Source organism: Novosphingobium sp. BL-A-28-Hi1-0D, assembly GCF_055521755.1.
Window position 1 is genome coordinate 113,773 of sequence record NZ_JBVFVV010000002.1, and the last position, 114,082, is coordinate 227,854.

103 protein-coding genes (2 of these 103 running past the window's edge) are annotated in these 114,082 nt (G+C 66.2%); 61 read left to right on the forward strand and 42 right to left on the reverse strand.

The window, feature by feature from the left end:
* Positions 1–668 carry the 5' portion of an SDR family NAD(P)-dependent oxidoreductase gene (locus ACZ1JW_RS18165; protein ID WP_465143041.1) on the reverse strand. Its footprint begins 145 nt before the window's first position, so the window shows 668 of its 813 coding nt (coding positions 1–668); it begins with the start codon at positions 666–668; its stop codon lies beyond the left edge, outside the window.
* A 409-nt stretch (positions 669–1,077) separates the two neighbouring features.
* Here ACZ1JW_RS18165 and ACZ1JW_RS18170 point away from each other — a divergent pair, with 409 nt between their 5' ends.
* The 3 genes from ACZ1JW_RS18170 to ACZ1JW_RS18180 all read left to right on the forward strand — a co-directional run bounded on the left by ACZ1JW_RS18170 (position 1,078) and on the right by ACZ1JW_RS18180 (position 5,692).
* On the forward strand, positions 1,078–3,390 hold the full coding sequence (locus ACZ1JW_RS18170; protein WP_465143042.1) for a TonB-dependent receptor: 2,313 nt from the start codon (positions 1,078–1,080) through the stop codon (positions 3,388–3,390).
* Positions 3,391–3,486: 96 nt separating this feature from the next.
* Complete coding sequence (locus tag ACZ1JW_RS18175) at positions 3,487–4,686, forward strand: MFS transporter (RefSeq protein ID WP_465143043.1); 1,200 nt, start codon at positions 3,487–3,489, stop codon at positions 4,684–4,686.
* A complete protein-coding gene (locus ACZ1JW_RS18180) occupies positions 4,679–5,692 on the forward strand; it encodes a zinc-dependent alcohol dehydrogenase (RefSeq protein WP_465126703.1) in 1,014 nt (337 codons plus the stop codon). The genes ACZ1JW_RS18175 and ACZ1JW_RS18180 overlap by 8 nt, the downstream gene beginning before the upstream one ends.
* A gap of 55 nt (positions 5,693–5,747) precedes the next feature.
* On the opposite strand, the gene ACZ1JW_RS18185 is transcribed toward ACZ1JW_RS18180, so the two are convergent.
* On the reverse strand, positions 5,748–6,518 hold the full coding sequence (locus ACZ1JW_RS18185; RefSeq protein WP_465143044.1) for an SDR family NAD(P)-dependent oxidoreductase: 771 nt from the start codon (positions 6,516–6,518) through the stop codon (positions 5,748–5,750).
* Positions 6,519–6,638: 120 nt separating this feature from the next.
* Positions 6,639–7,271 carry a TetR/AcrR family transcriptional regulator gene (locus ACZ1JW_RS18190; RefSeq protein WP_465126705.1) on the reverse strand — a complete coding sequence of 211 codons (633 nt, stop codon included), beginning with the start codon at positions 7,269–7,271 and terminating at the stop codon, positions 6,639–6,641.
* A 190-nt stretch (positions 7,272–7,461) separates the two neighbouring features.
* On the opposite strand from ACZ1JW_RS18190, the gene ACZ1JW_RS18195 reads away from it, so the two are divergent.
* The 4 genes from ACZ1JW_RS18195 to ACZ1JW_RS18210 all read left to right on the forward strand — a co-directional run bounded on the left by ACZ1JW_RS18195 (position 7,462) and on the right by ACZ1JW_RS18210 (position 11,613).
* A complete protein-coding gene (locus ACZ1JW_RS18195) occupies positions 7,462–9,618 on the forward strand; it encodes a TonB-dependent receptor (protein WP_465143045.1) in 2,157 nt (718 codons plus the stop codon).
* 10 nt (positions 9,619–9,628) lie between these two features.
* On the forward strand, positions 9,629–10,411 hold the full coding sequence (locus ACZ1JW_RS18200; RefSeq protein WP_465143046.1) for an SDR family NAD(P)-dependent oxidoreductase: 783 nt from the start codon (positions 9,629–9,631) through the stop codon (positions 10,409–10,411).
* Positions 10,412–10,413: 2 nt separating this feature from the next.
* Complete coding sequence (locus ACZ1JW_RS18205; protein WP_465143047.1) at positions 10,414–11,283, forward strand: tyrosine-protein phosphatase; 870 nt, start codon at positions 10,414–10,416, stop codon at positions 11,281–11,283.
* Between the two features lie 111 nt (positions 11,284–11,394).
* The gene (locus ACZ1JW_RS18210) at positions 11,395–11,613 is read left to right on the forward strand and encodes a hypothetical protein (RefSeq protein WP_465143048.1); all 219 of its coding nucleotides are present in this window, start codon (positions 11,395–11,397) and stop codon (positions 11,611–11,613) included.
* Here ACZ1JW_RS18210 and ACZ1JW_RS18215 read toward each other — a convergent pair.
* From ACZ1JW_RS18215 to ACZ1JW_RS18260, 10 genes are all read right to left on the reverse strand, one after another.
* On the reverse strand, positions 11,610–12,410 hold the full coding sequence (locus ACZ1JW_RS18215) for an SDR family NAD(P)-dependent oxidoreductase (RefSeq protein WP_465143049.1): 801 nt from the start codon (positions 12,408–12,410) through the stop codon (positions 11,610–11,612). The genes ACZ1JW_RS18210 and ACZ1JW_RS18215 overlap by 4 nt on opposite strands.
* A gap of 2 nt (positions 12,411–12,412) precedes the next feature.
* Positions 12,413–13,204: an SDR family NAD(P)-dependent oxidoreductase gene (locus tag ACZ1JW_RS18220; protein WP_465143050.1), complete on the reverse strand. Its 792-nt coding sequence runs from the start codon at positions 13,202–13,204 to the stop codon at positions 12,413–12,415.
* 28 nt (positions 13,205–13,232) lie between these two features.
* Positions 13,233–14,303 carry an alkene reductase gene (locus ACZ1JW_RS18225; protein ID WP_465143051.1) on the reverse strand — a complete coding sequence of 357 codons (1,071 nt, stop codon included), beginning with the start codon at positions 14,301–14,303 and terminating at the stop codon, positions 13,233–13,235.
* A 5-nt stretch (positions 14,304–14,308) separates the two neighbouring features.
* Positions 14,309–14,938, reverse strand: a complete 630-nt coding sequence (locus ACZ1JW_RS18230; protein WP_465126712.1) for a nuclear transport factor 2 family protein — start codon at positions 14,936–14,938, stop codon at positions 14,309–14,311.
* Positions 14,939–14,951: 13 nt separating this feature from the next.
* Positions 14,952–15,476: a flavin reductase family protein gene (locus ACZ1JW_RS18235; protein ID WP_465143052.1), complete on the reverse strand. Its 525-nt coding sequence runs from the start codon at positions 15,474–15,476 to the stop codon at positions 14,952–14,954.
* Positions 15,477–15,969: 493 nt separating this feature from the next.
* Positions 15,970–16,458 (reverse strand): Lrp/AsnC family transcriptional regulator, encoded by a 489-nt coding sequence (locus tag ACZ1JW_RS18240; RefSeq protein ID WP_465143053.1) that lies wholly within the window; start codon positions 16,456–16,458, stop codon positions 15,970–15,972.
* Positions 16,459–16,461: 3 nt separating this feature from the next.
* Positions 16,462–16,971, reverse strand: coding sequence for an Lrp/AsnC family transcriptional regulator (locus tag ACZ1JW_RS18245; protein WP_465126729.1), 510 nt, complete (start codon positions 16,969–16,971; stop codon positions 16,462–16,464).
* 144 nt (positions 16,972–17,115) lie between these two features.
* Positions 17,116–19,269, reverse strand: a complete 2,154-nt coding sequence (locus ACZ1JW_RS18250) for an oxidoreductase (RefSeq protein ID WP_465143054.1) — start codon at positions 19,267–19,269, stop codon at positions 17,116–17,118.
* 156 nt (positions 19,270–19,425) lie between these two features.
* Positions 19,426–20,565 (reverse strand): helix-turn-helix transcriptional regulator, encoded by a 1,140-nt coding sequence (locus ACZ1JW_RS18255; RefSeq protein WP_465143055.1) that lies wholly within the window; start codon positions 20,563–20,565, stop codon positions 19,426–19,428.
* Positions 20,566–20,850: 285 nt separating this feature from the next.
* Positions 20,851–22,008, reverse strand: coding sequence for an LLM class flavin-dependent oxidoreductase (locus ACZ1JW_RS18260; protein ID WP_465143056.1), 1,158 nt, complete (start codon positions 22,006–22,008; stop codon positions 20,851–20,853).
* A 146-nt stretch (positions 22,009–22,154) separates the two neighbouring features.
* On the opposite strand from ACZ1JW_RS18260, the gene ACZ1JW_RS18265 reads away from it, so the two are divergent.
* From ACZ1JW_RS18265 to ACZ1JW_RS18280, 4 genes are all read left to right on the forward strand, one after another.
* Positions 22,155–23,000 (forward strand): SDR family NAD(P)-dependent oxidoreductase, encoded by an 846-nt coding sequence (locus ACZ1JW_RS18265; protein ID WP_465143057.1) that lies wholly within the window; start codon positions 22,155–22,157, stop codon positions 22,998–23,000.
* Between the two features lie 120 nt (positions 23,001–23,120).
* The gene (locus ACZ1JW_RS18270; protein ID WP_465126738.1) at positions 23,121–24,323 is read left to right on the forward strand and encodes an AAA family ATPase; all 1,203 of its coding nucleotides are present in this window, start codon (positions 23,121–23,123) and stop codon (positions 24,321–24,323) included.
* A 68-nt stretch (positions 24,324–24,391) separates the two neighbouring features.
* Positions 24,392–25,498: a ParB/RepB/Spo0J family partition protein gene (locus ACZ1JW_RS18275; protein WP_465143058.1), complete on the forward strand. Its 1,107-nt coding sequence runs from the start codon at positions 24,392–24,394 to the stop codon at positions 25,496–25,498.
* 703 nt (positions 25,499–26,201) lie between these two features.
* On the forward strand, positions 26,202–27,440 hold the full coding sequence (locus ACZ1JW_RS18280) for a replication initiator protein A (protein ID WP_465143111.1): 1,239 nt from the start codon (positions 26,202–26,204) through the stop codon (positions 27,438–27,440).
* Between the two features lie 439 nt (positions 27,441–27,879).
* Here ACZ1JW_RS18280 and ACZ1JW_RS18285 read toward each other — a convergent pair whose 3' ends face one another.
* From ACZ1JW_RS18285 to ACZ1JW_RS18310, 6 genes are all read right to left on the reverse strand, one after another.
* Positions 27,880–28,896 carry a hypothetical protein gene (locus ACZ1JW_RS18285; protein WP_465143059.1) on the reverse strand — a complete coding sequence of 339 codons (1,017 nt, stop codon included), beginning with the start codon at positions 28,894–28,896 and terminating at the stop codon, positions 27,880–27,882.
* 81 nt (positions 28,897–28,977) lie between these two features.
* Positions 28,978–29,577 (reverse strand): hypothetical protein, encoded by a 600-nt coding sequence (locus tag ACZ1JW_RS18290; RefSeq protein ID WP_465143060.1) that lies wholly within the window; start codon positions 29,575–29,577, stop codon positions 28,978–28,980.
* Positions 29,578–29,592: 15 nt separating this feature from the next.
* Positions 29,593–30,612, reverse strand: a complete 1,020-nt coding sequence (locus ACZ1JW_RS18295) for a hypothetical protein (RefSeq protein ID WP_465143061.1) — start codon at positions 30,610–30,612, stop codon at positions 29,593–29,595.
* A gap of 110 nt (positions 30,613–30,722) precedes the next feature.
* Entirely contained in the window at positions 30,723–31,733 is a 1,011-nt protein-coding gene (locus tag ACZ1JW_RS18300) for a cyanophycinase (RefSeq protein WP_465143062.1), read from the reverse strand.
* 208 nt (positions 31,734–31,941) lie between these two features.
* Positions 31,942–33,489 carry a flavin monoamine oxidase family protein gene (locus ACZ1JW_RS18305; protein ID WP_465143063.1) on the reverse strand — a complete coding sequence of 516 codons (1,548 nt, stop codon included), beginning with the start codon at positions 33,487–33,489 and terminating at the stop codon, positions 31,942–31,944.
* A complete protein-coding gene (locus ACZ1JW_RS18310) occupies positions 33,486–33,941 on the reverse strand; it encodes a RidA family protein (protein WP_465143064.1) in 456 nt (151 codons plus the stop codon). The genes ACZ1JW_RS18305 and ACZ1JW_RS18310 overlap by 4 nt, the downstream gene beginning before the upstream one ends.
* Before the next feature lie 318 nt (positions 33,942–34,259).
* On the opposite strand from ACZ1JW_RS18310, the gene ACZ1JW_RS18315 reads away from it, so the two are divergent.
* The gene (locus ACZ1JW_RS18315; protein WP_465143065.1) at positions 34,260–34,580 is read left to right on the forward strand and encodes an endonuclease domain-containing protein; all 321 of its coding nucleotides are present in this window, start codon (positions 34,260–34,262) and stop codon (positions 34,578–34,580) included.
* Positions 34,581–34,698: 118 nt separating this feature from the next.
* Here the strand turns inward: ACZ1JW_RS18315 and ACZ1JW_RS18320 are convergent, their stop codons facing one another.
* Positions 34,699–36,318: a GMC family oxidoreductase gene (locus ACZ1JW_RS18320; protein WP_465143066.1), complete on the reverse strand. Its 1,620-nt coding sequence runs from the start codon at positions 36,316–36,318 to the stop codon at positions 34,699–34,701.
* A 125-nt stretch (positions 36,319–36,443) separates the two neighbouring features.
* On the opposite strand from ACZ1JW_RS18320, the gene ACZ1JW_RS18325 reads away from it, so the two are divergent.
* Genes ACZ1JW_RS18325 through ACZ1JW_RS18335 form a run of 3 tightly spaced genes read left to right on the forward strand, consistent with a single transcriptional unit; the run spans position 36,444 to position 38,616 of the window.
* On the forward strand, positions 36,444–36,830 hold the full coding sequence (locus ACZ1JW_RS18325) for a C-glycoside deglycosidase beta subunit domain-containing protein (RefSeq protein ID WP_465143067.1): 387 nt from the start codon (positions 36,444–36,446) through the stop codon (positions 36,828–36,830).
* 13 nt (positions 36,831–36,843) lie between these two features.
* Positions 36,844–37,842: a sugar phosphate isomerase/epimerase family protein gene (locus tag ACZ1JW_RS18330; protein ID WP_465143068.1), complete on the forward strand. Its 999-nt coding sequence runs from the start codon at positions 36,844–36,846 to the stop codon at positions 37,840–37,842.
* Between the two features lie 3 nt (positions 37,843–37,845).
* A complete protein-coding gene (locus tag ACZ1JW_RS18335; RefSeq protein WP_465143069.1) occupies positions 37,846–38,616 on the forward strand; it encodes a TIM barrel protein in 771 nt (256 codons plus the stop codon).
* A 259-nt stretch (positions 38,617–38,875) separates the two neighbouring features.
* Here ACZ1JW_RS18335 and ACZ1JW_RS18340 read toward each other — a convergent pair whose 3' ends face one another.
* The 3 genes from ACZ1JW_RS18340 to ACZ1JW_RS18350 form a co-directional block, all read right to left on the reverse strand.
* The gene (locus ACZ1JW_RS18340; RefSeq protein WP_465143070.1) at positions 38,876–40,339 is read right to left on the reverse strand and encodes a glycerol kinase; all 1,464 of its coding nucleotides are present in this window, start codon (positions 40,337–40,339) and stop codon (positions 38,876–38,878) included.
* Positions 40,336–41,826 carry a glycerol-3-phosphate dehydrogenase gene (gene glpD, locus ACZ1JW_RS18345; protein WP_465143071.1) on the reverse strand — a complete coding sequence of 497 codons (1,491 nt, stop codon included), beginning with the start codon at positions 41,824–41,826 and terminating at the stop codon, positions 40,336–40,338. Before glpD ends, ACZ1JW_RS18340 begins: the two co-directional genes overlap by 4 nt.
* A gap of 164 nt (positions 41,827–41,990) precedes the next feature.
* The gene (locus ACZ1JW_RS18350; protein ID WP_465143072.1) at positions 41,991–42,905 is read right to left on the reverse strand and encodes an aldo/keto reductase; all 915 of its coding nucleotides are present in this window, start codon (positions 42,903–42,905) and stop codon (positions 41,991–41,993) included.
* A gap of 150 nt (positions 42,906–43,055) precedes the next feature.
* Here ACZ1JW_RS18350 and ACZ1JW_RS18355 point away from each other — a divergent pair, with 150 nt between their 5' ends.
* Positions 43,056–43,577: a TspO/MBR family protein gene (locus ACZ1JW_RS18355; protein ID WP_465143073.1), complete on the forward strand. Its 522-nt coding sequence runs from the start codon at positions 43,056–43,058 to the stop codon at positions 43,575–43,577.
* Between the two features lie 231 nt (positions 43,578–43,808).
* Here the strand turns inward: ACZ1JW_RS18355 and ACZ1JW_RS18360 are convergent, their stop codons facing one another.
* The 3 genes from ACZ1JW_RS18360 to ACZ1JW_RS18370 form a co-directional block, all read right to left on the reverse strand.
* Positions 43,809–44,642 carry a 3-keto-disaccharide hydrolase gene (locus tag ACZ1JW_RS18360; RefSeq protein WP_465143074.1) on the reverse strand — a complete coding sequence of 278 codons (834 nt, stop codon included), beginning with the start codon at positions 44,640–44,642 and terminating at the stop codon, positions 43,809–43,811.
* A 71-nt stretch (positions 44,643–44,713) separates the two neighbouring features.
* Complete coding sequence (locus ACZ1JW_RS18365) at positions 44,714–45,088, reverse strand: C-glycoside deglycosidase beta subunit domain-containing protein (RefSeq protein WP_465126769.1); 375 nt, start codon at positions 45,086–45,088, stop codon at positions 44,714–44,716.
* A 13-nt stretch (positions 45,089–45,101) separates the two neighbouring features.
* Complete coding sequence (locus tag ACZ1JW_RS18370) at positions 45,102–46,094, reverse strand: sugar phosphate isomerase/epimerase family protein (RefSeq protein ID WP_465143112.1); 993 nt, start codon at positions 46,092–46,094, stop codon at positions 45,102–45,104.
* A gap of 361 nt (positions 46,095–46,455) precedes the next feature.
* Here ACZ1JW_RS18370 and ACZ1JW_RS18375 point away from each other — a divergent pair, with 361 nt between their 5' ends.
* From ACZ1JW_RS18375 to ACZ1JW_RS18405, 7 genes are all read left to right on the forward strand, one after another.
* Positions 46,456–47,301 (forward strand): nuclear transport factor 2 family protein, encoded by an 846-nt coding sequence (locus ACZ1JW_RS18375; RefSeq protein WP_465126770.1) that lies wholly within the window; start codon positions 46,456–46,458, stop codon positions 47,299–47,301.
* An 8-nt stretch (positions 47,302–47,309) separates the two neighbouring features.
* Positions 47,310–48,872 carry a carboxylesterase/lipase family protein gene (locus ACZ1JW_RS18380; protein ID WP_465143075.1) on the forward strand — a complete coding sequence of 521 codons (1,563 nt, stop codon included), beginning with the start codon at positions 47,310–47,312 and terminating at the stop codon, positions 48,870–48,872.
* Between the two features lie 93 nt (positions 48,873–48,965).
* A complete protein-coding gene (locus ACZ1JW_RS18385) occupies positions 48,966–51,425 on the forward strand; it encodes a DUF1592 domain-containing protein (protein ID WP_465143076.1) in 2,460 nt (819 codons plus the stop codon).
* Complete coding sequence (locus tag ACZ1JW_RS18390; RefSeq protein ID WP_465143077.1) at positions 51,422–52,774, forward strand: DUF1552 domain-containing protein; 1,353 nt, start codon at positions 51,422–51,424, stop codon at positions 52,772–52,774. Before ACZ1JW_RS18385 ends, ACZ1JW_RS18390 begins: the two co-directional genes overlap by 4 nt.
* On the forward strand, positions 52,767–54,071 hold the full coding sequence (locus ACZ1JW_RS18395) for an ankyrin repeat domain-containing protein (protein WP_465143078.1): 1,305 nt from the start codon (positions 52,767–52,769) through the stop codon (positions 54,069–54,071). The genes ACZ1JW_RS18390 and ACZ1JW_RS18395 overlap by 8 nt, the downstream gene beginning before the upstream one ends.
* 32 nt (positions 54,072–54,103) lie before the next feature.
* Complete coding sequence (locus tag ACZ1JW_RS18400; protein WP_465143079.1) at positions 54,104–54,553, forward strand: c-type cytochrome; 450 nt, start codon at positions 54,104–54,106, stop codon at positions 54,551–54,553.
* Positions 54,554–54,580: 27 nt separating this feature from the next.
* A complete protein-coding gene (locus ACZ1JW_RS18405) occupies positions 54,581–55,261 on the forward strand; it encodes a cytochrome b/b6 domain-containing protein (RefSeq protein WP_465143080.1) in 681 nt (226 codons plus the stop codon).
* Here ACZ1JW_RS18405 and ACZ1JW_RS18410 read toward each other — a convergent pair.
* From ACZ1JW_RS18410 to ACZ1JW_RS18420, 3 genes are all read right to left on the reverse strand, one after another.
* Positions 55,234–56,184, reverse strand: coding sequence for an NAD-dependent epimerase/dehydratase family protein (locus ACZ1JW_RS18410; RefSeq protein WP_465143081.1), 951 nt, complete (start codon positions 56,182–56,184; stop codon positions 55,234–55,236). The genes ACZ1JW_RS18405 and ACZ1JW_RS18410 overlap by 28 nt on opposite strands.
* Positions 56,185–56,189: 5 nt before the next feature.
* A complete protein-coding gene (locus ACZ1JW_RS18415) occupies positions 56,190–56,720 on the reverse strand; it encodes a phosphoribosyltransferase (protein ID WP_465126778.1) in 531 nt (176 codons plus the stop codon).
* 298 nt (positions 56,721–57,018) lie between these two features.
* Positions 57,019–57,948 carry a LysR family transcriptional regulator gene (locus ACZ1JW_RS18420; RefSeq protein WP_465143082.1) on the reverse strand — a complete coding sequence of 310 codons (930 nt, stop codon included), beginning with the start codon at positions 57,946–57,948 and terminating at the stop codon, positions 57,019–57,021.
* 115 nt (positions 57,949–58,063) lie between these two features.
* On the opposite strand from ACZ1JW_RS18420, the gene ACZ1JW_RS18425 reads away from it, so the two are divergent.
* From ACZ1JW_RS18425 to ACZ1JW_RS18535, 23 genes are all read left to right on the forward strand, one after another.
* Entirely contained in the window at positions 58,064–59,632 is a 1,569-nt protein-coding gene (locus ACZ1JW_RS18425; RefSeq protein ID WP_465143083.1) for an adenosine deaminase family protein, read from the forward strand.
* 241 nt (positions 59,633–59,873) lie between these two features.
* Positions 59,874–62,279, forward strand: coding sequence for a TonB-dependent siderophore receptor (locus tag ACZ1JW_RS18430; protein WP_465143113.1), 2,406 nt, complete (start codon positions 59,874–59,876; stop codon positions 62,277–62,279).
* A gap of 77 nt (positions 62,280–62,356) precedes the next feature.
* Positions 62,357–63,472: a purine nucleoside permease gene (locus ACZ1JW_RS18435; protein ID WP_465143084.1), complete on the forward strand. Its 1,116-nt coding sequence runs from the start codon at positions 62,357–62,359 to the stop codon at positions 63,470–63,472.
* A 15-nt stretch (positions 63,473–63,487) separates the two neighbouring features.
* Entirely contained in the window at positions 63,488–64,849 is a 1,362-nt protein-coding gene (locus tag ACZ1JW_RS18440; protein ID WP_465143085.1) for an 8-oxoguanine deaminase, read from the forward strand.
* Between the two features lie 13 nt (positions 64,850–64,862).
* Complete coding sequence (locus ACZ1JW_RS18445) at positions 64,863–66,236, forward strand: uracil-xanthine permease family protein (RefSeq protein ID WP_465143086.1); 1,374 nt, start codon at positions 64,863–64,865, stop codon at positions 66,234–66,236.
* A gap of 90 nt (positions 66,237–66,326) precedes the next feature.
* Positions 66,327–67,448: a bile acid:sodium symporter gene (locus ACZ1JW_RS18450; protein ID WP_465143087.1), complete on the forward strand. Its 1,122-nt coding sequence runs from the start codon at positions 66,327–66,329 to the stop codon at positions 67,446–67,448.
* A complete protein-coding gene (locus ACZ1JW_RS18455) occupies positions 67,445–68,779 on the forward strand; it encodes an AtzE family amidohydrolase (protein ID WP_465143088.1) in 1,335 nt (444 codons plus the stop codon). The genes ACZ1JW_RS18450 and ACZ1JW_RS18455 overlap by 4 nt, the downstream gene beginning before the upstream one ends.
* Complete coding sequence (locus tag ACZ1JW_RS18460; RefSeq protein ID WP_465143089.1) at positions 68,776–70,122, forward strand: NCS2 family permease; 1,347 nt, start codon at positions 68,776–68,778, stop codon at positions 70,120–70,122. Before ACZ1JW_RS18455 ends, ACZ1JW_RS18460 begins: the two co-directional genes overlap by 4 nt.
* Complete coding sequence (locus tag ACZ1JW_RS18465; protein ID WP_465143090.1) at positions 70,119–71,048, forward strand: 5'-methylthioadenosine/S-adenosylhomocysteine nucleosidase; 930 nt, start codon at positions 70,119–70,121, stop codon at positions 71,046–71,048. Before ACZ1JW_RS18460 ends, ACZ1JW_RS18465 begins: the two co-directional genes overlap by 4 nt.
* Positions 71,049–71,053: 5 nt before the next feature.
* Positions 71,054–72,637: a gamma-glutamyltransferase family protein gene (locus tag ACZ1JW_RS18470; RefSeq protein WP_465143091.1), complete on the forward strand. Its 1,584-nt coding sequence runs from the start codon at positions 71,054–71,056 to the stop codon at positions 72,635–72,637.
* Positions 72,631–73,860 carry an allantoate amidohydrolase gene (locus ACZ1JW_RS18475; protein ID WP_465143092.1) on the forward strand — a complete coding sequence of 410 codons (1,230 nt, stop codon included), beginning with the start codon at positions 72,631–72,633 and terminating at the stop codon, positions 73,858–73,860. Before ACZ1JW_RS18470 ends, ACZ1JW_RS18475 begins: the two co-directional genes overlap by 7 nt.
* Positions 73,790–75,088 (forward strand): pyridoxal-phosphate-dependent aminotransferase family protein, encoded by a 1,299-nt coding sequence (locus ACZ1JW_RS18480; protein ID WP_465143114.1) that lies wholly within the window; start codon positions 73,790–73,792, stop codon positions 75,086–75,088. The genes ACZ1JW_RS18475 and ACZ1JW_RS18480 overlap by 71 nt, the downstream gene beginning before the upstream one ends.
* The gene (puuE, locus tag ACZ1JW_RS18485) at positions 75,085–75,987 is read left to right on the forward strand and encodes an allantoinase PuuE (protein WP_465143093.1); all 903 of its coding nucleotides are present in this window, start codon (positions 75,085–75,087) and stop codon (positions 75,985–75,987) included. The genes ACZ1JW_RS18480 and puuE overlap by 4 nt, the downstream gene beginning before the upstream one ends.
* Positions 75,984–76,364 (forward strand): oxalurate catabolism protein HpxZ, encoded by a 381-nt coding sequence (hpxZ, locus tag ACZ1JW_RS18490; RefSeq protein ID WP_465143094.1) that lies wholly within the window; start codon positions 75,984–75,986, stop codon positions 76,362–76,364. Before puuE ends, hpxZ begins: the two co-directional genes overlap by 4 nt.
* Positions 76,361–76,801 (forward strand): 2-oxo-4-hydroxy-4-carboxy-5-ureidoimidazoline decarboxylase, encoded by a 441-nt coding sequence (gene uraD, locus ACZ1JW_RS18495; protein WP_465143095.1) that lies wholly within the window; start codon positions 76,361–76,363, stop codon positions 76,799–76,801. Before hpxZ ends, uraD begins: the two co-directional genes overlap by 4 nt.
* On the forward strand, positions 76,798–77,997 hold the full coding sequence (locus tag ACZ1JW_RS18500) for a urate hydroxylase PuuD (protein ID WP_465143096.1): 1,200 nt from the start codon (positions 76,798–76,800) through the stop codon (positions 77,995–77,997). Before uraD ends, ACZ1JW_RS18500 begins: the two co-directional genes overlap by 4 nt.
* Positions 77,994–78,323 carry a hydroxyisourate hydrolase gene (gene uraH / locus ACZ1JW_RS18505; protein WP_465143097.1) on the forward strand — a complete coding sequence of 110 codons (330 nt, stop codon included), beginning with the start codon at positions 77,994–77,996 and terminating at the stop codon, positions 78,321–78,323. Before ACZ1JW_RS18500 ends, uraH begins: the two co-directional genes overlap by 4 nt.
* A gap of 3 nt (positions 78,324–78,326) precedes the next feature.
* The gene (gene xdhA, locus ACZ1JW_RS18510) at positions 78,327–79,745 is read left to right on the forward strand and encodes a xanthine dehydrogenase small subunit (protein WP_465143098.1); all 1,419 of its coding nucleotides are present in this window, start codon (positions 78,327–78,329) and stop codon (positions 79,743–79,745) included.
* The gene (gene xdhB, locus ACZ1JW_RS18515; protein ID WP_465143099.1) at positions 79,745–82,048 is read left to right on the forward strand and encodes a xanthine dehydrogenase molybdopterin binding subunit; all 2,304 of its coding nucleotides are present in this window, start codon (positions 79,745–79,747) and stop codon (positions 82,046–82,048) included. Before xdhA ends, xdhB begins: the two co-directional genes overlap by 1 nt.
* On the forward strand, positions 82,048–82,986 hold the full coding sequence (xdhC, locus tag ACZ1JW_RS18520; RefSeq protein WP_465143100.1) for a xanthine dehydrogenase accessory protein XdhC: 939 nt from the start codon (positions 82,048–82,050) through the stop codon (positions 82,984–82,986). The genes xdhB and xdhC overlap by 1 nt, the downstream gene beginning before the upstream one ends.
* Positions 82,983–84,284, forward strand: a complete 1,302-nt coding sequence (gene guaD / locus ACZ1JW_RS18525; RefSeq protein ID WP_465143101.1) for a guanine deaminase — start codon at positions 82,983–82,985, stop codon at positions 84,282–84,284. Before xdhC ends, guaD begins: the two co-directional genes overlap by 4 nt.
* Positions 84,281–85,294: an adenosine deaminase gene (locus ACZ1JW_RS18530; protein ID WP_465143102.1), complete on the forward strand. Its 1,014-nt coding sequence runs from the start codon at positions 84,281–84,283 to the stop codon at positions 85,292–85,294. The genes guaD and ACZ1JW_RS18530 overlap by 4 nt, the downstream gene beginning before the upstream one ends.
* A 7-nt stretch (positions 85,295–85,301) precedes the next feature.
* On the forward strand, positions 85,302–86,393 hold the full coding sequence (locus ACZ1JW_RS18535) for a nucleoside hydrolase (protein ID WP_465143103.1): 1,092 nt from the start codon (positions 85,302–85,304) through the stop codon (positions 86,391–86,393).
* Here the strand turns inward: ACZ1JW_RS18535 and ACZ1JW_RS18540 are convergent.
* Together ACZ1JW_RS18540 and ACZ1JW_RS18545 are read right to left on the reverse strand one after the other, a co-directional pair.
* Positions 86,390–87,736, reverse strand: coding sequence for an MFS transporter (locus ACZ1JW_RS18540; RefSeq protein ID WP_465143104.1), 1,347 nt, complete (start codon positions 87,734–87,736; stop codon positions 86,390–86,392). The genes ACZ1JW_RS18535 and ACZ1JW_RS18540 overlap by 4 nt on opposite strands.
* 31 nt (positions 87,737–87,767) lie before the next feature.
* A complete protein-coding gene (locus ACZ1JW_RS18545) occupies positions 87,768–88,523 on the reverse strand; it encodes a TIM barrel protein (RefSeq protein ID WP_465143105.1) in 756 nt (251 codons plus the stop codon).
* A gap of 278 nt (positions 88,524–88,801) precedes the next feature.
* On the opposite strand from ACZ1JW_RS18545, the gene rsgA reads away from it, so the two are divergent.
* Entirely contained in the window at positions 88,802–89,863 is a 1,062-nt protein-coding gene (gene rsgA, locus ACZ1JW_RS18550; RefSeq protein WP_465143106.1) for a ribosome small subunit-dependent GTPase A, read from the forward strand.
* 37 nt (positions 89,864–89,900) lie between these two features.
* On the forward strand, positions 89,901–90,053 hold the full coding sequence (locus ACZ1JW_RS18555; RefSeq protein ID WP_465143107.1) for a hypothetical protein: 153 nt from the start codon (positions 89,901–89,903) through the stop codon (positions 90,051–90,053).
* Between the two features lie 267 nt (positions 90,054–90,320).
* On the opposite strand, the gene ACZ1JW_RS18560 is transcribed toward ACZ1JW_RS18555, so the two are convergent.
* Entirely contained in the window at positions 90,321–90,554 is a 234-nt protein-coding gene (locus ACZ1JW_RS18560) for a hypothetical protein (protein WP_465142830.1), read from the reverse strand.
* A 162-nt stretch (positions 90,555–90,716) separates the two neighbouring features.
* Between ACZ1JW_RS18560 and ACZ1JW_RS18565 the strand changes: the two genes are divergently transcribed.
* Both ACZ1JW_RS18565 and ACZ1JW_RS18570 read left to right on the forward strand, forming a co-directional pair.
* On the forward strand, positions 90,717–92,879 hold the full coding sequence (locus ACZ1JW_RS18565; RefSeq protein WP_465142831.1) for a catalase: 2,163 nt from the start codon (positions 90,717–90,719) through the stop codon (positions 92,877–92,879).
* 12 nt (positions 92,880–92,891) lie between these two features.
* A complete protein-coding gene (locus ACZ1JW_RS18570) occupies positions 92,892–93,497 on the forward strand; it encodes a hemerythrin domain-containing protein (RefSeq protein ID WP_465142832.1) in 606 nt (201 codons plus the stop codon).
* Between the two features lie 15 nt (positions 93,498–93,512).
* Here ACZ1JW_RS18570 and ACZ1JW_RS18575 read toward each other — a convergent pair whose 3' ends face one another.
* From ACZ1JW_RS18575 to ACZ1JW_RS18610, 8 genes are all read right to left on the reverse strand, one after another.
* Positions 93,513–94,043 (reverse strand): VOC family protein, encoded by a 531-nt coding sequence (locus ACZ1JW_RS18575; protein ID WP_465142833.1) that lies wholly within the window; start codon positions 94,041–94,043, stop codon positions 93,513–93,515.
* A complete protein-coding gene (locus tag ACZ1JW_RS18580; protein ID WP_465142834.1) occupies positions 94,040–95,488 on the reverse strand; it encodes a dihydrolipoamide acetyltransferase family protein in 1,449 nt (482 codons plus the stop codon). The genes ACZ1JW_RS18575 and ACZ1JW_RS18580 overlap by 4 nt, the downstream gene beginning before the upstream one ends.
* 11 nt (positions 95,489–95,499) lie before the next feature.
* Positions 95,500–96,513: an alpha-ketoacid dehydrogenase subunit beta gene (locus ACZ1JW_RS18585; protein WP_465142835.1), complete on the reverse strand. Its 1,014-nt coding sequence runs from the start codon at positions 96,511–96,513 to the stop codon at positions 95,500–95,502.
* A gap of 16 nt (positions 96,514–96,529) precedes the next feature.
* Positions 96,530–97,504 carry a thiamine pyrophosphate-dependent dehydrogenase E1 component subunit alpha gene (locus tag ACZ1JW_RS18590; RefSeq protein ID WP_465126811.1) on the reverse strand — a complete coding sequence of 325 codons (975 nt, stop codon included), beginning with the start codon at positions 97,502–97,504 and terminating at the stop codon, positions 96,530–96,532.
* Positions 97,505–97,516: 12 nt separating this feature from the next.
* Positions 97,517–98,731, reverse strand: coding sequence for an acyl-CoA dehydrogenase family protein (locus ACZ1JW_RS18595; protein ID WP_465142836.1), 1,215 nt, complete (start codon positions 98,729–98,731; stop codon positions 97,517–97,519).
* A 5-nt stretch (positions 98,732–98,736) separates the two neighbouring features.
* Positions 98,737–99,888: a thiolase family protein gene (locus ACZ1JW_RS18600; RefSeq protein ID WP_465142837.1), complete on the reverse strand. Its 1,152-nt coding sequence runs from the start codon at positions 99,886–99,888 to the stop codon at positions 98,737–98,739.
* The gene (locus tag ACZ1JW_RS18605) at positions 99,885–100,280 is read right to left on the reverse strand and encodes a Zn-ribbon domain-containing OB-fold protein (protein ID WP_465142838.1); all 396 of its coding nucleotides are present in this window, start codon (positions 100,278–100,280) and stop codon (positions 99,885–99,887) included. Before ACZ1JW_RS18605 ends, ACZ1JW_RS18600 begins: the two co-directional genes overlap by 4 nt.
* 116 nt (positions 100,281–100,396) lie before the next feature.
* On the reverse strand, positions 100,397–101,536 hold the full coding sequence (locus ACZ1JW_RS18610) for an FAD-binding domain-containing protein (RefSeq protein WP_465142839.1): 1,140 nt from the start codon (positions 101,534–101,536) through the stop codon (positions 100,397–100,399).
* A 109-nt stretch (positions 101,537–101,645) separates the two neighbouring features.
* On the opposite strand from ACZ1JW_RS18610, the gene ACZ1JW_RS18615 reads away from it, so the two are divergent.
* From ACZ1JW_RS18615 to ACZ1JW_RS18635, 5 genes are all read left to right on the forward strand, one after another.
* Positions 101,646–102,095: a DUF3429 domain-containing protein gene (locus tag ACZ1JW_RS18615; RefSeq protein WP_465142840.1), complete on the forward strand. Its 450-nt coding sequence runs from the start codon at positions 101,646–101,648 to the stop codon at positions 102,093–102,095.
* 127 nt (positions 102,096–102,222) lie between these two features.
* Positions 102,223–102,555, forward strand: coding sequence for a c-type cytochrome (locus tag ACZ1JW_RS18620; protein ID WP_465142841.1), 333 nt, complete (start codon positions 102,223–102,225; stop codon positions 102,553–102,555).
* Positions 102,552–104,180: an FAD-binding oxidoreductase gene (locus ACZ1JW_RS18625; RefSeq protein ID WP_465142842.1), complete on the forward strand. Its 1,629-nt coding sequence runs from the start codon at positions 102,552–102,554 to the stop codon at positions 104,178–104,180. Before ACZ1JW_RS18620 ends, ACZ1JW_RS18625 begins: the two co-directional genes overlap by 4 nt.
* A 1-nt stretch (position 104,181) precedes the next feature.
* A complete protein-coding gene (locus ACZ1JW_RS18630) occupies positions 104,182–104,934 on the forward strand; it encodes an SDR family NAD(P)-dependent oxidoreductase (protein WP_465142843.1) in 753 nt (250 codons plus the stop codon).
* A gap of 11 nt (positions 104,935–104,945) precedes the next feature.
* Positions 104,946–105,824, forward strand: coding sequence for an MBL fold metallo-hydrolase (locus ACZ1JW_RS18635; protein WP_465142844.1), 879 nt, complete (start codon positions 104,946–104,948; stop codon positions 105,822–105,824).
* Between the two features lie 53 nt (positions 105,825–105,877).
* Here the strand turns inward: ACZ1JW_RS18635 and ACZ1JW_RS18640 are convergent, their stop codons facing one another.
* A complete protein-coding gene (locus ACZ1JW_RS18640; protein WP_465142845.1) occupies positions 105,878–106,645 on the reverse strand; it encodes a helix-turn-helix transcriptional regulator in 768 nt (255 codons plus the stop codon).
* A gap of 144 nt (positions 106,646–106,789) precedes the next feature.
* On the opposite strand from ACZ1JW_RS18640, the gene ACZ1JW_RS18645 reads away from it, so the two are divergent.
* The 6 genes from ACZ1JW_RS18645 (at position 106,790) to ACZ1JW_RS18670 (ending at position 113,809) form a co-directional block, all read left to right on the forward strand.
* Entirely contained in the window at positions 106,790–107,887 is a 1,098-nt protein-coding gene (locus tag ACZ1JW_RS18645; protein ID WP_465142846.1) for an acyl-CoA dehydrogenase family protein, read from the forward strand.
* Positions 107,888–107,985: 98 nt separating this feature from the next.
* On the forward strand, positions 107,986–109,506 hold the full coding sequence (gene adh, locus ACZ1JW_RS18650; protein WP_465142847.1) for an aldehyde dehydrogenase: 1,521 nt from the start codon (positions 107,986–107,988) through the stop codon (positions 109,504–109,506).
* Positions 109,507–109,656: 150 nt separating this feature from the next.
* A complete protein-coding gene (locus ACZ1JW_RS18655; RefSeq protein WP_465142848.1) occupies positions 109,657–109,965 on the forward strand; it encodes an EthD family reductase in 309 nt (102 codons plus the stop codon).
* Complete coding sequence (locus ACZ1JW_RS18660) at positions 109,962–110,387, forward strand: DUF779 domain-containing protein (protein ID WP_465142849.1); 426 nt, start codon at positions 109,962–109,964, stop codon at positions 110,385–110,387. Before ACZ1JW_RS18655 ends, ACZ1JW_RS18660 begins: the two co-directional genes overlap by 4 nt.
* Before the next feature lie 51 nt (positions 110,388–110,438).
* Positions 110,439–111,602 (forward strand): FIST N-terminal domain-containing protein, encoded by a 1,164-nt coding sequence (locus ACZ1JW_RS18665; protein WP_465142850.1) that lies wholly within the window; start codon positions 110,439–110,441, stop codon positions 111,600–111,602.
* A complete protein-coding gene (locus ACZ1JW_RS18670; RefSeq protein ID WP_465142851.1) occupies positions 111,599–113,809 on the forward strand; it encodes a hybrid sensor histidine kinase/response regulator in 2,211 nt (736 codons plus the stop codon). Before ACZ1JW_RS18665 ends, ACZ1JW_RS18670 begins: the two co-directional genes overlap by 4 nt.
* Before the next feature lie 12 nt (positions 113,810–113,821).
* Here ACZ1JW_RS18670 and ACZ1JW_RS18675 read toward each other — a convergent pair whose 3' ends face one another.
* Positions 113,822–114,082: the 3' end of an NADH:flavin oxidoreductase/NADH oxidase family protein gene (locus ACZ1JW_RS18675; RefSeq protein WP_465142852.1), read on the reverse strand. It continues 1,029 nt past the right edge of the window; 261 of the gene's 1,290 nt are visible here — the last part of the coding sequence; the start codon falls outside the window, past its right edge; the stop codon is at positions 113,822–113,824.

Here is a 114,082-nt window from a genome sequence, read left to right on the forward strand (position 1 = left end):
TATTCGGGCGCATGAATCACGCCGTTCGTCAGGGGCGTGTCGACGACCCCCGGCGATACCGAATTGCAGCGGATGCCCTGTTCGCCATATTCCTTGGCAATCGCCTTGGTCAGCCCGAGCACACCATGCTTGGCTGCCGTGTAGGCTGCCGTGCGCGGGTAGCTGATGTGCGCCTGCAGCGAGGTCGTGTTGACGATCGCGCCGCCACCGCTTTTCAGCATCAGGGGCAGCTCTGCACGCAGGCAGTGGAACACGCCATCAAGATCGACGCTCAGAACCTTGCGCCAGACATCCAGCGGCAAGGCATGGCTTTCCGGCAACGGCGCGCCGTTCAGCACCGAAACCTCGGTAATCCCGGCATTGTTGAACGCACCGTCGAGCCGACCATGGCGCTCGGCGATGGCGGCGATCATGCGTTCGCATGCGCCCGCGTCGCTCACATCGACTGCCAGTGACATCGCGTCCGGAAGCTCAGCCGCGACGTCCCTGGCATGGGCCTCGTTGCAATCGGCCACGACGACGCTCGCCCCGGCTTCGGCCAGCAAGCGGCATGTCGCAGCGCCAATCCCGCTGGCGCCGCCGGTCACCAGGACGACCTTACCCCGCATATCGATGGAAATGCCGCCACCGCTCATCGCAGCGTAGCATCCCGAAGAGGCGCGCCGCATTTTGCGTCACCATCGATCCGAAGCACGCCTGACGGTGATCCCGCCGCTGCCTCACTGAAAGCCTTTCTCACGTTCCGCCTCCCAGGCACGAGACCGTGCCAACCGCTGGACGACGCCTGTGGGGTGTCCATCTCGCGAACTCCCCCGCCGCAGCGGACTCCTCCTGCTTCACCGACGCCTGACACCGGGCCTCGCCACGGCATCGGCCTGAGCCCTGTTCAGTCTGGCGAAGTTTGCCTGCCTTTCCTGGTGCAGATTACGCAAAACGTCAATATGCTACAATCAAATTTTCACTTTGCTCACTTTCTCGCTTGCTCGTCGCGCATTTTGTCGTCATGTACTCAAAAAAATGCAAATGCCATGCGGTGACACACGCCGCTTTCGAAACACGATCTCTTGGGAGGGATGGATGAAAATTCGCGTTCTCGCGCTCGCCGGCACTGCGCTGGTCATGGTCAACTCCGGCACCGCCTTTGCCGCCGATGCAGCAGCTGCGGCCGATCCGCAGGCAGAGGCCACCCAGTCGGCCGGAATTGCCGACATCGTCGTCACCGCACGCCGCACCCAGGAACGTCTGCAGGACGTGCCGGTCGCCGTCACCGGCTATGACCAGACCCAGCTCAAGGCGCTCGACATCAAGGGCTTCGGCGATATCGGCAAGACCGTCCCGAACCTCGACGTGCAGCGCCAGTTCGGCTCTGCCAACGCACCGCAGTACTACCTGCGCGGCGTGTCCACCGGCACGCTCAAGTTCGAAGCCGATGCCGGCATCGGCCTCTACATTGACGGCATCTATCTCGGACGTCCGGCAGGCACGGCATTCTCGCTTGCCGATATCGAGCGCGTCGAAGTGCTGCGCGGCCCGCAGGGCACCCTGTTCGGCCGCAACTCGACCGGCGGCGCCATCAACTTCATCACTTCAGCGCCGAAGGGCGAATTCGGGGTCAAGGCAGAAGGCACCGTCGGCAACTACGATCGTTACAAGGGCCAGATCGTCGTCAACCTGCCGTCGTTCGGCCCGTTCAGCGCCCGCGTGTCCTATTTGCACGACGAGAACACCGGCTACGTCAAGAACCTGACGCCGGGCCGCACCTTCAATTTCGCCGCCCCCTTCGGCAAGATCACTTCGGCAAAGACCTTCGGCGCGGAAAACACCGACGCTGTCGCCGTTGCCATCCGCTTCCAGCAAGGCGCGCTGACCGCCGACTACAAGTTCGACTATACCGACAAGGTCAGCACGCAGCTCGGTCAGCAGCTGCTCGGCTATGATCCGGGCTATGCCGCAGGCGTCGGCAACCCGCCGTTCTATGCCGCATCACCCAGCATCTACGTCCCGGCCTCGACCGTCCGGCAGGATGCCCTGGCGCTAGACTTCACTTCGGCTTCGCGCATGAAGATCCAGGGCCACAGCCTGACGCTCGCCTACGAAGCCAGCGATGCAATCACGCTCAAGTCGATCACGGGCCTGCGCAAGCTTGATGAATTCGTCGGCGGCAACGATATCGACGGCGGAGCCTACGAGGTCGGCGGACTGCCGTTCACCAACATCTCCTCGATCCAGGATCGTCACCAGAAGCAGTTCACCCAGGAAGTTCAGGTGCTCGGCAAGACCGGCAACCTCGACTGGGTGCTCGGCGGGTTCTACTTCCGCGAAACCGGCAGCGACAACAACCCGGTGTTCATCGGCACCCTGTTCCCGACGTTCGCGCCACAGATCGAACCGAAGCTCGATGCGACGACCGGCAACACCATCAACATCTTCGGCGTGCCCAGCGACTATCTCGCCGGTTCGAACGCGAAGATCCGCAACAAGTCGATCGCCGGTTATGCCCACCTTGGCTACAAGACCGATCAGTTCGAACTCGCCGGTGGCCTGCGCTACACCAAGGACGATCGTTTCGAGGACCTGCTGGCCGGCGGCCTGATCCCGATCTTCGCACCCACCATCAAGTCCAGCGTCAGCTTTGATCGCTGGGACTTCGACGCCACGGCAACCTACATCGCCAACCGGGATGTCCGCGCCTATGCCCGCTTTGCCACCGGCTACCTTTCGGGCGGCGTACTCGGCGGCACCGTGTTCAAGCCGGAAACCGTCAACAGCTACGAAGTGGGCGTGAAGGCCGATCTGCTGGGCAAGACCCTGCGCATCAACGCGGCGGGCTTTGTCACCCGGCGCAAGAACGTGCAGACGCTCGGCTTCAGCGTCGCCAGCGGCACCTTCCTGTTCTCGTCCCCGTTCGGCAACGAGGAAGGCTTCGAAGTCGAACTGACCGCCAAGCCCTCGCCGCACTTCACCTTCAACGCGAGCTACGGCTACCTGCATCAGAAGCTGGCCGCCGATCCGGTCAATGGTCCGGTCAATTCACTCGCACCCAAGAACACGCTGAGCGTCGGCGCACAGTACGACAGCCCCGCCTTCAACAGCGACGGCACTTACGCAATGCTGCGCGTCGACGGGTTCTTCAAGGACAAGCGCCTGTCCGATCCGATCCAGAACGCTGCGACCCTCAACCTCACCACGCTGCCATCGCGCTTCGACATCAACGTCCGCGCCTCGCTGATGGAAATTCCGGTGGGCGGAGCCAAGGTCAATGCCTCGATCTGGGTCCAGAACCTGACCGACAATCGCAAGCTCGACTTCGCGCGCAACCTGACGACCAACGTCATCGGCGTGTTCCAGGTGCCGCGGACCTTTGGTGTCGATCTCGGGTTCGCGTTCTGATCAGCGCAAACGTTCTCTCCCTCGGTGCGGCAGGCTGACCTGCCGCACCGCCTTTTTTCAAGAAGACAACCTAACCTGTCGGGAGCACAATCGGGCATGACGTTGGCAGCATCAGCTGATCGCCCGCACTGGGGCCAGGTGGCCATTGCCGCGCTGGCGCAGAACTTCGCATCCGGCCTGTGCTTCGGCAGCTTCGGCACGATGATCCTGGCGATCGAGCGCGAGTACGCTGCCTCCCGATCGCAATCCTCGATGGCCCTGTCACTCGCCGTAGTAAGCCTTTGCGTGACGGCAATGCTGGTGGGACGCATCATCCATCGCGTCGATCTGCGCAATCTCCTCATCGCAGGCGCGCTGACCTCGGCCGCAGGATTTGGCGCAGCCTCCGTGGCGTCCGGCCCGGTGCAGCTGCTCCTGTCCTATCTCCTGCTGATAGGCCCCGGCACGGCCATGCTCGGCGTGCTCCCCGCAATGACGCTGGCCACCCGCTGGGTCCCCGAAACATTGCGCGGACGCGCCCTGGGACTGGTCAACATGCCGCTCCTGGTGATGATCGTTCCGCTGGTCATCGCGCCGGTGCTGACGGCCCATGGCGTGCGCACGGCCTTTCAGGTCCTCGCGCTTGCCGATCTTGTCCTTGTCCCGTTTCTGCTGGTCACGCGCAATGGCACCTCGAACGCAGGCGCTTCCCAATCCGCCAGTGTGCCTGCGCGCGCGATCCTGTCCCAACCCGCATTCTGGGTCCTGAGCATTGCCGTCGGGCTGATCACCGGCGCAGGCACGATGAAGCTCGCGCATTTCATCCCCCTGCTCGTAGGCCAGGGCCGCAGCTTCGGCGAAGCGAACTCGCTTCTGGCCCTCTCGGGCGGTTCGGGTCTCCTGGGCTCGATGGCGTTCGGCTATCTCGCCGACCGCATCGGCGGCCCCCGCGCGCTTGCCGTGAACGCCGCCGTGCAGGCGGTGGTGTGGACGATCTTCCTGTTCCCGGTCAGCCTGCCAATCCTGACGATCGATGCCATTCTCGTCGGAGCCTGCGGGGGCGGGGTGCAGGGCGCATTCGGCGTGGCCGTCGCCGCCCGCTTCGGGCCAGCCGCCTTCGGCAGGGCCTTCAGCCTGTTCCAGCTCAGCACCTTGCCCTTCCTCTTCGCCATGACCCCGATCGCCAGCATGCTGTTCGAGCGTACCGGCAGCTATTACCTGCCGATGGGGCTGACCGTGGGCCTACTCGCCTTCTGCGCCGTGATCCTGCAACTGCTGGGACGACATCCCGCCAATCCGGAGAACCACATTGCGTAGCGCCGACTTCGCCCGTCCCGGCGAGATTCACTTCCGCAACGACGCCACGCCGCCGCAACCCGGCCCCGGCGAAGTCCTCGTCGCGGTCAAGGCTTGCGGCATCTGCGGCTCGGACCTCCACATGTTCCGCGACAATTCCTACCGCGACAAGCTCGTCCGCGAGACGCCCGAAGGCTACGCTGTCCCCGGACACGAATTTGCCGGCACGATCGCGGCACTGGGCGAAGGCGTCGAGGGCTGGAGCATCGGGGACCGCGTTGTCGGCGTTACCGGGATGGGTGGCGGCATGGCCGATCTCGTTGCCGTTCCCGTCAACCCGTGGCAACTCGTCCGCATGCCCGATGGCCTGTCCTTCGAGGAGGCCGCCACCACCGAACCGCTCGCCGATGGCCTTCAGATGGTGCGCAAGGGCGCGCCTGCCGATGGCGAGAACGTGGTCGTCTTCGGCGTCGGCATCATCGGCCTCGGCGTAATCCAGTCCATCCGCGCGCGCGGCATTTCACCCTCGCGCATCATCGCCGTGGACGTGCACGATGCACGATTGGCCAAGGCGCTTGAAGTCGGCGCGACCCATGCGGTCAACGCCCGCGATGCAGACGTGTTCGAACTGATCGGCGAGATCTGCGGCGTCTCGGAAAGCTATGCCGGCGTTTCTGCCAACATCGCACTCGTGTTCGATTGCGCGGGCTACATCCGCCACATGCAAGGCCCGCCGCCGCTCGAAACAGCGCTGAAGATCGTCAACCCCGGCGGCAGGATCGTATGCTTCGGCGGCTTCGAAGGGCGCATGAAGATCGACATGAGCCCGCTGATCGAGAAGCAGCCCACGATCTTCGGCTCCAACGGCTATGCGCCCGAAGAACTCGTCGAGGCGCTCCATCTCATGAGCAGCGGTCAGGTGGATCGGGCTACCCTGCTTTCGGCCAGCTTCCCGCTCGAACAGGTCGCGCAGGCGTTCAGCGCGCAGATGCAGCCGACCGCCGTGAAGGTGATGCTGAACGTCTGAGAAATGGCAGGTCGATCCGGCAGCCCATGGCGTGCCACCGGATCGGCCCGAAAGGTCAGACGCCGAACCCTCCCGCAACCGAGATCGTCTGCCCGGTCACATAGTTCGCCCGTGAGGATGCGAAATAGACCGCTGCATGGCCGATGTCTTCCGGTGCGCCCCAGCGGCCCATCGGCAGCATCGCCTTCACCGCGGCAACCCATTCCGCGTTGAACGTGCCGACTTCCTGATGGACCTTGAACTGTCCGGCATCGATCACACCGACGAGCACGGAATTGGCTCGGATATTGTAGCGCCCTTCCTCCTTGGCGATGCCCTTGACCAGCGCCTCGTTGCAAGCCTTGGGCACAACTGACAGGCCATCGTTTGCAGGCCACCAGTCGTGCCCGGCAGAGCCCAGGTGAACGAAGCTTCCCCCGCCTGCCTCGCGCATGTGCGGCAGCACCGCACGAACGGCATTGGCAAAGCCGAACGCTTCGATTTCCATCGACTGGCGGAACTGGTCCTCGCTCCAGCCCGCGATCTCGACCTGCGGAACGACCGGCCCTGCCCCCCAGACGACAGTGTGCACGCGCCCGTGCTCCTTGATCACGTCCGCGATCACACCATCGATCTGGAGCTTGTCGCGAACATCGGCCTGATGGATTGACGCCTGCCTCCCCGTCGCCCTGATCGCGTCGGCAGCCTGCTCGGCAACTTCGCGCTTGGACCGATAGACAATCGCCACATCGCTCCCGGCCTCCGCCAGCTGCATCGCGACACCACGGCCGATGCCACCGCTGCCACCAAATACGATGGCGGCCCCATCGGGAAACTGGCTGGTCATCACAAAACTCTCCTTCCGACACATAACATGTACGTTTTGCGTCTCATATACGCGTTTTTGAAACGCATACACAAGTTCGAAAGGATATTTTGTTCTATATGCGCAATGTGCGCCCGGTAGTCAGGTCCGGCTGACGACGGCGCGCGCCTGTTCGTGCAGGATCGCCCGGAACGCCTCGAGCGTTGCGGGGTCCGCCGGGTCATATTGCCGCCCCGGACCCAGCTGCCGCGCGTTGCACACGTAGAACAACGCGCCTGCGGCCACGCTGTTGAGGATGTGCATCGCCGGAATCTCGCGAAAGCTGCCATCGGCAACGCCAGCGGCAACAATCGCCTCCAGTTCGCGCAAGGCAGGCTCTGAGAACTGCACCGGATCGTCGCCGCGCGGCGCAGGATCGGCGACCACGCGCTGGATGATCCGCGCGGCAGTGGGCCGGTGGACCATGAAGTCCAGCCAGCCGTCGAACAGCGCCAGCAACCGCTCGATTGGCTTGTCCGCGCCCGCCATCCGCGCGGTCACGAACTGCTGCATCGCCGCAAAGATGCCAGCCTCAACCTCGTCGTAGAGCTGCTGCTTGCCGGGAAAGTAATAGACGATCGACGGGCGGCGGATGCCGACGACCTGCGCCACGTCCTCCAGCCGCGCCGCGGCATAGCCCACCTCGGCAAAGATCCGCTCGGCCGCGTCGAGGATCGCCAGACGCGTGGCATCGCCGCGCGCCTGGCGGGCAACGGGTCTGGTGGCGTTGGACAAGTCGGCTTCCCCTGCAAATTTCCCGCGAGCGGCTGGGTGGTCATAGCCGCTCGCAAGCCTCCTCCCAAGCGCCCGCGGCAAGCTATGCACAAGCCCTCTTGAATTTCTACCTTCTCGTAGGTAGAAAATCTAACAGCGTGTAGAAATTGCCGCCAAAGCGCAGCAAACGCCGCATTTCCGGGAGAGAATCATGAAGCACACCGCAAGTCTCGCCAGCGTCGGCCTGCTCGCGCTCGCCGCCAGCGCCGCCGATGCGCAGGAGGTAGAACGGCCCGCAGCCGATGGCGGCATCGCCGAAATCGTCGTCACCGCGCAGAAGCGCGCAGAGCCGCTGCAGAAGACGCCGCTCTCGATCGTCGCGCTCACCTCGGACGATCTCGTGCGCAAAGGCATTGCCGATCTCACCGACTTGCGCTCGCAGGTCCCCTCGCTGCAGATCACCCCGCATCCCAACAGCGCGACGACCGCGCGCGTCTTCCTGCGCGGCGTGGGCAACAACGACGATCAGATCACCGTCGATCCCAGCGTCGCGATCTATCTCGATGGCGTCTATGTCGCGCGCGGCCAAGGCCTCGCCGCCGAGATCGCCGAAGTTGAACGGATCGAAGTGCTGCGCGGGCCACAAGGTTCGCTCTATGGCCGCAACGCCACCGGCGGCGCGATCAACTACATCACCCGCCAGCCCACGCTCGGCCAGTTCCATGCGCGCCAGACGCTGTCCATCGGCAACTACGACCAGTTCCGTTCGCGCACGAGCGTGAACGTGCCGGTGGGCGAGACCCTCGCGGTCGAACTCGCCTACCTGCACAGCCAGAAGGACGGCTTCGTGCGCAACGCCGGCACCGGCGTCTCGCGCTTTGGCGACCAGCGCCGCGATGCCTATCGCGCGGCCGTGCTGTGGCAACCGGCTCCCGCATTCGAACTGCGCTACGCCTACGACCGTTCGGACATTGCCGACACGCCCGCCTACATGGTCTTCGCCCCGTTCCACCCAACTCTGGCCGTCCGCCCCACGGTCGGCTCGCCTGCGGTCCGCGGCCTGCTCGCCAACGACGTGACCGCACAGGGCCACAGCCTCACCGCTAGCTGGAACGCGTCCGACACGCTCACCGTCCGGTCGATCACCGGCTATCGCAAGCTCGCCAACTTCACCAACCAGAACTATCTGACCGGCGCGCTCGGCCCCTTCCCGGTCTTCGTCACCGCCTTCGACCAGAACCAGCGCCAGTGGAGCGAGGAGCTGCAACTGGTCGGCTCCGCGCTCGACCACCAGCTCGAATATACCCTCGGCGCCTACTTCTTCGACGAGAAGGCCTCCAGCTTCGACAGCACCGTGCCCACCGGCCGCCCAACCTCGCTGCGCACCGCCACCGTCAGCAACCGCGCCTGGGCGCTTTACGGACAGGCCACCTGGCGGCCTGCCATGCTGGAAGGCGCATACCTGACCGGCGGCCTGCGCTGGTCGCGAGACAGCCGCAAGGCGACGCTCGACCAGAGCAGCGTCGCCCTGAACGGCACCGTCACCACCCGCCCGCAGGGACGCGGCGACAACACCTTCACCGACTACAGCCCAAGCGTGATCCTCGGCTACGAGGCCAGCCGTGACGTCAATCTCTATGCCAAGTGGTCGCGCGGCTACAAATCGGGTGGCTACAACCTGCGCGCCAGCACCATCGCCCGCTTTGCCGAAGGTTACGGGCCGGAGCGCCTCGATTCCTTCGAAGTGGGCATCAAGTCGAGCTGGCTCGACAACCGCCTGCGCGCCAACATCGCGCTGTTCCGCGCGAACTACCGCGACATTCAGGTCAACATCCAGTCGGACCCGAACAACCCGGCGGTGACCGACATCTTCAACGCGGGCGAGGCGCGCATTCAGGGGCTCGAGCTTGACCTCACCGCCAAACCCTCGCGCGCGCTCACCTTCACCGCCAGCTATGCCTATCTCGACGCAGGCTATCGCCGCATCACCGACCAGATCAGCGGCGCAAACATCGCCTCGCGCTTCAACTTCGTCGAGGCGCCGCGTCACACCCTCTCGGTCGGCGCGGAATGGACCTTGCCCGAAACCCCGCTCGGCGTACCCAGCGCCAGCATCGACTACTACATGCAGAGCGAGAAGTTCTCCTCCACCACCGATGCCCGCTACATCATCGGCGACTACGGCCTGCTCAACGCGCGCATCGCCCTCAGCGATATCCCGCTTGGCATGGGCAAATGGCAACTCGCCGCCTTCGGGCGCAATCTCACCGATACCCGGTACTATGTCGCGCACTTCTCGGCGGGCCTGCCGGCGGCCTTCTTCGGCGATCCGCGCAGCTATGGCCTTGAACTCCGCTTCGAATACTGAAGGCTCCCCAATGACCGACATTTACGCACCTCGCATGTCCACCCCATCCTCGCCGGTCGTCGTGACCGGCGGGGCCTCGGGCATCGGCCTTGCCACCGCCGAAGCGCTGGCCGCCGCAGGCCGACCCGTCGCCGTGTGGGACATCAACGCCGAAGCCGCCCAAGCCGCAGCCGCACGGATCGCCGCCAAGCGCGCCGTTCCGGCGGTCGGCGTGGCCATCGACCTGCGCGATCTCGCCGCCTATCCGGACGCGCTCGCAAAGACCCGTGATGCCATCGGTCAGATCGGCGGACTGGTCCATTCGGCCGGCACCGTCGACATGGACTCGATAGACGGGCTGACCCCGGAAAGCTGGGACAGCGGCATCGCCATCCACCTGCGCGCGCTCGCCTTCCTCGTGAAGGCCCTGCGCGAGGACATGGCCACGCTCGATGGCTCTGCCATCGTCGCAGTCACCTCGATCAATGCCACGCTCGGCAATGCCATCAACCCGATCTATTCGGCCGGCAAGGGCGGGCTTCTTTCGCTCGTCCGCTCGCTGGCCGACCGGCTCGCCCACGATGGCATCCGCATCAACTCGGTCTCGCCCGGCCAGATCGTCACCCCGATGACGCAGCCTGCGCTCGATGCTCTCCCCAAGGGCTTTTTCGAAAAGCGCATCCTGCTCGGGCGTCTCGGCCAGCCGGAAGAAGTTGCCAGGACGATACGCTTTCTGCTCTCCTCCGAAGCGAGCTACATCACCGGGGCGGAACTGGTGGTCGATGGCGGGAACATATCGTCGCAAAGGGGATGACGATGCACAGACCGATCAGCAGCATCGCACTGGCCGCACTGCTCGCCGGATGCGCGCCGATGGCAGGCCCGCAATCTGCCTCGGCAAGCCTGACCGAAGCCAGCGTAACCACGCCCGCTCTCGCAACCGCCCCGAACTTTCGCGACATCGGCGGCTATCGCACGCGCGACGGCCACCGCGTCCGCACAGGCCTCGCCTATCGCTCCGACCAGATGAACCTGCTCAGCGAAGCCGATCTCGCAACCATCGCCACGCTGCGCCCTGCTGCCGTGGCCGACCTGCGCACGGTGACCGAACGCACGCGCGAGCCCGATCGCCTGCCATCGGGTGCGCGATACATCGTGCTCGATGTCGCGGCGGACAGTTCGGAATCTCTGGGTGGCGACATGCGCCTTGCCATGGCGCAGATCGCGCAAGGCAAGGGCGAGGCGCTGCTCGTCGCCGCCAACCGCGAATTCGTCACCCTGCCCAGCGCGCGTCAATCCTACGCCGCGCTGATCCGGCTGATGATCGCCGCCGACGGCCCGGTCATCTATCACTGCACCGCTGGCAAGGACCGCACCGGCTGGGGCACTGCCGTCGTCCTCTCCCTGCTCGGCGTCCCGCGCGAGACGATCATGCAGGACTACCTGCTGAGCAACGACCGCCTCGCTGCCAAGAACGCCGCGATCCTTGAAGGCCTTGCCCGGTCCGGCAGCAAGCTGAGCCCGGCCTTCCTCGAACCGGTACTGACCGTGAAGCCGTCCTACATCGAGGCCGCCTTTGCCGAAGTGGACCACACCTACGGCTCTTTCGATGCCTACGTCACAAAGGGCCTCGGCCTGTCACCACGAGAGATCTCCGCACTGCGCACAAAGCTGCTGACCCGCTAAGGCGCGGGTCGCAGAATAGAATGACAGCTTCAGAAAATTCACAGGAACCAAAGAGTTGGCCGCGCGTTGGGGCAATCGGAATTCTGCACCCCGTATTCTGGAGCCCTGCTCTTGGCCTCGAGACCAACCCATTCCTATCGCCGCGAAGGCCTGTCTGTGGATGGGCGGTCCCGCGAGGCGGGCGGCGCAAATGCTGCGTTCCTGAAGGCGTTCAAGCTGGCCGTCGCGATCAACGTCCTCGCCTGCCTCCTGCTGCTGCCCGAGATCTTCGGCCATGATGATTCCGGCGCGACCGAAATCTCGGCAAAGTCCGATTACAGCGGTTTCTAGCTGAACCACGCTCCGCCATTGACGTTTACCGTGCTGCCGGTGGCAAAGCTGGCATCGTCGCTGGCAAGATAGGCCACGGCGCCTGCCACTTCCTCGGGCCGCGCCAGACGCTTCATCACGCTGTCTGCGGCAACCGCAGCCTTCACCTCTTCGGGCAGGGGCGCATAGATCGGCGTCTCGGTTGCTCCCGGATTGACCGCATTGACGCGGATGCCGCGCGGTGCCAGCTCGCGCGCCATCGCGCGGGTCATGCCGAGCACCGCCGCCTTGGCCGTCACGTAAGGCACCGGCCCATTGCCGGCGAGCGCGGCGGTCGATCCGATGTTGACGATTGCGCCGCCGGTCCCCTGCTCGCTCATGATCCGCACCGCCGCGCGGCTGCAGCGGAACGCGCCGTCGAGCGTCACCGAAAGCACGCGGCTCCAGCCTTCGTCCGCGCAATGGATGGTCTGGTCGGCAAAGGCGCTGTCATCGCCCCCGGCGCGCGCGGCTTGCCCGGCATAGAATTCGGCCATGCCATCGCCCGGCGCGCTGCCGATCCCGGCATTGTTTACCAGCACGTCGACCCCGCCCAGCCTCTGCGCCACTTCGGCAAAGGCGGCGTCCACCGAAGCCGTGTCCGAAACGTCGCAAGCCACCCCGATATGCGGCGCGCCCAGCACGGCACCCGCCTTCTCCGCCGAAAGATCGAGCACGGCGACGACCGCGCCCTCGTCCGCCAGCCGCCGCGCAATCGCCGCGCCGATCCCCTGCGCCCCGCCGGTCACGACCGCGCGCTTGCCTTCGAGTCTGTGCATGATCAATCCTCGACTTCGGGCCGCCAGGCGACGCCGTTGATGTGCCCGCCGCCGTCGACGTAGAGCGTGTTGCCGGTCATGTAGCTGGACGCCTCGCTCGCAAGGAACACCGCGACTGGGCCGATGTCTGCGGCAGCTTCGCCAAAGCGCCCCACCGGCACCTGCCCCAGGATCGCCTGCGCCATTTCCGGGTTGGCATCGAAGTATTCCCGCGCCGCCGGGCTCAGCGCCGAAGGGCAGATCACGTTGGCCGTAATCCCGTGCCCACCCCATTCCACCGCCGCCGTGCGGGTCAAGGCACGCACCGCTTCCTTGGCTGCGTTATAGGCCACGGTGAACATGTGCGCGTTGACGCCGTTCAGCGAGCCGAGGTTGATGATCCGCCCGAACCCTTGCGCCTTCATCAGCGGAAACGCCGCGCGCATCGCCCAGAACGCCGACCAGTAGTTGAGCAGGAAGGCGCCTTCCATGTCCTCGTCAGTGTGGTTCTCGAAGCGCTTGGGAAAGCTCGCACCGGCATTGTTGACGAGAATGTCGAGCCGCCCGAACGCCTTGGCACAAGCCTCGACCATCGCGTCGACCTCGCCGCGCGCAGTCACGTCGACCTGCCGGGCCAGCGCGTTGACGCCGTATGTCACGCGCAAGTGCGCAGCTTCGGCCTCGGCAGCATCAAGCCCGCGCTGGGCAATCATCACGTCCGCACCTTGCGCGGCCAGTGCGCGGGCGATGCCCTGCCCCACGCCCTGCCCGCCGCCAGTCACCAGCGCGCTGCGGCCTTTGAGAATGCCTGTCATGGGATCACCCTTCTCAGCTTGCGCCTTTTCAAGTCAGGGGCGGATAGTCGGTATAGCCGCGCGCGTCGTCGCCGTGGCCGGTGTAGAAGGTGTTGCGATCCCCCTTGGCGAGCGGCGCCCCGCTGCGGAAGCGCTCCACCAGATCGGGATTGGCGATATAGGCGTACCCGAACGAGACCGCCTCGGCCTTGCCCTCGCCGATCACCGCATTGGCCTTGTCCAGCGTCAGCCCGCAGTTCTCGATCACCGGGCCAGACCAGTTGGCCCGCACCAGCTCCAGTGCATCAAACCCGGCATTGGGAATGTGGATCAGGTGACAATAGGCCAGCCCCATGCCGTCCACCGCCTTCAGCAGCGTGGCGTAAGTCTCTGCCGGGTCCGCATCGGCCATGCCGTTGAACGTCACGCCAGGGCAAATGCGAAAGCCCACGCGCCCCGGCCCGACCGCCGCCGCCAGCGCGGAGAGCGTCTCCACCACAAACCGCACCCGGTTCTCCGCACTGCCGCCATAGGCATCGCTGCGCTGATTGGAATTGGACGAAAGGAACTGCATCGGCAGGTAGCCGCTGGCGCAATGCAGCTCCACCGCATCGATCCCGGCCTCGCGCGCATTGCGCGCCGCGCTCACATACTCGGCAATCACCCCGGGAATCTCATGCGCTTCGAGGGCGCGCGGCATCTCTGTCGGCACCGGCACGCCATCAGGGCCGGGGATCGGATCGGGGCAGGCAATGGCGCTCGGCGCAACCGTCTGCGCATCCGCCGCCTTGTTCGCCCGCACCGCAGCGCGGCCCACGTGCATCAGCTGCATCGCGATGAGGCCGCCTTCCCCATGCACCGCATCGGCCACCTTGCGCCAGCCAGCCACCTGCTCGGGCGAGTGGATCCCCGGCGTGCGCCAATAGCCCTTGCCGTGCGGCGAAGGCTGGGTGCCCTCTGTCACGATCAGCCCCGCCGAAGCACGTTGGCGGTAGTATTCGACCATCAGGTCGGTCGGCTCGTCGAGCGGCCCCGCCCGGTCGCGCGTCATCGGCGCCATGACCACTCGGTTGCGCAATTCCAGATCGCCGATGCGAACGGGCGAGAACACGTCAGCCACGCCGATCAACTCCGCACGCGGGGTTTGGGCAATGGCGCGCCGCGACGCATCGTCTCGATGAACTTTTCCAGCGGCGCGGGCGGCTCCACCGGCCCGTCATGGGGCTGGCCATTGCGTGCCCAGTAGGTCTTCCAGCTCGGGAACAGGTCATGGAAGCTGCCGTGATAGGGCGGCACGCCGGGCCAGCGCATCTTGCGATCACCGATCGGCGGCTTGTTGAGATCGCTGGCGTACCAGTAGAGCGGCAGGCGGCGGCGGAAGTACCAGCGGCCCTCGATCCGCTCGTACTGGTCGAAGTACATCATCTGCATGATGACCCATTCCGCGCCGCTTTCGTGCTCGTTCTTGGAATAGACCACCCCTTGCGCATGGTCCGGATCGTCGAAGTCGATCACGTGCCCGCCGATATGGTGGCTGGTCCCGTCGAACTGCATCGAATGCGTCTCGTCGAACCAGTCGCGCAGGGCCTTCCGCCCGCTCTTGCCTCCGCCGACGCGGACGTCCTCCGGAAACAGGTTCACCCAGGCATCGCCATCGCGCATGTCCAGCGCGAGCGAATACTTGGCGGGCAACTGCCGGATCGCGTCGAGCGATTCCAGCCGGTCGATGCGGGCAAGCAGGGATTGATCGGTCATGCGGTTCGTGCCTTCAGGAAAGGGGAGCTGGCCGGTAGAGCGAGCCATTGGCCCAGCCGAGAATGTCATCGCTGCCCGATGTCACCAGATCGTCGACCTCGCCCACCAGCAGGTCATGCGTGCCGAAGCTGACGCTCTCGCGGATCGTGCAGAAGATCGCGGCGGGCGCATTGTCGATGAACCACACGCCGTCATGGGCATGGTGGACATGCTGCCGCCAGTCCTCCTGCGTGAAGCGGGCATCGCGCGCGGCGGGATCGGCGAAGGGCAGCACGTGCCCGTCCTGCCCTGCCTGCAACAGGTTGATGCAGAAGCGCCCGGCCCGCACCATCGCGTCATAGGCGCTGCCCGAGCGGTTGACGCAGATCGCCATGGCGGGCGGCTCAAGGCACACCGGCATCAGCGCCGACATCGCCAGCCCCACCGGCGCGCCGCTGTCAGGATCGAAGCTGGTGACGATACCGAGCGGCGCCGGCATGAAGCGCAGCACGCGCTTCAACCGGGCATCGAGCGGAAGGGCGGTCTGCGTCAATGTCACTCCCCTCACCCGGTTCGCGGGTAGAGGGCGAATCCGGGCTGAACTAGCTATTTGCGCTATTCTATATCCACAGCTCTACGCAAATGCAAAGTGAAACGGCTCAACCAGCCACGAAACCGCAGCCACCTGCACCCGTCCCCACCGTCGGCACAAGACCGACAGCACATGGACCCCGGCCTGCGCCGGGATGACGTGTAAAATTCTGCGAAATGACGCCCTCAAAGCAACCGTCACCCCGGCGAAGGCCGGGGTCCAACTGCTATCGGACAGGCGCAGCATGCCAAGGGCCGTTTGAGCCGTCCGGAATGGTTGAGCAGCTGCGCGTTCGAGGTGTGGAGACGCGAGGTCGTAGGCCCCGGCCTGCGCCGGGGTGACGGGGAATGAGACGCTTTGGGGGCCCTCCTGTCTCTCGAACCCAAGCCTTTCCAATCTGCGTCGCCCCGGCGCAGGCCGGGGCCCATTACGCCGCAACCTCAACCGCCACCCGAAACGCTCAGGCGTCTTCGTCGATAACTTCAGGCTTGGTGATCTTGGCCATGCGCGAATTGTACTTGACCGTCTTCACCGCGATCGACGTTTCGACATGGTGGACGCCATCAATGGCAAGGATCTTGTCCGAGGCCAGTTCGACCAGCGCATCGAGCTCGTCGATCAGGCACAGCGCGGCGAGGTTGAATTCGCCCATCGTGATCAGCACCGCGTTGATGCCGGGAATGTCGGCCACCACCTGCGCCACTTCGCGCACGCGGTGCACGTCGGCCTGGATGTTGATGAAGGCAAGGCGCGCGCGCTTGCCCATTTCAAAGCCGGTGATCGCGGTGAACGCGATCAGCCCGTCCTGCTGCAACCGCTTGATGCGGCCGCGCACGGTGCCTTCGGTCACGCCCAGTTCCGCCGCGATCTTCCGGTTGGAAACGCGCGCATCGCTCGAGAGCATTTCGATCAGCTGCTGGTCGAGCGCGTCAAGTGCCGGTGCCGCCATGGTTCAGCCCTCCCGGCCCGTAAACTTGATGTTGGCCGCGCCCGCGCGGCCCGCAATCGGGGCCACGTCGAACTTGTACTTGATGATGTCGACCACCACCGCTGGGGTAAGCGAGCGGATGCCGCGCACGCCGGACAGGTCCTCAAGCAGGAACTGCGACAGGTCGTCGAAATCATGCAGCGCCACGAGCATGTCGATATCGTAGCGGCCCGTCACCAGATGCGTTGCGAAGACTTCCGGCAAGGCCGCCAGTTCCGCCGCCACTTCCGAAGCGGGGCGCCCGTCAACCTCGACCGAGATGCGAAGCAGCACGTTGAAGCCGTGCGCGGTGAAGTCCGATACCGCCACCACGCGCAGCTGGTCGGCATCTTCCATGCGCTTGATGCGCGTCGAAACCGTCGTCGCCGTAAGCCCGAGCTTCTCGGCGATCTGCTGGTTGTTGGCCCGCCCGTTCAGGCGGAGTTGTTCGACGATGTTGAGATCGGTCGCGTCGTAGCTGAAAGTCTGCGTCATGGTCCCCGGCGTGCCGCCCGAATTGTCTCGGGCGGGTTTGCGCAAGGGGGGGTGATCCGTCAACCTCATTATAGACCGATCCAGCGGCAAAGGCGGATCATGCGCAAGGTTTGGCGCGGTTTTGCTCCGCAGACGCTGTGCATGTCACGCATTGGCGACGTCGGACGCAGGTTCGCCAGCCAATGCGCGCACCGCATCGGCCGCGCCGCGCATCGCACCCTCGATATAGCCGACGCCATTGGCATCGCCGATCGCGTGGACGGTAAATCCGGCCGCGCGCAAGGTTTCGGCCAGCGAAAGGTCGCCCTCGGCACCCTTGGCCACGATCACGTTGCCCGCCGGCACCACGACCTGCTCGCCCGCCGCATTGACGAAGCTCACGCTGTCCTTGCCGATCACGATATCGCGCGCCCCGCCATGCAGCCCGACGCCATGCTCGGTCAGCTCCGCCATGATCCGCATCCGCCGCACCAGCGTCAGCCCCTTGCCCAGCCGTGGCGCTTCCTCGATCACGTTGACCGTGCGCCCGCGCTCGCACAGGAACTCGGCCAGCTCCAGCCCGACCAGCTCGCCGCCGATGATCGTCACGCTGTCGGCCAGCGGCATCCACGCATGGGTCGCCTTGCGCACCAGCGCGAGGTTTGCCGTCGCCCCGGTCGCCGCGCCGACCTTGGTGGCAAGCCGCGTGAACAGCCCGGTCTTGCGCTTCAGGGCTGCCGTATCCTCGCCCAGCATCATCGCGCGCATGTCGTCGCCCGAATAGACATGATCCTGATCGTTGCCGGGAATGGCAGGCATCCCGCGCACCGCCCCGCTCGCCACGATCACCGCCTCGGCACCCAGCGAGCGCAGCAGTTCCGGCGTCGCAACTGTCGAAAGCCTGACCTCGACCCCCGCCTCGGCCACTTCGCGCTTCAACCATTCGAGCACGCGCTCGTTGGGCTCATAGGCAAGGCTGGCAAAGCGCAGCGTGCCGCCCAACCGGTCCGACTTCTCGATCAGCGTGACCTTGTGGCCCAGCGCCGCCAGCCTGCGCGCTGCTTCCATGCCGCCGGGGCCACCGCCCACCACGGCAAACTTGCGAGGGCTCGCGGCTTGCGCAACCGTGCCCTTGAACTCCAGCCCCAGATCCGGGTTCACCGCACAGCGCGCGCTTTGCCCCATGTAGATCGCGCTGACGCAGGTGTAGCAATAGACGCAAGGGCGCACCTTCTCGTCCTGCCCTTGGCTGAGCTTCCTCGGCAGGTGCGGATCGGCGAGCAGCTTGCGCCCCATCGCCACGAAGTCCGCCTCGCCCCGGCCGATGGTCGCATCCGCCGTCTCCACCTCGACGCGCCCCGCGCCGATCACCGGGATCGAAACCACCGCCCGGATCGCCTTGGCCGCGGGAAGGTTCCAGTCCTCGATATGCGGGATGTTCGATTCCGAATGGAGCTTGCCCACCGCGGTATCGTGATAGGCCGTGACCGCAATCGCATCGACGCCCGCCGCCTCGACCAGCTTGGCCGCCTCCTGCGCCATTTCCAGCGTGATCCCGCCGGGCTTGCCCACTTCGCGCGAATCGAGCTTGATCCACACCGGGTAGTCCCTGCCCACTTCGGCGCGGATCGCGCGGATCACGTCGCAGGTCAGCCGCAGCCGGTTCTCCAGACTGCCGCCGTACTGGTCGGTGCGGGTATTGGTATAGGGCGAGGTGAACGAGGACAGCAGGTAGCCGTGACCGCCGTGGATCTCCACGCCATCGAACCCCGCCTCCTTCGCGCGGCGCGCGCCAGCCGCAAACTGGCTGACGGCAAGGTCGATGTCCTCCTGCTCCAGCACCTTGATCTCGGGCATCTTCATGCCCGCCAGCGCCTGCAGTTCCTCCATCAGGAAGTAGTCGATGAAGCTGCCCTTGGGTGCGGGCGGCACTGCAGGCCCCCACAGCTTGTGCCCCCAGCGGTTGAACGAATAGCCCGCCACGAACCCGCCATGGTGCAGCTGCGCGGCGATCTTCGCCCCATGCTTGTGCACGCGGTCCGTCATTTCCTTGAGCTTGGGAATGAAGCGGTCCTCGGAGATCGCGGTCTGCCCCACGGCCACCGCGCCCACCGGCCAGGCCACGCCCGCCACGCCCGAGACGATCAGCCCGACGCCGCCTTTGGCCTGCTCCTCGTGATAGGCCATGATCCGCTCGCCCACGGTGCCATCGTCTTCCGAAAAGCTGACCCCCATCGCGGCCACGGCAATGCGGTTCCTCGTCTCCATCGTGCCGATGCGGCCCGGCGAGAGCAGGTGGGGATAGCGGTTCGAGGTCATGCTGGCAGCTCCGTGATGCCGGAGCGAAGGACAAGCGCGAATCTTGCGCAGCCATCCTCTTATCCCCGGCCATTATCTTATCTTGCGTAATTCATGATCTATTGATTTACGTTTTTCAAGGGGAATGGCGCAGGCGCAAGCTGAAATTCGCAAAGCCTACCCGGCCAGCGACGCAAGCAGCGCCACCAGCTGCGCCTGCCGGTGCACCCCGGTCTTGGCGAAGACCGCGCGCAGTTGCACCTTGGCGGTGTTGTGCGCAATGCCCAGCGCCTTTGCCGCCTCGACCAGGCTCATCCCCTCGGCCAGCACCGATGCCAGCCGCGCCTCGGCCATGGTCAGGCCGAGTAGTTCGCGCAAGGCAGCCGGGTCCTTGCGGCTTTCCGCGCCCTGCTGGCGATGGGGACTGGCAAGGAACAGCGCCAGCGCCCCGGTGCCTGCGTGAATCGCGCTCAGGTCCAAGGGCCGCGCCGTCACCACCAGATCGCCATGGCCGGGCCGCTCGATGCGAAAGCGCGTCAGGCCACCGCCCCGCCGCCCATCGGCCAGCAATTCGCCCACCAGCCGGTGGTGAGCGCCATCGGCAAAGGCCAGTTCCTCGCCGCGCCGCTTCAGTCCCTCGTCCTGCGCCAGCAGGCTCTCGGCCAGCGCATTGCTGCTGACGATCCGGCGATTGCGATCAAGCACCAGCAGCGCCAGCCCCAGTCCCTGCGCCGTCGCATGAAACATGCCGTGTTCGGCCCCTGCGAACTGAAGCTTCTCGAACAGGGTGACCGCGATGCGCAGATGCTGCGCCAGCGCCTGCAGCCGCGCGCGCTCCTCGCGGGTGAAATCGGGCAGCGAATTGTGGCGGCTGACCCGGAACCGCGCCTCGTAGCGCCCGTCGTCGGGCCGCCCTGCCCTGCTCCCGCCAAAATGCAGATCGATCCCCAGCACCCGGTCGAACCCGCTCTCGGCCATCGCGCGCCGATAGGTGGCAAAGGCGCTGTCGGGCAGGTCGGCCATGAACTCGGCATAGGACGTGACCACGCCATCGCTCAGCCCCTGAAACGGGTCCTCGGCAAACAGCGTCTCGGTATAGGCCGCGTCGAAATCAGGGCTCGACCCCGGCGTCAGGAACGTCGCAGGCTGGCGCTTGCCCGGCGCCGTGATGATCAGCGTCGCAAAACTCGCCTCCATCCACCGCGCCAGCGCCTCGAGAAACGCCCGCCACGGCTGCTCGCCAGACTCGCCCGGCGACACCCCGGCATAGAGCCGGGCCAGCAAATCCGAAAACCCCTCGTCAATCGCTCCACCCATGCACGCAGCATAGGCCGCGTACCCGCGATCCGACAACCGCCAAGCCCCCCCAAAAAAACCGTCACCCCGGCGAAGGCCGGGGCCCACAACCTCACCGCATGACGCAACCGCCGAAAAGCCAATCCATCCTGGCAGCGCCCCCCGGATCGCGGGGGCAAACCGACAGGGCATGGATCCCGGCCTTCGCCGGGAAGACGGCGATGATGGGAGCGCCCATACCCCCTCCCCGTCGCCCCGGCGCAGGCCGGGGCCCATTCCCTCACACCATGAAGCGACAGCGGCAGCCTACTCCGCCGCCTCCATCACGTCTGCTGCCTCAAGCGCGCGGAAGTGCGGGATGACCTTTTCGCCGATGTTGCGGATCGTCTCCATGATCACGTCGTGCGGGATGCCGCCCATCTGGAAGATGAACAGGATCTCGTCCGCGCCTGCGTCCTTCAACCGCTGGACATAGCGGATGCAGTCGTCGGGCGTGCCATAGGCGTCCTGCGCCACGGTGTAGTTCGAAAGATGCTCGTCCCCCACCGGGATCGCCTCTTCGGAAAGGTAAGCGATGGTCTGCTGCTTGCCCTGTTCGAGCACCTTGGCATGATCCTCGGCGTCGAGGTCCTCGTCGACCGTCGGCTTGGCCCCGCCCTGATACCAGTAGGCGATGGATTCGGCGAAGAAGCGCTGGCCGCGCAGGCCGATCTTGCGCGCCTTCTCGCGGTCGTCCAGCACCGTGGCGGCGCAGAGCGCGGCGAGATGCTCGGTCGGACGGAAGCCCACCTGGTCCTCGGCCTTGCGGGTGCGGAAAGCCTCGCGATAGATCGCGTTCTTCTTCGCGATCTCGTCCGGCCCCGAAAAGCCCAGCACCAGCGCGCCGATGCCCCGGCTTCCCGCCGCGATCAGCGTGTTCTCGCGGGTGCAGGCCATGTACATCGGCGGGTGCGGGTCCTGCCACGGCTTGGGGTGGATCGGACGCTTGGGGATCTTGATATAGGTGCCGTCGTGCTCGATCTCGTCCTGCACCATGATCTTGGGGATGAGGTACATCGATTCATCGATCATCGGCTGCAGTTCATTGAGGTCATAGCCGAAGGTCCCCGCCTCCTGCTGCGTCCCGCCCTTGCCCACGCCGAAGTGCAGGCGGCCTTGGCTGAGGATGTCGAGCGTCGCAATCCGCTCGGCGACCTTCACCGGATGGTTCATGGCGGGCGGCAGGCAGACCACGCCATGGCCGATGTGGATGCGGCTCGTCGCGCCGGCAATGAACGCCAGCACCGTCTCGGGCGCAGACATGTGCGCGTACTGCGTCAGCGCGGTGTGTTCGACGCACCAGATGCAGTCGAAACCCATCTTTTCGGCATACTTCGCCTGCTCGACGATCTGGAGGAACACCGCGCGCTCGTTCTCGCGGCTCGCGTCCACCATCTGCGCTTCATAGATGATCGAGAATTTCATGTCGCTCTCTCCGGGCACCGCCCTGTTCTCGGGCGTTTTGGTTCCGGAGCCGAGGCTATCGCACGCAGCACGCGCGCGCATAACCCGATCGGGTTACGCATATGCTCGCTTCGCCGCGTATTGCCCGATAACCAGAGGAGTGAGCCATGACAGAGCAATTCAGAGGCGGCGTGGCCGTGATCACCGGCGCCGCATCCGGCCTCGGCGCGGGCCTTGCCCGGCAGGCCGCAGCGCTCGGCATGATCGTCGTCGCCGCCGACGTGAACCTTGAAGGCGCGCAGAACGTGGCCGCCGGGATCGTCGCAAGCGGCGGCCGCGCCGAGGCCTTCGCCTGCGACGTCTCCCGCGCAGAGAACCTCGAAGCCCTCGCCACCCACGTCTATCAGCGCCACGGCGCGGTGCGCCTGCTGGTCAACAACGCAGGGATCGAGACCGTCGGCTACACCTGGGACATCCCCGCCGAGCGCTGGGACCGCACCCTTGCGATCAACGTCGGCGGCGTGATCCACGGCGTGCGCGCCTTCGTGCCGCGCATGCTCGAAAGCGGCCAGCCCGCATGGATCGGCAATGTCGCCTCGGTCGGCGCGCTGGGCGCGATGCCCGCGCAGACCGCCTACATCACCGCCAAGCACGCGGTGCAGGCCTTCAGCGAATGCCTCGCGCTGGAAATGGAGCTGAAAGCCGCGCCGATCCGCGTCAGCTCGATCCTCCCCGGCCCGGTCCGCACCGCGATCTTCGATGCCGCGAACAATGCGGGCGAGCCCGCCAGCGCGCAAGGCCACCGCGCCGCCATGGACGCGATGATGCGCGAGCACGGCATGGACCCTGACGAGGCGGCAGCACTGATCCTCGCCCAGATGGCGCAAGGCAGGTTCTGGGTCCTCACCCACCCCGAAATGGCGCAAGCGATGCTGCAGGCCCGCGCCGCCTTCCTCACCGGCCAGACGCCCCCGCAGATGCCCGACATCGCCCGGCAGGTCGCGGTGGAGTAGCGTCAGCCCTCGCGCGCAATTCATGCGGTCCGGAAATGTTCACATTCTGTCCGCCACGCAATTGCGCGATTGAATGAAATCGGTTAACCACTCGCCCAAACAGCTTCAAACAGGCGGGCGATGTCGGATCAGAATTCAATAGTCAGCCAGATCGGTGATCTTGCCTCAGCGGGCGAGAAAATGATCGAGCGCCTGCGCCGCAAGGCTTTCCTGCCAGACAGTCGCAAGGGACTCAATGTCCGTATCGGCATTGCCGAGGCCGCGCAGCTGCTCGGCTGTTCGACGAATCGCATCCGCATGGCCGAAGACGATGGCCGCCTGCCCCCTCCCCCTGCGGGCGACAACGGGCGGCGGCTCGGCTATTCGATGGAAGAGCTGATGCATATGCGCGAAGTGCTCGGCGCTTCGCCTGCCCGCGCGCCCGACGACGTGCCCGCGATCATCGCGGTGCAGAACTTCAAGGGCGGCGTCGGCAAGTCCACCGTCACCACCCACCTCGCCCACTATTTCGGCGTGCAGGGCTATCGCGTGCTGGTGGTGGACTGCGACAGCCAGGCGACGACGACCACGCTGTTCGGCTTCAACCCGCACTTCAACATCACGCGCGACGAAACGCTCTATCCCTATCTCTCGATCGACCCGACCCAGACCGACCTGCTCTACGCGGTCAAGCGCACGCCCTGGCCCAATGTCGATCTGATCCCCTCGAACCTCGAATTGTTCGACGTGGAGTACGAACTTGCAGCCTCGGGCGCCGATGGCCAGTCGGTCCTCGCCGCGCGCTTCCGCAAGCTGAAGGCCGGACTGATGGACATGGCGCGCGATTATGACATCGTCATCCTCGACCCGCCGCCCGCGCTCGGCACCATCTCGCTCGCAGTGATGCAGGCGGCCAATGCCCTGCTTGTGCCGCTGGCTGCCACCACACCCGATTTCTGCTCGACCGTGCAGTTCCTCTCGATGATGGACCAGGTCATCGCCCAGCTGATCGAGGCGGGCATCGCGGTGGACTACAGCTTCGTCCGCCTGATCTGCTCCAAGTTCGATGGCGGCGATCCCAGCCACGAAATGGTCCGTACGATCATGGAGCAGACCTTCGGCCCCGCCCTGCTCCCGGTGCCCATCCTCGAAAGCGCCGAGATCAGCCACGCCGCGCTACGGATGATGACGGTCTACGAACTCGAAAAGCCGATCGGCACCCCGCGCACCCACAAGCGCTGCCGCGCCAACCTTGATGAGGCGATGGGCCAGATCGAACAGCTCGTCCGCGCAGGCTGGGGCCGCGTCGCCCCGGCAAGGGAGGAGGACGTGATCCATGCGTGAGGGTGTTTCCGCTTTCCTACACGGAAATGTTCACTTTATGTTCCGCGCCTTTCGCAAAGAGGTGATTCATGGCGCGTAAGCAATCCGATTATCTCGCCGCTCTGCTGGCGGACGAGGAAGCCATCGAGACCAAGTCCGCCGCGCCTGATGGCCCAGGCGGCGCGGTCGAGGTCGTGGCCGAGGAACCGGCGCAGCCCCCCTCCCCCACACCGGCCGCGCGCCACGAACGCCTGCGCGGCACCACCCTGCTCGGCCGCGAGAGCGCGCTGGCGCGGGTGGCGAGCGGCGAAGTGCGGCAGGTCACGCAGCTCCTGCTCGATCCGGCGCGGGTGCGGGTGTGGAAGGGCAATGCCCGTTCCTACGAACACCTCTCGGTCGAATCCTGCCGCGAGCTGATCGATTCGATCATTGCCGAAGGCGGCCAGAAGGTCCCCGCCGTCGTCCGCCGCATCGATGGCGATCCGGACCATGACTACGAAGTCATCGCGGGCACCCGTCGCCACTGGTCGATCTCGTGGCTGCGTCGCCATTCCTATCCGGACATGCAGTTCGTGGCGCAAGTCGCCCAGCTGGATGACGAAGCCGCCTTCCGCCTCGCCGATCTCGAAAACCGCGCGCGCAAGGACGTCTCGGATCTCGAACGCGCGCGCAACTATGCGCAGGCGCTCTATGACCACTACGGCGCCCACCTCACCCGCATGGCGGAACGGCTAAACCTCTCAAAAGGCTGGCTTTCCAAGATGCTGAAGGTGGCATCCCTGCCCGACGCCGTGGTTGCGGCCTTCGCCAGCCCGGCAGACGTCCAGCTCAAGCCCGCCTACCCGCTGGCCCATGCGCTCGACAATCGCGAGCTGGCCCCCGGCATCCTGCGCGAGGCCAAGACCATCGCCCGCTTGCAGGACGAGCGGCGCAACGCGGGCGATCCGGCAATCCCGGCGAACGAGGTGATCGCCCGCCTGATGGCCGCGTCTGCGCCCAAGGCCGAAGGCCCTCCCCGCGAGATCGTGATCAATGGCCGCGGCGGACGCCCCGCCATCACGCTGCGTTCGATCAACCGCCAGGGCGTGACCCTGCGCTTCCACGCAGGCTCCGGCATGCACCTCGACGCCCTCCTCGAACTGGCGCGCGAAGCCCTGACCGAGCTCGAGGACGAGGGCCGGAGCATCCTGCTCTGATGGAACAGGGGGGGATGAGCGCTGCGAGGTTTGAGTGTTTCCCCGGGGAAACACTCTTGGCACGCGCCCCTGCCCCTTTCATCAGGACACGTGTTTCCCCGGGGAAACACGGCCGAGCCAGACATTTTTTCCGGATGGGCCTTCGACAGGCTCAGGCTGAGCGGGTTCGGGTTGGACGGGTTCAGGGGTTTCCCGCAACAAAGTCCGTTCGTCCTGAGCTTGTCAAAGGACGCCACACACCACCTGACTTCATGCGTGTTTCCCTGGGGAAACACAGCGAAGCAAAGTTCGGCATCGCCAATCGCTTTGCCGCGAGGAGCCTTCGACGGGCCCAGGCTGAGCGGATTTCGGGAGTGGGAGCGAGGTACATCAGAGTCGCAGCTCTGTTCAAACCACCCACCTCCGCTCATCCTGAGCTTGTCAAAGGATGCCACGCGCCAACTGCCGCACAGAGTGTTTCCCCGGGGAAACATCACGGAACACGGCACAGGCCTCGCTACAGACTCACCCCATTCCCCAACCCTTCTGCCTGTTTAGCTACGCAGAACTTCACTTCGCTACGTTTCCCCGGGGAAACAAGCCGAAGGCGCGTTCGGCGAAGCCAAACACGCTCGAAAGCCCCCTCCCCTTGACCCGCGCCAGCACATCCAGATCCGCATCGTCCGGCGAGCAGTTCGACCTGTTCCTGCCCTATGTGGCGGACATGCCGATGCGCGATCAGCGCGAGATGATGGAGCGGCCGTTCTTCAGCCTCGCCAAGTCGAAGCGCGTCAAGCCGATCGACTACACCTCGCCCGACGGCAAGCTGTGGGTCCACGTCTCGGCCAGCCCCGAATATGGCATGGCGACGATCTGGGATGCCGACATCCTGATCTATTGCGCGAGCGTGCTGGCCGACATGGCGCGGCGCGGGGTGAACGATGTGCCGCGCAAGCTGCATCTCATGCCCTACGACCTGCTCCGCGCCATCGGCAGGCCGACCACGGGCCGCGCCTACGAACTGCTCGGGCAATCGCTCGACCGGTTGGTGGCGACGACGATCAAGACCAACATCCGTGCGGAGAACAGGCGCGAGGCGACCTTCTCCTGGCTCGATGGCTGGACGCAGCTGGTCGATGAAAAGACCGAACGTTCACGCGGCATGACCATCGAGCTGTCCAACTGGTTCTGGGAAGGCGTGATGATGAAGGGCGGCGTGCTCTCCATCGACCGCGCCTATTTCAACATCACCGGCGGGCGCGAGCGCTGGCTCTACAAGGTGGCGCGCAAGCATGCGGGCGGGGCAGGGGAAGAGGGCTTTGCCATCTCCATGCCGACGCTGTTCGAGAAATCCGGTGCGGAAGGCGAATACCGCCGCTTCAAGTTCGAGATCCTCAAGCTCGCCGAAAAGGACGCGCTGCCGGGCTACGGCCTCAGCGTCGAGACCGCCAAGGGTGGCGAACCGATGCTGCGGATGCGCCGGATCGACGGCAAGGACGGGGCCGAACGGGCGCTGCCACGCGGAGAGGAGGGCGGGGCTGGCATCCTTCGACAGGCTCAGGATGAGCGGACGTTGTTCGAGCCAGACCCTGAACCCGCACGGCCCGCACCTGCCCCCGAATACGATCAGCCTGAGCTTGTCGAAGGCCCATCGCGCAAGAGTGTTTCCCCGGGGAAACACTCGCGCCAAGACTCCGCCAAAGCCGAAACCGTCGATGCATCCGCACTGATCCGGCGCGCGGTGGCGGGCTTAAGCGATACGGCGACGCGCGGGTTCATGACCGACGAGACCATCAAAACCCTGCGCGCCACGTGCCCCGGCTGGGACCTTCACGCGCTCCACGCCGAGTTCGAGAAGTGGGTCAACGCAGATGCCGCGCGGCTTCCGGCCAACTGGCAGAAGGCCTTCATCGGCTTCGTCAAGCGCCACCACGAGAAGCACGGCCACACGCTGCGGCGCTGATGCCGTAGGGCCTGCGTTCGCAAAATGTCGTTTCCGAAAGCCGCGCCGTTCCCGAAGTGTCGGGCGCATTTTGCCGTTGATCCCTGCCTGTTCCAACGCGCTCGCGCTTTCCACAGAATTTGAACGTCCTTGTTGGAGTTCTGTTGGAAAGTGATTCAATCGCAGGTGCCCAAACACCGCATTTCCGGACCGTCGATACATCAGGAACGCCGATATCCGGACCTTCGACACTCCGGGAACGATGCTTCGACCTTTCAGGAACGCTTCTTCGACCTTTCAGGAACACAGGGCCGATACTTCGGGAACGCAAGGTTTGGCGCGAATCGCCGGAACATCGCGAGTCGGAGACGCCAGCGGGGCGCTTAACTTTTCTAACTACCTATAAAAGCCTCTAACAGCGCAGGAAGCTTCGCTTGTTTCGGGATAAGGGGAGAAGGCGTCAGTCCTCGACCGCAATGCCCAGCTTGCGCAGACGATCCTCGATATCGGCCATCTCGCTGTCGAACGACTGGAGGATCGCTTCGACCTCGGGCGCAGGGGTCGAAACCGAAGGCGGACGCCCGCGTTCGGCGCTGCGCAGGCCGAGGGATATGGCGATATCGGGCGCGACGTAAGTCCGCCAGGAACCGCGGCCGGAGACTTCGGCGAGGAGCCCCAGGGCGGTGGCGCGTTCGAGCAGCTTGCCTGCGCCCGAGACGGTGAGCCCCGTCAGCGGAGCGAGGCTGCGGGCGGCGAGGCAGGGACGGGCGAGAGCAATCCGGCCGAGGTCTGCGAGCTTCCCGGGGCGGTGCTCAGCGGCGATGGCGCGGGCAGTGCGGCGCGCGGTAGCTTCAAGCCGGTCAAGGCGCTCCAGACCGTCCTCAGCCTGCTTCCTGACGGTCCTGAGCAGGCGGCGCAGGAGCACAGGGCGCGGGTCCATGGCGAAGCGCTGGGCGGCGTCTCCGGGGACCACGCAGGGCAGGGCGGTGCGGGTGAGGCCGATGCGGCGCAAGGTCATTGAGAAGGCGAGCCACGGGGCCACGGTGCGGTCCGCGCGCGCGGCGGCGTCGAGCAGGTGGAGCGCGCGGATCAGGGCAGGGGCCTCGCGCCAGCCAGCGGGCGGATCGAAGGTGAAGGGCAGGCCATCGGCCCAGTGGCGGCCATCGGGTTCGGTGAGGAGGGCGGCCCATGACTCGTAGGCGGCGAAGGGTTCGTCCTCGGTGCGGACGAGGGCGCGGCCGGGGAGGCGCAGGCCGCAGCGCTCGGCAATAATGTCGATTTCCTCGACCGGCGACTGCTGCAGCGCAAGCGCGGCTGCATAGCCTGCCCACGAGGCGCGCAGGAGCCAGGCTGGGCGCAAGGGACTGGCTGAAACGCGGGCGTCCAGACGCGCCAGTGCGGCGGATGCCTCCGCCAGACTGTCGGCCAGCGCGGGCGTCCAGGCAATTGCGGTGAGGGGGAGGGGAGGGGTGGCCACGGACAGGATTATAGACTGAAAGCCCCCTTTCAGTCCACGTGCTTTGATGGCCTTTGGGGGCAGTGCCCAGTGAGAAAAGCCTCAGCCTGCCGGCGCGGCGGGGCGGCGACCTTTCTGGCGCCCGTTGTAGACGACGAAGGAGCCCACTGCCACGGCAAAGAACACGAAGATCAGCACCCAGGTCACGACAAGGGCGGTCTGGATGTTGGAGATGCTCGACGCGGTCCAGACCTGACCGGGATCGTTGTCTGCGCTGGTCAGCAGCCACTGGTAATCGCCGGGGCATTGCGAGGTTGCGTCGATCTCCTCCATGCTTCGGGCGAGCTTTGCGACCAGCGGCTTCCAGCCGCAGCCCAGCACCAGCGGTTGCTCGATCGTCGGCACCGAGACGACGAACTTCATGTGCAGATAGACCTGCGCCAGCAGGGCAAGCGCGAACGCCGTGGTCCCGCCGATGAACACCCGGGCAAAGCCCTTGCGGGTGCGCGGCAGGAACATGAACAGCATGGCCACGGTGAGGAAGGTCAGGGTTGCGGTGACGAACGAGAGGTCATCGGCGCCCGGCGGGGCAAGGCCCGAGGCCGCACCGATGATCGGGGCAATCGCAGCCCCGGTGGCGGCAAGTGCGCCCACGGTGCCAAACTGCTTGAACAGGTCTTGAAAGCGTTCGAGCGGCGTCATGGCTTTGGCCTTGTTCTATTCCCCGAGATCGATGGGACGGGGCAGCAGGTTGAGGTTCAAGGTGCCCTGCCTTGGTGCCGCGCCGGGTCGTTCCATGTAGTAGCGGTAACGGACACCGGTGAGGCTCATGCCCTGCCCGTAGAGCCTCTGCCCGCCGCACGACGGGCTATAGGGCGCCTTCGTCTTCATCTCGCAGATACGGGCAGTGAGTTCCGGTGCGATCCAGACCGCTGCGCCGACGGGCACCTTGAAGCCTATCGGCGCAATTGCGGCCGCATAATAGACCGGAGGGGGTGGCGGTGGCGGCGGCGGGGGTGGCAGGGGCGGCGGCGGTACGGGGCCGTCCGAGGCTTTCCACTTTGCCACGGTTGCCTGATACCTTTCGGCGTCCTGCGCATAAGTGCCGCGCTGGGTGGGCGGGCAGAACGGTTCGAACACCGCGATGCGCTGCGTGAGCTTGCCAGCTTCGAACGCGGACTGGAGTGCGGCGTTGAGCGTCTTGAGCGCCGGGTCGGGCTGATCGCGGTTCCACGAGGACCCGGCGCGCACGCCAAGCTTTGCTGGCGCAAGCCCGGCAGCCGTGGTGGCGTCCAGCCCCCTGGCGACCAGCGCCTGACGGATCAGCGCGGTTTCGGCAGCGGCCCTCATGTCGGCCGACCATTCGCCTTTGTTCATCCAGTCGACCGCGAAAGCCTCAGGCGTGCATTGCGACAGGTAGAGCACTTCGACCGTGCCGGTGGAGGGGAAGCCGGCGGGGATCTGGCCGCTGTACCACGTTGTCCTTGCGGCCTTTTCCCACTTCGTATCGTCCGCGAGATAGGGCTTCACGTAGATCGAAGCCTGCTCCGCCTTGAACGCCGGGGCAGGGGTGTTGCGCGCCACTTCGGGTGCGAGCACGGCGACCATGGCTTCGAATTCGCTCAGTTCCGTGGCCGGTTCGGGCGGCTTTTCCTGTGCGGATGCGGTGACGGGGAGGCCCCCGCACAACGCAAGCGCGATCGCCATGCCGCAGGCCGTGCGCGTGATCGCCGTCATGTCTCGTCCCCCTGTTGCCGACTCTGCAAAGTGCCGACATCGGCGGCAGTTTACGGGCGATGGTCGATCATGCCAGCGACGAATGTTGCAGCATTGGTGTGATCCAGGTTTCACTCGCGCGGGGCGACATTTCCGCGCGACAGGCGGACGAGCTTTCCGCCCGTGACCTGATACAGCCGACGATCCAGCGGCGCATCGACCCGGCCCGAGGGCAGGTGGACGACCGAACCGCGACCGGCGAGCGTGACGGTGACGGGCGGGCTTTCGAGCGGGGCGCCGGGCGTGGTGGTGCGCAGGGGCGTGCCATCGACGATCCATGCCGCTCCGTCCGGGTGGGGGGTGGCGAGGCGGGCGGTGCCGTCAGGTTCGACCATGAGGGCGGCGTCCTCGTCTATGCCGAGGCCGATCATCGGCTTGCCGGTCAGGCCTTGCGCCTTGGCGAGGAAGGCGAGCAGGCGGCCCTGGCGGTCGCGCTGGGCGAAGTGGCTTTCGGTGATGACGCCCGACAGGGGGGCGAGGTGGAGGAAATCGCGCTCTATGGTGACGCCGGGGCCGAAGGGGCCGGCAAGGGCCTGCTCGCTGGTGATCGAGTTGCCGTCCATCGCGCCGTAGAGCGCCTCGCCCAGCACCGCGAGACCGGCGCTGGTGCCGCCCAGGGGCTTGCCCGCCGCGACATGGGCATCGAGCAGGCGGGTGACTTGCGTGCCGCCCCAGAACCGCACGTAGCGCGCCTGATCGCCGCCTGCGATGAAGATGGCATCGGCGCGGGCGAGGCTGGCGAGGACGGCGGGATCGGCGCTCTGGCTGCGGGCGTGGAAGACGAGCACTTCGACCGAGGCGGGGCCATTGGCGGTGCGGAAGAATTCCTCGCCCATATCCTTGCCGTAGGACGCGCTGATGATCACCACGTGTCCGCGCGCAGCCTTGGCGAAGAACCACTGGAGCGCGGTGGCGTCACGCTTGCCGCCGCCCATGAGGAGCAGGCCGGGGGCAGGGCGGCCGGTGGTGGGGGAGGCGACATCGCCGAAGGTGTAGCGCTCGAGCGGGCGTTCGCTCTCCTGCGCGCGGGCAGGGAGGGTGGCGAGGAACAGCGAGAGGACGAGGGCGATGAGGCGCGGCATTCGCGCATCCTAAGGCTGTCGGGCTCGGGGACAATGGCGGTGGCCAACAAAGGTGGCGGGTAGCGGGGGTGGCCACCGTATTGACCGTAATCCCGCTGCCCTGGTGGCGCGTGGGTGACGAAGAAAAGCGGGGTCCCGGATCAGGTCCGGGACGACGGTGCGTTTTGGGGTGGGTTGCTCGGGAAGCTTCTATTGCATGGGGAGTGGTTCAAGCTGTGACGCGGTCGGCTGCGGTGCGCTCTCTCAGGAGTTTCATCGCTTCGTAGGACGAGAGGATTGCGCCTTCCTGCCAGAAGGGGACGTAGCTGAGGTGTTCGCCGGCGAAGAAGATGCGGCCTTCGGGTTTGCATAGCTCGAGATAGTCGGTCTTGCGCTGTTCGTCGGCCCAAAGGCAGCCGACGCCGCCGCTGTAGCGGGTCTCGTTCCATGCGACGGTGAGCGGCTTGGTCAGCAGTTTCGATTTGCCCGGGTGCATGCGCTCGATCACGTCGCGCGAGATGGCGAAGCGTTCGGCGTGGGCCATGTGGGTGAAGGCGACGGAATTGGGGCGGCCGCCATAGGTATAGGCGCCCATCAGGATGCCCCTGGCGCTGTTCCACCCGCCGCTGGGATACCAGACGAGGGTGTTTGCGGCATCGGTCCAGGCAAGGCCGCCGTAGATGCCTTCCTCCTCCCAGAAGCGCGGGGCTTCCCATGCGACCTTGGCCGATGGGATATAGGTGGCATTGGCGAGCGATGTGGTTTTTGCAGCGCTGAATTCGTTGGTCAGCTTGGCCACGTAATTGGCGGGCAGGGTGCACAGGCAGTAGTCCGCCGTGACGGGTGCGGCCCCTGCCAGCGTGACGGTGACGCCGCGATCCGAATTGCGCAGGCCGGTGACCACCGTGTTCAGCCGGACGCGGTCTTTGATCTTGTCGTAAAGCGCATGGGCGATGCGATCCATTCCGCCGACGGGCTGGAACATCGGGGCCTGCTGGTCGAAGGTTTCCTCGAACACGGCAGGCGCGCCCCAATCGCCGTGTTTCATCAGCTGGTCGAGCGTGAGCGGATCGAGCACTTTGCCCGGATCGTCATAGCCGCCGGGGAGCCGGCTGTATCCGGCGCGGTCCGAGCCCTTGTAGCTGCCGCCTTCGGACAATGCGCCCCAGTCGGTCAGGTAGGCGCGCAGCATCTCCTTGTCGGTGGCGGTCAATTCCCGGTCCAGCGCGCCGCGATCGATCGACTTGGCGAGCAGTTCGGCGATATGGCCGCGCGTATCGTTGACGGCGCGGCGCTGCGACACGGTCTCGCCGCCCGCATCGACCACGGCGGAGCGGTTGACGTTGACCATGACTTCGAGGGGCACGCCAAGTTCGCGGGCATAGTGGAACACGGCGTGATGTTCGGTGGGCAGGCGGGCCGCGCCGGCGTTCATGTAAAGCCCGTCGTCGAACTGGCAGAGCTGGTCGGCGCGACCGTCCTGCACGACGCGGTCACCGCCGCGGATGGTCCAGACCCGGCCGCCGATGCGGTCCCGCGCCTCGAGGATGGTGACGGCGTAGCCTGCCTTGATCAGTTCGTACCCGGCGGTCAGCCCGGCGATGCCTGCGCCGAGGATTGCCACCGATTTGCCCTTTCCCGATCCGGCAGGCAGTTCAGGTACGTCGGCAAAGGCGCTGGGCATCGACAGCAGGCCCAAGGCGCGCATCGAGAGGAAGGCTGCGCTGTATCCTCCCGCTTTGCCCATCGCCTCGAGAAAGGCGCGGCGCGAGGTCACTTGGTCAGGACCTTGGCGGCCTGGACTTCGATTTCGACAAGGAATTGCGGGGCGGCGAGCGCTGCGACTTCGACCGTCACGCGCGCGGGCTTGTTGGGCTGTTCGGGGGTGCCGAACATCTCCTTGTAGGCCTTCATCATGCCGGCAAAGTCCATGGCCTTGGCGCCCGGCGGGGCGACGAGATAGACGCGCATCATCACGACGTCCTGCGGCCCCATGCCTTGCGCGGCGAGCCCTTCGGCAAGGCGCTTGAGCACCGAGCGGGTCTGGGTTTCGGTATCGCCGTAGCGCTCGACGCTGCCAGCGGGGGCGGCCATGTTCGATTCTGCGGCAAGCGCGCCGCTGATATAGACTGTGGTGGCCCCCGGCGGCACGGCGACGCTGGCGGCAATGGGCGAGGTTTCAGGCGCGATGCGCGTGATCTGCGCCATGGCCGGGCTGGCGGGCGACATGAGGCATGCAATCAATGCGAACGACGCGGATGCAATTCGTGCTCTCATGAGAACCCCCTGATGCCCAGTTGGCGCAAGGTCTCATGGATTGCTGCGAACTACAATGTCGGGAGGCCGTCCTTTTTCTTTGGCCCCTCCGTCGGCCCTGCGGGCTGCCACCTCCCCATTTGTCCTCTCGAAAAAATGGGGAGGGTTTGGTCAGAATGGCGTTACTTCTCCTTGATCCTCCCCGTTTTTGCGGAGCACAAACGGGGAGGTGGCATTTGCGCCAGCAAATGACGGAGGGGGCCTTTGCCAAGGCCGAGGCAGGAGCGGAACGTGGCGCTCGCGCGCAAGTTGCGCGGGGGACCTTCAATGCCCGAGGCGATGTTGTGGCAGCGGTTGCGGCTTGGTGAGTTGAAGTTTCGAAGGCAGCATCCGCTTGGGCGCTATGTGCTGGATTATTACTGCGCACAGGCGCGCGTCTGCATCGAGATCGACGGGATTGCACATGATATGGGCGGTCAGGGCCTGCGAGACGAGGCTCGTGATGCCTGGCTTAGGGCGCAGGGAATCACCGTGCTGCGGGTGCCCGCAGCGGATGTGCTGCGGGATGTCGATGGGGTTGCCGAGGTGATCGTGCGGTTCTTTTTGGGGTGACGTTGGATTTCCCCTCCGTCAGCCCTGTGGGCTGCCACCTCCCCATTTGTGCTCCGCAAAAACGGGGAGGGTTCTGGATGGCTACTTGATCAGCGCGGAGCGCTGACGGTGGGGCTTGTTATCCCGCATCCTCGAGGATCATCTCCGCCGCGCGTTCGGCGACGGCCATGGCGGGGCCGTTGGTGTTGCCGGAGACGGGGGTGGGCATGATCGAGCAGTCGACCACGCGTAAATGCCCGATGCCGTGGACGCGGGTGCGGGCGTCGGTGACGGAGGTGGCTTCATCGGTGCCCATGGCGCAGGTGCCGGTGCCGTGGAGGCCGACTTCGACCATTTTCGCCAGCTCGGCAAGGATCGCGGCTTCGTCCTGAATGTCGGGGCCGGGCATGCGTTCGGTGCCGATGAAGGGCTTCAAGGGCTCGGACGCGGCGATGGCGCGGAACAGGCGGAACAATTCGAGGCTCTTGGCCTTGTCGGATGGGTCGGACCAGATCGCGGCGTCGGCGACGGGGGCGTCGCGGTAATTCGGCGAGGTCAGGCGGATCGAGCCGCGGCTCTTGGGGCGCAGGTGGTAGCCCGAGAAGGTCAGGCCGGGGTTGGGGGTGAGGGGGCTGCCGGGGCGGGCGGCCATCTCGTTCACGGTGCGCATGGCAAAGGGCGCGGCGGCGACCTGGAGGTCGGGCCAGTCCTTGTCGGTGCCCTCGCTGGCGTAGAGGCCGGTGAGTGGCATGCCGACGCGGGCGAGGTGGCCGGTGCCGGTGAGGAAGTATTGCAGCGCGTTGCGATAGAGCCGCCAGCCGAAGAATTCGCGGTTGGTGCCGGGGTGGTTGGTCAGGTCGAACGAGACGCCGAACTTGGTGTGATCGGACAGGTTGCGGCCAACCATCGGCAGGTCCTTGATCACCGGGATGCCAAGGTCGTTCAGCGCTGCGCCAGCGCCGATGCCCGAGAGCTGGAGCAGGTGCGGCGAGCCATAGACGCCTGCTGAAAGGATAACTTCGCGCCGCGCAGTGTGGATGCGCTCTTCACCGTGGGCGTGGGTAACGACGCCGGTGGCGCGGCCCTGCTCGATCACCACGCGCGAGACGGCGGTGTGCTGGGCGATGGTGAGGTTGCGGCGCGTCAGGATCGGCATGACGAAAGCCTTGTAGGCACTTTCGCGCACGCCCTTGCGGTCCACGGTATATTGGCTGCGGCCGACGCCCTGCTTGCCGGGGGTGGTGATGTCATCGAGCCAAGGCATGCCTTGCGCTTCAAAGCCTGCGGCAAGCGCGTCGAACACCGGCGACTGGTAGGTGGAAGCGGTGACCTGCAGCTCGCCGCCGTGGCCGCGACCGGGGTGGGCTCCGGGGTCGCGGTAGTCCTCGAACTTGCGGTAGCAGCGGGCGATGTCGGACCAGCCCCAGCCGGGAAGGCCCTGCGCGGTCCAGCTGTCGAAATCCTTCGGCATGCCGGTGAGATACCAGGTGCCATTGATCGCCGAGGAGCCGCCGAGGCCGCGCCCATAAGTATGGATGCCGGCGCGCATGCCTTCGCGCGGCTCGGTCTGGTAAACGCGGAAATAGTCAGGGTTGCCCATGATCTTGATGAAGCCGCCGGCCATCTTGATGAAGGGATGCTGGTTGTCGCCACCGTCCTCGATCAGGAGGACGCGGTTGCGCGGATCGGCGCTGAGGCGGTTGGCCAGAACGCAGCCTGCCGAGCCTGCGCCGACGATGATGTAATCGAATTCCGCCATGACCCCTTGGCACCCGCCCTCAAATTAAAATAGAACTGAAGTTCGGTTTTTATCTGCCGGGCGCTTGACCGCGTGTCAAGCAATGATTAGAAGAACAATTCTAATTGAAGGCGGGAGAGCGAGACGTGCTGCCAGTCGAACGGGTGATCGGGGAAGAAGGGCTTGCCGCCACGGCGGGTGGGCTGAAGCTGGCGATGCGCCTGCCGTGGTATCGCTCGCTGCCGTTCTCGGTGGTCGAGGTCGGGCCGTTGACCATCGATGGAAAGGCTGTGGATCTTTCGGATGCGCGCATTTCCTACGAAGGCGAGGAATGGGCGCTTTCCGACAATGGCGAGCGCGTGGACACCTTCTGGTTCGTGCGCGATTCGGCGTTCCTGGTGCTGCCATCGCTGAACGCCAACGCGGGTTCGACCCATGAGGTCTCGCTCAACCTGTTCGTCAGCCCGCCCTACATTCCCGGCATGAAGCGGACCAATCCGCAGACGTCGACCCTCACCGTCGCTGCTGCCTGAGAGGATTTGCACAATGTCTAACACCGCAACCGGCCCGCAGACTGGCGTCACGCTCTATTCGTTCACCAACGAGTTCCTGACCCGTCAGTTCGAACTCGATACGCTGCTGGCTGAAGTCGCCAAGCGCGGGCTTGGGCCGAACATCGAGATCATCGGCTTCCAGAGCTTCCGCGAATTTCCGGACGTTTCGGACAAGTTTGCCGAAGAATTCAAGCAGATGATCGCCGAGACGGGGCTGAACCCGGTTTCGTGCGCGATCAACTCGGACCGCTTCCTCAAGCCCGGCCAGCAGCCAATCGAGGATGCGGCGCTGGTGGAATATCACAAGCGCCAGCTGCGCTCGGCCAAGAAGATGGGCTTTTCGCTGGTCCGCTACCAGTTCGCGCTGCCGGTGCACCTGCTGCCCGAAATCGCGCCTTATGCCGAAGAGCTGGATATTCGCATGGGCGTGGAAGTGCACGCGCCGATGTGGGCGGGGCACCCCGCCGTGCAGGCCTATGGCGAGATGTATGACAAGCTGGACACGCCGTATCTGGGCTGGATTCCCGACTTCGGCGGCACGGCGAGCCGTATCCCGGAATCGATGCTCGACGCCGCGCGCGCCAAGGGGGCCAAGGAGGACCTGCTCGACAAGCTGAAAGAGGTCTGGCTGGAAGGTGGCATGAGCCACGAGAAGGCCGGGCGCTTGCGCGAATGGGCCGTGGCGAAGGGCCACGGGCCGATGGAGATTCAGGCGGCGTGCCTTGCGTTCTTCATCCTCTCCAACCATGATCCCAAGAGCTGGGCCGCGCTGGTCGACCGCACGATCCACATCCACGGCAAGTTCTATGGCGTGAGCGAGGATCTGGTCGAGGAAGCGATCGACTACGACACGATCCTGCCGCTGTTCAAGGACGGCGGGTTCACCGGCACGATGGTCTCCGAATGGGAAGGCCATGCCTATGACACGCGCGATGCCTTCGAGCAGGTCCGCCGCCACCAGGCGATGGCCCGCCGCATCTGGGGGGCTTGAGGCATGGCTTTCGATCTCTCGGTAAATCTCGAATACGGCTTCACCGAAGCGGGCGACAGGATCGAGGACCGCATTGCGGCAGCAGCGGCAGCGGGCTTCCGCAAGGTCGAGCTGTTCCTGCTCAAGGGTCGCGATCTGGGGGCGATCAAGGCGGCGCTGGAGACACATGGCGTCGAACTGGTCAGCACGGTGGCCGACTATGTGACGCAGCTGGTCGATCCTGCCACGCACGAGGGTTTCTGCGAAGTGTTCCGCGAGGCGGCTTCGGCGGCGAAGTCGCTGGGCTGTTCGAACGTGGTGGTGACATCGGGGCGCGGGGTGCCGTGGCTCAAGCGTCCGGTGCAGCTTTCGATCTTTGCCGATGCCCTGCGCAAGCTGGTGCCGATTGCCGAGGAGCTGGACGTCACGATCCTGCTCGAATCCGCCAACACCCGCTTCGATCATCCGGGCGTGCTGTGCTCTACCACGCCGGACAGCGTGGTGGTGGCCGACATGGTCGATCACCCCCGCGTGAAGGTGCTCTACGACCTGTACCACTCGGTGGTGGAAGGCGAGGACCCCGAGGCCGCGCTTTCGGCGGCGATGCATCAGGTGGTGCATGTGCAGGTGGCCGATGCGCCGGGCCGGGGCGAGCCGGGGTCTGGCAAGATCGACTGGCCGGGCGCTTTGGCGATGTTCGAGCGCGTGGGGTACAAGGGCACGGTCGGGCTGGAACTGCAGCCGACGAAGCCTTCGGCCGAGGCGTTCGGGTATATTCGCGGGCTTTGCGCCTAGGCCGCGCTGAAAGTCCCCTCTTCGGGCCCTCTCCTCTGAAGGGGAGAGGGTTAAGGCCGGTGTTGGGAATCGCACACGCATCGTAAAACACCCCCGTCGCCCCGGCGCAGGCCGGGGTCCACAGCGTTGCGGCGTGGCGCGGCGCTGTCGGTGAGGATCGAGGGTGCGGTCAGGATCGCGAGGGTGCGCGCGGGGGAGAGGTCATGGGCCCCGGCCTGCGCCGGGGTGACGGATGTTTTGGGTGGTGTGGGGTGGGCTGTCAGTTGCCTAGTGCCTCGCGCCAGGCAGTGAGGCGGGTGCCTCGGTCTACCTCGGCCATGCGGGGTTCGAAGACGTCGGTGCGGGGGATGAAGGTGCGGGCGGTGGTGAGGTCAGGGAAGAGGCCGGCGCCGATGGCGGCGAGGATTGCCGCGCCCCGCGCCGTCGTCTCGACATCGGTGGGGCGTTCGCAGCGCAGGGCGAGGACGTTGGCGATGTCCTGGGCCAGCCAGTCGTTGGCGCTCATGCCGCCATCGAGGCGCAGCACTTCCCAGCCTGCGCCGTCTGCCGCGTAGGCACGCGCGAGGTCGTGGAAGACGTGGGCGATGGATTCCAGCGCCGCGCGGGTCACGTGGGCGCGGGTGGCGGCGAAGGTCAGGCCGGTGATGCTGGCGCGGGCCTCGGGCTGCCAGTAGGGCGCGCCGAGGCCGGAGAGCGCGGGCACGAAGACCACGCCTGCGCTGTCGGGCACCGAGCGGGCGAGCGCTTCGCTTTCCGCCGAGCTGGAGAGCATGCCGAGGCTGTCGCGCAGCCACTTGATCACGCTGCCCGCCGCGAACACTGAGCCTTCGAGCGCGTATGTGCGCACGCCGCCGAGTTCGCACAGCACGGTGCCGAGCAGGCGGTGGGTGGAGCGTGGCGGCGTGGTGCCCATGTTCGAGAGGATGAACGCGCCGGTGCCGAGCGTGGCCTTGGCTTCTCCCCTGGCGAAGCAACCCTGCCCGATGGTGGCGGCCTGCTGGTCTCCGGCAAGGCCGGTGATGGCGATGGGGGCGCCGAACATTTCAGGCAGGGTGCGGCCGAATGCGCCCGCGCTGGGGACGACTTCGGGGAGGGCGGAGCGGGGCACGCCGAACAGGTCGCACAGGCCTTCGTCCCACGTTTGCCCGACGAGGGGAAAAAGCGAGGTGCGGCTCGCGTTGGAGACGTCGGAGATGTGCAGGCCGCCGGTGAGCTTCCACACCAGCCAGCTTTCCACGGTGCCGAAGGCGAGGCGATCGCCCAGCGCGGCGGCTTCAGGCACGTTGCGCAGGATCCACGCCATCTTGCTGGCGGAGAAATAGGGGTCGAGCAGGAGGCCGGTGGTCTGCTGAATCGCGGCTTCATGGCCTGCATCGCGTAAGGACCGGCATTGCTCTTCAGTGCGACGGTCCTGCCAGACGATGGCGCGGGTGACCGGCTCGCCGGTCTTGCGGTCCCATGCGACGACCGTCTCGCGCTGGTTGGTGACGCCGATCCCGGCGATGTGCGAGGGGCCGCCTGCGCGCTCGACCATGGCGCGGGCGCAGCGCAGGGTGCGTTCCCAGATCTCCGCGGCGTCATGTTCGACAAGGCCGGGGGCGGGGTAATGTTGGGTCAGCTCCTCCTGCGCGAGCGCGAGGACGTCACCGGCTGCGGAATAGAGGATCACGCGCGTGGAGGTGGTGCCTTCGTCCAGCACGAGGATGCATTGGTCATCGCTCATTTCGCGGCATTCTCCCCCATGAAGCGGCGCAGGTTTTCCTGCTGCTGCGGTGACAGGCGCAGGCCAAGCTTGGTGCGCCGCCACAACACGTCTTGTGCCTCCACCGCCCACTCGCGCGCAATCAGGTACTGCACTTCGCGCGCGGTGAGACCGTGGCCGAAGTGCTGGCCGCAATCCTGCAGCCCTTGCGCATCGCCGAGCACTTCAGGCGCCAGCGAGCCGTAGCAGTGGATCAGGCGCTCGGCCCAGGCGGGTTCGAGGAAGGGGTAGCGCGCCTTGAGATCGGCAATGCGGCTGTCCACTTCGTGCACGCCGAAATCGCCGCCGGGGAGCGGTTTGCGGTCGGTCCAGTGCGGGGCGGAGAGGGCTGGAATACGTGTCCCCATGCGGTCCACCGCTTCTTCGGAGAGGGTGCGGAAGGTGGTGATCTTGCCGCCGAAGACCGAGAGGATCGGGGCGCCTTCGTCTTCGGGGCTCAGTTCGAAGCGGTAGCCGCGCGTGGCGGCTTCGGGCTTGCCGGAGCCGTCATCGACGAGGGGGCGGACGCCGGAATAGGTCCAGACGACGTCTTCGGGCCGGACCGGCTTGGCGAAGAACCGGCTGGCGCCTTCGCACAAGTACGCGATCTCCTCGGCGCTGGCGACGATGGGGGTGCCCGGCGTGTGGTCGCGGTCGGTCGTGCCGATCAGGGTGAAGTCATGCTCGTAGGGGATGGCGAAGAAGATGCGGCCATCGGGGAGCTGGAAGAAGTAGGGGTGGGGGTGATCGAACAGTTTGGGCACGACGATGTGCGAGCCGCGCACGAGGCGGATCGACTGGCTGTGCTGCTCGCCGCTGCGATCGAGGATCGAGAGGACCGAGGGACCGGCGGCGTTGATCACCGCGCGCGCGCGGAAAGGCCCGAGCGGTGTTTCGATGCGCCACAGTTCGCTCTCGCGCGTCAGCTTCTCCACCGGGCAGCGGGTGCGGATTTCGGCGCCCTTGTCTGCCGCGTCGCGGGCATTGAGCACGACGAGGCGCGCGTCATCGACCCAGCCATCGGAATAGACGAAGCCGTGGACGAATTCGGGCTTGAGCGGCTTTCCGGCAGGGTGGCGGTCGAGCCGGATCGTCTCGGTCGCGGGCAGGAGGCGGCGCTTGCCGAGGTGGTCGTAGAGGAACAGGCCGAGGCGCAGCAGCCAGCGCGGGCGCAGGCCCTGCACCCACGGCAGGACGAAGCGCATCGGCCAGATGATGTGCGGGGCAATGGCCCAGAGCGTCTCGCGCTCGCCCAGCGCCTCGCGCACCAGGCCGAACTCGTAGTGTTCGAGATAGCGCAGGCCGCCGTGGATCAGCTTGCTGGAATTGGACGAAGTGCCGCTGGCAAGATCGTGCGCCTCGAGCAGCAGGACTGAAGCCCCGCGCCCGGCAGCGTCGCGCGCGATGCCGGTGCCGTTGACGCCGCCGCCGATCACGGCGACGTCGAAGATGGTGTCGTGCTGTGCCAAGGCGCCTTTCCTGTCAGGTGGGGACATTGGCGCTTGGCGGCGGTGACGTCCAGTGGGGAGGGGCAGTGGGGAGGGGCAGTGGAGAGCGGGGAGGATTGGAATGCCCACCCCCGACCCCTCCCGCTTGCGGGAGGGGGGAAGCAAAGCTTGCGGGAGGGGGGAAGTCAGGGGAGCGGCTCGCCCCGCGCCGCGACGAGGACGGCGTACCATTGCGTGCGTGTCCAGCGCACCGAAAGCGCGGCTGCGCCCTCGGCAATGCGCGCTGCCTTTTGCGATCCGATGATCGGCACGATCCCGGCGGGGTGTGCCATGAGCCAGGAATAGGCCGCGACCGTGCGCGAGACGCCCTGCGCGTCGGCCACGGCATCGAGCGCAGAGGCGACGGCCATCTCGCGATCGAGCTTGGGGCCTGCAAGGCGGCCACCGCCGAGCGGCGACCAGGCCATTGGCGTCAGGCCAAGCTGCATCGCCTGATCCAGCTCGCCGTTCTCGAAGCAGGTGATCCGCAGCGGGCTGATCTCGGGCTGGGTCGTTGCCAGCTTTTCACCGAGGAAATGGTTGAGCGCGGCGATCTGGCTTTGCGTGAAGTTGGAGACGCCAAGCGCGCGGACCTTGCCCGAGGCCACGGCGTCGTCGAGCACGCGCGCGGTTTCGTGCGGGTGGGCGAGGATATCCGGGCGGTGGATCTGCCACAGGTCGATCACGTCGGTCTTCAGGCGGCGCAGCGAATCTTCGATGGCCTTGCGCAGGTAATCGGGGCTCTGGTCATAGGGCAGGGGCGGGAGGATGCCGCCCTTGGTGGCCAGAACCATGCGGGTGCGCAGCGCGGGTTCTGCTGCCAGCACATCGCCCAGCAGCGCCTCGGCATCGCCGAAGCCGCCCTTGCCGTCGAAGCCGTAGATGTCTGCCGTGTCGAGGAAGTTGATTCCGGCATCCAGCGCGGCGTGAACCAGCATTGCCGCATCGGCAGCACTGCTCCCGCCTTCGGCAAGCCGCCACATGCCCCACGCAATCGGTGACACGGCAATGCCGGAGGCTCCGAGCGGGCGGAAGGCAGGGGGAAGGGGCAATTCGCTCATGAAGGGGTCCCGTGTTGCGACGCGGCCGATGCTCGTATCATCCATCAGCGCTCAACTGGCCAGCGCCGGGTTGGTGCCCGGCGAAATGCTCCGGAACCAGTGCCCAAATCGCCGGTTGTGCATGTGATGCGGGAAGCCCATAGGCTGGTGATGCCGGAAACACATGTGATCGTAGCCATTGCCTGGGCCATCGTGCTCGGCGGACTTGGCGGAGTGCTGACCAAGATTGGCGCGTGGTACCGCAATTTGCGCAAGCCCCCATGGCAGCCGCCCGACTGGCTGTTCGGCCCGGCATGGACAGTGATCCTCGGCCTTGCGGCATGGGCCATGGTGCTCAGCTGGGAAGGCGCGGGCGATGACTGGGGGCGGCGCGTGATCGTGATGCTCTATGCCGCCAACTTCGTGTTCCACTTCCTGTGGTCGCCGCTGTTCTTCACGCTCAGGCGACCGGACTGGGCGCTGATCGAGGTGGTGCCGCTGTGGCTCTCGGTCTTCGCGCTATGCGTGGTGCTGCGCCAGTTCTCGGTTCTGGCGAGCTGGCTGATCGTGCCCTATCTGGTCTGGGTCAGCTTCGCGGCCTGCCTCAACATCGCCATCGTGCGCCTTAACGGACCGTTCCCGAACGCCGAACCTGCGCCGGAGGAAAGTGAGAGAAATCTTCGCGAGGTGTGAAGTCCCGCACATTCTCGTGCGTCGATCGGCGCTAATACGCCCATGCGACCCGAAGGGCTCTGCCAGTCAGAGTTCCTCAACTTCAAAGGGGCGGCGCGTTCAATCGCGCCGCCCCCTTTTTTGTCTGGGATTCTGCGTCTCTGCGAGAAACATCCTGCAGTGCACCGCCGCTCAACTTTCAGGCGTTCCTTGACAACACCGAGGTCCCCGCATTCGCGGGGACGCAGCGGGTCAGTACGACCCCTGCTTGCGGGTCAGGGCGATTTCGGCCTCGGTCAGGTCGCGGATCATGACGTTGCGCATCAGGACTTCGGCGGCTTCGAATTCGAGCGCGATGCGTCCTCCGTTGAGCGGCTGGCCGCCCCGGTCTATCATGCGGAACAGGGTGTTGACGATTCGGCCGTTGACAAGGTGCGCCGCCTGGTCGCCGAAGACGACGAGGTCCACGGTGTTCCAGTCGTCGATGCGTTCGTAGGTGCCGGCGTGGCGGTGCCATTGGCGGGCGATGCCGCCGGCATTTATCGGTTCGGCATAGTCGGTGGGCAGGCCTGGGAAGTAGTTGGGCCAGAGCGGCGTGCCGCCGAGCAGCGGGCCTTGCAGCGCCTTGGTGTTGACCATGATCGCATCGCCGATGTCGCCCTCTTCGAACTGGAATTCGACGCAATCGGGGAACAGGCGGTCAAGCTCGGGGGCCATATGGTAGAGCAGGCCGGAATTGCGGCGCTGCCACCCGCGCGGGGCGAAGCGGCGCTCGCCGAAGCGGAAGTCCATGCGCAGGTGGTAGTTGGCGTGGGTGCCGGTCGTGGCGATGTGGCCGAAGCTGGCCTTATCGGGGCCGGTAAAGCTGCTGCCCAGCATGTGCAGCACACCTTTTTCGATGCGGATGGCGTTGTGCGCATCGCGGTTGCCTTCGCCGTCCTGGTAGATCGTCCAGCCATCGAGGTTGCGGCCATTGAACAGGGCGCGCCATGGGGAGGGCGCTGCAGGAATGCGGGCGATGGCGGGGAGGGCGGTTGTTGCTGCTGCTACGGCTAGGCCCTGCAGCATGGTGCGGCGGTTTGGCATTTGCGCTCCGTCCCTTGCGTTCCGTAACAACACCGGCGTCCCCGCTTTCGCGGGGACGCCGGGTTCGGGAATCAGGCGGCGAGTGCGAGGTCCTTGGTGTCCTTGGTGGTGGGCACGAAGGGCAGGTAGGAGACGCGGTTGCGCACGGCAAAAGTGATCGTGTGGGTGCCAGCGGAAAGGCCGCCGTTCAGCACGATGATCTGCGCCTTTTCGCCGAAGTTCCAGCGGTCGTCATAGACCGTTTCCATTTCGTCGAGCGTGTAGGTCTTGCCGCGCACGCTGAAGCGCACCGATTCTCGCGGCTGGACTTCGCCATCGACGGTGACCTGGATGTCCTCGATCATCGAAAGACCAAGGCCGCGGTAGTAGGGCAGGCGCCCGAGGAAGGAAAAGCCACCCTCCACGGACTGGAGGCTGCCCTCGACGATCATCTTGTTGTCCATCATGGGAAGGCTCTCCTTATTCTGCGGCTTCGCGGGTGGCTTCGGCGTCAGCCGATGCGGTGGGCGAGGTCTTGATCGTGGGGACTTCGGCTTCGCCCAGCAGGCGGGCGAGCATGACCTGCTGGCGGCGGACCTGTTCGACCGAGTCTGGCTCCTGCGCATCCTCGATCCAGCGGTTGCCTTCGTATTCCGAGCAGATGTAACCTTCGTAGCCGCCCTGCTTGAGGACTTCGACGATCTTGTCGTAGGGGATCGAGGGCTCCACGTAGTCCTCGTCCATCTGGTAGAACTTGCCGTGGATGTTGTGGATGCGCGGCATGTAGTCGAGCATGCGCTTGGGTTCGAACGCGGCGTTGTGGCGCAGCGTTTCGGCCATGGCGATGGCAGGGCCGGTGCCGCCCATCTGCTGGACATCGAGGATGACGTATTCCGAAAGGACGCGGTCCTCGTAGGCCTTTTCGACGTAGTCGGCGATGTTCTGCGGCACGCCGATGCGGAGGAACTTTTCCTTCCAAACGGGCGGGAACCTGAACAGGAACATGCCCATGTCGGGCAGGAAGCCGAGCGCGTCGGAGCCCGACTTCTCGAAGGCTTCGGCGTGGCGGATGATCCACGGATGATCGAAGTGCAGCGGGGCGTGGACCTCGATCAGGATCTTGAGCCCATGTTCTTCAGCGTAAGGCGCGGCGGCGACGAGCACTTCGGGGGCGATCGATACGAGCGCGCGGATGTACTTCATGCCGAGGCGGGCACCGAATTCGATGTCCTTCTTCACGCTGGCGACCTGCTCGTCGAAGGGCATGATGCGGCCCTTGTAGCGCTTGTAGTCGAGCATGAAGTCGTGGCTGACGGGGGTGCAGTCATACTGCTTGATCAGGCGGTGCCAGTTTTCGACATCGGCATCGGCCGCGCCATATTCGGGCCAGCCCCAGAAGGTCTGCTCGCCGATGATCTCGATGCCCTTGGCACCGAGTTCCGCGCTGGTGCGGATGCAGTCCTCGAGGGTCATCTTACCCTGGAAGGTCTCGTTCTGATAGGAATAGAGGCTCACGCCTCTCTTGATCTTCGACACACGTCACCTCTTGGCGGGGGTTCTTGCGGATAGCCGGGCACAGGCTGCGGTTCGGTTCAGTGCCGAGTTTACAGGTCGGACAGGGCTGGGGTTCGGGCCATTGCGGGCCGGATGCCTCTCGCTCTCTCCTGGGGTCTGGCGCCCTCTATTGGAATAGATATTCTACTAATTCAACCTCGCCGTCAAGGCCTGTCAATCGCCGCTTGACCCCATTTTAGAATCAACATACTTGTTTTGGTACCGGGCAGCAGCGAGCGCGAAGACGTGCCGCGACAGGAGCTGCCAATGGGAGAGCGACATGACAATTCATCACTTGCGCAAGGGCATGCTGGCGATCGGTGCGGCCACTCTGGGACTGGCAACGCCGGTGCTGGCCAAGGACGACGTTTCTGCCGAGATCGCCGCGCTCAGGGCTGAAGTCTCGCAGCTCAGGGCCACGGCCCAGTCTGCGCGCGACCGGGGGGATATCCAGAACCTGTTCTCGCGCTACATGTATCTGCACAACGCCTTTCACGATCCCGAGATCATTCCGCTCTGGGCGAAGAAGGGCACGCCCGGCATACGCGCGCAGTATTCGAACAACGGGGTCTATACCTCCTGGGAATCGATCACCGGCTATCACGCGCAGCGGCCCAATCCGGCGGGCAAGCTGATCTTCCACTACCTCGCCTCGCCGCTGATCGAGGTGGCGGCCGATGGGCAGACCGCCAAAGGCCTGTTCGTGATGGCGGGCGTGGAATCCGGGCTGACCGATCCCGAGGCGGCGAAGAAGGCGCCCGACTTCATGTACGTCAAGGACCTGATGATCGACGGCAAGCGCGTGTGGATGCACGAGATCATGGTCAAGTACGGCGTCGACTTCATCCGCCAGGACGGGCAGTGGAAGATCTGGCACCTGCATTGCTACGAAGTGGCGCGTTCGCCCCATGGCATGGGCTGGATTCCCTTTGCCGCCAAATCGCAGGACAACCCCTTTGCCGATGACCTGATGTACTTCGGCGAGGACGGAAAGCCGGTGCTGATGCCCAAGCCAGATGCGCCGGTGACCATGCGCAACAATCCCTATCGTACCGACACCGGCCAGACTTTGGATGCGCCGCCGCCGGTGCCCTATCGCACGATGAGCGAAACCTTCGAATATTGAGGCCGGACATGATGCGGAACCTTGCCGTCGCCGGGGCGCTGGCCCTTTCCTTCGCCGCGCAGGCAGGGCTTGCGCGGACAGTCGTCCCGACCAGTGGCGGCGCGGTGCGCGGGGTGGTGAAGGGGGGTGCAGAGGCGTTCCTCGGCATTCCCTACGCCGCGCCGCCGGTGGGGGCGATGCGCTGGCGTGAGCCGCAACCTGCGCCGGTCTGGCAGGGCGTGCGCGACGGATCGGCGTTCGGGGCTGTGTGCCAGCAGGGCGTGCCCGCGCCGTGGGGGCCGTACACCGCTGAATTCCTTGCCGCCCCGCCGATGAGCGAGGACTGCCTGACGCTCAACGTGTGGCGCCCTAAGAGCGCAGCCACGAAGAAGCTGCCGGTGTTGGTCTTCATCCACGGCGGCGGCTTCGGTGGCGGTGCGGGCAGCCTGCCGATCTATGATGGCGCGAAGTTGGCGGCGAAGGGCGCCGTGGTGGTGACGATCAACTACCGCGTTGGCGTGCTGGGCTTCATGGCCCATCCCGCGCTCACCGCGGAATCGCCGCTGGGGTCATCCGGCAACTACGGGCTGCTTGACCAGATCGCCGCGCTGAAATGGGTGCGGGCCAATGCCGGCAAGATTGGCGGCGATGCTGGCAACGTGACCGTCTCGGGCGAGAGCGCGGGCGCGGCATCGGTGGCGGACCTGATGGTCTCGCCGATGGCCAAGGGCCTGTTCGACAAGGCCATCGCCTTCAGCGGGGCGAGCATGGCGGTGGACGTGCCGCCCCTGAAGCAGAACGAGCAGATCGGGAGCGACCTTGCGGCCAAGCTCGGCAAGGCGAGCATTGCCGACATGCGCGCGGAGCCCGCCGAGGCGCTTGTCGAGGCGACGCGTTATGTTCCCGGCGCCAGCAGCGGGCCGCCGCGGCTGATGTTCGTGCCCAATGTCGATGGCAAGGTGGTGCCGTTCGATCCGATCCGCCCAAGCGGCCCTGTGGCGAGCCCGGTGCCGCTGATCTCGGGCTACAACAGCGCGGAGATGATCGACCCCTCGGTGCGCACGCCTGCGCAGTTCGAAGCGGCGGTGCGGGCGCGCTATGGTGCTTCTGCCGAGCGTCTGCTGGCGCTTTACCCACACGCGACGGACGCCGAGGCGGTGGCATCGAACACGCTGATCGCGCGGGATCGCTACATGGCGGGGCTGCTGCTCTGGGCGCGCGAGCGCACGCGGACGGCGCAGCAGCCGGTCTTCGCCTATCTCTATGACCATGCCTATCCGGCGGTGAACGGCGGGCAATCGTGGGGGGCCTTCCACTCTTCGCAGCTGCCCTATGTGTTCGGCAATATCGGCATCGGCGAACGGGCGTGGAAGCCTGCAGACGATCGCGTTGTCCGGCAATGGCAGGACCGTCTGCTGGCATTCATGCGCAGCGGGGTTCCGGGCAAAGGCTGGGCGAAGGTGTCGAAGACCGGCGCGACGGTGATGGGGCTGGGCGACCGCGAAGGGATGCGCCCCGCCGTGTCCTCGCCCGAACGCTTCGAGGCCTTCCGCGCCTATGCGGCAAGCGGGGGCAAGCTCGGCCTGATGTGAGCGCCGCTCGTCCGGGGGTGCGCGATTTATCGCTATGGGTCGTGCCGTTAATGGCAATGGACGCGTGCACCCCCGCCCGATAGTCCCGCGCCAATGGCAAAAGGGGCGCGAATTCTATTGGGCCTGAGTGGGCTGCTCGCAGCGTCGAGCCTGCTGCTGTCCGCGCAATCCGGGGCTGAGCCTGCGGCTGCTGCACCTGACGCCTTGGCGCAGAGCCGCGCCGCCATGGTCGAGCCGATGCTCGATAAGTTCTGTTCGCGCTGCCACAACGATTTCGATCATGTCGCCGGGCTTTCCGTGGCCGATCTCAAGGCTTCGGACCTTGCAGATGGCCGCAATGCGGAAGCCTGGGAGAAGATCCTGCGCCGCATGGCGACGGGTGAGATGCCGCCCCATTCCAAGCCGCAGCCGGAATTGGCCCAGCGCGCCGCCGTAGTCGAATGGCTCGACAGCGCGCGGGCGCAATATGTGGCGGCGCATCCCGATCCCGGCCGCAGCGCGGTGCGACGGTTGAACCGCACCGAGTATGCCAATGCGGTGCGCGATCTGCTCGGCGTCGAGGCGGATCTTGCCCGCGCCTTGCCGCCGGACAATTCGGGCTTCGGGTTCGATAACATCGCCGATGTGCTCAGCGTCTCGCCCACGCTGATGGAGCGCTATGTCGCGGTGGCGGGCAAGGTGGCGCGGATGGCGACCGGGCTGGTGCCGACGCGGCCTTTCGTGACGACATGGCAGGTGCCCAAGGACGGCTCGGTGATGAACGGCGGGGTTCCGGCCTACAACGAGCGCGCCGTCGATGCGTTCGGCGCGGGCGACCTGCCGCTGGCCTCGCGCGGGGGTACGGCGGTGCGCTATGTCGCGCGGGCCGATGGGCTTTACGATATCGTCGCGTGGCTGAACTCGAACACCAATAACGAGACCGACCGGCTGGTCGAGGACCGCTATTCGCTGCGCGTGGGGTTGAGCGCGGGCGAGCATCGCATCGGCGTATCGTTCCGCCGCCAGACCTGGCCGGACGAGAGCGTGCAGTTCTTGCGCAACAACACCGACTACGTGCCGCTGCCGCTCGACACGCCGAAGCTCCTGCCAATGGACGTGTGGGTGGATGGCAAGCGGGCGGGCACGGTGCAGGTGCCTTCGTGGCGGATGCACCCGCGCTATTCGCAGCGCAATTTCCCGCGCGACGTGCTGCAGCTGGACGTGGCGGGGCCTTTTGATGCGAAGGGCGGACCGCCACGAACTCCGGGGCTTTTCCAATGCCGTCCGCGCAATGCGGCGGAGGAAGGGCCTTGTGCTCAGACTATCGTCTCCGCGCTCGCGCGGCGGGCGTGGCGCAGGCCGGTAACGGCGGCGGATGTTGCGCCCTTGCTGCGCATCTATGGCGCGGCGCGGGCGGGGAGCAGTTTCGAGCAGGGCATCGAGGCGGCGGTTGAGGCGATCCTGGTATCGCCGCAGTTCCTGTTCGTGGTGGAAAGCCCGCCCCCTGCAGGGATTGCGGGTGCGGCCTATGGCGTGTCGGACCTCGATCTCGCCACGCGGCTCGCGCTGTTCCTGTGGAGTTCGATCCCCGACGAGCGGCTGCTGGCGCTGGCCGAGCAGGGGCGGTTGCGCTCCCCCGGCGTGCTCGATGCCGAGATTGCGCGGATGCTGGCCGATCCCAAGGCGCAGGCGCTGACCGAAAATTTCGCAGGCCAGTGGCTCTACTTGCGCAACCTCGATCAGCAGCGCCCGGACATCACCGAGTTTCCCGATTTCGACACCCGGTTGCGCAGCGCGATGGCGACCGAGACGAAGATGTTCTTCGCCTATGTCATGGGCGCGAACCGGCCCGTGACCGATTTCATCCGCGCCGACTACACCTTCCTCAACCAGCGGCTGGCGCGGCATTATGGCATCGCGGGCGTCAGCGGCACGGCGTTTCGCAAGGTGGCGCTGGACCCTGCAACCACGCGCGGCGGGCTGCTCGGGCAGGCGAGCATCCTGACGGTGACCTCCTATGGCAACCACACTTCCGTGGTGAAGCGGGGCAAGTGGGTGCTCGACAACATGCTCGCCTCGCCGCCGCCCCCGCCGCCGCCCGATGTGCCCGCGCTGAAGGCCGAGCATGACGGGCGCAAGCTGACCGCGCGCCAGCAGCTGGAACTGCATCGCGCCAACCCGACCTGCGCCGCCTGCCACGCCAAGATGGACCCGCTCGGCTTTGCGCTCGAGAACTTCGACGCGGTGGGCGCCTGGCGGACGGTCGATGCGGGGCAGGACATCGACAATACCGCCGTGCTGCCCGATGGCCGCGCGATTGCCGGGTTCACCGGACTGCAGCAGGTGCTGATGGAGCGGCGCGACGAATTTGCGCAGGCCTTTACCGAGCGGCTGATGACTTATGCCCTCGCGCGCGGGCTGGGGCCGCAGGACATGCCCGCCGTCCGCGCCATCGCGCGCAAGGCGGCGCAGGAGGACTATCGCGTGCAGACTATCGTGCGGGGGATCGTGACCGGTCCGGCGTTCACCATGCGGCGGGCTCCGGGGCTGAAAGTGGCGCAGGTGCAGCGATGATCGTGCGCCGCGCCCCTCTTTCGCGCCGCACGGTACTGCGCGGGCTGGGCACGACCTTGGCGCTGCCGTTCCTCGAGGCGATGATGCCGAGCGCCAAGGCGGCAGACATTGCGCAGCGGCCCAAGCGGTTGCAGGTGTTCTATACGCCCAACGGCATGACCATGGCGGAGTACCGGCCCGTGGGGACGGGGGCCGATTTCACGCTGCCGCAGACGCTTGCGCCTTTGGAGCCGCATCGCAAGGACTTGCTGTTCGTGACAGGGCTGGGCCATCCGCAGGCAGCGGCATTCGGGGATCGACCGGCGGGACATGGGCGGTCCTGTCCGGCGTTCCTGACCGGCGCGCATGCCAAGCAGACCGAGGGGCCGGACATTCGCTGCGGCGTATCGATGGACCAGGTGTTCGCCGCGCATCTGGGAGAGGCGACGCAGCTTCCCTCGCTTGAACTCGGCATCGATCAGGCGAGCCTGCTCGGCAGTTGCGACATCAACTATTCCTGCGCCTATACCAATGGCATCTCGTGGGCCACGCCGACGGTGCCGCTGCCGGTGACCGCCAATCCGCGCGACGTGTTCGAGCGATTGTTCGGCGATGGCGAGGCGCTGGACGAGACGAGCCGCCTCGCGCAGCTGCGGCGGCAGAGCTCGATCCTCGATTTCGTGCGCGAGGATGCGGCGCGGCTCTCGGGCGCGCTGGGCATGGAGGACCGGCACAAGCTGGACGAGTACCTCGACGCCACCCGCGCGATCGAGAAGCGGATACAGCGGGCGCAGGGGGCTCCGGCGGCCTCGGCGCAGGGGCCGCAGGGCACTCCGATGCAGGCTCCAGCGGGCATTCCCGATGACTTTGCGACCCACGTGAAGCTGATGATCGACCTGCAGGTGCTGGCGCTGCAGGCGGACCTGACGCGGGTCGGCACCTTCATGATCGGGCGCGAGATTTCGAACCGGACTTATCCGGAAATCGGCGTGCCGGATTCGCACCACATGCTCAGCCATCACGGCAAGAACCCGGACAAGATGGCCAAGCTGGCGCTGATCAACCGCTATCACATGACTTTCTTCGCCTACATGCTGCAGCGGCTGAAGGACGTGCGCGATGGCGAAGGGTCGCTGCTCGATACCATGCTGGTGCTGCGCGGATCGGCGTTCGGGGATTCGAACGACCACGATTTCATGGACTTGCCGGTGATCGTGGGCGGCGGGCTGGTCTCGGGCGGGCGGCACCTGACAGTGGCGCAGGGGACCTCGATGTCGGACCTGATGCTGGCCGGGCTGAACCTGCTGGGCGTGCCTGCCACCAAGTTCGGGGATAGCAGCGGGCCGCTCAAAGGGCTGGCCGATGCTTGAGCTTGTCGCCGCCTTGCTGCTCACGGGCGCCTCGCCGGTGGCGGACGCGATTGCGGCGGACGATGCGGCGGCCTTGCAGGCGGCGCTGTCGGGTGGTGCGGATGCCAATGCGCCGCTCGACTATGGCGAGAGCCCGCTTGCCCGCGCGGTCGAGGTGCAGGACCCGGCGCTGGTGGCGGCGCTGCTGGGCGCGGGGGCCAAGCCGAACCTTGCCGACGCCAATGGGCTGACGCCGCTGGCTTTGGCCTGCGAGCGGGGCAATCCGGCGATTGTCTCGGCGCTGCTTGCTGCCGGGGCCGATCCGCGCAAGGCGGGGGCGGAAGGGGCCTTGCCCTTGTCGCTCTGCGCGCGGTTTGCGCCTGCGGAGACCGTGGCGGCGCTGCTCGCCAAGGGGGCCAAGGCCGATGCGCCCGATCCGCGCGGGCAGACGCCGCTCATGTGGGCAGCGTCGGCGGGCAGGGTGGATGCGGTGGCGCTGCTGGTCAAGGCCGGGGCCAAGGTCAACCGGGTGACGCCTGCCGGATTTACGCCGCTGTTCTTCGCCATCGCGGGCGGGAATGCGGATGCCGTGGCGGTGCTGGTCGATGCCGGCGCGGACCTTGGCCATCGCGGGCCGGAGAATACGAGCGCGCTGCAATTGGCGCTTTACCAGAAGAACTGGGCGGCGGCGCAGTTGCTGCTGGCGCGGCGGGGCTGGGACCTTGGCGAGATCGACCGCAATGGCAATCGCCCGCTCCATGTTGCCGCCGCGGCGGGGCAGGGCGCGCTGGTGGCGGCGTTGCTCGAAAAAGGGGCTGATGCCAATGGCTTGACCGGGCCTTCGCGGATCACCTGGGTGACCGAGGCGAACTTTGGTGTGGCGCCACCGCCCAAGTCTCCAACTCCCCCCCTACTCGCAGGGGCAGAAGGGGGGCAGAGCGGCGTCATGCGGCAACTCGTCGAGGCAGGAGCACGCCGCGACGTGGTCCTGAGCGATGGCACCAACGTCCTCCTTGCAGCGGCTTCGAGCCATAGCCCGGAGGCGCTCGAATATGCCCTGACGCTTAGCCCCGATGTGAACTTTGCCGATGCCAATGGCATGACTGCGCTGCACCGCGTGCTGGGCGGGGGGTGGCATCCGGGGCTTGAAGCCATGCTCCGCCTGCTCGCCGCCAAGGGGGCGCGTACCGACCTTGCCGACAAGTTCGGGCGCACCCCGGCGGCCATGGCCGAAGGTGGCCTTGCCACGGTGCGCGAGGTTTACGCCAAAGTCTTTCCCCAAAAGCCGCCTTCCGCGCTGGCGCTGAAGCCGCTTTGATTTCATCTGCGTTCTATCGAGGATTCCGACCCATGATGCGCTCTGCTGTTCTTGCTCTTGTTCTTGCCGCTACCGGCGCCTCGCTCGCCGTCGCTGCCTCGCCCGCCGATACGATTGCGGCGCGGCAGGCGAACTTCAAGAAGATGGGCGGGGCGATGAAGGTCATCAAGGACGAGCTGGCGGGCGGGGCCGACAAGGCCAAGATGGTGGGCGCTGCCAAGACCATCGCCGCGATGGCGCGCGCGCAAGGGCCGCTGTTTCCCAAGGGCACCGGGCCGGGCGCGGGGGTGAAGACCGACGCTCTGCCCGCGATCTGGACCGACCGCGCGACGTTTGACGGCCATGCCAGGAAGCTGATCGCCGAGGCGGACAAGCTGGTGGCCGTGGCGGGCAGTGGCAATGCGGCAGCGGTGGGCGCGCAGTTCAAGGCGGTTGGCGGCACTTGCGGCGGATGCCACAAGGCGTTCCGGGCGGACGATTGATCCGGCGCAAAGGTAGGGGGCAGCGCTTTGACAGAGGGCAAGGTTGGCGTGTGGGACGTGCCGGTGCGGTTGTTTCACTGGTCGTTGCTGGGGCTGTTCTGCTTTTCGTGGTGGAGCGGGGAGAACCATGAGATGGACTGGCACCGGCAGTCCGGTCTGCTGGTGCTTGCGCTGCTGCTGTTCCGGCTGTTCTGGGGCCTCGCCGGATCGCGCACCGCGCGGTTTGCGCAGTTTCTGAGAGGGCCCGGCGACGTCATCGCCTATGCGCGCAAGGCAGGCGACGAGCATCCCACCGACGGGCACAACCCGCTGGGCGGGTGGAGCGTGGCGGCGCTGCTGCTGGTGCTGCTGACGCTGGTCGGCGCCGGGCTGTTCGCGGTCGATGTCGACGGGTTGGAATCGGGGCCGCTGGCTGACTACATCAGCTTCGATGCGGGGCGGCAGGCTTCGGAGATTCACGAGATTGCGTTCAAGGCGGCATTGGCGCTGATCGGGTTGCACGTCTGCGCGATCGGTTACTACCAGTTCCTCGTCGGGCGCGATCTGGTCAGCCCGATGATCACCGGCAAGCGCGAGCTGGCACCGGGCGAGAGCGCGGAAGGGGTGCGCTGGTCACCGTTGCGGGCGTTGATCGGCCTGGCCGTGATCGCCGCGCTGGTCTGGGGGGTGTCGAAGGGCTTTCACTTCTCGAGCGCTGGCGAGGTGTAGGACGGATCGTGCGCGAAAGGCAGTTCGCGGCCCTCGCGCAAGGCCTCCAGCACCTCGGCAAAGCCGGTCCTGCAGCGGAAGCCAAGGCGGCGTTCGGCGTGTGATGCGTCGTAAACCCGGCCGATGCTGGGGGGTAGAGTCCAGCCTTTGGCGGCGTAAAGCGCTGCGGCATCGGGGAAGTGGCGGGCGATGACACTGCGCGCATCCGCCTTGAGTTCGCGCACCTCGTTGCGGCTGAACGGGGTCGGCGCGGACAGCACGAAGATGTCGAAGCCGAGGTCCGGCGCCTGATCGAGCGCGGCGATGTGCGCGTCGGCGGCGTCTTCCACCGTCAGGCGGCGGTTGAGCAGTTCGTTGGCCTTGAGGTTCTCGCCCGAAGGGGTGGCGTGGGTGTCATCGTCTTCGGGAAAGAAGCGCCCTGTGCGAAGGACCATGGAGGCAAGGCCGTGTTCGTGCGCGTAGAGGCGGCACAGGCCCTCGGCGGCGAGCTTGGTCACGCCGTAGATGTTGCGCGGGGCGAGCGGGCCGGTCTGTTCATCGAGCCAGACGGCCTCGCTGCCCGCTTCGTCACGCACCTGCTGGCTGATCATCAGCGAGGTGGTGGAGGTGAACACGAAACGGTCATGCCCTGCCGCTTTTGCTGCCTGCAGCAGGTTGAGCGTGCCGGTGACGTTGACGTCGATGAAAGTCTGTTCGCCGTAGCGGACGATGTCGGGCTTGTGCAGGGCGGCGGCGTGGATCACCGCGTCGACGCCTTGGGCGAAGGCCTGTTCGATCACGGCGCGGTCTGCCACCGAGCCGATGATCTGCGTTTCCGGACCTGCCGCGACGTCCAGCCCGAGGACCTTGTGGCCCTGTTGGCGAAGGCGGGGGGCGAGGGTGCGTCCGAGCCAGCCGGACGATCCGGTGAGCAGGACGCGCATCGCGCTCAGGCGAGGCGTTCGGGGACGGCTTGCGCTTCTTCGGCCAGCGTATCGGCGGTCATCACCGCTTCCCATGGGAACACGAACCAGCGCTTGTCAGCCGCGCGGTCGATCACTTCGGCGGTGTAGTCGACGCGGGCCTGCGAGCGGCAGTTGTCCATCAGCACGGCGAAGCGCAGGTTTTCCTTGTTGCAGCCAAAGTCTGACAGGAGCTTGCGGATATAGACGATTGTGCCGCCGCTGTCGTTGATGTCGTCGACGAAGAGGAGGCGGGTGCCGTCAGCCGATTTGCCCGCGACCTTGCCCAGCAGTTCATCGGCAAAGCCGGGGACTTTCGACGAATGGTCGATCGAGAGCATCGGCACTTGCAGTTCGTGGCTGATGTAGACCGCCGGAACCAGCCCGCCGCGCCCGATGCCGATGATGAAATCGGGCTTCCAGCTGTCTGCCGCCAGCGTCCGCGACAGGCCGCGCACTTTGGCGAGGAAGTCCTCGTAAGCGATGTAGTTGAGCACCGGAGGGGCGGAATCGGTCATGTTCCGGACAATACCTTGGCAGATGTACGAGATTCGCGGGGTATCGCGTGACGGGGTTGCGTGCAATTGCGGTTCCCACGTCTTTTTGCGGGCGTTGCGCAAGGAAAGCTGTTTCACGCAGAGACGCGGAGAAAAGAGGGAGACGCAGAGATGTAATGCCAGCGGCGCAGCCGCTCTCCAATGCAACTCCCGCGTAAACCGCTATGCCAGAAGGACAAAGCGGCTTCGCCGCAAGCGCCAGTCCTCTGCGTCTCCCTCTTTTCTCCGCGTCTCTGCGTGAAACAGAAAGGCGCAGGCCTCACCCCGGCAGCGCTGACGTTCCGGGATAGGCCAGTTGTCCGAAGGAGGTCTGCATTTCGCCCAGCACGATGTCGGCCGCGTATGTCGGGGGGCGGGCGGTGGCGGTGCACAGGGCGAGCGTCATCGGGCGCAGGACCGGGTCGGAAATGCGGGTGAAGGAGAGCAGGCCTGCGCGCACTTCGGTCATCACGTCCAATGAGGTGAGGATGCCGATGCCGACGCCTTGCAGCACCAGCGAGGTGATCATCTGGATGTTGTTGCTGGTGGCTTTCTTGTCGAGCGTGGCGCGGGTGGTGCCTTCGAGCACGGCGATCTGCTGGTGCACGGCGAGCGCGCTCGAGGGGATGACGACGGGCGAGCCGATGCAGGCGGAAAAGCGCGCCTCCGCCTGCTGGCCAAAGGGGTGGCCGGCGGGCGTGATGAAGCCGAGGTGCACGTCAACGAAAGCGCGCACGGTGATGTCGCGGAAGGATTCGGGGTCGAAGAAGATGCCGAAGTCGACCTCGTTGCTGGCGATCATGCGGCGGACCTGATCGTTGGCGACGACTTTGACGTCGATGGTGATGCCGGGGTAGCGGCTCTGGATGGCTTGAATCGCGGCGGGGATCACGCCCTTGGCCAGCGCATCGATCACTGCGATTTCGACATGGCCGCGCTTCAATCCGCGCAAGTCCTCGATCTGGGCGCGCACTTCGGAAAGGCTCTTCTGCCAGCGCCCGCCTGCGGCCATCATGATCTCGCCCGCCGAGGTCAGGCGCAGGCCGGTGGGCAGGCGCTCGAACAGGGGCATGCCGATCTCGGCCTCGACGTTGAGAATCTGCCGGTCGATCGCCGAGGCCGAGACGTTTAGCTCGTCTGCCGCCTTGCGGATCGAGCCGAGGCGGCCGACGGCGAGGAAATAGCGCAGGAAGCGGGAGAATGCTGGCACGGTTGGGGGCTACCTATTTTTTGCAACGCTGTGTCGGATTCATTGCGTTTGTGTGCAAAGGGTCAAGTCCTTAACCACCGGCCATCGCATTTTTCGCGATGGAGGGTTCGCACAGATGGCAGGGGTCAAGACGGCAAGGGGCTGGCGTGCGCACATGCGCGGCGCAGCTGTCTTTGCCGTTCTGGCGCTCGGGTCTGCCCCGGCCTTTGCCGAACCGCTGCCGCTCGATCCGGCGCGCGAAGCGGCGGTTGCGGCGCTGATCGACAAGGCCAGGGCGAGCCCGCCAAGCTTGCGGGTGCTGCTGCGCGGGATGCCCAAGGGCGGCGATCTGCACAATCACCTTGGCGGCGCGATCTATGCCGAGGATTTCCTCGAATGGGCGGGCGACAAGGGCTTTTGCGTCAAGGCCGATGGCTTGGGCGTCGAGCCGCCGCCGTGTCCGCCTGAGCGCACGATTGCGCGATATTCGGTGGAGAACGAGTTCGGCTATGACCGGCTGGTCAATGCGATGTCGACGCGTGGCTGGCAGCGCGGGGTCGGGCGCAACGATGTGACCGGGCACAACCAGTTCTTCGGTGCCTTCAGCCGGTTCGGGCCGATTGCGGGCGAGAATGCCAAGATGCTGGTGGCGGCGCGGCGGATCGCTGCGGGCGACAATCTTTCGTATCTTGAGCTGGATCACAACCCGACGACGCTGTCGGCCAGCTTTGCCGCAGCGCCGCAAGGAGCGCTGGACGAGGCGGGGCTGGCGGCGCGTTATGCGGCGGAGGTCAAGGCTCTGGCCCCGCTGATCCCGGCGGCGCGCAAGGAGCTGGACGCGGACGAGGCCGAGGCGGGCAGGGCCATGGCTTGCGGCACGGCAAAGGCCGAGCCGGGGTGCAAGGTTGCGGTGCATTACCTGTTCCAGGCCATGCGCGCGCTGCCGCCGACTTATGTCTATCGCTCGCTGATCCTTGGCTTCCTGATGGCCGAGGCTGATCCGCGCTTTGTCGGCGTGAACATCGTGATGCCCGAAGACGCTTACCCGGCGCGGCGCGATTACAAGCTGCACATGGCGATGATCCGCCTGCTTTCGGCCAAGCATCCATCAGTGAAGCTGACGCTCCATGCGGGCGAGGTGACGCTGGGCCTCGTGCCGCCGCAGGACTTGCGCGACCATATTGCGCAGGCGGTGGCGGTGGGGGCCAAGCGCATCGGCCATGGCACCGGCATCGCGTTCGAGGACAAGGCCGAAGACACCATGGCGCAGATGGCGCGCGATGGCGTGGCGGTGGAAATCAACCTTTCGAGCAACGACGTGATCCTTGGCGTGAAGGGCGCGGACCATCCGCTCAATCTCTATCGCGCGCATGGCGTGCCGGTGGTGCTTTCGACCGACGATCAGGGCGTGCTGCGCTCTGACATGACCAACGAATATGTGCGCGCGGTGACCGAACAGGGGCTGGGCTATGCCGAGCTCAAGAAAATCGCGCGGGCCGGGCTGCACTATTCCTTCCTGCCGGGCGCGGCGCTGTGGGCCGATGTGGCGGGGCTGAAACCGGTGGCGGCTTGTGCCGACCTTGCCGCGCCAGCCTGCGCCAGGTTCCTGTCTGCAAACGAGAAAGCGCGGCTGCAGGCCGATCTCGAGCAGCGCTTTGCCGCTTACGAGACGGCGCGGCTGGCGCGCGCGCAAGGGGAGAATTGACGGCGCCGGACCGCATGGCGGGCGCCAGCGAACAAGCAATGTGCGCGACTTGCGTATTCATCGCCGCGGCGCGGCATGATCGAAGGGACGACAGCACGAAAGAATGAGGGAGAGGCGCGGTTCAACCAGGCGACATCCGGGCTTCAAGGGGAAGCCGGAGCGCCAAAAAGCGTCCAGGGGGGTTAAAACAATGCAAGACCCGATCACACTCGAAAGCAATTCCCGTCTCAATCGTGGCCTGATGAAGGGCCTTGCCGCCCTGATGGCCTGCACCGCGCTGACCACGCCCGCCTTCGCGCAGGAAGCGGCCGATGCCGAGGAGCCGCCCAAGGAAGAGATCGTCGTCACCGGCTCGCTCAACGCGCTGCCGCTGAAGGACGTCGGCTCGATCTTCGGCTTCGACAAGAACCTGGTGGAAACGCCGCGTTCGGCCTCGTCGATCTCGAAGGAGCAGATGGAGCGCTTCGGCGTGACCGAGATCTACGATCTCGTGGCGCAGTCGCCCGGCACTTTCACCAACTCGTTCTTTGGCGTTGGCGGTGCGCTCGACATTCGCGGCACGCCCGGCGAAGTCTATTTCCGCGGCATCCGCCGTCTCGACAACCCCGGCAACTACCCGACGCCGATCGGCGCTTCGGACCGCATCGACATCGTGCGTGGGCCTGCCTCGCCGATCTATGGTCCGTCCAAGACCGGCGGCTACATGAACTTCGTGCCCAAGTCGGCGCGTGTGGCGGGCGGCAAGTACCTCGGCAGCCCCGAAGGCCAGCTGACCTTCACTACCGGCAGCTGGGACCGTGCGGTCCTTTCCGGCGAAGTGCGCGGGCCCGGCAAGATCGGCACGCAGGAGTTCGGCTACAACCTCTACGCCGAGGTCGAGAACTCGGGCAGCTACTATCGCAACATGAGCACGAAGCAGACGATCCTGCAGGCGGCGTTCGACACCGATCTGGCGCCCAACCTGCGGCTCGAGTTCGGCGGCATGTACCATGACTACAAGGGCCAGCAGAACGGCGGCTGGAACCGCCTGACGCAGGAGCTGGTCGACAACGGGACCTATATCACGGGCTCTGCGCAGCCGGTCGACACCAATGGCGACGGGCAGATGTCGCAGGGCGAAATCAACGCGGTGATCCCCGGCGGCTTTTCGATCTTCGGCACCTTCGGCTGCGGCGGCGGTTCGCCGTTCGCCTCGGGCTTTACCGATGCGTGCTTTACCAACGCCTATCCGCAGCTGGCACTGACCAATGTCGGCACGGCCAAGCTCGACCGTCGCAACACGCTGACCGGCCCGAACGACAAGCTCAACAACAAGGCCAAGACCGCCTATTTCGACCTGATCTTCGACGGCGGCAATGATCTGGAGATCATGAACCAGTTCTTCTACGACGGCTACACCAACCTCAACGAAAACGCCTACGGCTTCTCGCAATTCCACGATTCGTGGGTGATCGAGGACCGCATCGTGATCTCCAAGTCGTTCACCAATGACATGGGCAAGTTCTCGTTCCAGGCCTCGCCGTCGATCCGCTACACCAAGTTCAAGCATGGCGACGACTTCAACTACGAGTACTTCCACCGCGTCGACCTGACCAAGGGCTACACGCCGCTGTCGGATCGCCTGCTCTCGACCGAGTGCGACTGCGACTACACCTCGTACAACCAGGGCCACTACACCGACCTTGGCGCGGCGTTCCTGACCGATCTCGATTTCAATTTCGGCCTCGGGATCACGGCGGGTGCGCGCTACGACCATATCTCGGTCACCACGGCGGACGTTGCCGCCAAGCTCGAGAACCCGGCCTCGGCAGGGCGGGCGAGCGACAGCAAGGGCGCATGGTCGTGGTCGGCCAGCGTCAATTACAAGGCGCCGTTCGGCCTGATCCCCTACTTCACCGTATCGCGCCAGTCGACGGTGATCGCCGGGCAGGGCGCCGAGATCTATGTGGCCGACGTGACCGGCGGCACCTTCATCAGCGCGTCCAAGCTCTATGAAGGCGGCATCAAGGGCTCGTTCCTCGACAACCGTCTCTATGGCGCGGTTTCGGTGTACAAGCAGACCCGCGTTGATCGCAACGCGCAGGCGATCGTCACCAACCAGGCGGTCGAGACCAAGGGCATCGAGGCCGAAGTGCGCTGGTCGGTGGACCGGCACCTGCTGATCACCGCCAACTACACCAAGACCAAGGTCTACAACCTGACCGCGCTCGGCAATGGCGTGCTGTTCAGCTTCTTCGGCATCGAGGATCTGGTCAATGTCAGCAACCCGGCGCTCTACCTTGGCGGTCAGCCGATTGGCCTCGTGCTGATCACCAACAAGGAACAGTCGCGCCGCGCGGGCATCCCCGAAGACCTCTACTCGGCAACCGCAACCTACTCGTTCGACAATGGCCTTGCCGTTGCGGGCAGCATCACGCGGGTGCCGGAGGTGTTCTCGGGCCAGTCGCAGGCGGTCAAGCTGCCGGCCTATACGCTGGTTGACGCCTCGCTTTCCTACACCACCGGGCCATTCCTGCTGCGGGCGGTGGTCAAGAACGCCACCAATGCCAAGTACTTCCGCGCCAACTTCACCGAACTGTTCGGCAGCACCATCGCGCTGCCGGAACGTCCGCGCAGCTGGCAGGCTTCGGTCGTCTACAAGTTCTGACGACTGGTCTGAATGCGAGGGGCGGTTCTCTCCCGCCGCTCCTCGCAACCGGCGAATATTCCAAGGTATCCGACATCATGCGAACCATTGCGCGCCTCGCGCCCTTCGTTGCGGCTCTGCTGGCCGGAGCGCAGCTTGCTCACGCGGCCCCTGTGGCGGATGCGGCGAGCGTGGCGGCAGTGCAGGCCTGCGTTCCGGCGCGGCCCTGCGCGGCGAAGCTGCCGGTGCGGGTGGTGGTCGTCACCATGTTCGAGATCGGCAAGGACAGTGGCGACAAGCCGGGCGAGTTCCAGCTGTGGAAGGAGCGGCGCGGGCTTTCGGTGACGCTGCCGTTCCCGCAAGGCTGGCACGATCTGGCCTATGACCCTGAGACCGGCGTGCTGGCGATCGTGACGGGGATGGGCTCGATCAAGTCTGCCACGGCGGCGCTGGCGGTGGGGATGGATGACCGGCTGGACCTTTCACAGGCCTACTGGCTGGTGGCGGGGATTGCCGGGATCGATCCCGAGGATGCCTCGGTGGGATCGGCGGCCTGGGCGCGCTACCTGATCGATGGCGACATCGCGCACGAGATCGATGCGCGCGAGATCCCGGCGGAGTGGAAGAGCGGCTACTTTGCGCTGCACAGCAAGGGGCCGATGGACCCGACGCCGCTGCCGCCCGACAACGGCGAGATGTTCGAGCTGAACCCTGCACTGCAGGACTGGGCCTTCGCGCTGACGAAGGACATGAAGCTGCCCGACGATCCGGCGATTGCCACCGCGCGCAAGGCGTTCACCGGCTATCCCAATGCGCAAAAGCCGCCGTTCGTTCTGAAGGGCGACAATCTGGCGGCGATGACCTTCTGGCACGGCGCGAAGATGACGCAGTGGGCCAATGACTGGACGAAGTTCTGGACGCGGGGGCAGGGCGAGTTCGTGACCTCTGCGATGGAGGAGACGGGCACGTTCCAGTCGATCGAGTACCTGACCCGTGTGGGACGGGCCGACCGGGACCGGGTCATGGTCCTGCGCTCTGCCAGCAACTTCACCATGCCGCCGCCGGGGGTGGACCCGGCCAGCTACCTGCTGAGCGAGAACCAGGGCTATGCCGGGATGACCGCGGCGCTGGAGGCGCTTTACCTCGTTGGCGGCAAGGTGGTGGACGAGATCACCGGGCACTGGGATCGCTATGAGAAGGCGCCGCCGAAGTGATGGGTGCCGTCTGACATGGCGCTGACGCTGATCCGCAACGCTGCCGTTGTCGTCGTGATGGACGATCCGGGCACCGAGATCGCGGGCGGTGCGGTGGCGATGCGCGATGGGGTGGTGCTGGCGGTGGGGACGACTGCTGAACTCGCACCGTTGGCGGGCCATGCCGATGTGATCATCGAGGCGGCGGGCTGTGTAGTGACGCCGGGGTTGGTCAACACGCACCACCATTTGTACCAGACGCTGACCCGCGCCTTGCCGGGTGCGACCGAGGCTTCGCTGTTCGGCTGGCTCAAGCGGCTCTACCCGGTCTGGGCGACTTATACGCCGGACGACGTGTTTGCCGCGACGCAGCTGGGTTTGGCCGAGCTGGCGCTTTCGGGCTGCACGATGAGTTCGGATCACCTCTACCTGTTCCCGAACGGGGTGACGCTCGACGATACGATCCATGCCGCAGCCGGCATCGGCCTGCGCTTTCACGCCACGCGCGGGAGCATGAGCGTGGGTGAGAGTGCGGGCGGGCTGCCGCCGGACTCGCTGGTCGAGCAAGAGGACGCGATCCTCAGCGATTGCGTGCGGGTGATCGACCGGTTCCATGATGCGTCTGACGGCGCGATGGTGCGGGTGGGGGTGGCACCGTGCTCGCCGTTCTCGGTGAGTCAGGGGCTGATGCGCGATGCGGCATTGCTGGCACGCGACAAGGGGGTGATGCTGCACACCCATCTGGCCGAGGATGCCGACGACGTGGCGTTCAGCCTTGAGCGGTTCGGGTGCCGGCCTGGGCAATATGCGCAAGAGCTGGGCTGGACCGGGCCGGACGTGTGGCATGCCCATTGCGTGCAGCTGGACCGCGGCGAGATCGATCTGTTTGCGCGGACCAAGACCGGGGTAGCGCATTGTCCGGGGTCCAACTGCCGGTTGGGTTCGGGCGTGGCGCCGGTGCGGGCGATGGTCGATGCAGGCGTGCCGGTGGGGCTGGGGGTTGATGGCTCTGCCTCGAACGATTCCGGCAATCTGCTGGGCGAGGCGCGGCAGGCCCTGCTGTTGCAGCGGGTGACGCATGGGGCGACGGCCTTTGCTGCGCGCGAGGCTTTGCGGCTGGCAACGCGGGGCGGGGCGCAAGTGCTCGGACGGCATGACCTTGGCAGTCTGGTGCCGGGCAAGCGCGCCGACATTGCGGTGTGGGACATGGGCACCGTCGCCTCTGCCGGGGCGTGGGATCTGGTGGCGGGGCTGGTGCTCGCGCCGCCTGCGGGGGTGCGCGACCTGTTCGTGGAAGGGCGCGCGGTGGTGCGTGATGGCGAGCTGGTGATGACGACGCGGGCGGCGGTCGTCACCGCTGCACGCAAGTCGCTCGATCGCCTGATGGCACTGGCATAGGAAAGGGGATGGCATGGCTTTGCCCGGAGCAGTGACCCGCGAGCAGGCGCGCGATCCGGACTTCTTCCCGGGCTTCGGCCTCGCCATTCCGCTGGGCGTGCAGCACGTGCTGGCGATGTTCGTATCGAACCTGACGCCGCCGATCATCATTGCGGGCGCAGCGGGATTTGGCTTCGGATCGCCCGATCCTTCGGCGCTGATCTACATGATCCAGATGTCGATGCTCTTCGCCGGGATCGCCACGCTGCTGCAGACGGTGGGCGTGGGGCCAGTGGGCGCGCGGCTGCCCTTGGTGCAGGGGACGAGCTTTGCCTATATCCCGGTGATGATCCCGATCGTGGCGGGCAAGGGCGTGGAGGCGATGGCTGCGCTGACCACGGCGGCGCTGATCGGCGGGCTGGTCCATGCCGCGTTGAGCGTGTTCGTCGGCCGCGTGCGCTTTGCCCTGCCGCCGCTGATCACCGGGCTGGTGGTGCTGATGATCGGCCTCTCGCTGATGCGGATCGGGGTGCAGTATTCGGCGGGCGGGGTTCCGGCGATAGGCACGCCTGCATTCGGCGCGGGGCAAAGCTGGCTGCTGGCGGCAGTGGTCGTGCTGGCGACGCTGGGGCTCAAGTTCTTTGCGCGGGGGATCTGGTCGACCGCTTCGGTGCTGCTGGGGCTGCTGGCGGGATATGCGGTGGCGCTGGCGATGGGGCGGATTTCGTTCGATGCGGTGGCGAGCGCTCCGGTTGCCATGCTGCCGAACCCGTTCCACTTCGGCTTTGCGCTTTCGGCTTCGGCCATTCTCGGCTTCGTGCTGACGGGGTTCGTCTCGTCGATCGAATCCATCGGCGATGTCGAGGCGATCTGCGAGGGGACGGCGGGGCGGCCTGCGAGCGATGCGGAACTGCAGGGTGCGGTAGCGGCGGACGGCGTGGGCACGGCGCTGGCGGCGGTGTTCGGGGCGATGCCCAACACCACGTTCAGCCAGAACGTGGGGCTGATCGCGATCACCGGTATGATGAGCCGCCATGTGGTGACGCTGGGCGCGGTGTTCCTGATCCTGTGCGGGCTTGTGCCCAAGATCGGCGCGGTGGTGACGACGATCCCCATCGAAGTGCTGGGCGGCGGGGTGATCGTGATGTTCGGCATGGTCGCCTCGGCGGCGCTGTCGATGCTGGCTTCGGTAGAATGGAACCAGCGCAACATGCTGGTCTTCGGGGTGAGCCTGTCGCTGGCGCTGGGGCTGCAGCTGGAGCCGGACGCGGTGGCGCACCTGCCCGAGACGGCGCGGGTACTCCTGACGTCTGGCGTGATGCCGGCGGCAGTGCTGGCGGTGGTGCTGAACCTGGTGCTGCCGCGCGAGACGGCTGATGAGGAACCAGCGCTGGTGGCGGCGGAGTAGTGTGGGGCAGGGTGCTCTCTTTTTTGCAACGATGCGTGCCGATCATTGCGTTGGATCGGTAGGGTGGAGCGGGGCATAGCGGGATCAACCATGGCCACGCGCAACAAACTTCCTTCGGTCGACCCGTTCCTGCTCTGGCTGGTGGGCACGGTCGTGGCGGCGAGCCTGCTGCCGGCGCGGGGCGTGGCGCTGGGGGCGTTCGACGTGGCGGCGGATGCGGCGATCGTGCTGCTGTTCTTCCGCCATGGCGCGAAGCTGAGCCGCGAGGCGGTGCTGGCGGGGATCGGCAACTGGCGGCTGCATCTCTTGGCGCTGGGCTTTACCTACCTGCTGTTTCCGGTGCTGGGTCTGGGCGCGGCGAAGGTCGCCGGGCTGGTCATCGATCCGGCGCTGGCGATGGGGCTGATGTTCCTCGCACTGCTGCCATCGACGGTGCAAAGCTCCATCGCGTTTACCGCCATGGCGGGCGGGAACGTGGCGGCGGCGGTGTGCTCGGCCTCGCTGTCCAACCTTGTCGGGATCGTGCTGACGCCGCTGCTGGTGGCGCTGTTCATCCATTCGGGCGGTGAGGGCGGAATCGACGGATTTTCGTCCGTGCAGAAAATTGCAACGCAACTGCTCCTGCCGTTCGTGGCGGGGCATCTGCTGCGGCCCGTGATCGGCAAATGGGTGGATGCGCACAAGAAGCTGCTGCAGCCGGTGGACCGGTTCTCGGTGCTGCTGGTGGTCTATTCCGCGTTCAGCGCGGCGGTGGCGAACGGGGTGTGGAACAGGGTCGGGCCGCTTGACCTTGGCGTGTTGCTGGTGGCCTCGGCAGTGATTCTGGGCGTGGTGATTGCGGTCAATGGCGTGGTGGCGCGCGTGGCAGGGTTGCCGCGCGAGGATGCGATCGTGCTGCTGTTCTGCGGATCGAAGAAGAGCTTGGTTTCGGGCGTGCCGATGGCGGGCGCGCTCTTTGCGCCGGCGCAAGTGGGCATGGTGATCCTGCCGCTGATGATCTTCCACCAGTTGCAGCTGTTCGTCTGCGCCTGGCTGGCGGGGCGGTATCGGCGTGAACTGGACGCTGCCGCTGCGGTGCTGCCGCCGCAGGGCGAGGCGGCGGCGCTGGCGCGGGCGCAGGAGATTGGCCTTCCGATCCCGGACGCTTGCCGCGCGGGCGTGGTGGCCAATCTCGACCTGCTGACGCGCCATGCGCGGGTGCTGGACGCATGAGGCGGGCGGTCGAAATTGCCGCTGCGGTGCGGGCGGGAGAGGTCAGCGCAACTTTGCTGGCCGGACGGGCCATTGCCGCGCTCAAGGCGGATGCGCATGTGGCCGTCACCCGGGTTCTGGAGGAGCGGGCGCTGTCTGAGGCGGCAGCGGTCGATGCCGCTGTGGCGCGCGGGGACGATCCGGGGCCGCTGGCGGGCGTGCCCTATGGGGTGAAGGACCTGTTCGACGTGGCGGGCCTGCCGACGACGGCGGGGTCGGCGGTGCGGGCGGGGGCTGTGCCTGCGGGCGGCGATGCCGAGGCTATCCGGCGGTTGCAGGCGGCAGGGGCGGTGCTGGTGGCGACGCTCAACATGGACGAGTTCGCCTATGGCTTTGCCACGATCAACGCGGCTTATGGCACGACCCGCAATCCCCACGATCCGGCGCGGCTGGCGGGGGGATCGTCGGGCGGTTCGGCGGCGGCGGTGGCGGCGGGGCTGGTGCCCTTTGCGCTCGGGTCTGACACGAACGGGTCGATCCGGGTGCCTGCCAGCCTGTGCGGGCTCTATGGGCTGAAATGCGCGCATGGCTCCTTGCCGGTGGCGGGGACGTTCCCGTTTGCCGAGAGCTTTGACGATGTGGGGCCATTTACGCTGAGCCTTGCCGACATGGCGCTGGTGTGGGGCGTATTGCGGGGCGGAGCATTGCCGGAATGGACCGGCGACGTCCGCATCGCGCGGCTGGACGGGCGGTTCCGGGAGAATGCCGATCCGGCGCAGCTTGCGGCGATTGACGCTGTGGTGCCTGAGGCTCCGCTGGTGGAACTGCCCGACATTGCGAAGGCGCGCAGTGCGGCGTTCCTGATCACCGCGTTCGAAGGCGGCGCGCTGCATCGCGAGACTCTGGCCACGCGGGCGATGGACTACGATCCGGCGGTGCGGGACCGGCTGATGGCGGGCGCGCTCCTGCCGGAGGAGCTGTACGCCAAGGCGCTCGCCTTCCGCGCCGATTTTCTGGCACGGCTTGAGGGGCTGATCGCGGATTTCGATGTGCTGCTGGCGCCGGCCACGCCTTGCGTAGCGCCGCAGATCGAGGACCCGCGCATCGTGATCGACGGAGCGCTGAGCCCGGCGCGGGCGGATCTCGGGATTCATACGCAGCCGATCACCTTCACGGCCCTGCCAGCGCTGGCGGTGCCGCTGCACAGGCCGGGGCAGTTGCCGCTGGGGCTGCAGCTGATCGGCAAGGCGGGCGGCGAGGGCGCGTTGCTGGCGCTTGCCGAGCGGCTCGAAAACGAGGGATGGACTGGCGTGAGCGCGCCAGAGCGCTTGATTGCGGGGGAACTGATATGACGGGGTCAACCACGACTGAGGGCGGCGTGCTCGAACGCCACTTCAGGATGCGCGAGCGCGGGACCAATACGCGGACCGAGGTGCTGGCGGGCTTCACCACCTTCCTGACCATGGCCTATATCGTGCTGGTCAACCCGGCGATCCTTGGGCAGGCGGGCCTGCCGGTGGCCTCGGTTGCGGCGGCGACGTGCTTTGCTGCGGCGTTCGCCTCGATCCTGATGGGGATGGTGGCGAACACGCCGCTGGCGCTGGCGCCGGGAATGGGGCTCAACGCCTATTTCAGCTTTACCGTGGTGCAGCAGATGGGCGTGCCCTGGCCGGTGGCGCTGGGTTGCGTGTTCATCTCGGGCGTGGCCTTCCTGATCCTGACGCTGACGGGGGTGCGGCAGCTGATCGTCTCGGTGATCCCGCAGCACCTGTTTGCTGCCGTTGCGGGCGGGATCGGGCTGTTCATCGGCTTCATCGGGCTCAAGGACGCCGGGATCGTCGTGGCCAATCCCGCCACTTTCGTCGGTCTTGGCAGCGTGACCGATCCGGGGCCGGCGCTGGCGCTGTTCGGCCTTGTCGTGATCGGGACGTTGAGCGTGTGGAACGTGCGCGCGGCGATGCTGATCGGCATCGTGCTGACGACGATTGCCGCGTGGGTCGTGGGCCTGGTGAGCGCGCCGACCGAGCCCTACAGCCTTGCCGCGCTGACCGGGACCGCGTTCCAGCTGGATATTGCGGGCGTGTTCGGGCTTTCGGGCAAGCACGGCATCGGCCTTCTCGAAGTGCTGTTCGTGTTCCTGTTCGTCGACCTGTTCGACAACATCGGCACGCTGGTGGCGGTGACCAAGCGGGCCGGGCTGATGGACGCGGCGGGCAGGATTCCCGGGCTCAACCGTATCCTGATGACCGATGCCGTGGCGACGATGGTCGGCGCGATGGCGGGGACCAGCACGGTCACCAGCTATGTCGAGAGCGCGGCGGGCGTGCAGGCGGGTGGGCGCACCGGGCTGACGGCGGTGGTCTGCGGGCTGCTGTTCTTCGCCACGATGTTCGTTGCACCCTATGCGCAGCTGGTGCCGCTGGCGGCGACGGCCCCGGCGCTGGTCGTGGTCGGCGGGCTGATGCTGCTGCCGCTGACCGAGGTCGACTGGGAGGACCCGATGGCGGCGATCCCGGCGTTCCTGACCGTGGCGATGATCCCGCTGACCTTCTCCATCGCCAACGGCCTTGCCTTCGGCATCACCACCCACGCCCTGCTCAAGCTGCTCAAGGGCAAGGCGAGCAGCAAGGACTGGTTCCTGTTCACCCTCGCCGCGCTGTTCGTGGCGCGCTTTGCCTGGATGGCCGCTGCATGATCCGCCGAATTGCTCTTGCTTTCGTTGCCCTGCTCCTGCCCGCGTCTGCGCAGGCGCAGAAGCTGGATGATACCCCGCGCACCGTGGTGATGACCGCGTTCCGGCCGGAATGGAACGCGCTCGTCCACACGGTGCAGGGCGCGAAGGAGCATTCGATCAACGGCGGCACGTTCCTGACCGGCACGATGGAAGGCAAGCCGGTGGTGCTGATGCAGAGCGGGGTCAGCGTGGTGAATGCCGCGATGAACACGCAATTGGTGCTCGACCGCTTCAACGTGAAGCGCATCGTCTTTTCCGGCATCGCGGGGGGCGTCGATCCCAAGCTGTCGATCGGCGACGTGATAGTGGCCGAGGACTGGGGGCAGTATCTCGAGGCCTCTTTCGCGAGGAAGACCAAGACCGGATGGATGCCGCCCGACAAGGGCAGCGCGGAAAGCCCGGCCAACTGGTTCTTCATCTTCCCGCGCGGCACGGTGATGGCCAATGCCGCCACGCCGCCCAAGCGCATCTATCGCGTGCCGGTGGATGCAGGGCTGCTCGATCTCGCGCGCAAGGTGGTGCCTTCGATCACGCTGGAACGCTGCGTGCCGCCATCGGAAAAGATGCTGGCAGGGTCCGAGCTGTGCCTGCCGCGCGTGCCCAAGATCGCGGTCGGCGGAACCGGGGTGACGGCGGGCGTCTATGCCGACAATGCCGAGTTCCGCGTCTATCTGCACAAGGCTTGGGGAGCGCGCGTGCTCGACATGGAAAGCGCGGCGGTGATGCAGGTGGCCTATAGCAACATGGTCCCGGCCATCGTCTTCCGCAGCCTTTCCGACCTTGCCGGCGGCGACAAGCACAAGAACATGGAGGACACGTTCGAGCATCTCGCCTCGGTCAATTCGGCGCATGTGGTGCGAGCCTATCTCGCCGCGCTGCCGGACTGATCGCGATGACATTGGCAACCGTCACCGGATCGAAAGGCATGGTCACCGCGCCGCACTGGCTGGCGGCGGAGGCGGGGCTTTCGGTGCTGCAGGAGGGTGGCAATGCGGTGGAGGCGACGGTGGCGGTCGCCGCGTGCCTTGCCGTGGTCTATCCGCACATGACCGGGATCGGCGGGGACGGGTTCTGGGTGATCCACGAGCCTGATGGCGCGGTGCATGGCATTCATGGCTGCGGCGGGGCTGCGAGGGCGGCTTCGCTGGAGCTTTATGCGGGGCTGGACGCGGTGCCTTTCCGGGGGCCTTTGGCGGCCAATACCGTGGCGGGGACGATTTCCGGGTGGGCGGCGGCGCTGGAGAGCGCTGGCGGATCGCTGCCGCTTTCACGCCTGCTGCGCGATGCGATTGCGCATGGCGAGGCGGGCGTTGCGGTCACCTCCGGGCATGCCGCGATTGCCGCCGCCAAGGGGCCGGAGCTGCGGGTGCAGCCGGGGGCCTATGCCACGACATTCGAGCCGGAAGGCCGTCCGCTTCATGAGGGCGATGTCCTGCGTCAGCCGGTGCTGGCGCAGACATTGCAGCGATTGTGCGAGGATGGGCTGGAGAGCTTCTACACCGGGCCGCTGGCGGCAGATATTGCGGCTGATCTGGCGGCGCTGGGCAGTCCGGTTTCGGCTGCGGACCTTGCCGTGCATGAGGCGACACGGCCTGCGCCGCTGACCACGCGGTTGCGTGATTGCGAGGTGTGGAACAGTGCTCCGCCGACGCAGGGCTTCGCCTCGCTGGTGATCCTTGCGCTGTTCGACCGGCTGGCTGCGGATGCGGCAGACGGGTTCGATCATGTCCATGGGCTGGTCGAGGCGACCAAGCAGGCGTTTTTGCTGCGCGATGTGCATGTGGGCGATCCTGCGTATCATGACTTTGACTGGCAGGGGTTGCTGTTTGATCCTGTGGCGCTGGATGAACTGGCGGCGCGGATCGATCCGGCAAAGGCCCTTGCCTGGCCGCAGCCGCCGCAGTGGGGGGACACCTGCTGGTTCGGGGCGGCGGACGGCGAGGGACGCGTGGTCAGCGCGATCCAGTCGACCTACTTCGAGTTCGGATCGGGGCTGGTGCTGCCAAGGACCGGGATCTCCTGGCAGAATCGGGGCAGCAGTTTCCGTCTGGCGGCGGACGGGTGGAATGCGCTGAAGCCCGGGCGCAAGCCGTTCCATACGCTGAACCCTGCGCTGGCGCGGTTCGATGACGGGCGGGTCTTGGCCTATGGCACGATGGGTGGCGAGGGGCAGCCGCAGACGCAAGCCGCGCTGTTCAGCCGCTATGCGCGGTTTGGCGTGGACTTGCAGGAGGCGATCTGCGCGCCGCGCTGGTTGCTGGGGCGGACGTGGGGGGAACAGTCCACCACGCTGAAGCTGGAGGACGGGTTCGATCCGGCGCTCTATGCCGCGCTGGCTGCGGCGGGGCATGATGTCGAGCGCGTGGGGCCGCTGACGGCGACGATGGGCCATGCGGGCGCGATCGTGCGCCATGGCGACGGGCGGCTGGAAGGCGCGACCGATCCGCGCAGCGATGGCGGAGTGGCGGCGTGGTGAGTGGGGCGCGCGCTGTCTTGCGTTGTGACGAACTGGCTTTGCCGCCGTTCAGCGACAGCGTTGGCGGGCTGACGCGGACCTATCTTTCGCCTGCCTACTTTGCCGCGCAGGACAAGATCTCCGAGTGGATGGCCGAGGCCGGGATGGCGCTGCGGTGCGATGCGGCGATGAATCTGGTCGGGCGCTACGAAGGCGCGGCGGCGGGTGCGCCTGCGCTGGTGATCGGCAGCCACCTTGATAGCGTACGCAATGCCGGGGCCTATGACGGGCCGCTGGGGATCATGCTCGGCGTGGAGGCGGTGGCGGCGCTGCATGAGCGCGGGGTGCGCCTGCCCTTTGCCATCGAGGTCTATGCTTTTGGCGACGAGGAAGGCTCGCGCTTTCCTGCGGCGATGCTGACGAGCCGGGCGGTGGCGGGCACGCTCGATCCGGCAGCGCTGGAGGTGACGGACCGCGAGGGCGTGGCGCTGGCCGAGTTGGTCGATGTTGCCGCCTTTGCTTCGGCGGTGCGGCGCAAGGGCGAGGTCTTTGCCTATCTCGAGGCGCATATCGAGCAGGGGCCGGTGCTGGAGGCGCAAGGGCTGGCCGTGGGCACTGTCACCGGTATTGCCGCGCAACTGCGCTATGAGATCGAGCTTGGCGGGACGGCAGGCCATGCCGGGACGACCGCGATGGGCCTCAGGCGTGATGCCGTGACGGGCATGGCCGAGATGGTGCTCGCGGCCGAGAGCGTGGCCAAGGCGGGGCCTGCCGATCTCGTGGCGACAGTGGGGGTGGTGCAGGTGCCTTCGGCCGCGGCCAACGTGATCGCGGGCAAGTGTTCGTTCACGCTCGACGTGCGTGCGGCAAGCGCTGCGACGCGCGATGCGGCGGCGGACGAGATCCTGCGCCGCTTTCGCGCCATCGCCAATGCGCGCGATCTGGGCCTTGCCGTGCGCAAGGGGCACGATCTTCCCGCCAGCCCCTGCGATCCGGCGCTGATGCAGCTGCTCGATCAGGCGACGCAGGCGGCGGGACACAAGCCGTTCCGCCTTGTTTCGGGGGCGGGGCATGATGCCATGATCATGGCCGCGCTGTGCCCCACCGCGATGCTGTTCATCCGCTGCCGGGGCGGGGTGAGCCACAATCCTGCCGAGCATGTCGACCCTGCCGATGCGCAAGTGGCGCTGCAGGTCATGCTCGGCTTCATCGAACAACTGGGAGCCAGCCTTGAGCCAGCTTGATCCGACTCTCTTCGGCGAAATCGACCCTCCGCAGCGGCTGCTGATGGGGCCGGGACCGGTCAATGCCCATCCGCGCGTGCTGAGGGCGATGGCGGCGGACCTGCTCGGGCAGTTCGATCCGGAAATGACCGGGTTCATGAACCAGGTCATGGCGCTTTACCGCCCGATCTTCGGCACCTGGAACCAGTGGACAATGCTGATCGACGGCACGGCGCGCGCGGCGATCGAGGCTTCGCTCGTCAGTCTGGTCGAGCCGGGTGACACGGTGCTGGTGGTGAACTTCGGGCGCTTCGGCCTGCTGCTGACCGAGATCCTGACGCGGCTGGGCGCCAAGGTCGAACAGGTCAGCGCGCCGTGGGGCGAAGTGGTGCCGCTTGAGGCGATTGCCCGCGCCATCGAGATGCACGGGCCGAGTGTCGTTGCCACGGTGCATGGCGATACTTCGACGACGATGAGGCAGCCACTGGAAGGGCTCGGCGCGCTGTGCAAGGCGGCGGGCGCGTTCGCCTATGTCGATGCCTGCGCGACGCTGGGCGGCATGGAGATCGCGGCGGACCGCTGGGGCGTGGACGTGGTGACGGGCGGTTTGCAGAAGTGCCTTGGCGGGCCTTCGGGCTCCGCGCCGATCACCATTTCCGACCGCGCGGCGCAGCGCATCTTCTCGCGCCGCCATGTCGAGCAGGGCATCCGGCGGGACGATATCGCCGATGGCAAGGGGCCGCGCATTCCGTCGAACTACTTCGATCTGGCGATGATCATGGACTACTGGTCGGACAAGCGGCTGAACCACCATACCGAGGCGACCTCGATGCTCTATGCCGCGCGCGAATGCGCCCGGGTGGCGCTGGGCGAGGGGCTGGAGGCGCGGTACGCGCGGCACCGCAAGGCGGGCGCGGCGATGACCGCCGGCGTGCGCGCCATGGGGCTGACGGTGTTCGGCGAGGATGCCCACCGCATGACCAACGTGACCGGCGTGTACATTCCCGCAGGCGTCGATGGCGAGGCGATCCGCACGATGATGCGCGATCACTTTGAGATCGAGATCGGCACCGCCTTTGGCCCGCTGCAGGGCCGGATCTGGCGGCTGGGCGCGATGGGCTACAACGCGATGAAGCACAAGGTGCTGCTGACGCTTGGCGCGCTGGAGGCCTGCCTCAAGGCGCAAGGGTTCAGCCTGCCGCTGGGCGAGGCGGTGCCTGCCGCGCTCGCTGCTTGGGAGGCGGCATGAGCGTCCTGCGCGATCTGACAGGTTACGGTGCCACCCCTCCGCCTGCGCAATGGCCCGGCGGGGCGCGGGTCGCCGTGCAGTTCGTGATCAATTACGAGGAAGGCGCGGAGAACTCCGTGCTCAATGGCGACAAGGGTTCCGAGGCGTTCCTTTCGGACATGGTTGGCGCAGCCGCCCATCCGGCGCGGGCGATGGCGATGGAGAGCCTCTATGAATACGGCAGCCGCGCCGGGTTCTGGCGGCTGTACCGGCTGTTTGCCGCGCGGCGCGTGCCGGTGACGGTGTTTGGCGTGGCCACCGCGATGGAGATGAACCCGGCGGCGGTTGACGCCATGATCGAGGCCGGGTGGGAAATCGCGAGCCACGGGCTTCGCTGGATCGACTACCAGTATGTGCCCGAAGAGGTGGAGCGCGAGCATATTGCGCGGGCGATTGAACTGCATACCCGGCTGACCGGGGAGCGTCCGCTGGGCTGGTATCAGGGGCGCACCTCACCCAACACGGCGCGGCTGGTGGTGGAGGAGGGGGGCTTTCTCTACGACGCCGACAGCTATGCCGATGACGTGCCCTATTGGGATGTGCGTCATGGCAAGCCGCAGCTGATCGTGCCCTATTCGCTCGATGCCAATGACATGAAGATGGTGGCGCTGAACGGCTTTACCGAGGGCGAGCAGTTCTTCCGCTACTTGCGCGATACCTTCGAGCAATTGCGTGAGGAGGGCGGGCGGATGATGTCGGTCGGCCTGCATGGACGCATTGCCGGAAAGCCGGGGCGGGCGCGGGCGGTGGCGCGGTTCCTCGACCATGTGATCGAAAGCGGCGATGCGTGGATCGCGCGGCGGATCGACATCGCGCGGCACTGGCTGGCCTTGCACCCTTATGCGGGAGGTGCGGCGTGACCGTGAATGACCCGGTGCTGCTTGCCGAAGTCACCGCTGCCTTTCAGGCTTACGAGCGCGCGCTGATGGCGGACGATCTGCCGGCGATGGACGCGCTGTTCCACGATGCGCCGACGACCAACCGCTTTGGCGTGGGTGAAGTGCTGTGGGGAATGGAGGCGATCCGCGAGTTCCGCAAGGGGCGCGGCGGATCGCCGCAGCGCCGGTTGGGGCAGGTGGCGATAACGGTTTACGGTGACGGATTTGCCACGGCGGACGCCGAGTTCTTTCGCGAGGGGAGCGACCGGCGCGGGCGGCAGAGCCAGGCATGGGTCAGGTTTGCCGATGGCTGGAAGGTCGTCTCCGCGCATGTCAGCCTTGAAGGGGCCACGTCATGACCGCGCTGTTCGAGCATAGCCCTTGGGTGGAGGCGCGGGCCGATGCGCGAGCGTCGAGCGGGGATCGCCATGCCGATCTGATGGCGGTGGTGCATGAAGCCTCGGCCGAGGAGCAGCTGGCCCTGATCCGAGCGCATCCCGAGCTTGCAGGCAAGGCGGCGGTGGATCGCACGCTGACCGAGGCTTCGGCGGCGGAGCAGGCGTCGGCGGGGCTCGACCGGTTGAGCGAGGCGGAATTCGCGCGGTTCCATGAACTGAACGCGGCCTATCGGGAGCGGTTCGGCTTTCCCTTCATCATCTGCGTGCGGCTGACCGACAAGGCGGGGATTCTCAGCGCGATGGAAGCACGGTTGGCCAACGAGCGTGACACCGAAATCGCCACCGCCATCGCGCAGATCGGCGAGATCGTGCGGCTTCGTCTGGAGGACATGAAGTGACGGTGGACTGGGGCGAATGGCTGAACCTTTCGATCCGCTGGTTCCACCTGACCGCGGGCATCGCGTGGATCGGCTCGTCGTTCTACTTCGTCTGGCTCGACAACCATCTGGTGCCGCCCAAGGAGGGCGAGGCGAGCGGCGAGGTGTGGTCGGTCCACGGCGGCGGGTTCTATCACAAGCAGAAGTACGCGGTGGCGCCCGCAAAAATGCCCGAGGACCTGCATTGGTTCAAGTGGGAGGCCTATACCACCTGGATCACCGGCTTTTCGTTGCTGGTGCTGGTCTATTGGGTGGGGGCGGAGAGCTTCCTGATCGATCCGGCCAAGGCGCAGCTTTCGCAAGGGGCGGCGATCGGCATCGGCGCGGCTTCGCTGGTGGCGGGCTGGCTGGTCTATGACGGGCTGTGCCGTTCGCCCTTGGGGCGCGACAACCGGGTGCTTGGGGCGGCGTGGTTTGCCTTTCTGGTGCTGGCGGCGTGGGGGCTGAACGCGGTGTTCAATGCGCGCGGGGCCTATCTGCACGTCGGCGCGATCATCGGCACGGTCATGGTCGCCAACGTGTTCTTCGTGATCATCCCGAACCAGCGCAAGGCGGTGGCGCAGCTGATGCAGGGGCAGGCGCCCGATCCGGCGCTGGGCAAGGCGGGCAAGCAGCGTTCGGTCCACAACAACTACATGACGCTGCCCATTCTGTTCATCATGATCAGCCATCATTACGCGATTACCTTCGGCGCTGCGCGGCCATGGTTGGTGCTGGCGCTGCTTGGGTTGACCGGCGTCGCGGTGCGGCATGTGTTCAACTTGCGGCATCAGGGCCGGAAGACCGGGCGGGCGATGGTCGTGGCCGGGGCGATGGCGCTGGTGAGCGTGACCTATGTCTCGGCGGAAAAGGCGACCTTGCCTGCGGTGGCGAAGGCTGCGGAGGCTTCGCAGGAGCCCGCGACATGGGCCAGCGTGGAGCCCATCTTCGCCAAGCACTGCCTCAGTTGCCATGCTGACAAGCCGACCAGCGAGGCGTTCACCGCGCCGCCGCTGGGTGTGAGGCTCGACAGTTTCGACCATGCCCATGCGGTGGCTCCGCGCGTGCAGAAGGTGGCGGTCGATGCCGAGATCATGCCGCTGGGCAACATGACCGGAATGACCCGCGCCGAACGCGATGCGCTGGGCCGCTGGATTGCAGCAGGAGCGCCGCAATGACCACGCTTTCGACCCACGTGCTCGACACCATGCATGGCCGCCCGGCAGCGGGCGTCAAGGTGCGGCTGGAAGATGCGAAAGGGACGGTGCTGTTTGCGGGCACGACCAATGCCGACGGGCGCTGTCCGGGGATGCCGCAAGTCGGGCCAGGGCGATATGCGCTGGTCTTTGCGGTGGCTGACTACTTTGCCGATGCTGGCGTTACCCTGCCCGAGCCGCCGTTTCTGGATGACGTGCGCATCGCCTTCGGCATGGCGGACGAGGGGCATTATCACGTGCCGCTGCTGGTCTCGCCGTTCGCCTATTCGACCTATCGGGGAAGCTGAGCCATGGCGGTACGCTTCCTGCTGGATGGTGAAGTGATCGAGATTGCGGACTGCGATCCGACCGGAACCTTGCTCGATTACTTGCGCGGGGACTTGCGCAGGACTGGCACCAAGGAAGGTTGCGCCGAGGGCGATTGCGGGGCTTGCACCGTTCTGGTGGGCGAGGCCGATGGCGCTTCGGGCGTGCAATGGCGGGCGGTCAATGCCTGCATCGCGTTCCTGCCGATGTTGCACGGTAAAGCCCTGATGACAGTGGAGAGTCTTGGAGCCAGTGGCGCGCTCAATCCGCTGCAAAATTGCATGGCGGCCAATGGCAGTTCGCAATGCGGGTTCTGTACGCCGGGGTTCGTGATGTCGCTGCATGGACGGGCAATCGGGGCGCTCGGGAGCGAGTTGCCGGTGGCCGATGTGATCGCGGGCAACTTGTGCAGGTGTACGGGTTACGGGCCGATCCTTGAGGCGGGGGAGACGGTCTCGCAGATTTCGCAGGACGATGCGAATGTGGCGGCGGCGCTGTCCGGGTTGGGCGGTGATGCCAGCGGAACGTTTGGCGGGCGCAAGTGGTTTGCACCGCGGTCCTCCGATGCGCTGGTGGCGATCCTTGCGGAGCATCCCGAGGCGCGGATCGTTGCCGGGGCGACCGATGTCGGCCTGTGGGTGACCAAGGGCCTGCGCGATCTCGGCACCGTGGTGTTCATCGGCGACGTTGCCGATCTCGGGCAGATCGAGGAGACGGACGAGGGTCTGCGGATCGGTGCGGGGGTGCGATATGCGCAGGCCCATGCGGCGATGGCGCGGCTGCACCCGGATCTGGGCGAGCTGGTGCGGCGGATCGGCGGATTACAGGTGCGCAACTCGGCGACGGTCTGCGGCAACATTGCCAATGGTTCGCCCATTGGCGACGGGCCGCCTGCCCTGATCGCGCTGGGAGCGGAGTTGACGCTGCGCTCTGCCGCGGGGCGGCGGACGCTGCCGCTGGAGGACTACTTCCTCGATTACGGCAAGCAGGATTTGCAGCCCGGCGAGTTTGTCGAAAGCGTGTTCGTGCCGCGCCCTGCGGCGGGTGCGGTGGTGCACGTCTCCAAGCTCTCGCGCCGGTTCGACAGCGACATTTCGGCGGTGCTGGGAGCCTTTGCGCTGACGGTGGACGCCGGGACGATCACGGCGGCGCGCGTGGCCTTCGGCGGGATGGCGGCGACGCCCCGGCGCGCGCAGGGGTGCGAGGCGGCGCTGGTCGGCCAACCGTTTGCCGAAGCGACGATTGCTGCGGCGGCGCAGGCCTTGCGCGCAGACTTCCAGCCTTTGACCGACGTGCGCGGGACATCGGCCTACCGCATCGAGGCGGCGGCGGCGCTGCTGTTTCGGCTGTGGCACGGGGAGCAGGGCGAGGTCGTCTCGGTGCTTGACGTGGAGGCCTGCTGATGGCCGAGGCCGATCCGCTCTGGCCCGCAGGCACCAAGCCTTCCAACCCGCATGACAGCGCGCATCTGCACGTGGCGGGGCTGGCGCGCTATGTGGATGACGAGCCGGAAGCGGCGGGCATGCTGCATCTGGCCTTCGGGCTTTCCGCCCATGCGCGGGCGCGGATTGTCGGCATGGACCTTGCGGCAGTGCGCGCCTTTCCGGGCGTGGTGGCGGTCTATACCGCCGCCGACATTCCGGGGGAGAACAACGTAGGGCCGATTGCGCACGATGACCGCGTGCTGGCCGATGGCGAGGTGGTGAGCCATGGGCAGCCGGTGTTCCTTGTCGCGGCGGAAACGCGAATGGCGGCGCGCAAGGCGGCGCGGCTGGGCAGGATTGACTACGAACCGCTGGATGCGGCGATCACCGTGGCGCAGGCGCGGGCGGCAGATGCGCGGATCGAGGCGGACCAGCGCATGGCGCAGGGCGATGCCGATGCTGCGCTGGCTATGGCACCGCGCTGGCTTGCCGGTCATCTGAAGATCGGGGCGCAGGATCACTTTTATCTGGAGGGTCAGGTTGCCCATGCGCGGGCGGGGGAGGACGGGCAGATCCATGTCGTCTCCTCGAGCCAGCATCCGAGCGAGGTGCAGCATCTGGTGGCGCACCTGCTGAACAAGCCGAGTGCCGACGTGACCGTGGAAGTGCGGCGCATGGGCGGGGCGTTCGGTGGCAAGGAAAGTCAGGCCGCGTTGTTCGCCGCCGCTGCCGCGCTGGTGACGCATCATACCGGGCGGCCTGCCAAGTTCCGCTGCGACCGGGATGACGACATGATCGTGACGGGAAAGCGGCACGATTTCGAGGTCCATTACGAGGCGGGGCATGATGATGCCGGACGACTGCTTGCGGTGAAGCTGCGCTTTGGCGGACGCTGTGGAGCGACGATGGATTTGTCGCCCGGCATCAACGACCGCACAATGTTCCATGCCGACAACTGCTATTTCCTGCCCGACGTGGAGATCGTCTCGGAGCGGCTGAAGACCAATACCGTCTCGGCCACCGCCTTCCGGGGCTTTGGCGGGCCGCAGGGCATGCTGGCGATCGAGCGGGTGTGCGATCACGTGGCGGCGCGGCTGGGACTTGATCCACTTACGGTGCGGGCGCGCAATCTCTATGGGCCGGGGCGCGATGTGACGCCCTATGGCATGAGGCTGGAAGACAACATCGCGCCGCAGCTCGTCGCGCGGCTGCGCGAGACGGCGCGCTATGACGAGCGGCGCGAGGCCGTGGCCGCGTTCAATGCGGGCAACCGGGTGCTCAAGAAGGGGATCGCGCTGACGCCGGTGAAGTTCGGGATCAGCTTCACCACCACGCATCTCAATCAGGCGGGCGCGCTGGTGCACGTCTATGCGGACGGGTCGATCCAGGTGAACCATGGCGGCACCGAGATGGGGCAGGGCCTCTACATCAAGGTCGCGCAGATCGTGGCGGACGTGTTTGCCGTGCCGGTGGGGCAGGTGCGGATTACCGCGACGCGGACGGACAAGGTGCCCAATACCTCGGCCACGGCGGCGTCATCGGGGGCGGACCTCAACGGCATGGCGGCGCACCACGCGGCCATGGCGATCCGCGAGCGGATGGCGGCGTTTCTGGAGCGGGCGTTCGGCGGCGAGGTGCAGTTCACCGCCGATGGCGTGATCGCGGGCGAGACGCGGATGAGTTTTGCCGAAGCGGCGCGCAAGGCGTGGCTGGGGCGGATTTCGCTCTCGTCCACGGGCTTCTACGCCACCCCCGAGATCGAGTACGACCGCGTCGCGCACAAGGGGCGGCCGTTCTACTATTTCGCCTATGGCGCAGCGGTTTCCGAAGTGGTGGTCGACACGCTGACCGGGGAGCACAAGGTGCTGGCCGTGGACATCCTGCACGATGTGGGCCGCTCGCTGAACCCGGCGATTGACCGGGGGCAGATCGAGGGCGGCTTCGTGCAGGGGCAGGGCTGGCTGACCACTGAAGTGGTGGAATGGGACGCCAAGGGCCGCCTGCTCAACCATTCGCCTGCGACCTACAAGATCCCGACGGCCTCGGACCGGCCCAGGCGGCTGCGCATCGACCTGTGGGACGGGGAGAACGTGAAGCCTACGGTGCACCGTTCAAAGGCGGTGGGCGAGCCGCCGCTGATGCTGGCCAATTCGGTGTTCTGCGCGATCAGTGCCGCGATTGCCGCGACCAACCCCGCGCGACGCGAGCTGCCGCCGCTTGATGCGCCGGCCACGCCCGAGGCGGTGCTGCGGGCAATTGCGGCGCATAAGGGAGCGGCGTGATGGAGTGGATCGAGCAGCTCCGGGTTCTGTCATCGCGCGGGCCTGTCGCGATGATCAGCGTGCTCGCCACCGAAGGCTCCGCGCCGCGCGGGGCGGGGACGCGGATGCTGGTCACGGCAGGGGGCGAGCTTGGCACTATTGGAGGCGGTGCGCTGGAGTTCCGTGCGGTGGAGCAGGCGCGCGCCGTGCTGGCGCATCCGCCGGGGACCTGGCGGGTGCAGGACTATCCGTTGGGGCCGCTGCTGGGGCAATGCTGCGGCGGGCGGGTGCGGGTGCTGGTCGAGCATCTCGATCGCGATGCGCTCGGCTGGCTCGACGATGCTGCGGAAGGGCGCGTGCTTGTCAGCCAGTTGCGGGCGGGTGCGGTGCAGCGGCATGTGAGCGACGGGCCAGCCGTGCCGCTTTCGGCGCGGGGGGACCGGCCGCGCGAGGGCAGCCGTCTGGCGGAGATGATCGGGCAGGTGCGCCGTCCGCTCTATCTGTTCGGTGCAGGGCACGTGGGCCAGGCGATTGCGCGGCATGCGGGCGGATTGCCGCTGCGGCTGGCGTGGTTCGATACGCGCCCGGTGTTCGAGACGATCGAGGGCGTGGCGGTGGTGCCCGAAAGCGCTATCGCGCAATGCGTGGCCGAAGCGCCGGAGGATGCCGCCTTGGTGATCCTGACGCATGACCATGCGCTGGACTATCGGCTGACCCATGCTGCGCTGACGCGCTCGCCGCTTGCCTTCACCGGGCTGATCGGATCGCAGACCAAGCGCGCGCGGTTCCTTTCGCGGCTGGAGCGCGAAGGGGTGAGCGCCGAGGCGCGGGGGCGGCTGACCTGTCCGATCGGCTTGCCGGGGGTCACGGGCAAGGAGCCGGATGTGATCGCGGTCGCCCTGCTGGCGCAGCTGTTGCAACTGCCCGATGCCGCGCAAGTGCGAGCTGTGGCGGCATGAGCTTGCAGGGCTTTCGGGGCGAAATACTCAGCCTTTCCCACGATCCCGCCGAGGGCAGCGATGCGGTTCGCCATGACGCCGACGGGCTGCTGGTGGTGGAGCATGGGCGGATCGTTGCGCGCGGGAGCTTTGCCGAGGTTTCCCCGCGTTTCACAGGGATTGCGGTGGAGCGGCTGGATGGCCTGATCGTCCCCGGCTTTATCGACGCGCACGTTCATTATCCGCAGCTCGACTGCATCGCGAGCCATGGCGAGCAGTTGCTCGACTGGCTGGAGCGGCACATCTTTCCGGCGGAGCAGGCCTTTGCCGATCCGGCGCATGCGGGCGCGGTGGCGGGAGCGTTTCTGGACGAGCTGCTGCGCCATGGTACGACCAGTGCGCTGGTGTTCGGGACGGTCCATGCTGCCAGCGTCGATGCCTTCTTCGAGGCGGCGCGGGCGCGGGACTTGCGGATGATCTGCGGCAAGGTGCTGATGGATCTGGGGCCGGATGACTTGCGCGATACCGCAGACAGCGGGGTGGCGGAAAGCAAGGCGCTGATCGCCCGGTGGCATCGGCGCGGGCGGCTGGGCTATGCGGTGACGCCGCGCTTCGCGCTGACATCGAGCGATGCGCAGCTGGCCAGCGCAGGGCAGTTGCTGGCCGATCATCCCACTGTTCTTCTGCACACCCACCTTGCCGAGAACACCCGCGAGATTGCCGAAGTGGCGGCGCGGTTTGCCGAGGCTGCGGACTATCTCGACGCCTATGACCGCTTCGGGCTGGTGACCGACCGGTCGGTCTTTGCCCATGGTGTGCACTTGCCGGACAGGTCCTGCGCAAGGCTGGCGCAGAGTGGTGCGGGGATTGCGGTGTGCCCGAGTTCGAACCTGTTTCTGGGTTCGGGCATGTTCGATTTCGCGCAAGCCGAGCGGCATGGCGTGCGGCTGGGGCTCGGGTCCGATATCGGCGCGGGGACGTCGCTGTCGTTGCTGCACAATGCCGGGATTGCCTATCAGGCGGGGCTGTTCAACGGCTACCGGCTCGACCCGCTGCGCGCCTTGTGGCTGGCGACGGGTGGCTCGGCCCGTCTGCTGCATATCGAGGACGAGGTAGGGATGCTGGCAGAGGGGCAGGAGGCAGACTTCGTGGTGCTGGACGACAAGGCCACACCGCTGCTCGCGCGCCGGACGGCCGGGGCGACGCTTGAGGAGCGGTTGTTCGCGCTGCAGGTGCTGGGCGATGATCGGGCGGTGCGGCGGACTTACGTCATGGGGCAATGCGCGTGGGACCGTGATGGGTTACGGTGCGCGGCATGACCGATCTCGACAGCTTCATCGCCCGCCTTCCCAAGGCCGAACTCCACCTGCACATCGAGGGCAGCCTCGAGCCTGAACTGATGTTCGCGCTGGCCGAGCGCAACGGCATCGCGATCCCCTATGCCAGCGTGGACGAGGTGCGCGCGGCCTATGCGTTCTCAAACCTGCAGGACTTCCTCGACATCTACTATGCCGGGGCCGGAGTGCTGCAGACCGAGGCGGATTTCCATGACCTTGCCATGGCCTATTTCGACCGAGCGGCGGCCGATGGCGTGGTCCATGCCGAGATCATGTTCGATCCCCAGACCCACACCGACCGGGGCATTGCTTTTGAAACGGTGATCGAGGGCCTGCTTTCGGCCATGGCGGAGGCAGAGGCGAAGCATGGGCTGACCAGCGCGCTGATCCTGAGCTTCCTGCGCCACCTTTCGGAAGACGCGGCGTTCGAGACGCTGGCCATGGCCGAGCCGTGGCTGGATCGGATTGCGGCGGTCGGGCTGGATTCGAGCGAGGTTGGCCACCCGCCTGCGAAGTTCGCGCGGGTCTTCGCGGCGGCGCGGGCCAAGGGGCTGAGGCTCACCGCCCATGCCGGCGAGGAAGGGCCCCCGGATTACGTCTATGAAGCACTCGACCTGTTGCAGGTGGACCGGATCGACCATGGCAACCGCGCGCTGGAAGATCCGGCGCTGGTGCGGCGGCTGGCGTCAGAGGGCATGACGTTGACCGTCTGTCCGCTTTCCAATCTCAAGCTCTGCGTGGTGAGCGATCTGGCCGACCATCCGCTTGATCGCATGCTCGCCGAAGGGCTGAAGGCGACGGTCAATTCCGACGACCCTGCCTATTTCGGCGGCTATGTGGCCGACAACTACCGCGCGGTAGCGCGGGCGCGCGGGCTGTCCCGCGATTATCTAGCCCAGCTTGCCCGCAACAGCTTCACCGGATCGTTCCTGTCACCCGAGGCGGTGGCGCGGCACCTTGCAGCCATCGACGATTACCTCAGCCGAACATAGGAGTCCCATGCGCCGTCTGCTCGTTGCCATCGCCCTGTTCTTCGCAGCATTCGGTGCCGCCCATGCCGCCGAGCCGCGACGGAAGGTGATCATCGACGACGAGGGCTTTGCCCTGATGCACCTGCTGCTGCTGGAAGACCGGCAGGTGGAGGTGATGGGCATCACCACCGTATCGGGCAACACCTGGGCCAATCGCGCCACGGCCATGGTGCTGCGCGGGCTGGAATTGTCGGGGCATGAAAGCGTGCCGGTGGCGCAAGGGGCGACCTTTCCGATCCTCAATTCCGAGGCGCGGACCGAGCGGTGGGAAGCGCTCTATGGCAAGCTGGTGTGGAAGGGGGCTTTCATGAAGCAGTGGGCCGAGCCGACCGTACAGTCGACGCCCGAGCATCACGGGGTCTTCGATCCGGTGGACCTGCCCTGGGGCAATCCGAAGCTCAAAGCCCTGCCGGAGGCCGCCGCCCTCTTTATGATCCGCACCGTGCGGGCCAATCCGCATCAGGTGACGATCATTGCCTGCGGGCCGCTGACAAACCTTGCGCTGGCGCAGCGGCTTGATCCCGAGTTCGCCTCGCTGGTCAAGGAAGTGGTGGTCATGGGCGGAAGCCTAAACCCGCAGCAGGTGCTGGACAATACCTCGGCGGCGCAGTTTGCGCGCGAATTCGTCAACACGCCGCGCCGCGAGTTCAATATCCGCTTCGACCCGGAAGCTGCGAGCATGTTCGCTCATGCGTGGTGGCCCAAGGTGACCTTCGTGCCGGTCGATCCCTCGACCGCCACGCAACTGACCCCGGCGCTGGTGGAGCGGCTGGCCAAGGCGGCGCGGCCGCCGGTTGCGGCGATGATCCGGCGGATGGAGCCGGGCTTTCCGATGTGGGACGAGATCGCTGCCGCCGTCTGGCTCGATCCTTCGCTGGTCACGCGCCAGCAGAAGCTGTGGTACGATTTCGATGTCCAGTTCGGCCCCGGTTACGGCGACATGTTGACTTGGCACGACGCCTACCGGCCCGGCCTCGACGAGGGGCAGGCGGACATGGTGCTGACGGTGGACGTGGCCCGCATGGAAGCGCTGTTCGCGCAGGCGCTGGGTGGGCGTTAGGGCCAGGTGAGGAGGGCGTTGCGCGCGGCGATGTCTTTGCGGATGGTTTCGTGGAGGCCGTCCATCGGCCACATCAGGACGACCACGGTCTGCAGGGCGAGGAGGATGACGGCGCTGCCGTAGTAGGTCCAGCGGATCGCTTCGCGGGCAGTGTCGGTGACGGCGTCGGGCACATAGCCAGCAGCGCCGAGCATGAAGGCAAACCCTGCCGTGCCGATGGCCATGCCGACCTTGGTCGAGAGGCTGATGCCGGCCGAGAGCAGGCCTTCGCGCCGGGTGCCGAACCTCCATTCGTGATAGTCCACCGTCTCGGCAATCATCGCGAATGCGGCGGTGATGGTGATCGAGGTGGCAAGGCAGGCGGCGATGTAGAGCGTGAGGAAGGTTGCGGTGTTGCCTTGCGTGAGCGGCAGGACGGCGAAGATCACGGCGGCCAGCGCGAGGACGAAGGCGCTGCCTTTCCTGATGCCGGTGCGCGCAAGGATCGGCGGGGCGACGAACGAGGACAGCAGCAACATGCCCGAGACCGCCGGGAGCATGACCGAGATCATCCACGGCGCGCGCATCACGTCGATGGCGAAATAGGCGGTCGCGCTCATCATCAGGCCGAAGCGGATGAAGTAGAGCAGGCAGGAGGCGAAGACGACGAGCCAGGCTTTGTTGCGCAGCATCTCCTTCACGGCAGGGCCGATGGCGAAGTGGGGCGAGGAGCCGTCGTCGAAGCGTTCCTTGCAGTTGCGGAACAGGGCGAGCGTGCAGACGAAGCCGATGGCGGCAAAGAGCATCGCGACGAGCTGGAAGCCCTTGTTCTGGTCCTCGCCGCCGAACACACCGACCAGCGGCATGACCGCCGCGGTGCCGAGCACGACCGAGATCGAGGTGCCGACCCCGCGCATGCCGGAAAGCTTGAGGCGCTGCTTCGGGTCCAGCGTCATCATCGGCATGAGCGCGGTGTAGGGGATAGCCTGGACCGACATGAGGATGCCCAGCGCCTTGAACGTGACGAAGGCATAGACCAGCTGCGCGCCGTGGCTCCACGCAGGCACATGGAACAGTGCCACGGTCAGCAGGGCATAGGGCAGCGCGGTGAACAGGAAATAGCCGCGCGTCCGGCCCCAGCGGCTGCGGGTCTTGTCGACCGCGATGCCGACGACCGGGTCGATGATCGCATCGAGCAGGCGGGCGATCAGGAACACCGTGCCCACACCCGCCGCCGGCATGCCGACGACATTGGTGTAGTAGAACAGCAGGAACCCGCTCGCCATGTTGTAGGCAAGGCTGGTGCCCATGTCGCCGAGGCCGTAGCTCAGGCGTTCGGTGAAGCTCAGTCTGGTTTCGGCCACTTGTCCTCTCCCGGATCGCGGCGTTCTGTGTCTAGCAGCCCAGCGTTTTGCGGGTCAGCGCGAGGGACTGGTCCATCGGCAAGGTGGGGAAGTATTCCATGCCGATGCTGCCGGTGTAACCGAGGCTTTCCAGCGTCTCCATGACGTGCGCCCAGTCGACCGTGCCGGTGCCGGGTTCGTTGCGGTCCTGCATGTCTGCCACCTGCACGTGGGCGACGAGATGGATGCGTCCTTCAAGGACTTGCGCGATGTCCTCGCCCATCACGGCGCTGTGCCAGACATCGTAGAGCAGGCGCAGGTTGGGGCTGGCGACGGCTTCGATCAGGTCCAGACCGAGCGTGGTGCTGACGAGGTACATCGCCGAGAACAGGCGGGTGTTGAGCGGTTCGAGCAGCAGGGTGACGCCTGCCGCCTCGGCAAGGGCGGCCGCTTCCGTGAGCGCGGCGACGGCATTGGCGAAGTGGTCTTCCTCGCTCATCCCTTCGACCTTGAAGCCCGAGGCGACGATCAGCGGCGGCTTGCCGAGCGGGGCGGTGGCCTTGATCGTTTCGCGCACGGCATCCACCATCTCGGCGCGCTCTGCCGGGTCGACGATCGAGCGGCGCGGATCGACGCAGATGCCGGTGAGCTTCACGCCCGTCTCTTCGAGCGCGGCACCGATGGCCTCGACCGGCTTGTCGCGCCAGAGGTGGAATTCGACGAGATCGAAGCCTTCGGCCTTGGCGGCGCGGACACGCTCGGCCAGATCACCGGCTTCGGCGAATTGCCATTCGATGCAGGAAGACATGGGGTAAGCAGCAGGCACGTCGATCTCCCAATCGGCGGCCCCGCACCCCTGGACGAGCGCGTTTGCCTGGCGGCAGAATGGGCCGCTACTTTATTGGAATATATATTCTCATCCTTCGCGACGAAGGTCAAGGCCCGCCGACGCAATTCGTCCCTCACGCCGACAAAGGCCGTCATGCCTCTGACGGGAAGCTGATCCTAGGTAATCAGCCGCTTCCTCTGTATGGAGCGGGTGAATCGCAACACCCCTGCGCAGAGCGAAAGGCGCCATCCGAAGTCATGACGTCATGCGCATCCCGATTGGACGAACTGGGCTGGAGGCCGTTCTTCAGCGCGCAGTTGTCCGAAGAGGAAGTGGCGCAGTGTCTGCCCGTGCGGGTCATGGCGGTGCATCGTGGCTATATTTCGGTGGCGGGCGATGGCGTGGAAACGCTCATGCCCTCGCAGATTCCGGGGGCGGATGGCGAGGAGGACCGGCCTGCCGCGGGTGACTGGCTGCTGCTGGCGCGCGACAGCATGGAGCCGGTACGGCTGCTGGCCCGTGCCAACCTGTTCAAACGGCTGGCGGCGGGGGTGCGGCAGAGGCTGCAGGTCATCGCTGCCAATGTCGACACGCTGTTCGTCGTCGCCTCGTGCAACGACGATTTCAACATTGCGCGGCTCGAGCGCTATCTGGTGCTGGCGCGCGACGTTGACGTGACGCCGGTTGTCGTGCTGACCAAGACCGACCTTGTCGATGCGTGGGAGCCTTTTGCCGAGGCCGCGCGCGCGCTTCAGCCCGATCTGATAGTGCAGGCCGTCAACGCGCGCGATCCTGAAAGCGTGGCGGCCTTGGCCAAGTGGTGCGGGCCGGGGCAGACGGTGGCGTTTCTGGGCTCCTCCGGCGTCGGCAAATCGACGCTGATCAACACCCTGCGCGGTTCGGACACGCTTGCCACGCAGGGCATCCGCGAGGACGACGGCAAGGGGCGGCACACGACCACGGCGCGCGAGATGCACCGGCTCGACGGTGGCGGCTGGCTGCTCGACACGCCGGGGATGCGCGAATTGCAGCTATCCGAGGTGGCATCGGGCATTGCCGAAGTCTTCGACGATATCGTCAGCCTTGCGCAGGAGTGCAGGTTCTCGAACTGCACGCATGAAGCCGAGCCGGGCTGCCGGATCGTGGAAGCGATGGGCAACGGAACGCTCGACCCTGCGCGGCTGGCGCGCTGGCGCAAGTTGGCGAGCGAGGAAGCGGCCAATTCGGCCAGCAACGCCACCCGCAAGGCGCGTGGCGCTGGCCGCGTCAGTGCCGTACCGCAGCCCTCAAACAGAAACGGGCGGCGTCCGCGGCGGTAACGTCACGGGCTGCGCGCGCGCGATTATTGGAGATATCATGGCCGACTTGTACCTGCGTGCGCTCGAATCCGAACGCAAGAGCCTGTGGGCGATGTGCCGTCTCAAGGGGCTTTCCAAGGACACGCCCGAGCGCCGCCGCATTGCCGAACTTGATGAGCTGATCGGGGCGCACAAGGCCAAAAAGGCCTGATACCAACCTGCACTGATCCTGACCCATGAGGACGGGTTCTGGCGGTTCTCGGCTAGGAGTGTTCGCAGTGGTGATGTGGTTCATCATCACAAGAACGCGACGCAGTCCGAGGGCCGCCAGAACCCGCCTGCGGTTGCCATTTCCCGCCCGCTGGACCTCGTTGCAGCCTCGCCACGATGCCCCGCATCGCGGCTTCGCCCGCGCCTTGCCAGCAAGCGGGAAATGGCAATCCTCATGGGTCAGGATCAGTGCAGGTTGGTATGAGGTTCAGCGCGCGGTGATCGCCGCCTCTGCCGCGCTGGCTTCGGCAATGAGCGTGCGCAGCGCGGCGGCGGTATCGGCCAGGAGCCGTTCGCTGATCGGCTTTTCGCCATTGATGAACCGCCGCAACGACCGCTCGTCTATGCCGAGGCGGCGCGAGGAGGTGGTGACGCCGCCCAGCACCTGAATGCAGTGGGCGAAGTGGTCCTGCAGGTCGTGCGTTTGTTCGGGGGCTGTCATCGGCTCTCTGTGCTCGGATGAAGGCGGGTGCGTCAATCCCCGCCAATCATTTCATTGCTGCGCGCGAAAGGTGGAACCTTCGCGCGCGGTTCCGGTTCTTGGGTGAGGCGGACGGCACCACGTGAGGGGCTGCTTCTGCAATCTCTCACGAAGGATCGAAACATGGCTACTCCCCGCAACGGCAAGGCTGACGCAAACCGCTCGCCTGCGCTCGACAATGCCCTGAGCGATCATCAGCCCGGCGCGGGCCGGCCCGGATACGCGACGGACATCGGCAATGCCGGGGAGACGCATCAGGATGCCGATGCCGGCAGTCCGGCTGATGGCTTCCTGACCGACAATTTCGGCCATCGCCTGTCCGACAACCAGAACAGCCTGAAAGCGGGTGAGCGCGGGCCGACGCTGCTCGAGGATTTCATCCTGCGCGAAAAGATCTTCCACTTCGACCACGAGCGCATCCCCGAACGCATCGTCCACGCCCGCGGATCGGGCGCGCATGGCGTGTTCGAGGTGACAAGGGCCATTCCGGAGATGACCCGCGCGGGGCTGTTCCAGAAGAAGGGGACGACCTGCCCGGTGTTCGTGCGCTTCTCGACCGTGGCGGGCGGGGCCGGATCGATCGACACCCCGCGCGACGTGCGCGGCTTTGCGGTGAAGTTCTACACAGATGAAGGCAACTGGGACCTGGTTGGCAACAACATCCCGGTGTTCTTCATCCAGGACGCGATGAAGTTCCCCGATCTGGTCCATTCGGTGAAGATGGAAGCCGATCGCGGCTATCCGCAGGCGGCGAGCGCGCATGACACGTTCTGGGACTTCATCGGACTGATGCCGGAATCGATGCACATGATCATGTGGGCGATGAGCGACCGCGCCATCCCGCGCACGCTGCGCATGATGGAAGGCTTCGGCGTCCACACCTTCCGCTTCGTCAATGCCGAGGGGCAGGGCAAGTTCGTCAAGTTCCACTGGAAGCCGGTGCTGGGCATGGAATCGCTGATCTGGGACGAGGCGGTGAAGATTGCCGGGGCCGATCAGGACTTCCACCGCCGCGACCTGTTCGAAAGCATTGCCGCAGGCAGCTTCCCGGCATGGGACCTGGGCGTGCAGGTGTTCGACGAGGACTTTGCCGCCGCGCAGCCCTATGACGTGCTCGACGCCACCAAGCTGATCCCGGAAGAGGATGTGCCGGTCGAGATCGTCGGGCGGATGACGCTCAACCGCAATGTCGACAACTTCTTTGCCGAGACCGAGCAGGTGGCGTTCATGCCGACCAACGTGATCCCCGGCATCGATTTCTCGAACGATCCGCTGCTGCAGGGGCGGCTGTTCTCGTACCTCGATACGCAGAAGTCGCGGCTTGGCACGACCAACTTCCACCAGATCCCGATCAACGCGCCCAAGTGCCCGTTCCACAACATGCAGCGCGACGGCATGATGCAGACGCTGGTGCCGACGGGCCGCGCCAACTACGAGCCCAATTCGCTGAACGAGGCGGGCGAGGACAGCGGCCCGCGTGCTTGTCCCGATACCGGCTTCACCTCGTTCCGCGAGAACGGGGAGCGCAACGATCCGACCGAGAAGGTGCGGGTGCGCGCCGAACTCTTTGCCGATCACTACAGCCAGGCCGCGCTGTTCTTCCATTCGCAGACCGCGAACGAGCAGGCGCACATTGCCTCGGCGCTGGTGTTCGAGCTTTCGAAGGTGACGCTGGAGCACGTTCGCCTGCGGGTGCTTTCGCGCCTGCGCAATGTCGATGAAGGTCTGGCCGCGCGCGTGGCCGATGGCCTTGCCATGGACCTGCCCGAGAAGGCTCCTGCCGCGCGTGAGCCGGTGGAGATGAAGCCGTCCGACGCGCTGTCGATCCAGAAGCAGAGCAAGAAGACGTTCGAGGGCCGCAAGCTGGGCATTCTCTTTGCCGAAGGATCGGACAAGGCGACGATCGACAGGATGAAGGCCGATGTAGAGGCGGCGGGCGGCAGCGTGTTCCTCGTCGCGCCCAAGGTCGGCGGCATTGCGGTCAAGGGTGGAACGCTCAAGGCCGATGGCAAGCTGGAAGGCTCGCCCTCGGTACTGTTCGATGCGGTTGCCTCGGTGCTGATGCCCGCAGAGGCCGAGAAGCTCAGCCTGCAGGGCGCGGCGGTGCAGTGGTTCATGGATGCCTATGGCCACTGCAAGACCATCGCCCACTGCAACGGGACCAAGGTCATCCTCGCCAAGGCGGGGGTCGAGCCGGACGAAGGCGTCGTCCCGAATGAGAAGCTGATGGATGTCGGCCCGGTGCGGCACTTCGCGCGCGAGCCGAAGGTCCGCGATCTCGCCTGAGGAGCAACGGTGGTGGCGACAGTCAACAAGATCAAGCCGGATGAAGCGAAAGCCAAGGCCGTTGCCAAGGCCAAGGCCATCGCGCCGGAGGTGCCGGCGCATATCGGCCAGACTCCGGCCACCGACCTTCGCGGGTTGCCCGACGTGTTCGGGCGGCTCGTCGAGGACCACGACCGGCACCGCGCGCTGCTCGCCATGCTGGAGGCAACCGGCGGCAAGGGCGATGATGCCAAGGCCCTGTTCGAGGAACTCGTCCACGAACTGAAGGGCCACGCCGCTGCCGAGGAGCAGGCCTTGTGGTCAACCGTGCTGCGCAATCCGGAGACAACCGAATTCGCCCGCCATGCCGTGGCCGAGCACAAGGACATCGACAAGATGCTCGACGACCTTGCCGCACGCGAAATGGGCAGCGCGAAGTGGCTGGAGCGCTTTGCGGCGCTCAAGCACGAATATCTCCATCACATCCGCGAGGAAGAGCAGGAGCAGTTCGTCGAGAGCGAGAAGATCCTCACCGCCGCCGACCGCAAGCACATGCTGGCCGTGTTCGAACGGCGCAAGAAGGCGGAGAAGGCCGCAGCCGAAGTGAAGCCCCGGCTGCGGATCAACGATATCGCCTGAGTCTGGCCCCGGTGCTCAGCCCAGCTTGCGCAGCGGCTCCGTGCCGTCCCAGTCCTTTCCGGCGTCCTTGATCATCTGGAAGATGCCGTCGGCGCCGGTCATGTTCTGGAGCAGTTCGATCACGTGCCCCGGCCCCATTCCGGGATCGACATAGATCACTTCGCCATCGGCTCCGACCTTGCCCTCGACGAGGATCTCCGCGCCTGCCTCGGCACAGGCGGCGCGGGCTTCGGCGATGGAATCGACGAAGATGCAGATGTGGTGGAGGCGGTCGGTCACGGCATATTCGCCGGTGTAGATCGATGGCTCGGCGTTCTCCGGGCGGATCAGCTCGATCTGCACATCGCCCCAATAGGCGATGGCGATGGAGAAGACCGCGCCGGTGGGGACGCCCTTGTACTTGGCATGCCCGAGCGCGACGTTCTCCATCAGGTAGAACGGGCCGACGCCCATGGTTTCGGTCCAGTACTTGACCGCCGCGTCGAAATCGGACGGCAGATAGGCGAGCTGGCCGACAGGGCCCAGCTTGGTGATCGCGCGGGTCATGCGAACAGGCCCTCCGGTGCTTCGAGCAGGCCCTTCAAGGTCTGCAGGAACTGCGCGCCCGCCGCGCCGTCGATGGCACGATGATCGACCGACATGGTCAGGCCGATGCGGCTTTCGAAGGCGATGTCGCCGTTGGCTGCTTCCACCGCCACGCGGTTCACCCCGCCAACGGCAAGGATCGCGCCCTGCGGCGGATTGATGATCGCGTCGAATTGCTCGATCCCGAACATGCCGAGGTTGGAGACGGAGAAAGTGCCGCCGTCCATGTCCTCGAACCCGAGCTTGCCAGCCTGCGCCTTGTCGATCAGCGCGCGGGTGGTCGCCGCGATCTGGGCGATGTGCATGCGGTCGGCCTGGCGGACGATGGGCGTGACGAGGCCCTTGGGGCTGGCCACGGCAATGGCAACATCGGCGTGCGGGAAGGAATGCACGGCATCGCCATGGACCTGCACGTTGACATCGGGGTGCCTGACCAGCGCCAGCGCCACGGCCTTGACGATGTAGTCGTTGATCGAGGCCTTGGTGCCGAGCACGAGGTTCGCCGTCTTGCGCAAGTCCATCAGCGCATCGACCGAGGCCGAGACGCGCAGGTAGAAGTGCGGGATGGTCTGCTTGGCTTCGGTCAGGCGGCGGGCGACGACCTTGCGCACCTTGTCGAAGGGCTGGACGCTGGGCTGGTTGGCGACCAGCTCGAACGGTGCACCGAAGGCGACCGCTGGTGCAGCCGTGGTCGGCTTGACCAGTGCCAGCACGTCAGCCTTGGAAATGCGGCCGCGCGCGCCGGTGCCCTTGATCCCGGCCAGCACAATGCCGTGCTGTGCCGCGATGCGGCGGGCGAGCGGCGAGGCGAAGGCTTCGGGCGTGTCTGCAACCAGTTGCGCCGTGCCCTTGAAGCTGGCGGCGCGTTCCGGGCGCAGGGCCTGCACCACGTCCTGATAGGTGATGCGCCCGTTGCGGCCGGATCCTGCGATCGGTTCGATGTCGACGCCTTCGGCTTCGGCAAGCTTGAGCGCTTCGGGGCTGATCGCGCGGTTGGTGACGATCTTCTTCGGCTCGCGCGCGGGTGCTGCGGCAGCAGCAGGGGCCGGAGCCGCCGCCGCTGCCGGGGCAGGGGAAGCGCCGCCAGCCTTGGCCGCGACCGAGGTTTCGGCAGGCTTGAAGGTGGCGATGAACGCATCGACTTCGGCGTCGGTGGTATCGGCATCGGCGAAGACCGCCAGCAGCGCGCCCACCGGGTGCGCCTCATCGCTGGCGGGCGTCAGCAGGCGCTTGAGCACCGCATCGTATTCGGCTTCGACCTCGTTTGTGATCTTGTCGGTCTCGATCAGGCACAGCAGCTGGCCCTTGGAAAAGGCCTCGCCTTCCTTGACCATCCATTCGGCGATCGTGCCCTCGGTCATTTCGATGCCCCATTTGGGCATGCAGAACGGGCGTATATTGGCCATGTCGCGGCTCCTCAACGGTAGCTCAGGACCTTGCGCACCGCCGCTTCGATCTTGTCGACCGAAGGGAGGTAGGCAGTTTCCAGCTCGCGCGCGAACGGGATGGGGGTGTGCGGCGGGTTGACCGACAGCGGCGGGGCCTTGAGGCTGGCGAAGGCCTTTTCGGCAACCAGCGCGCAGATGTCGGCACCAAGGCTGCAGCGCGGCGGCGCTTCGTCAACCACGATCAGGCGACCGGTGACTTCCACGGAGTCGAGGATCGCCTCTTCATCCAGCGGGCTGGTGGTGCGCAGGTCGATCACGTCGCAGCCGATGCCCTCGGCGGCCAGCTTGTCGGCCACGGCCTCGCAGAAGCCAAGCAGCAGGCCGGTCGAGACGATGGTCACGTCCTGCCCGGCGCGGGAAAGGCGCGCGTGGCCAAAGGGGATCATGTAATCGGGATCGTCGGACACTTCGCCCTTCATCCCGTAGAGCGCCTTGTGCTCGAGGAAGATCACCGGATCATCGTCGCGGATGGCGGTGCGCAGCAGGCCCTTCACGTCATCCGGCGTGCTGGGCATCACCACCTTGAGACCGGGCATCCCGGTGAGGATCTGGTGGACGGCCTGGCTGTGCTGGGCAGCGGCGTTGTAGCCTGCGCCATAAGCCATGCGGATCACCGCAGGGCACCTGGTCTTGCCGCCGAACATGTAGCGGAACTTGGCGAGCTGGTTCCAGATCTGGTCGAGCGAGACGCCGATGAAGTCGGCGAACATCAGTTCGGCAATCGGGCGCTTGCCCGAAAGCGCAAGGCCGGCCGCCGCGCCCATGATCGCGCTTTCCGAGATCGGGGTGTCGATCACGCGGTCCGCGCCGAACTTTCCGAACAGCCCGGTCGAGGTCGACCAGATGCCGCCGATGGCTTCGGGGCCGCCCGGCGTGCCCATGCCGCCGACAATGTCTTCACCGAGCATGACGACGTTCTCGTCGCGCTCCATTTCCTCTGCGATCGTCGAGACGACGGCGTCGCGGTACATCATTTTTGCCATTTGTCCGCTCCCCGGCTCAGTACGAGATATAGACGTCGGTCAGGACGTCTTCGGCGGTGGGCCGGTCAGCGGCCTTGGCCTGGCGCACGGATTCCTCGATCACTTCGAGCACTTCGGCATCGAGCGCATCGAGATCGGCGTGTTCGAGCAGGCCTGCATCCGTCACCGACTTGCGGAAGTTCTTGAGGCAATCGCGCATCTCGCGGATGCGATCGAGCTCGCCCGGACCGCGATAGCGCTGCGGATCGCCTTCGAAGTGGCCGAAGAAGCGCTCGGTATCGAACTCGACCGCCGCCGGACCGTTGCCGGGGACGCGGACGTAATCGAGCACTTCGCGCATGGTTTCATAGACCGAGAAGAAGTCGGTCCCGTCCCCGCGCCAGACCTTCATGCCGAAGGCTTCGGCGCGGCTGGCGATATCGCCGCTGGTGCCGACCGCATACTGGTAGCCGGTGTGTTCGGAGTAGTGGTTGTTCTCGAACACGAAGATCGTCGCGGCCTTGGTGACCACGGCCATGTTCATGGCTTCGAAGGTGGTGCCCTGGTTGCACGCGCCGTCGCCCGAGAAGGTGATGGCGACCTTGCCCTTTCCGTCGATCTTGGCGGCGATGCCTGCGCCCACGGCGATGGGAGCGCCCGCGCCGACGATGCCGTTGGCACCGAGCATGCCCTTGTCGACGTCGGCGATGTGCATCGAGCCGCCCTTGCCCTTGCACAGGCCTTCGCGGCTGCCCCAGATCTCCTTCATCATCCCGTTCACGTCACAGCCCTTGGCAAGGCAATGGCCGTGGCCGCGATGGGTCGAGACGATCTTGTCATCGACCGAAAGGTGCTCGCACACGCCCACTGCGACGGCTTCCTGCCCGCAATAGAGGTGCGTGAACCCGGCGATCTCACCGGTCTGGATATCGACGTGAAGACGTTCCTCGAATTCGCGGATCACCTTCATCTGGCGATAGGCGCGCAATAGCGCCTCACGGCTCAGCTGCATCCTTTTCTTCCCTTAAAGTCCGAGCACAGTCCGGGCGATGATGCCCGCCTGCACTTCGTTGGTTCCGCCGAAAATGGTCCAGGCACGGCTGTTGAGATAGCGTGCCGAGGCGACTTGCGCTTCTCTCGAATGAATGGGGGCAGGCGCGTTGTCGCCATAGAACGGCCGTGCGAAATCGAGCTGGAGCCCGGCCGGGCCGTAGAGGTCCACGGCGAGCAGATCTACGTCCTGCCGCAGGTTCGAGGCGAGCAGCTTGCACAGCGAGGTCTGCGGGCCGGGCGCGCGGCCCTTGGCGATCTCGGACAGGATCTTCAGCTCGATCATCTCGAGGCTCTGGATGCCGAGGCGGACCTTGGCGACGCGGCGCTTCCAGTCCTTGTCGTCGGCCAGCTTGCCGCCCGCGCCGTCAGGCTCGCCCGCTGCGGCCTGTTCGATCTGGGCAAGATCGTATTCGAGCTTGGGCGAATGGCACGATCCGCCGCGCTCGTTCTCGAGCAGGAACTTGGCGAGCTTCCAGCCATCGCCTTCCTCGCCCACGCGGTCCTCGACCGGGACGATCGCGTCTTCGAGGAACACCTGATTGACCTCGTGGTCCCCGGCCAGCGTCAGCAGCGGGCGGACGGAAACGCCGGGCTGGTTCATGTCGACCAGCAGGAACGAGATGCCCGCCTGCTTCTTGACGTTGGCATCGGTGCGCACGAGCGCGAACATCCTGTTCGCCCAGTGCGCGTGGGTGGTCCAGATCTTCGAGCCGTTGAGCTTGTAGTGCGTGCCGTCATCCGAAAGCACGGCGCGGCATTGCAGGCTGGCGAGGTCCGATCCCGAGCCGGGTTCGGAGAAGCCCTGGCACCAGTAATCCTCGCCCGAGAGGATCCTGGGCAGGTACTTGGCCTTCTGTTCGGGCGTCCCGAAGGTGTAGATGACCGGCGCGACCAGCTTGAGGCCGAGCACGGTCAGGTTCGGCGCCCCTGCCAGCGCGCATTCCTTCTCGAAGATGTAGCGCTGCGTCGGAGTCCACCCTGTGCCGCCAACCTCTTTGGGCCACTGATATGCGAGCCAGCCCTTGGCGTTCAGCACCGCGTTCCAGCGCTGGCCGATGTCGGGTTCGACAAAGACGGTCGGCGAGGCGGCTGCGCCGTCCTTCACATCTGCCGGAAGGTTCTGCGCAAGGAACGCGCGGACCTCGTCACGGAAGGCCAGTTCTTCGGGGGAAAGATCGATATCCATGAGTATCAGCGCTCGAGAATGGTGACGGCAGAGACGCCGGGGGCGCCATAGACGTGACTGTATGCGGTCTTGGGGTTGCCGGGAACCTGCCTGCCACCGCCGTCGCCGCGAAGCTGGACGACGTTTTCATAGACCTGACGAAGGCCTGAAGCGCCGATCGGTTCGCCACAGGCAAGGCAGCCGCCATCGGTGTTGACGGGCAGCGCGCCGCCGATCTCGGTGCGGCCCTGTGCCAGCCATGCTTCCTGCTCGCCATCCTTGCAGAAGCCGTTCTCGGCCATGTGCATGATCTCGGCGCCGCATTCGGTGTCCTGCAGCTGGGCGAGCGCGATGTCCTCAGGCCCGATCCCGGCCATGCGGAAGGCATCGGCGCTGGCGATCTGCGTGGCCGTGGCCTTGCCGCCGCCGATGTCGATGGACGGGGCAAAGACCTCGAAAGACTTGGGCGGGCGCGTGCGCATGGTTGCGGCCTTGAGGCGGACGAGCGGCTTGCCCAGCTCGCGCGCCTTCTTCTCGCTGGCAAGGATCAGCGCGACGCCGCCCTCTGCCGGGGAGCAGAACATGTACTTGGTATAAGGGTCTGAAACGAGCGGAGCCTCAAGGATCGTCTCGATGTCCACCGGCTCGCGCCGCCATGCGTGGGGGGCGTGAACGGCGTTGCGGAAGGCCTTGTTGGCCACGCGCGCAAGGCTGGTCTGGCTGATGCCGTGCTCGTGCATGTAGCGCATGATCTTGGCCGCGAAGAACTGCGTTGTGATCATGTAGCCGGCATCGCCGTACCATTCCGGCAGGTTGTATTCCGAAGGCAGGGCATTGAACGCGCCGCGCGGATGCTTGTCGAAGCCGACGGCAAGGCCGATGTCGAATTCACCCGACTTGATTGCCATCTGCGCTGAGAACAGCGCCGAGCCACCCGCCGCGCAGCCATTGCGCACGTTGATGAACTGCACGCCGGTAAGACCCAGGCGCTCGACCATCGTGTCAGGATTGCCCGCCGCGTCCGAACTGCCATAGGCGAACTGGATCTGCGGCCAGTCGATCCCGGCATCGGCCAGCGCCTCGCGCACGGCGAAGACGCCCTGTTCCAGACCGGAAAGGCCATCGGTGCGGCCGAACGGGTGGATGCCCACGCCGACGATGCACACATCACCGCTCATGCTGCACCTCCAAGCGGGCGGAAGGCGGGGATCATGACGGAGTCCGCCGCATCGGGATCGAGCGGGATCATGGTCAACTCAAGCGGCATGCCGATACGGATATCCTCGAAGGCAACGTCGGTCAGACGCGATTCCACGATCACTTCGCCCTGCAGTTCGACATAGGCGACGGCCCATGGGCGGAAGGCTTCCGGCCCCTTGTAGGGCGGCGATTTCGGGCGGTAGCGCTGAATTGTATAGGACCAGAGCGTGCCGGTGCGCGACAGGGCTACCTGCTCGTACCGGTCTCCCAATGGACACGGAAACACCACGCGCCCGGTATCCCGCTCGCGCCCGCCGATCAGATGCGGCGGATTGTCCTCGGTAATGAGCCCTTGGGCGATAACGTGCATTCCACTCCCGTCCGTGCAGTTCCGGAGGTCTGATTCCGGTTTCATGCACTAGACCCGTCCAAGCAACTTTTGCCGACTCTGCAAAACGCTAGGGTGAGCAAATGGACAGGTCGGGATCAGGCCAGTTGCAGTTCGTCCAGAAGGTGCGGAATACGGGATTTCAGGTTGAAGAAGCCCTTGCCGCAATCGGGCCAGCACAGCCGGTCCCATTGGCGCTGATGTTCGGCAAGGGCGATATCCCGCGCCGCCAGCGCCGTGCCCAAATCCTCGAGCGCGGTTGCCACCGGTCCGACCGGCGCAAAGCCCGTGACCACCTGCTTGCAACCTTGCTGCACCGCCAGCGTGGCAACATCGCCTGCACCGACCGGGCATCGCCAGTGCGCTGCGGCCCGCGAGGCAGCGTCGCTCAGCGCGGTCTGGTCCCATGCGTTGCGCGTCATGGTGTCCGCGACAACCACGATGCGCACGTCTAGCGAGGGCAGCACGGTTTCAAGCGAGCAGTCCTCGGGCGTGATCAGCACCAGCGTCGGCAGCGCCGGGTCGATGGCCCGTGGCTCGCGCAAGGGCGTGCGCGGCGGATGGGGCGGGGCAGCGGGGACTTGCGCAGTCTGCGCAAGGCCATCTGGACGAAAGCGCCCCCCGGTCATCGCTGCGATGCGGTCGGCATTGGCGAGGTAGCTCTTGCCCGCCGTGTGCAGCCCCGCCACCCAGCGCCAGCTGAGCGTGTTCGACGCAGGGTCTGCGTCCATCAGCTTGTCGAAGAACCACTGCGCGCCCAGCTGCCACGGCAGGCCCAGCGTGAACGTCCAGATCGAGGCAACCTGCATCCGCGCCCAGTTGTGCAGGTATCCGGTCTCGGCCAGTTCACGCGCCCAGTGGTCGAAAGCATCGATCCCGGTCCGCCCGCCAATCGCCTCGGCAATCGCGCTGCCGGGATGGAAGGCTTCGACATCGGCAAGGTAGCTGCGCCACACGCCCGGTCGCTGCTCGAGCCAGCCCTTCCAGTAGGTCCGCCAGAACACTTCGGCGATGAACTTGTCGCAACTGTCCAGCCGATGCGCCCCCAGCACCGCGCGCACCACTTCGTCCTCGCCGATCAGGCGGCGGCGCAGCGCGGCCGATAGGCGCGAGACGTTGGCGTGATCGCGGTGCGGATCGACCAGATTGCGCCGCGCACCATATGCGCTGCCTGCCTTGGGCACGAAACGCGCCAGCCGTTCGAGCGCGGCACTACGGGTGAGGGGAAAGCTGTCCATCGCCAGTGCCTAGACCTGCGCCGGGGCAGGCTCGACGCGGCTAAAGGGCCGTGTTGCCGCGCCATGGCAAGAAGGCCAGAGCAGAGCGACGATCAAGGAGTCTGCCCGCATGTCTGCTACCCCCCTTCCGCGCGCCGTCATCGTGCTCGGCCTTGCCGGTTGGCTGCCGCAGGCGCTGTGCATCTGGGCGGTGCTCGACAAGGGACCATACCAGTGGACCGCCAAGGCGGCGGGCTGCTTCTACGCCGCGCTGATCCTCTCTTTCCTCGGCGGGCTGTGGTGGATGGCCGGGCTGATGGGCGGCGTGCGCAAGTCCGGGCTCTATGTCGTCTCGGTCCTGCCGAGCCTTGCCGCATGGGCCGCGCTCCTGCCGTGGAGCGAGGGCTGGCACTGGCCGGGGCCATCGCTCGTCGCGCTCGGGGCTCTCCTCCTCGCCAGCCCGCTGGTGGATCGCAAGCTTTCGGGCGATGTTACCCTGCCCGAAGGCTGGCTGCGCCTGCGCGTGTGGATGGCCAGCGGACTTGGCGTTCTGACGCTGGTGCTGGCAGCGATCGGCTGACGCTCGCACGAGAGTTTCGCTGCGTGGAACGCTCGTGCAGACCGCCGATGGCAGGCAAAGGTTCTGCGCGATAACTCTTCGGTGAAACGGAGATGGCCCTGAAGGTCGTCCCGGACCGGAGGGGATCATGCCGAAAGACAGGACGGCGCTCGTTGCCGCAGGGATTTTGCTGGTGGCGCTCGCCGCGCCGGCCATCGCGGGCCAGAAGCTGGGCGAAGCGCAACCGATCCGCGCGCCAGAGACGATCTACGCCAAGACCTGCGGCTACTGCCACGGGCGCAACGTCGGCCCGATCATCCTCGGTCGCGGGCTTCCGACAGAGACCGTCAAGTACATCGTCCGCCACGGCCAGAACGGCATGCCCGCCTTCCGCCCGACCGAAGTGAAGCCGGAGGAACTCGAAGCTCTCGCCGCATGGGTCGAGAAGAGCGAATCGCGCAAGGGGGAGCACGGGCAGTGAGCGAACTCAATCTGGACCGTCGCGGCCTGCTGGGCGCAGGGATCATTGGTGCCGCCAGCCTCGGGCTTGGCACTGGCGCCAGCGCGAAGAACCCCGCGCCGCTTGCGCCGCACATGACCAAGGCCGATTTTGCCGGCGCGATGAAGGCCTTTCGCGGCGTCGTCGGGGCCGAATGGGTGTTCGGCGATGAAGAGGCGGTTGCGCCCTATGCCAAGGTCTATGTGCCTGACCCTGCGCACCGCCACGTTCCCATCGGAGCGGTCTGCCCGGAGACGGTCGAGCAGGTGCAGGAAATCGTCCGCATCGCCAATACCTACCGCCAGCCGCTCTGGCCGGTCTCCACCGGCAAGAACATGGGCTATGGCATGACCGCGCCCGCAACGCCGGGGCAGGTCGTGCTCGATCTCAAGCGGATGAACCGCATCCTTGAAGTCGATGCCGATCTCGGCACCTGCCTGCTCGAGCCGGGCGTGACCTACCAGCAGCTCAAGGACTATCTGGTCGAGAACAACTTGCCCCTGTGGATCGACGTGCCGACGGTCGGCCCTATCGCCTCGCCGGTTGGCAACACGCTCGATCGCGGGGTGGGGTACACGCCCTATGGCGAACACTTCATGTTCCAGTGCGGCATGGAAGTGGTGCTGGCTGACGGGCAGGTCATGCGCACCGGCATGGGCTCGATCAAGGGCAGCACCGCGTGGCAGGCGTTCAAGTGGGGCTACGGGCCCTATCTCGACGGATTGTTCACCCAGTCGAACTTCGGCGTGGTGACCAAGATGGGCCTGTGGCTGATGCCAAAGCCGCCGGTCTACAAGCCGTTCATGATCCGGCACCCCAACATGGAGGACACGCCGAAGATCATCGAGGCGATGCGCCCGCTTCGCGTCTCAAACCTCGTCGCCAACTGCAACCTGATGATGAGCGCGTCCTACCAGCTCGCCATGTTCAAGCGCCGCAACGAGATCGTGCCCGATGGCGTGCCGCTGGACGAAGCCTCGCTGAAGAAGGCGGCCAAGGCCAATGGTCTGGGCATGTGGAACACCTACTTCGCGCTCTACGGCACTGAACAGACCGTCGGCGCGATCGAGCCGATCATCCGCGCCAGCCTCACGGCCAGCGGCGGGGAGGTGCTGACAGCCGCCGAAATGGGCGACAACCCGTGGTTCCACCACCACGCCACGCTGATGGAAGGCGGGCTCAATCTCGACGAGATCGGCCTGTTGCGCTGGCGCGGGGCAGGCGGGGGCCTTGCGTGGTTTGCGCCGGTTGCCGCCGCGCGCGGGGTGGAGGCCGAGCGGCAGACCGCTCTCGCCCGCGAAATCCTCGAAAAGTGGGGATTCGACTATACCGCCGCCTATGCCATCGGCTGGCGCGACCTGCACCACATCATCGCGCTGCTGTTCGACAAGTCCGACGCCGAGCAGGAGAAGAAGGCCGACGCCTGCTACCGCGAACTGGTCACCCGCTTCGGCGCGCAAGGCTGGGCGAGCTACCGCACCGGGGTCAACTCGATGGACCTCGTCGCGCAGCAGTACGGGCAAGTGAACCGCGATTTCAACGCCAAGATCAAGCATGCCGTGGACCCCAACGGCATTCTGGCCCCCGGCAAATCAGGGATCATGTGAGATGATGCGTTTCGAAGGAAAGGCCGTGCTCGTGACGGGCGCTGCTACCGGCATCGGGCGGGCCACCGCACTCGCGTTTGCGCGCGAAGGGGCCGCAGTGATGATCGGCGATATCGATGATCGCGCCGACGAGACCGTCGCGATGATCCTGGGCGAAGGGGGCCGCGCTGCCTTCCGCCGCACCGATGTGCGCAAGGCGGGTGATCTCGACGAACTGGTCGCGCAATGCCTCGACCGGTTCGGGCGGATGGATGCGGCGTTCAACAATGCCGGCGTCCTGCCCCCGCAGCGCCCGATCCACGAAGTGACCGAGGAAGAGCTGGACCTTGCCATCGACGTCGATTTCAAAGGCGTGTTCTTCGCGATGCAGGCCGAGATCCGCCACTTCCTGAGCGTCGGCGGGGGCACAATCGTCAACACTGCCAGCGTCGGCGCGCTGATCGCGGACCCGAACATGAGCGCCTATTGCGCGATGAAGCACGCGGTCTCGGGCCTGACCAAGGCCGCCGCTGTGGAATACGCGCAGCAAGGCATCCGCGTGAACGCGATTGCGCCGGGCTTCGTCGTCACCCCGATGACCCAGCACTGGGCCGACAGCAACGCGTTTACCGACATGTTCTTCGCCCAGAACATTTCCGGCCGCGCCGCAAGGCCCGAGGAGATCGCCCCCACCGTGCTGCACCTGTGCTCGGACGGCGCAAGCTTCATCAACGGGGCCACTTTCACCATCGATGGCGGCCAGACCGCCCATTGAGGAGACACACCATGCGCAAGGTTCTCACACTGCTCGCTGCGTCAGCGCTTTCCATCGGCGCTGCCGAGGCCAAGCCGCTCGATTACAAGGTCATCCCGACCAGCCCGGTCAGCATGGTCGCCAATGTCACGCTGATCACCGGCGAGAAGGACGCGGTGCTGGTCGACGTGCCCTTCGCCCGCTCCGATGCGATGCGCGTTGCCGCCGAAGTGCTCGACAGCGGCAAGACCTTGAAGGCGATCATCATCACCCACGATCACCCCGATCACTTCTTCGGGCTCGACGTGCTGCAGGATGCCTTCCCCGACGCCAAGATCATCGCCAACCCGGTCGCCGCGAAGGACATGGCCCGTTCGATCCCGATCAAGTTCAAGCGCTGGAGCGGCCAGCTCGGCGCCAATGCACCCAAGCGCCCGGTGCAGCCCGAGGCCATGACGGGCGACAGCTTCGACCTCGAAGGTCACAAGCTGCAGGTCATGGGGCCGATGCAGGGCGACCATGTCCATTCGACCGTGGTCTGGGACGCCGAGACGCGCACCCTGATAGCGGGCGACGTGCTCTACAACGGGGTCTATGTCTGGCTCGGCGAACATGGCCCCGCGCAATATGACGCCTGGCTCAAGGTGCTCGACCAGCTCGAGGCGCTGAACCCGGTGCGGGTCGTCGCTGGCCACACCAAGCCCGGCCTGCCCGATGATAGCATGAGCATCGGCTGGACCCGCGCCTACATCAAGGCTTTCGCCGATGCTCGCAGCCGGTCCAAGACCTCGAAGGACCTCGCCGCGATCATGGCCGCGAAGTATCCCAATGCGACCGAAGTCTATGGCGGCTTCCTGCTCGGCATTTCCAGCCAGGTCGGCGCGGGCGAGATTCCGCCTTGGGATGAATGAGGGTCTGGATTGAGCCCTGTTACACCCCCTCCCCGGCGGGGAGGGAGGATCCATCAAGTCGCCAGCGAAATGTAGCCCAGCTGCGCAGCCTTGAACACGGTCTGGCTGCGGTTGACCGCGTTCAGCTTCATTGAGGCGTTGTGGATATGGAAACGCACCGTCGCGCGGCTGCGGCCCATGATCATGCTGATTTCGAGGTCGGTCTTGCCGATCGCCGCCCAGCGCAGGCACTCGACCTCGCGCTTGGACAGGCGCGAGCCTGAGGGCAGGGCCTGTGCCGACCCCATTGCGTGCACGTAGCTGGCGATGAAGGTGCGGGCATAGATCCCGAAGGCATCGCCATTCTCGAGGAAGACATCGTCCAGCTCGGTCAGTTCCGGGTCGAGCGGGTTGAAGCTGACCGCGCCGATCTGCCCGAACGGCAGGTGCACCGGCACCACGATCGCAGCGCGGGTCATTGCCCGCGCCTCGAAGTTGGTGAGGTCGATGGCGGTCAGGTAGTGGTTGGGCTGGCGGGTGTGGAAGCCGTTGGCGTTGACCCAGAAGGGCTCGCTCTCGAACCGGCAGGCCGAGGTCAGCGGCGAATCCAGCGCGATGCGCGAATTGCGCCACCACACCTTCTCGTCGTTCCAGCCGAACACGTCGCGGGCAAGGATGTTGCCATCGGCATCGACGGGCGTGCGCTTGTCGGCAATGTCGTGGGCCGGGGCCGCGCGCATTTCGGCACCGGTCGCGATCTGGTGCAGGGCCTCAGCCGCGCGGCGCACGTCCTGCGGTGTGCTGATCCTGACCGAATCGATGGACTCCACCGAAAGCTGCAACTGACCTCTCCTGTACTTATGGCCGTACCCATACCGGGCGAAGCCTTTGGAAACAACGACGCTATTGCCTCAAACGCCTAGTCATTTGCGCAGCATGGCGAGCCGTGCGAACTTGTTACAGGTCATTCCCTTGAGGAGAGGGACGTGAATTTCGACCTGAACGAAGACGAGGAAATGCTCAAGGCGCTGGCCGAGCGTTTCGTCGACGACAATTACGACCTTGATCGCCGCCGGGTCTATCTGGGTGGCCCCAACGGCTTTTCGCCGCAGATGTGGTCGCTGCTGGCCGACCTGGGCCTCGTTGCCGCGCCGCTGTCGTTCGAGAGCGGCGGCATGGCGCTTGATGCCACGGCCATCGCCACGGTGTTCCAGGCGCTCGGCAAGGGCCTTGTGGTCGAACCCCTGATCGAGAACGTGATGGTCGCCGCCCGCCTGTTCGAGCGCGTCGCACCTGCCGAACTTGCCGGGCAATGGATGGAAGCACTCGCCATGGGCACGCGCCGTCTTGCCCTGGCCCACGCCGAACAGGGCGCACGCGGTGGACGCACCTTCGTCGAGACCCGCGCCAACGCTGACGGATCGCTGAGCGGTGCCAAGTCCTGCGTGCCTGCAGGCGCCGGGGTCGACGGCTACATCGTCACTGCCCGCGAAAGCGGCTCGGCCACCGATGACGCAGGCGTTGCGCTCTATCTCGTCGCTGCCGACGCGCCGGGCCTGTCGATCAATCCCTGGCGCATGGTCGATGGCTCGCTCGCCGTCGCGCTCTCGCTCGATGCCGCGCCCGCCGTGCGCCTCGGCGGTTCATTGGATGACATTGCCGAAGTGGGCGTGCTCGCCTCGCTCGCCCGCAGCGCCGAAGCGCTGGGCGTGATGCAGTCGCTGTTCGATGCCACGCTCGATTACCTGCGCACGCGCCAGCAGTTTGGCACGCCGCTCGGCTCGTTCCAGGCGATCCAGCACCGCATGGTCGCGCAATATGCCGCGATCGAACAGGGCCGCGCGCTGCTCGATCTCGCCATCGTCAGCCAGGGGTCGGCAGGCTTTGCCGCCGCCGTCGATGGCCTGCGCGCCTTTGTCGCCCCTGCCTCGGTCGAGCTTGGTCACGAGATGATCCAGTTCCACGGCGGCATGGGCGTTACCGACGAGCTGTTCATCGGCCACGGCCATAAGCGCCTGCTCATGCTCTCGCGCTGGCCCGATGATGGCGTGGCCGCGCTTGACCGCTTCGCCGGAGCGGCCTGACAACCCCACTCTATCCTTCCAAGGTACAATTGGCGTCGCGCTGATGCGGGCGCATGCTCCGGGTCGATCTCAACGACAATCGACCCGGAGTACCGAGGATGTTGCAGCAGGCCCTTAGCCAGTTCACTGGCATTTCGCTCATTCGCGAAAAGTTCGACAACTTCATCGGCGGCAAGTGGGTTGCCCCGGTCAAGGGTGCGTACTTCGACAATATCTCGCCGGTGACCGGCCAGGTCGTGTGCCAGGTGGCGCGCGGCACGGCAGAGGACATCGAGCTGGCGCTTGACGCCGCACACGCCGCCAAGGACGCGTGGGGGAAGATGTCCACCACCGAGCGGTCGAACATCCTGCTCAAGGTTGCCGACAAGATGGAGGCCAACCTCGATCTCCTCGCGCTGGCCGAGACCATCGACAACGGCAAGCCGATCCGCGAGACGACTGCCGCCGACATCCCCCTCGCCATCGATCACTTCCGCTACTTCGCCGCCTGCGTCCGCGCGCAGGAAGGCTCGATCGCCGAGATCGACCACGATACCGTCGCCTATCACTTCCATGAGCCGCTGGGCGTGGTCGGCCAGATCATCCCGTGGAACTTCCCGATCCTTATGGCGGCGTGGAAGCTCGCCCCGGCGCTGGCCGCAGGCAACTGCGTGGTCCTCAAGCCCGCCGAACAGACCCCGATGTCGATCCTCGTTCTCGCCGAACTGATTGCGGACATCCTGCCTGCCGGCACGCTCAACATCGTCAACGGCTTCGGCATCGAGGCAGGCAAGCCGCTCGCCACCAACAAGCGCATCGCCAAGATCGCGTTCACCGGCGAGACCACCACCGGCCGCCTGATCATGCAGTATGCGTCCGAAAACCTGATCCCCTGCACGCTGGAACTGGGCGGCAAGAGCCCGAACATCTTCTTCGCCGACGTGATGGACCACGACGACGACTTCCTCGACAAGGCATTGGAAGGCTTCACCATGTTCGCGCTCAACCAGGGCGAGGTCTGCACCTGCCCGAGCCGCGCGCTGGTCCACGAATCGATCTATGACCGCTTCATGGAAAAGGCGATTGCCCGCGTCGAGGCGATCAAGCTCGGCAGCCCGCTCGATGCCGGAACCATGATCGGCGCGCAGGCCTCGAACGACCAGATGGAGAAGATCCTCTCCTACATCCAGATCGGCCGCGACGAGGGCGCCAAGGTCCTGACCGGCGGCGCGCGCGCGATGCACACCGGTGAACTGGCCGACGGCTACTACGTCCAGCCGACCGTGCTCGAAGGCCACAACAAGATGCGCGTGTTCCAGGAAGAAATCTTTGGCCCGGTGCTTGCCGTGACCAAGTTCTCGACCGACGAGGAAGCGCTCGAGATTGCCAACGACACGCTCTACGGCCTCGGCGCCGGGGTGTGGACCCGCGACGGAACCCGCGCCTACCGCTTCGGCCGAGGCATCCAGGCCGGGCGCGTCTGGACCAACTGCTACCACGCCTACCCGGCCCACGCGGCCTTCGGTGGCTACAAGCAGTCGGGCATCGGGCGCGAAACCCACAAGATGATGCTCGATCACTACCAGCAGACCAAGAACCTGCTGGTCAGCTACAGCCCCAAGAAGCTCGGCTTCTTCTGAGGATGACGTGAGACCGGCGTGATCGCTGGAGGGAGACGGCGCGGTGCAGGGAGGAAGGTCCCGCCCGCGCCGTCGCCATTTGTGATCCGCCAATTGCCAAGGCGCCACAAGAGCGCAAAGATGAAGCGACAACTATGAGAGGATGAATGGATGGCCCAGGTCGTCGTCAACGTGTTCTACAATGCCCCCACCGATCCGGAGGCGTTCGAGGCCTACTACCTCGGCACCCACATGCCGATTGCCGAACAGATTCCCGGGCTGGAAAAGGCTGTCCTGCTCAAGGGCCTGCCCGGTCCCGATGGCAGCCCGCCCGCCTACTATCGCCTGACCCAGCTGTGGTATGCCGATGCCGCCGCGATGGCTGCGGCGATGTCCTCGCCTCAGGCGCAGGCCGCCAGCGCGGATATCGCCAACTTCGCCACGGGCGGCGCGAGCATCCTGATTTCCGAAGTCGGATGAGCAGTCAGCCGCCTCGTGTTCTGATTACGCCGGAGGCCGGGGAATGGATTTCCCGGCTCAAGGCGCAACACGGGGCGCTGATGTTCCACCAGTCGGGCGGATGCTGCGATGGCTCTGCTCCCATGTGCTTCGTCGCGGGTGAATTCCGCGTCGGTGGGCAGGACGTGCTGCTCGGCCACGTGGCGCAAGACACGCCGGTCTGGATCGGGGCGGCCCAGTTCGAATACTGGCGGCACACCCAGGTCACCATCGATGTCGTGCCGGGACGCGGCGCGGGCATGAGCCTCGAAGCACCCGAAGGCGTCCGCTTCATCGTCCGCAGCCGGGTGTTCACTGACGAGGAGAGCGCTGCGCTCGAAGCGGCGGGCGAACCCATGCGCGGCGACGCGCCAACGCTTGGCGAAGACGCGCTCTCGCCCTAAGCTGGCACAGGCAAGAGAACCCGCAAGAGGTCGGCCATGGAGGATGCAGTGATGGATATGGCGACACGGATCGCGACATCTGGCGATGATGCGCGGATGATCGCCTGCACGTCGCGCGCCGCCGATCCGCAGGCTGCCGTTGCCGAACTTGCCGAATGCATCGATGGCCGCAAGCTTTCAGGCGCGCTGCTATTCTGCTCCAACGCCTACCCGCGCGACGCCCTGCAACAGGCCCTGGCCGAGCGCATGCCCGATGTCCGCCTCTACGGTTGCACCAGTGCGGGCGAGCTGACCGAGCAGGGCTATGATACCCATTCGGTCGTCCTCATCGGCTTTCCCGAAGGCCCGTTCTCGATGGCCTCGCTGCGCTTCGACGATCTCGACAGCTTCGATCCCGCCGCCGCGCAGGGTGCGATCCGCCAGCTCGTCGCCCAGTCCCGGCGCGATCATGGCGCGGGCGAGGGGCTGCATCAGGTCGCGCTGTTTTTCGTCGATGGCCTGTCCCACCGCGAGGAGCTGCTGACGATGACCGCGCAGCATGCCTTGGGCGATATCCAGCTGATCGGCGGGTCGAGCGGCGACGGTCTTTCCTTCCGCGACACTGCGATCTTCCATGAAGGCGCGTTCCACAAGGACGCGGCGGTCATCGTGCTGCTCACCAGCCGCCGCCCGCTTCACGTCTTCTGCAAGAGCTTCTACCGCCCCGGTCCTGCCAAGATGGTCATCACCGAGGCCGACGCCGAATCCCGCGTCGTCACCGAAATCAACGCCGCCCCCGCTGCCGAGGAATACCGCCGCCTCGCGGGCAGCCCGGTGACCGAACTCAACGCCCAGTTCTTCGCCGCCTATCCCCCGATTGTGCGCACCGGCGGACAGTTCCACGTCCGCTCGATCCAGACTGCGAACGCGGACGGCTCGCTCACCTTCTACTGCGCGATTGATACCGGCGTGGTCCTTTCGATCGGGGAGCCGATTGACCGCATTGCCGAGATGGACGCCCTGTTCGAGGAGATCGGCGACAAGGTCGGCGAGATCGACCACGTCGTCGGTTTCGATTGCGTGCTCAACCGGCTCGATGCCGAAGACCGCCAGCAGGCCGGCGCGGTCTCGCGGATGTATGTTGCCAACCGCGTGTTCGGCTTCAACACTTATGGCGAACAGTTCCGCGCTGCGCACATGAACCAGACTTTCACCGGTCTCGCGGTCGGGCGATGAGCAGTTCGGGCCTCACCGGCATCCTCGCGCCAGCGATGGTCAATGGCGAGGACGAGATTACCGCCCTGCGCGCCCGCGTGCGCCAGCTTGAGAAGATCAACGCCGCGCTGATGGACCGGGTCGAACGCTCGGTCGACATGGAAGGCGGCGCGTTCTCGATGTTCGAGACGGCCATCGCGCTCGAATCCGTGGTGCGTGATCGCACCAGCGCACTCGAAGCGGCGATGGCCGAACTCGCCGCCGCCAACGAGGATGCCACCGCCGCCCGCGTCCTCCTGCGCGATGCCATTGAATCGCTGAGCGACGGCTTCGCCCTGTTCGATGCCGATGACCGCCTGATCCTGTGCAACCGCGCTTTCCTCAGGATCTTTCCGGCGGTCGAGCCGATCTCGGGTGACAGCCCCGAATTCTCCGAAATGGCCAGCCGCGTTGCCCTGACCGGTTCCACCATGGGCGCGGCCATGGCGCCCGACCGCTGGCTGAGCGACCGCGTCGACTGGCACCGCCGCGCCGAAGGGGCGCACGTTCAGGCGCTGAACGACGGGCGCTGGATCCAGATCAACGAACTGCGCACCAGCGATGGCGGCATCGTCGGAATCTATACCGACATCACCTCGGTCAAGGCCGAGGACGCCCGCCAGCGCGCGCTCGAACTGGCCGAGCGTAACCTCGCGCTTCAGGCCACGCTCGATACCCTGTCCGAAGGCGTCTGCCTGTTCGATGCCCAGCGACGGATGCAGGCGTGGAACGAAGGGTTGGTGCGTGTCCTCGGCCTCTCGGGCGGTGACCTGCTGCGCCATGTCGAGAGCCACTCCCAGCTGGTCGAATGGTGCAGCTGGCGCTTGGGCCTCGAATGCGCTGACAGCCTCGCCTGGCGCGAGGGCGATACGCGCCAGCTTTCTGCCGAATGCCTGATGGACGGGCGGCACTTCGTGATCCGCTCGGTTCCACTGGGCAATGGCGGCATGGTCTTCACCTTCGACGACGTGACCGACCACGTCAGCCTGCAACGCTCGCTCACCGAAACCGCCGAACTGCTCGAACGCCGGGTGCAGGAGCGCACCGCCGAACTGGTCGAGGTCAACCGCCAGCTGGTCGATGCCAAGAACGAGGCGGAGACGGCCAACCGCTCAAAGACCAGCTTTCTTGCCGCCGCCAGCCACGACCTGCTCCAGCCGCTGAACGCTGCGCGCCTGTTCGTCTCGGCCATGGACGGGCTGCGCCTGCCCGAACGCCCGCAGGCACTGGTCGCCCAGGCCTCCACCGCGCTCGATTCGGTCGAGGACCTGCTCGAAGCCCTGTTCGAAATCTCGCGCCTCGATGCAGGCGCCATCCAGCCCGAGATCGGCCACCAGTCGCTGGGCTCGATCCTGCAGACCTTGCGCGTGGAATTCGCCCCGCTTGCCGCAGCCGGGGGCCTGCAGTTCGATGTGGTGGAAACCGATGCATGGGTCCGCTCCGACGCGCGCCTTCTGCGCCGCGTGCTCCAGAACTTCGTCTCCAACGCGATCCGCTATACCGATGCGGGCCGCGTCTCGGTGGAAGTGGCAGAGCTTGACGGGCAGGTGCGCGTGACCGTGCGCGATACCGGCCCCGGCATCGCCGCGCAGGACCGCGAGGAAATCTTCGGCGAGTTCCGCCGCGTCGGCAAGACGCAGAAGATCCCCGGCAAGGGCCTTGGCCTTGCCATCGTCCGCCGCGTCTCGACCATGCTCGATCATCCCATCGGGCTGGATTCAGTACCGGGCCTCGGCTCTGCCTTCTCGATCCTGCTGCCCCGGGTCGAGCCGGCCGCCGCGCCTGCGCCCGCCGAACCTGCATCGGCCGCGCCGACCGGCAATGGCGGCCTCGTGCTGGTGATCGACAACGATCCGTCGATCCTTTCCGGCATGGAGGCCCTGCTTGAGAACTGGGGCCTCGAAGTGGTCACCGCGCGCGATCCTGCCGACGACAGCGTCAGCGCTGCACTGGCGCGCAAACCGGCCATGACCATCGTCGATTACCACCTCGACGACGGCCAGACCGGCGAGAAAGCCATCGCCGCCCTGCGCCGCCGCGCGGGCTACGACCTGCCCGCCATGGTCATCACTGCCGACCGCGGCGAGGAAACCAAGACCCGCCTTGCCGCGCTGGCTCTCCCGCTCCTCAACAAGCCGGTAAAGCCCGCGCAACTCCGCGCCTTCCTGCGCCAGAGGGACGTGCTTTAAAGCGCCCGTTTTCTAGAGCGCGCGTCGCGCCTTCATCCACGCCTTGGCCTGACCCTGCACCTGCAGCAGCGAGGCGAAGACCGATTTGTCCGGATCGGGCCGCCCGGTCCGCCCCAGCGCATCGATCTGGGCATAGTACCACATCTGCACGCCGAAGCCCGCGATGGTGCGCACGGCATCGAACCGTTCGAGCCAACGCAGGGCCGGGGGCAACATGCGCAGGGTTGCCTCGAAGCGCGGCAAGTCCCCCCTGTCTTCCAGAAGGTCGCGGCA

Bases quoted from the DNA above. Each gene is read 5' to 3' on its own strand.
- ACZ1JW_RS18585 (WP_465142835.1), bottom strand. From the start codon at position 96,513: ATGGCAAAAATGATGTACCGCGACGCCGTCGTCTCGACGATCGCAGAG.
- ACZ1JW_RS18560 (WP_465142830.1), bottom strand. From the start codon at position 90,554: ATGACAGCCCCCGAACAAACGCACGACCTGCAGGACCACTTCGCCCAC.
- ACZ1JW_RS18400 (WP_465143079.1), top strand. From the start codon at position 54,104: ATGATGCGCTCTGCTGTTCTTGCTCTTGTTCTTGCCGCTACCGGCGCC.
- ACZ1JW_RS18535 (WP_465143103.1), top strand. From the start codon at position 85,302: ATGCGCCGTCTGCTCGTTGCCATCGCCCTGTTCTTCGCAGCATTCGGT.
- ACZ1JW_RS18545 (WP_465143105.1), bottom strand. From the start codon at position 88,523: ATGTCTTCCTGCATCGAATGGCAATTCGCCGAAGCCGGTGATCTGGCC.
- uraD (WP_465143095.1), top strand. From the start codon at position 76,361: ATGACCGCGCTGTTCGAGCATAGCCCTTGGGTGGAGGCGCGGGCCGAT.
- ACZ1JW_RS18320 (WP_465143066.1), bottom strand. From the start codon at position 36,318: ATGGCGGAATTCGATTACATCATCGTCGGCGCAGGCTCGGCAGGCTGC.
- ACZ1JW_RS18635 (WP_465142844.1), top strand. From the start codon at position 104,946: ATGCGCAAGGTTCTCACACTGCTCGCTGCGTCAGCGCTTTCCATCGGC.
- xdhC (WP_465143100.1), top strand. From the start codon at position 82,048: ATGGAGTGGATCGAGCAGCTCCGGGTTCTGTCATCGCGCGGGCCTGTC.
- ACZ1JW_RS18595 (WP_465142836.1), bottom strand. From the start codon at position 98,731: ATGGATATCGATCTTTCCCCCGAAGAACTGGCCTTCCGTGACGAGGTC.
- ACZ1JW_RS18215 (WP_465143049.1), bottom strand. From the start codon at position 12,410: ATGCACAGACTCGAAGGCAAGCGCGCGGTCGTGACCGGCGGGGCGCAG.
- ACZ1JW_RS18555 (WP_465143107.1), top strand. From the start codon at position 89,901: ATGGCCGACTTGTACCTGCGTGCGCTCGAATCCGAACGCAAGAGCCTG.
- ACZ1JW_RS18415 (WP_465126778.1), bottom strand. From the start codon at position 56,720: ATGACCGATTCCGCCCCTCCGGTGCTCAACTACATCGCTTACGAGGAC.
- ACZ1JW_RS18670 (WP_465142851.1), top strand. From the start codon at position 111,599: ATGAGCAGTTCGGGCCTCACCGGCATCCTCGCGCCAGCGATGGTCAAT.
- ACZ1JW_RS18200 (WP_465143046.1), top strand. From the start codon at position 9,629: ATGACCGACATTTACGCACCTCGCATGTCCACCCCATCCTCGCCGGTC.
- ACZ1JW_RS18255 (WP_465143055.1), bottom strand. From the start codon at position 20,565: ATGGGTGGAGCGATTGACGAGGGGTTTTCGGATTTGCTGGCCCGGCTC.
- ACZ1JW_RS18660 (WP_465142849.1), top strand. From the start codon at position 109,962: ATGAGCAGTCAGCCGCCTCGTGTTCTGATTACGCCGGAGGCCGGGGAA.
- ACZ1JW_RS18580 (WP_465142834.1), bottom strand. From the start codon at position 95,488: ATGGCCAATATACGCCCGTTCTGCATGCCCAAATGGGGCATCGAAATG.
- ACZ1JW_RS18340 (WP_465143070.1), bottom strand. From the start codon at position 40,339: ATGAGCGATGACCAATGCATCCTCGTGCTGGACGAAGGCACCACCTCC.
- ACZ1JW_RS18565 (WP_465142831.1), top strand. From the start codon at position 90,717: ATGGCTACTCCCCGCAACGGCAAGGCTGACGCAAACCGCTCGCCTGCG.
- rsgA (WP_465143106.1), top strand. From the start codon at position 88,802: ATGACGTCATGCGCATCCCGATTGGACGAACTGGGCTGGAGGCCGTTC.
- ACZ1JW_RS18470 (WP_465143091.1), top strand. From the start codon at position 71,054: ATGACATTGGCAACCGTCACCGGATCGAAAGGCATGGTCACCGCGCCG.
- puuE (WP_465143093.1), top strand. From the start codon at position 75,085: ATGAGCGTCCTGCGCGATCTGACAGGTTACGGTGCCACCCCTCCGCCT.
- ACZ1JW_RS18465 (WP_465143090.1), top strand. From the start codon at position 70,119: ATGATCCGCCGAATTGCTCTTGCTTTCGTTGCCCTGCTCCTGCCCGCG.
- ACZ1JW_RS18385 (WP_465143076.1), top strand. From the start codon at position 48,966: ATGGCAAAAGGGGCGCGAATTCTATTGGGCCTGAGTGGGCTGCTCGCA.
- ACZ1JW_RS18350 (WP_465143072.1), bottom strand. From the start codon at position 42,905: ATGAGCGAATTGCCCCTTCCCCCTGCCTTCCGCCCGCTCGGAGCCTCC.
- ACZ1JW_RS18615 (WP_465142840.1), top strand. From the start codon at position 101,646: ATGTCTGCTACCCCCCTTCCGCGCGCCGTCATCGTGCTCGGCCTTGCC.
- ACZ1JW_RS18195 (WP_465143045.1), top strand. From the start codon at position 7,462: ATGAAGCACACCGCAAGTCTCGCCAGCGTCGGCCTGCTCGCGCTCGCC.
- ACZ1JW_RS18425 (WP_465143083.1), top strand. From the start codon at position 58,064: ATGGCAGGGGTCAAGACGGCAAGGGGCTGGCGTGCGCACATGCGCGGC.
- ACZ1JW_RS18375 (WP_465126770.1), top strand. From the start codon at position 46,456: ATGACAATTCATCACTTGCGCAAGGGCATGCTGGCGATCGGTGCGGCC.
- ACZ1JW_RS18370 (WP_465143112.1), bottom strand. From the start codon at position 46,094: ATGACCCTCGAGGACTGCATCCGCACCAGCGCGGAACTCGGTGCCAAG.
- ACZ1JW_RS18230 (WP_465126712.1), bottom strand. From the start codon at position 14,938: ATGACCGATCAATCCCTGCTTGCCCGCATCGACCGGCTGGAATCGCTC.
- ACZ1JW_RS18395 (WP_465143078.1), top strand. From the start codon at position 52,767: ATGCTTGAGCTTGTCGCCGCCTTGCTGCTCACGGGCGCCTCGCCGGTG.
- ACZ1JW_RS18260 (WP_465143056.1), bottom strand. From the start codon at position 22,008: ATGAAATTCTCGATCATCTATGAAGCGCAGATGGTGGACGCGAGCCGC.
- ACZ1JW_RS18610 (WP_465142839.1), bottom strand. From the start codon at position 101,536: ATGGACAGCTTTCCCCTCACCCGTAGTGCCGCGCTCGAACGGCTGGCG.
- ACZ1JW_RS18390 (WP_465143077.1), top strand. From the start codon at position 51,422: ATGATCGTGCGCCGCGCCCCTCTTTCGCGCCGCACGGTACTGCGCGGG.
- guaD (WP_465143101.1), top strand. From the start codon at position 82,983: ATGAGCTTGCAGGGCTTTCGGGGCGAAATACTCAGCCTTTCCCACGAT.
- ACZ1JW_RS18270 (WP_465126738.1), top strand. From the start codon at position 23,121: ATGTCGGATCAGAATTCAATAGTCAGCCAGATCGGTGATCTTGCCTCA.
- ACZ1JW_RS18245 (WP_465126729.1), bottom strand. From the start codon at position 16,971: ATGACGCAGACTTTCAGCTACGACGCGACCGATCTCAACATCGTCGAA.
- ACZ1JW_RS18530 (WP_465143102.1), top strand. From the start codon at position 84,281: ATGACCGATCTCGACAGCTTCATCGCCCGCCTTCCCAAGGCCGAACTC.
- xdhB (WP_465143099.1), top strand. From the start codon at position 79,745: ATGGCCGAGGCCGATCCGCTCTGGCCCGCAGGCACCAAGCCTTCCAAC.
- ACZ1JW_RS18445 (WP_465143086.1), top strand. From the start codon at position 64,863: ATGGCTTTGCCCGGAGCAGTGACCCGCGAGCAGGCGCGCGATCCGGAC.
- ACZ1JW_RS18360 (WP_465143074.1), bottom strand. From the start codon at position 44,642: ATGCCAAACCGCCGCACCATGCTGCAGGGCCTAGCCGTAGCAGCAGCA.
- ACZ1JW_RS18250 (WP_465143054.1), bottom strand. From the start codon at position 19,269: ATGACCTCGAACCGCTATCCCCACCTGCTCTCGCCGGGCCGCATCGGC.
- ACZ1JW_RS18300 (WP_465143062.1), bottom strand. From the start codon at position 31,733: ATGCCGCGCCTCATCGCCCTCGTCCTCTCGCTGTTCCTCGCCACCCTC.
- ACZ1JW_RS18410 (WP_465143081.1), bottom strand. From the start codon at position 56,184: ATGCGCGTCCTGCTCACCGGATCGTCCGGCTGGCTCGGACGCACCCTC.
- ACZ1JW_RS18265 (WP_465143057.1), top strand. From the start codon at position 22,155: ATGACAGAGCAATTCAGAGGCGGCGTGGCCGTGATCACCGGCGCCGCA.
- ACZ1JW_RS18295 (WP_465143061.1), bottom strand. From the start codon at position 30,612: ATGACGGCGATCACGCGCACGGCCTGCGGCATGGCGATCGCGCTTGCG.
- adh (WP_465142847.1), top strand. From the start codon at position 107,986: ATGTTGCAGCAGGCCCTTAGCCAGTTCACTGGCATTTCGCTCATTCGC.
- ACZ1JW_RS18575 (WP_465142833.1), bottom strand. From the start codon at position 94,043: ATGACCCGCGCGATCACCAAGCTGGGCCCTGTCGGCCAGCTCGCCTAT.
- ACZ1JW_RS18620 (WP_465142841.1), top strand. From the start codon at position 102,223: ATGCCGAAAGACAGGACGGCGCTCGTTGCCGCAGGGATTTTGCTGGTG.
- ACZ1JW_RS18435 (WP_465143084.1), top strand. From the start codon at position 62,357: ATGCGAACCATTGCGCGCCTCGCGCCCTTCGTTGCGGCTCTGCTGGCC.
- ACZ1JW_RS18310 (WP_465143064.1), bottom strand. From the start codon at position 33,941: ATGTCGCCCGCCAGCCCGGCCATGGCGCAGATCACGCGCATCGCGCCT.
- xdhA (WP_465143098.1), top strand. From the start codon at position 78,327: ATGGCGGTACGCTTCCTGCTGGATGGTGAAGTGATCGAGATTGCGGAC.
- ACZ1JW_RS18605 (WP_465142838.1), bottom strand. From the start codon at position 100,280: ATGCACGTTATCGCCCAAGGGCTCATTACCGAGGACAATCCGCCGCAT.
- ACZ1JW_RS18355 (WP_465143073.1), top strand. From the start codon at position 43,056: ATGCCGGAAACACATGTGATCGTAGCCATTGCCTGGGCCATCGTGCTC.
- uraH (WP_465143097.1), top strand. From the start codon at position 77,994: ATGACCACGCTTTCGACCCACGTGCTCGACACCATGCATGGCCGCCCG.
- ACZ1JW_RS18665 (WP_465142850.1), top strand. From the start codon at position 110,439: ATGGATATGGCGACACGGATCGCGACATCTGGCGATGATGCGCGGATG.
- ACZ1JW_RS18655 (WP_465142848.1), top strand. From the start codon at position 109,657: ATGGCCCAGGTCGTCGTCAACGTGTTCTACAATGCCCCCACCGATCCG.
- ACZ1JW_RS18600 (WP_465142837.1), bottom strand. From the start codon at position 99,888: ATGAGCGGTGATGTGTGCATCGTCGGCGTGGGCATCCACCCGTTCGGC.
- ACZ1JW_RS18170 (WP_465143042.1), top strand. From the start codon at position 1,078: ATGAAAATTCGCGTTCTCGCGCTCGCCGGCACTGCGCTGGTCATGGTC.
- ACZ1JW_RS18220 (WP_465143050.1), bottom strand. From the start codon at position 13,204: ATGACAGGCATTCTCAAAGGCCGCAGCGCGCTGGTGACTGGCGGCGGG.
- ACZ1JW_RS18590 (WP_465126811.1), bottom strand. From the start codon at position 97,504: ATGCAGCTGAGCCGTGAGGCGCTATTGCGCGCCTATCGCCAGATGAAG.
- ACZ1JW_RS18430 (WP_465143113.1), top strand. From the start codon at position 59,874: ATGAAGGGCCTTGCCGCCCTGATGGCCTGCACCGCGCTGACCACGCCC.
- ACZ1JW_RS18290 (WP_465143060.1), bottom strand. From the start codon at position 29,577: ATGACGCCGCTCGAACGCTTTCAAGACCTGTTCAAGCAGTTTGGCACC.
- ACZ1JW_RS18335 (WP_465143069.1), top strand. From the start codon at position 37,846: ATGGCTTTCGATCTCTCGGTAAATCTCGAATACGGCTTCACCGAAGCG.
- ACZ1JW_RS18275 (WP_465143058.1), top strand. From the start codon at position 24,392: ATGGCGCGTAAGCAATCCGATTATCTCGCCGCTCTGCTGGCGGACGAG.
- ACZ1JW_RS18185 (WP_465143044.1), bottom strand. From the start codon at position 6,518: ATGACCAGCCAGTTTCCCGATGGGGCCGCCATCGTATTTGGTGGCAGC.
- ACZ1JW_RS18630 (WP_465142843.1), top strand. From the start codon at position 104,182: ATGATGCGTTTCGAAGGAAAGGCCGTGCTCGTGACGGGCGCTGCTACC.
- ACZ1JW_RS18330 (WP_465143068.1), top strand. From the start codon at position 36,844: ATGTCTAACACCGCAACCGGCCCGCAGACTGGCGTCACGCTCTATTCG.
- ACZ1JW_RS18175 (WP_465143043.1), top strand. From the start codon at position 3,487: ATGACGTTGGCAGCATCAGCTGATCGCCCGCACTGGGGCCAGGTGGCC.
- ACZ1JW_RS18365 (WP_465126769.1), bottom strand. From the start codon at position 45,088: ATGATGGACAACAAGATGATCGTCGAGGGCAGCCTCCAGTCCGTGGAG.
- ACZ1JW_RS18205 (WP_465143047.1), top strand. From the start codon at position 10,414: ATGCACAGACCGATCAGCAGCATCGCACTGGCCGCACTGCTCGCCGGA.
- ACZ1JW_RS18240 (WP_465143053.1), bottom strand. From the start codon at position 16,458: ATGGCGGCACCGGCACTTGACGCGCTCGACCAGCAGCTGATCGAAATG.
- ACZ1JW_RS18380 (WP_465143075.1), top strand. From the start codon at position 47,310: ATGATGCGGAACCTTGCCGTCGCCGGGGCGCTGGCCCTTTCCTTCGCC.
- ACZ1JW_RS18280 (WP_465143111.1), top strand. From the start codon at position 26,202: ATGCCGATGCGCGATCAGCGCGAGATGATGGAGCGGCCGTTCTTCAGC.
- ACZ1JW_RS18460 (WP_465143089.1), top strand. From the start codon at position 68,776: ATGACGGGGTCAACCACGACTGAGGGCGGCGTGCTCGAACGCCACTTC.
- ACZ1JW_RS18440 (WP_465143085.1), top strand. From the start codon at position 63,488: ATGGCGCTGACGCTGATCCGCAACGCTGCCGTTGTCGTCGTGATGGAC.
- ACZ1JW_RS18455 (WP_465143088.1), top strand. From the start codon at position 67,445: ATGAGGCGGGCGGTCGAAATTGCCGCTGCGGTGCGGGCGGGAGAGGTC.
- ACZ1JW_RS18480 (WP_465143114.1), top strand. From the start codon at position 73,790: ATGCGCAAGTGGCGCTGCAGGTCATGCTCGGCTTCATCGAACAACTGG.
- ACZ1JW_RS18450 (WP_465143087.1), top strand. From the start codon at position 66,327: ATGGCCACGCGCAACAAACTTCCTTCGGTCGACCCGTTCCTGCTCTGG.